Source organism: Spiroplasma endosymbiont of Aleiodes alternator (assembly GCF_964031135.1).
Lineage (GTDB): Bacteria > Bacillota_I > Bacilli_A > Mycoplasmatales > VBWQ01 > Spiroplasma_E.
In genome coordinates this window covers 115,343-230,685 of record NZ_OZ035008.1, presented here as the reverse complement: position 1 = coordinate 230,685, position 115,343 = coordinate 115,343, and the positions used below count along the sequence as shown (strand labels likewise).

The 115,343-nt window shown below is 24.6% G+C and carries 122 protein-coding genes, 9 tRNA genes, 3 rRNA genes and 7 pseudogenes (2 of these 141 running past the window's edge); 81 read left to right on the top strand and 60 right to left on the bottom strand.

The genetic code is table 4. From position 1 onward, the window contains the following. The 3 genes from ACQH20_RS01390 to rrf form a co-directional block, all read left to right on the top strand. Positions 1 to 412 (top strand): 16S ribosomal RNA (locus ACQH20_RS01390); it begins 1,112 nt to the left of the window's first position. Between the two features lie 192 nt (positions 413 to 604). Then, a 23S ribosomal RNA gene (locus ACQH20_RS01385) occupies positions 605 to 3,542 on the top strand. Between the two features lie 82 nt (positions 3,543 to 3,624). Continuing rightward, positions 3,625 to 3,731, top strand: a 5S ribosomal RNA gene (rrf, locus tag ACQH20_RS01380). Together the 16S, 23S and 5S rRNA genes form the textbook arrangement of a ribosomal RNA operon. Positions 3,732 to 3,866: 135 nt before the next feature. Here rrf and ACQH20_RS01375 read toward each other — a convergent pair. Further along, complete coding sequence (locus tag ACQH20_RS01375) at positions 3,867 to 3,995, bottom strand: hypothetical protein (protein WP_425377242.1); 129 nt, start codon at positions 3,993 to 3,995, stop codon at positions 3,867 to 3,869. Positions 3,996 to 4,001: 6 nt separating this feature from the next. Here ACQH20_RS01375 and ACQH20_RS01370 point away from each other — a divergent pair, with 6 nt between their 5' ends. From ACQH20_RS01370 to ACQH20_RS01360, 3 genes are all read left to right on the top strand, one after another. After that, positions 4,002 to 4,496: a hypothetical protein gene (locus tag ACQH20_RS01370; RefSeq protein WP_425376716.1), complete on the top strand. Its 495-nt coding sequence runs from the start codon at positions 4,002 to 4,004 to the stop codon at positions 4,494 to 4,496. A gap of 3 nt (positions 4,497 to 4,499) precedes the next feature. Next, positions 4,500 to 5,222, top strand: coding sequence for an IS3 family transposase (locus ACQH20_RS01365; protein WP_425377241.1), 723 nt, complete (start codon positions 4,500 to 4,502; stop codon positions 5,220 to 5,222). A gap of 680 nt (positions 5,223 to 5,902) precedes the next feature. Beyond that, a complete protein-coding gene (locus ACQH20_RS01360; protein ID WP_425377240.1) occupies positions 5,903 to 7,528 on the top strand; it encodes a hypothetical protein in 1,626 nt (541 codons plus the stop codon). Between the two features lie 227 nt (positions 7,529 to 7,755). Here ACQH20_RS01360 and ACQH20_RS01355 read toward each other — a convergent pair. Next, a pseudogene (locus ACQH20_RS01355) lies at positions 7,756 to 7,869 on the bottom strand (IS30 family transposase); the annotation flags it as partial. Positions 7,870 to 7,945: 76 nt separating this feature from the next. Here ACQH20_RS01355 and ACQH20_RS01350 point away from each other — a divergent pair. Beyond that, entirely contained in the window at positions 7,946 to 8,296 is a 351-nt protein-coding gene (locus tag ACQH20_RS01350) for a hypothetical protein (protein ID WP_425377239.1), read from the top strand. Next, positions 8,262 to 8,693: an IS3 family transposase gene (locus ACQH20_RS01345; RefSeq protein ID WP_425377238.1), complete on the top strand. Its 432-nt coding sequence runs from the start codon at positions 8,262 to 8,264 to the stop codon at positions 8,691 to 8,693. Before ACQH20_RS01350 ends, ACQH20_RS01345 begins: the two co-directional genes overlap by 35 nt. Here the strand turns inward: ACQH20_RS01345 and ACQH20_RS01340 are convergent. Beyond that, a complete protein-coding gene (locus tag ACQH20_RS01340) occupies positions 8,680 to 9,918 on the bottom strand; it encodes an IS256 family transposase (protein WP_425377556.1) in 1,239 nt (412 codons plus the stop codon). The genes ACQH20_RS01345 and ACQH20_RS01340 overlap by 14 nt on opposite strands. Positions 9,919 to 10,132: 214 nt before the next feature. Between ACQH20_RS01340 and ACQH20_RS01335 the strand changes: the two genes are divergently transcribed. Continuing rightward, entirely contained in the window at positions 10,133 to 10,549 is a 417-nt protein-coding gene (locus tag ACQH20_RS01335; protein ID WP_252319999.1) for an IS3 family transposase, read from the top strand. Here the strand turns inward: ACQH20_RS01335 and ACQH20_RS01330 are convergent. From ACQH20_RS01330 to ACQH20_RS01305, 6 genes are all read right to left on the bottom strand, one after another. Then, positions 10,539 to 10,703 (bottom strand): hypothetical protein, encoded by a 165-nt coding sequence (locus ACQH20_RS01330; protein WP_425377237.1) that lies wholly within the window; start codon positions 10,701 to 10,703, stop codon positions 10,539 to 10,541. The two genes, ACQH20_RS01335 and ACQH20_RS01330, sit on opposite strands and share 11 nt — an antisense overlap. Before the next feature lie 121 nt (positions 10,704 to 10,824). Next, the gene (locus ACQH20_RS01325; protein WP_255495911.1) at positions 10,825 to 10,953 is read right to left on the bottom strand and encodes a hypothetical protein; all 129 of its coding nucleotides are present in this window, start codon (positions 10,951 to 10,953) and stop codon (positions 10,825 to 10,827) included. A gap of 3 nt (positions 10,954 to 10,956) precedes the next feature. Beyond that, positions 10,957 to 11,139 (bottom strand): hypothetical protein, encoded by a 183-nt coding sequence (locus ACQH20_RS01320; protein ID WP_425377236.1) that lies wholly within the window; start codon positions 11,137 to 11,139, stop codon positions 10,957 to 10,959. Continuing rightward, positions 11,129 to 11,287 carry a hypothetical protein gene (locus ACQH20_RS01315; RefSeq protein WP_342260824.1) on the bottom strand — a complete coding sequence of 53 codons (159 nt, stop codon included), beginning with the start codon at positions 11,285 to 11,287 and terminating at the stop codon, positions 11,129 to 11,131. Before ACQH20_RS01315 ends, ACQH20_RS01320 begins: the two co-directional genes overlap by 11 nt. Positions 11,288 to 11,420: 133 nt before the next feature. Continuing rightward, the gene (locus ACQH20_RS01310; protein WP_425377235.1) at positions 11,421 to 11,909 is read right to left on the bottom strand and encodes a hypothetical protein; all 489 of its coding nucleotides are present in this window, start codon (positions 11,907 to 11,909) and stop codon (positions 11,421 to 11,423) included. A 751-nt stretch (positions 11,910 to 12,660) separates the two neighbouring features. Beyond that, positions 12,661 to 13,464: a hypothetical protein gene (locus ACQH20_RS01305; protein WP_425377234.1), complete on the bottom strand. Its 804-nt coding sequence runs from the start codon at positions 13,462 to 13,464 to the stop codon at positions 12,661 to 12,663. Positions 13,465 to 13,586: 122 nt separating this feature from the next. Here ACQH20_RS01305 and tsaB point away from each other — a divergent pair, with 122 nt between their 5' ends. The 5 genes from tsaB (at position 13,587) to ACQH20_RS01280 (ending at position 18,040) form a co-directional block, all read left to right on the top strand. After that, entirely contained in the window at positions 13,587 to 14,168 is a 582-nt protein-coding gene (tsaB, locus tag ACQH20_RS01300; protein ID WP_252320355.1) for a tRNA (adenosine(37)-N6)-threonylcarbamoyltransferase complex dimerization subunit type 1 TsaB, read from the top strand. Positions 14,169 to 14,218: 50 nt separating this feature from the next. Continuing rightward, positions 14,219 to 15,061, top strand: coding sequence for a MurR/RpiR family transcriptional regulator (locus ACQH20_RS01295; RefSeq protein ID WP_425377233.1), 843 nt, complete (start codon positions 14,219 to 14,221; stop codon positions 15,059 to 15,061). 148 nt (positions 15,062 to 15,209) lie between these two features. Continuing rightward, on the top strand, positions 15,210 to 16,223 hold the full coding sequence (locus tag ACQH20_RS01290; protein WP_425377232.1) for a fructose PTS transporter subunit IIB: 1,014 nt from the start codon (positions 15,210 to 15,212) through the stop codon (positions 16,221 to 16,223). A 200-nt stretch (positions 16,224 to 16,423) separates the two neighbouring features. Next, entirely contained in the window at positions 16,424 to 17,059 is a 636-nt protein-coding gene (locus ACQH20_RS01285) for a hypothetical protein (protein ID WP_425377231.1), read from the top strand. A 33-nt stretch (positions 17,060 to 17,092) separates the two neighbouring features. Continuing rightward, complete coding sequence (locus ACQH20_RS01280) at positions 17,093 to 18,040, top strand: type I phosphomannose isomerase catalytic subunit (protein WP_339049028.1); 948 nt, start codon at positions 17,093 to 17,095, stop codon at positions 18,038 to 18,040. A 64-nt stretch (positions 18,041 to 18,104) separates the two neighbouring features. Here ACQH20_RS01280 and ACQH20_RS01275 read toward each other — a convergent pair whose 3' ends face one another. The 7 genes from ACQH20_RS01275 to ACQH20_RS01245 all read right to left on the bottom strand — a co-directional run bounded on the left by ACQH20_RS01275 (position 18,105) and on the right by ACQH20_RS01245 (position 25,860). Next, entirely contained in the window at positions 18,105 to 19,313 is a 1,209-nt protein-coding gene (locus tag ACQH20_RS01275) for a trans-sulfuration enzyme family protein (RefSeq protein WP_425377230.1), read from the bottom strand. A 557-nt stretch (positions 19,314 to 19,870) separates the two neighbouring features. Beyond that, entirely contained in the window at positions 19,871 to 20,293 is a 423-nt protein-coding gene (locus ACQH20_RS01270; protein ID WP_425377555.1) for a transposase, read from the bottom strand. 431 nt (positions 20,294 to 20,724) lie between these two features. Further along, positions 20,725 to 21,348 (bottom strand): uridine kinase, encoded by a 624-nt coding sequence (gene udk / locus ACQH20_RS01265; protein WP_425377229.1) that lies wholly within the window; start codon positions 21,346 to 21,348, stop codon positions 20,725 to 20,727. 16 nt (positions 21,349 to 21,364) lie between these two features. Next, on the bottom strand, positions 21,365 to 21,790 hold the full coding sequence (ruvX, locus tag ACQH20_RS01260; RefSeq protein ID WP_174481257.1) for a Holliday junction resolvase RuvX: 426 nt from the start codon (positions 21,788 to 21,790) through the stop codon (positions 21,365 to 21,367). Positions 21,791 to 22,231: 441 nt separating this feature from the next. Next, on the bottom strand, positions 22,232 to 24,142 hold the full coding sequence (locus ACQH20_RS01255) for a hypothetical protein (protein ID WP_425377228.1): 1,911 nt from the start codon (positions 24,140 to 24,142) through the stop codon (positions 22,232 to 22,234). Between the two features lie 281 nt (positions 24,143 to 24,423). Continuing rightward, the gene (locus ACQH20_RS01250; RefSeq protein WP_425377227.1) at positions 24,424 to 25,368 is read right to left on the bottom strand and encodes an IS30 family transposase; all 945 of its coding nucleotides are present in this window, start codon (positions 25,366 to 25,368) and stop codon (positions 24,424 to 24,426) included. A gap of 87 nt (positions 25,369 to 25,455) precedes the next feature. Next, positions 25,456 to 25,860, bottom strand: a complete 405-nt coding sequence (locus tag ACQH20_RS01245) for a hypothetical protein (protein ID WP_425377226.1) — start codon at positions 25,858 to 25,860, stop codon at positions 25,456 to 25,458. 443 nt (positions 25,861 to 26,303) lie between these two features. On the opposite strand from ACQH20_RS01245, the gene ACQH20_RS01240 reads away from it, so the two are divergent. Further along, positions 26,304 to 26,543, top strand: a complete 240-nt coding sequence (locus ACQH20_RS01240) for a hypothetical protein (protein WP_425377225.1) — start codon at positions 26,304 to 26,306, stop codon at positions 26,541 to 26,543. Positions 26,544 to 26,546: 3 nt separating this feature from the next. Here ACQH20_RS01240 and ACQH20_RS01235 read toward each other — a convergent pair whose 3' ends face one another. After that, on the bottom strand, positions 26,547 to 26,819 hold the full coding sequence (locus ACQH20_RS01235; protein ID WP_252319335.1) for an IS3 family transposase: 273 nt from the start codon (positions 26,817 to 26,819) through the stop codon (positions 26,547 to 26,549). A 132-nt stretch (positions 26,820 to 26,951) separates the two neighbouring features. On the opposite strand from ACQH20_RS01235, the pseudogene ACQH20_RS01230 reads away from it, so the two are divergent. The 25 genes and pseudogenes from ACQH20_RS01230 to ACQH20_RS01110 all read left to right on the top strand — a co-directional run. Then, positions 26,952 to 28,056 (top strand): annotated as a pseudogene (locus ACQH20_RS01230) (IS256 family transposase); the annotation flags it as partial. A 122-nt stretch (positions 28,057 to 28,178) separates the two neighbouring features. Continuing rightward, positions 28,179 to 29,510 (top strand): cysteine--tRNA ligase, encoded by a 1,332-nt coding sequence (cysS, locus tag ACQH20_RS01225; RefSeq protein WP_425377224.1) that lies wholly within the window; start codon positions 28,179 to 28,181, stop codon positions 29,508 to 29,510. Positions 29,511 to 29,522: 12 nt separating this feature from the next. Beyond that, positions 29,523 to 30,263, top strand: coding sequence for a 23S rRNA (guanosine(2251)-2'-O)-methyltransferase RlmB (gene rlmB, locus ACQH20_RS01220; protein ID WP_425377223.1), 741 nt, complete (start codon positions 29,523 to 29,525; stop codon positions 30,261 to 30,263). A gap of 354 nt (positions 30,264 to 30,617) precedes the next feature. Further along, a complete protein-coding gene (locus tag ACQH20_RS01215) occupies positions 30,618 to 30,770 on the top strand; it encodes a hypothetical protein (RefSeq protein ID WP_174481447.1) in 153 nt (50 codons plus the stop codon). A gap of 213 nt (positions 30,771 to 30,983) precedes the next feature. After that, positions 30,984 to 31,166: a hypothetical protein gene (locus tag ACQH20_RS01210; protein ID WP_425377222.1), complete on the top strand. Its 183-nt coding sequence runs from the start codon at positions 30,984 to 30,986 to the stop codon at positions 31,164 to 31,166. A 231-nt stretch (positions 31,167 to 31,397) separates the two neighbouring features. Next, a pseudogene (locus tag ACQH20_RS01205) lies at positions 31,398 to 32,340 on the top strand (IS30 family transposase). Positions 32,341 to 32,429: 89 nt separating this feature from the next. Then, positions 32,430 to 34,175 carry a hypothetical protein gene (locus tag ACQH20_RS01200; RefSeq protein WP_425377221.1) on the top strand — a complete coding sequence of 582 codons (1,746 nt, stop codon included), beginning with the start codon at positions 32,430 to 32,432 and terminating at the stop codon, positions 34,173 to 34,175. Positions 34,176 to 34,197: 22 nt separating this feature from the next. Then, complete coding sequence (locus ACQH20_RS01195; RefSeq protein ID WP_425377220.1) at positions 34,198 to 34,770, top strand: AAA family ATPase; 573 nt, start codon at positions 34,198 to 34,200, stop codon at positions 34,768 to 34,770. An 85-nt stretch (positions 34,771 to 34,855) separates the two neighbouring features. Beyond that, positions 34,856 to 35,527, top strand: coding sequence for a hypothetical protein (locus tag ACQH20_RS01190; protein WP_425377554.1), 672 nt, complete (start codon positions 34,856 to 34,858; stop codon positions 35,525 to 35,527). 21 nt (positions 35,528 to 35,548) lie between these two features. Then, complete coding sequence (locus ACQH20_RS01185) at positions 35,549 to 36,874, top strand: hypothetical protein (protein WP_425377219.1); 1,326 nt, start codon at positions 35,549 to 35,551, stop codon at positions 36,872 to 36,874. Between the two features lie 72 nt (positions 36,875 to 36,946). Continuing rightward, a complete protein-coding gene (locus tag ACQH20_RS01180; RefSeq protein ID WP_425377218.1) occupies positions 36,947 to 38,044 on the top strand; it encodes a hypothetical protein in 1,098 nt (365 codons plus the stop codon). Between the two features lie 177 nt (positions 38,045 to 38,221). Then, positions 38,222 to 38,371, top strand: coding sequence for a 50S ribosomal protein L33 (rpmG, locus tag ACQH20_RS01175; protein WP_174481441.1), 150 nt, complete (start codon positions 38,222 to 38,224; stop codon positions 38,369 to 38,371). A gap of 11 nt (positions 38,372 to 38,382) precedes the next feature. Next, positions 38,383 to 38,814 (top strand): preprotein translocase subunit SecE, encoded by a 432-nt coding sequence (secE, locus tag ACQH20_RS01170; protein WP_425377217.1) that lies wholly within the window; start codon positions 38,383 to 38,385, stop codon positions 38,812 to 38,814. A gap of 19 nt (positions 38,815 to 38,833) precedes the next feature. Then, entirely contained in the window at positions 38,834 to 39,466 is a 633-nt protein-coding gene (nusG, locus tag ACQH20_RS01165) for a transcription termination/antitermination protein NusG (RefSeq protein WP_425377216.1), read from the top strand. Between the two features lie 179 nt (positions 39,467 to 39,645). Continuing rightward, a complete protein-coding gene (gene rplK, locus ACQH20_RS01160; protein ID WP_425377215.1) occupies positions 39,646 to 40,092 on the top strand; it encodes a 50S ribosomal protein L11 in 447 nt (148 codons plus the stop codon). Position 40,093: 1 nt separating this feature from the next. After that, positions 40,094 to 40,774: a 50S ribosomal protein L1 gene (gene rplA, locus ACQH20_RS01155; RefSeq protein ID WP_425377214.1), complete on the top strand. Its 681-nt coding sequence runs from the start codon at positions 40,094 to 40,096 to the stop codon at positions 40,772 to 40,774. Between the two features lie 178 nt (positions 40,775 to 40,952). Continuing rightward, on the top strand, positions 40,953 to 41,333 hold the full coding sequence (locus ACQH20_RS01150) for a hypothetical protein (RefSeq protein WP_425377213.1): 381 nt from the start codon (positions 40,953 to 40,955) through the stop codon (positions 41,331 to 41,333). Positions 41,334 to 41,352: 19 nt separating this feature from the next. Then, positions 41,353 to 41,718 carry a hypothetical protein gene (locus tag ACQH20_RS01145; RefSeq protein ID WP_425377212.1) on the top strand — a complete coding sequence of 122 codons (366 nt, stop codon included), beginning with the start codon at positions 41,353 to 41,355 and terminating at the stop codon, positions 41,716 to 41,718. A gap of 129 nt (positions 41,719 to 41,847) precedes the next feature. Then, a pseudogene (locus ACQH20_RS01140) lies at positions 41,848 to 42,657 on the top strand (IS30 family transposase); the annotation flags it as partial. Positions 42,658 to 42,737: 80 nt separating this feature from the next. After that, positions 42,738 to 42,863 (top strand): annotated as a pseudogene (locus ACQH20_RS01135) (IS30 family transposase); the annotation flags it as partial. A 12-nt stretch (positions 42,864 to 42,875) separates the two neighbouring features. Further along, positions 42,876 to 43,139 carry a transposase gene (locus ACQH20_RS01130; RefSeq protein ID WP_425377211.1) on the top strand — a complete coding sequence of 88 codons (264 nt, stop codon included), beginning with the start codon at positions 42,876 to 42,878 and terminating at the stop codon, positions 43,137 to 43,139. 196 nt (positions 43,140 to 43,335) lie between these two features. Further along, positions 43,336 to 43,752: a transposase gene (locus ACQH20_RS01125; protein ID WP_425377210.1), complete on the top strand. Its 417-nt coding sequence runs from the start codon at positions 43,336 to 43,338 to the stop codon at positions 43,750 to 43,752. Between the two features lie 23 nt (positions 43,753 to 43,775). After that, positions 43,776 to 44,024, top strand: a complete 249-nt coding sequence (locus tag ACQH20_RS01120; RefSeq protein ID WP_425377209.1) for a hypothetical protein — start codon at positions 43,776 to 43,778, stop codon at positions 44,022 to 44,024. Positions 44,025 to 44,036: 12 nt separating this feature from the next. Then, positions 44,037 to 44,255: a hypothetical protein gene (locus ACQH20_RS01115; RefSeq protein WP_425377208.1), complete on the top strand. Its 219-nt coding sequence runs from the start codon at positions 44,037 to 44,039 to the stop codon at positions 44,253 to 44,255. 461 nt (positions 44,256 to 44,716) lie between these two features. Continuing rightward, positions 44,717 to 46,336 (top strand): MATE family efflux transporter, encoded by a 1,620-nt coding sequence (locus tag ACQH20_RS01110; RefSeq protein ID WP_425377207.1) that lies wholly within the window; start codon positions 44,717 to 44,719, stop codon positions 46,334 to 46,336. Positions 46,337 to 46,484: 148 nt separating this feature from the next. Here ACQH20_RS01110 and ACQH20_RS01105 read toward each other — a convergent pair whose 3' ends face one another. Further along, complete coding sequence (locus tag ACQH20_RS01105; protein ID WP_425377206.1) at positions 46,485 to 46,766, bottom strand: HU family DNA-binding protein; 282 nt, start codon at positions 46,764 to 46,766, stop codon at positions 46,485 to 46,487. 254 nt (positions 46,767 to 47,020) lie between these two features. On the opposite strand from ACQH20_RS01105, the gene ACQH20_RS01100 reads away from it, so the two are divergent. The 7 genes from ACQH20_RS01100 (at position 47,021) to ACQH20_RS01070 (ending at position 54,052) form a co-directional block, all read left to right on the top strand. Further along, positions 47,021 to 47,392: a spiralin repeat-containing protein gene (locus tag ACQH20_RS01100; RefSeq protein WP_425377205.1), complete on the top strand. Its 372-nt coding sequence runs from the start codon at positions 47,021 to 47,023 to the stop codon at positions 47,390 to 47,392. Between the two features lie 94 nt (positions 47,393 to 47,486). Beyond that, entirely contained in the window at positions 47,487 to 48,665 is a 1,179-nt protein-coding gene (locus tag ACQH20_RS01095) for an IS3 family transposase (RefSeq protein WP_425376543.1), read from the top strand. 262 nt (positions 48,666 to 48,927) lie between these two features. Beyond that, positions 48,928 to 49,347: a 30S ribosomal protein S12 gene (gene rpsL, locus ACQH20_RS01090; protein WP_425377204.1), complete on the top strand. Its 420-nt coding sequence runs from the start codon at positions 48,928 to 48,930 to the stop codon at positions 49,345 to 49,347. Between the two features lie 14 nt (positions 49,348 to 49,361). Further along, a complete protein-coding gene (rpsG, locus tag ACQH20_RS01085) occupies positions 49,362 to 49,829 on the top strand; it encodes a 30S ribosomal protein S7 (RefSeq protein WP_342254102.1) in 468 nt (155 codons plus the stop codon). Positions 49,830 to 49,842: 13 nt separating this feature from the next. Further along, the gene (gene fusA, locus ACQH20_RS01080; RefSeq protein ID WP_425377203.1) at positions 49,843 to 51,948 is read left to right on the top strand and encodes an elongation factor G; all 2,106 of its coding nucleotides are present in this window, start codon (positions 49,843 to 49,845) and stop codon (positions 51,946 to 51,948) included. A 97-nt stretch (positions 51,949 to 52,045) separates the two neighbouring features. Then, positions 52,046 to 53,302 carry an elongation factor Tu gene (gene tuf / locus ACQH20_RS01075; RefSeq protein ID WP_425377202.1) on the top strand — a complete coding sequence of 419 codons (1,257 nt, stop codon included), beginning with the start codon at positions 52,046 to 52,048 and terminating at the stop codon, positions 53,300 to 53,302. Positions 53,303 to 53,404: 102 nt separating this feature from the next. Further along, positions 53,405 to 54,052 carry a nitroreductase family protein gene (locus tag ACQH20_RS01070; RefSeq protein ID WP_425377201.1) on the top strand — a complete coding sequence of 216 codons (648 nt, stop codon included), beginning with the start codon at positions 53,405 to 53,407 and terminating at the stop codon, positions 54,050 to 54,052. Positions 54,053 to 54,336: 284 nt separating this feature from the next. On the opposite strand, the gene ACQH20_RS01065 is transcribed toward ACQH20_RS01070, so the two are convergent. Then, positions 54,337 to 55,557 carry an IS3 family transposase gene (locus ACQH20_RS01065; protein WP_281748226.1) on the bottom strand — a complete coding sequence of 407 codons (1,221 nt, stop codon included), beginning with the start codon at positions 55,555 to 55,557 and terminating at the stop codon, positions 54,337 to 54,339. Between the two features lie 6 nt (positions 55,558 to 55,563). Between ACQH20_RS01065 and ACQH20_RS01060 the strand changes: the two genes are divergently transcribed. Next, positions 55,564 to 55,695 (top strand): hypothetical protein, encoded by a 132-nt coding sequence (locus ACQH20_RS01060; RefSeq protein ID WP_425377200.1) that lies wholly within the window; start codon positions 55,564 to 55,566, stop codon positions 55,693 to 55,695. A 343-nt stretch (positions 55,696 to 56,038) separates the two neighbouring features. Here the strand turns inward: ACQH20_RS01060 and ACQH20_RS01055 are convergent, their stop codons facing one another. From ACQH20_RS01055 to ACQH20_RS01020, 8 genes are all read right to left on the bottom strand, one after another. Further along, positions 56,039 to 56,584 carry a hypothetical protein gene (locus ACQH20_RS01055; RefSeq protein ID WP_425377199.1) on the bottom strand — a complete coding sequence of 182 codons (546 nt, stop codon included), beginning with the start codon at positions 56,582 to 56,584 and terminating at the stop codon, positions 56,039 to 56,041. A gap of 132 nt (positions 56,585 to 56,716) precedes the next feature. Continuing rightward, a complete protein-coding gene (locus tag ACQH20_RS01050; protein ID WP_425377198.1) occupies positions 56,717 to 57,841 on the bottom strand; it encodes a bifunctional folylpolyglutamate synthase/dihydrofolate synthase in 1,125 nt (374 codons plus the stop codon). Between the two features lie 19 nt (positions 57,842 to 57,860). Then, positions 57,861 to 58,808: a hypothetical protein gene (locus ACQH20_RS01045; protein ID WP_425377197.1), complete on the bottom strand. Its 948-nt coding sequence runs from the start codon at positions 58,806 to 58,808 to the stop codon at positions 57,861 to 57,863. Positions 58,809 to 58,918: 110 nt separating this feature from the next. Then, positions 58,919 to 59,590 (bottom strand): uracil-DNA glycosylase, encoded by a 672-nt coding sequence (locus tag ACQH20_RS01040; RefSeq protein ID WP_425377196.1) that lies wholly within the window; start codon positions 59,588 to 59,590, stop codon positions 58,919 to 58,921. Positions 59,591 to 59,602: 12 nt separating this feature from the next. After that, positions 59,603 to 60,076: a 23S rRNA (pseudouridine(1915)-N(3))-methyltransferase RlmH gene (locus ACQH20_RS01035; RefSeq protein WP_425377195.1), complete on the bottom strand. Its 474-nt coding sequence runs from the start codon at positions 60,074 to 60,076 to the stop codon at positions 59,603 to 59,605. After that, a complete protein-coding gene (locus ACQH20_RS01030) occupies positions 60,076 to 60,888 on the bottom strand; it encodes a hypothetical protein (RefSeq protein WP_425377194.1) in 813 nt (270 codons plus the stop codon). Before ACQH20_RS01030 ends, ACQH20_RS01035 begins: the two co-directional genes overlap by 1 nt. Positions 60,889 to 61,041: 153 nt before the next feature. After that, the gene (locus ACQH20_RS01025; RefSeq protein ID WP_425377193.1) at positions 61,042 to 61,986 is read right to left on the bottom strand and encodes an IS30 family transposase; all 945 of its coding nucleotides are present in this window, start codon (positions 61,984 to 61,986) and stop codon (positions 61,042 to 61,044) included. A 50-nt stretch (positions 61,987 to 62,036) separates the two neighbouring features. Continuing rightward, positions 62,037 to 62,231 (bottom strand): transposase, encoded by a 195-nt coding sequence (locus ACQH20_RS01020; protein WP_425377192.1) that lies wholly within the window; start codon positions 62,229 to 62,231, stop codon positions 62,037 to 62,039. 641 nt (positions 62,232 to 62,872) lie between these two features. Here ACQH20_RS01020 and ACQH20_RS01015 point away from each other — a divergent pair. From ACQH20_RS01015 to ACQH20_RS00995, 5 genes and pseudogenes are all read left to right on the top strand, one after another. Beyond that, positions 62,873 to 65,047 carry a vitamin B12-dependent ribonucleotide reductase gene (locus ACQH20_RS01015; RefSeq protein WP_425377191.1) on the top strand — a complete coding sequence of 725 codons (2,175 nt, stop codon included), beginning with the start codon at positions 62,873 to 62,875 and terminating at the stop codon, positions 65,045 to 65,047. A gap of 66 nt (positions 65,048 to 65,113) precedes the next feature. Further along, the gene (locus tag ACQH20_RS01010) at positions 65,114 to 66,292 is read left to right on the top strand and encodes an IS3 family transposase (protein ID WP_425377190.1); all 1,179 of its coding nucleotides are present in this window, start codon (positions 65,114 to 65,116) and stop codon (positions 66,290 to 66,292) included. Positions 66,293 to 66,465: 173 nt separating this feature from the next. After that, a complete protein-coding gene (locus ACQH20_RS01005; RefSeq protein ID WP_425377189.1) occupies positions 66,466 to 66,987 on the top strand; it encodes a ferritin-like domain-containing protein in 522 nt (173 codons plus the stop codon). Between the two features lie 140 nt (positions 66,988 to 67,127). Then, positions 67,128 to 68,006, top strand: a pseudogene (locus tag ACQH20_RS01000) (IS256 family transposase); the annotation flags it as partial. A gap of 76 nt (positions 68,007 to 68,082) precedes the next feature. Then, the gene (locus ACQH20_RS00995; protein ID WP_425377188.1) at positions 68,083 to 69,261 is read left to right on the top strand and encodes an IS3 family transposase; all 1,179 of its coding nucleotides are present in this window, start codon (positions 68,083 to 68,085) and stop codon (positions 69,259 to 69,261) included. A gap of 557 nt (positions 69,262 to 69,818) precedes the next feature. Here the strand turns inward: ACQH20_RS00995 and metG are convergent. The 5 genes from metG to ACQH20_RS00970 all read right to left on the bottom strand — a co-directional run bounded on the left by metG (position 69,819) and on the right by ACQH20_RS00970 (position 75,261). After that, positions 69,819 to 71,402 carry a methionine--tRNA ligase gene (metG, locus tag ACQH20_RS00990; protein WP_425377187.1) on the bottom strand — a complete coding sequence of 528 codons (1,584 nt, stop codon included), beginning with the start codon at positions 71,400 to 71,402 and terminating at the stop codon, positions 69,819 to 69,821. Between the two features lie 100 nt (positions 71,403 to 71,502). Further along, a complete protein-coding gene (locus ACQH20_RS00985) occupies positions 71,503 to 71,823 on the bottom strand; it encodes a hypothetical protein (RefSeq protein ID WP_425377186.1) in 321 nt (106 codons plus the stop codon). A gap of 38 nt (positions 71,824 to 71,861) precedes the next feature. Beyond that, the gene (locus ACQH20_RS00980; RefSeq protein WP_425377185.1) at positions 71,862 to 72,257 is read right to left on the bottom strand and encodes a hypothetical protein; all 396 of its coding nucleotides are present in this window, start codon (positions 72,255 to 72,257) and stop codon (positions 71,862 to 71,864) included. Between the two features lie 137 nt (positions 72,258 to 72,394). Next, on the bottom strand, positions 72,395 to 73,696 hold the full coding sequence (gene purB, locus ACQH20_RS00975) for an adenylosuccinate lyase (RefSeq protein WP_425377184.1): 1,302 nt from the start codon (positions 73,694 to 73,696) through the stop codon (positions 72,395 to 72,397). A 2-nt stretch (positions 73,697 to 73,698) separates the two neighbouring features. Beyond that, the gene (locus ACQH20_RS00970) at positions 73,699 to 75,261 is read right to left on the bottom strand and encodes an adenylosuccinate synthase (protein ID WP_425377183.1); all 1,563 of its coding nucleotides are present in this window, start codon (positions 75,259 to 75,261) and stop codon (positions 73,699 to 73,701) included. Positions 75,262 to 75,381: 120 nt separating this feature from the next. On the opposite strand from ACQH20_RS00970, the gene ACQH20_RS00965 reads away from it, so the two are divergent. Then, positions 75,382 to 75,639 carry a hypothetical protein gene (locus tag ACQH20_RS00965; RefSeq protein ID WP_252320612.1) on the top strand — a complete coding sequence of 86 codons (258 nt, stop codon included), beginning with the start codon at positions 75,382 to 75,384 and terminating at the stop codon, positions 75,637 to 75,639. Between the two features lie 19 nt (positions 75,640 to 75,658). On the opposite strand, the gene pth is transcribed toward ACQH20_RS00965, so the two are convergent. The 3 genes from pth to rsmA all read right to left on the bottom strand — a co-directional run bounded on the left by pth (position 75,659) and on the right by rsmA (position 78,347). Then, positions 75,659 to 76,222, bottom strand: coding sequence for an aminoacyl-tRNA hydrolase (gene pth, locus ACQH20_RS00960; RefSeq protein WP_425377182.1), 564 nt, complete (start codon positions 76,220 to 76,222; stop codon positions 75,659 to 75,661). Between the two features lie 5 nt (positions 76,223 to 76,227). Next, on the bottom strand, positions 76,228 to 77,238 hold the full coding sequence (locus ACQH20_RS00955; RefSeq protein ID WP_425377181.1) for a ribose-phosphate diphosphokinase: 1,011 nt from the start codon (positions 77,236 to 77,238) through the stop codon (positions 76,228 to 76,230). A 263-nt stretch (positions 77,239 to 77,501) separates the two neighbouring features. Beyond that, positions 77,502 to 78,347 (bottom strand): 16S rRNA (adenine(1518)-N(6)/adenine(1519)-N(6))-dimethyltransferase RsmA, encoded by an 846-nt coding sequence (rsmA, locus tag ACQH20_RS00950; RefSeq protein WP_425377180.1) that lies wholly within the window; start codon positions 78,345 to 78,347, stop codon positions 77,502 to 77,504. 178 nt (positions 78,348 to 78,525) lie between these two features. Here rsmA and ACQH20_RS00945 point away from each other — a divergent pair, with 178 nt between their 5' ends. The 5 genes from ACQH20_RS00945 (at position 78,526) to ACQH20_RS00925 (ending at position 82,565) form a co-directional block, all read left to right on the top strand. Continuing rightward, positions 78,526 to 79,665, top strand: coding sequence for a rod shape-determining protein (locus ACQH20_RS00945; RefSeq protein ID WP_338958423.1), 1,140 nt, complete (start codon positions 78,526 to 78,528; stop codon positions 79,663 to 79,665). A 29-nt stretch (positions 79,666 to 79,694) separates the two neighbouring features. Further along, complete coding sequence (locus tag ACQH20_RS00940; RefSeq protein WP_425377179.1) at positions 79,695 to 80,933, top strand: rod shape-determining protein; 1,239 nt, start codon at positions 79,695 to 79,697, stop codon at positions 80,931 to 80,933. A 254-nt stretch (positions 80,934 to 81,187) separates the two neighbouring features. Continuing rightward, positions 81,188 to 81,610, top strand: coding sequence for a helix-turn-helix domain-containing protein (locus ACQH20_RS00935; protein WP_425377178.1), 423 nt, complete (start codon positions 81,188 to 81,190; stop codon positions 81,608 to 81,610). A 134-nt stretch (positions 81,611 to 81,744) separates the two neighbouring features. Continuing rightward, complete coding sequence (locus ACQH20_RS00930) at positions 81,745 to 82,041, top strand: transposase family protein (protein ID WP_425377553.1); 297 nt, start codon at positions 81,745 to 81,747, stop codon at positions 82,039 to 82,041. Between the two features lie 341 nt (positions 82,042 to 82,382). Next, the gene (locus ACQH20_RS00925) at positions 82,383 to 82,565 is read left to right on the top strand and encodes a transposase (protein WP_425377177.1); all 183 of its coding nucleotides are present in this window, start codon (positions 82,383 to 82,385) and stop codon (positions 82,563 to 82,565) included. Between the two features lie 3 nt (positions 82,566 to 82,568). Here ACQH20_RS00925 and ACQH20_RS00920 read toward each other — a convergent pair whose 3' ends face one another. After that, positions 82,569 to 83,789, bottom strand: coding sequence for an IS3 family transposase (locus tag ACQH20_RS00920; protein WP_425377176.1), 1,221 nt, complete (start codon positions 83,787 to 83,789; stop codon positions 82,569 to 82,571). 180 nt (positions 83,790 to 83,969) lie between these two features. Here ACQH20_RS00920 and holA point away from each other — a divergent pair, with 180 nt between their 5' ends. Continuing rightward, complete coding sequence (holA, locus tag ACQH20_RS00915) at positions 83,970 to 84,881, top strand: DNA polymerase III subunit delta (RefSeq protein ID WP_425377175.1); 912 nt, start codon at positions 83,970 to 83,972, stop codon at positions 84,879 to 84,881. 43 nt (positions 84,882 to 84,924) lie between these two features. Next, complete coding sequence (locus tag ACQH20_RS00910) at positions 84,925 to 86,376, top strand: hypothetical protein (protein ID WP_425377174.1); 1,452 nt, start codon at positions 84,925 to 84,927, stop codon at positions 86,374 to 86,376. A 64-nt stretch (positions 86,377 to 86,440) separates the two neighbouring features. Here the strand turns inward: ACQH20_RS00910 and ACQH20_RS00905 are convergent, their stop codons facing one another. Further along, positions 86,441 to 86,629: a hypothetical protein gene (locus tag ACQH20_RS00905; protein ID WP_425377173.1), complete on the bottom strand. Its 189-nt coding sequence runs from the start codon at positions 86,627 to 86,629 to the stop codon at positions 86,441 to 86,443. 109 nt (positions 86,630 to 86,738) lie between these two features. On the opposite strand from ACQH20_RS00905, the gene ACQH20_RS00900 reads away from it, so the two are divergent. From ACQH20_RS00900 to ACQH20_RS00890, 3 genes are read left to right on the top strand one after another with little or no spacing between them, the layout of a single operon-like run. Next, positions 86,739 to 86,861 carry a hypothetical protein gene (locus ACQH20_RS00900; protein WP_425377172.1) on the top strand — a complete coding sequence of 41 codons (123 nt, stop codon included), beginning with the start codon at positions 86,739 to 86,741 and terminating at the stop codon, positions 86,859 to 86,861. Between the two features lie 23 nt (positions 86,862 to 86,884). Further along, entirely contained in the window at positions 86,885 to 87,007 is a 123-nt protein-coding gene (locus ACQH20_RS00895) for a hypothetical protein (protein ID WP_425376738.1), read from the top strand. Between the two features lie 2 nt (positions 87,008 to 87,009). Continuing rightward, the gene (locus ACQH20_RS00890; RefSeq protein WP_425377171.1) at positions 87,010 to 87,192 is read left to right on the top strand and encodes a hypothetical protein; all 183 of its coding nucleotides are present in this window, start codon (positions 87,010 to 87,012) and stop codon (positions 87,190 to 87,192) included. Between the two features lie 116 nt (positions 87,193 to 87,308). On the opposite strand, the gene ACQH20_RS00885 is transcribed toward ACQH20_RS00890, so the two are convergent. Next, on the bottom strand, positions 87,309 to 88,529 hold the full coding sequence (locus tag ACQH20_RS00885) for an IS3 family transposase (RefSeq protein ID WP_281748226.1): 1,221 nt from the start codon (positions 88,527 to 88,529) through the stop codon (positions 87,309 to 87,311). Between the two features lie 61 nt (positions 88,530 to 88,590). Then, a complete protein-coding gene (locus tag ACQH20_RS00880) occupies positions 88,591 to 89,715 on the bottom strand; it encodes an Mbov_0401 family ICE element transposase-like protein (RefSeq protein ID WP_425377170.1) in 1,125 nt (374 codons plus the stop codon). A 221-nt stretch (positions 89,716 to 89,936) separates the two neighbouring features. On the opposite strand from ACQH20_RS00880, the gene ACQH20_RS00875 reads away from it, so the two are divergent. The 4 genes from ACQH20_RS00875 (at position 89,937) to ACQH20_RS00860 (ending at position 92,016) form a co-directional block, all read left to right on the top strand. Then, complete coding sequence (locus ACQH20_RS00875) at positions 89,937 to 90,101, top strand: hypothetical protein (protein ID WP_425377169.1); 165 nt, start codon at positions 89,937 to 89,939, stop codon at positions 90,099 to 90,101. 142 nt (positions 90,102 to 90,243) lie between these two features. After that, the gene (locus ACQH20_RS00870) at positions 90,244 to 90,657 is read left to right on the top strand and encodes a terminase small subunit (protein ID WP_425377168.1); all 414 of its coding nucleotides are present in this window, start codon (positions 90,244 to 90,246) and stop codon (positions 90,655 to 90,657) included. A gap of 137 nt (positions 90,658 to 90,794) precedes the next feature. Next, entirely contained in the window at positions 90,795 to 91,841 is a 1,047-nt protein-coding gene (locus tag ACQH20_RS00865; RefSeq protein ID WP_425377167.1) for an IS3 family transposase, read from the top strand. Then, entirely contained in the window at positions 91,792 to 92,016 is a 225-nt protein-coding gene (locus tag ACQH20_RS00860) for an IS3 family transposase (RefSeq protein WP_425377166.1), read from the top strand. The genes ACQH20_RS00865 and ACQH20_RS00860 overlap by 50 nt, the downstream gene beginning before the upstream one ends. A 453-nt stretch (positions 92,017 to 92,469) precedes the next feature. Here the strand turns inward: ACQH20_RS00860 and ACQH20_RS00855 are convergent. The 10 genes from ACQH20_RS00855 to ACQH20_RS00810 all read right to left on the bottom strand — a co-directional run bounded on the left by ACQH20_RS00855 (position 92,470) and on the right by ACQH20_RS00810 (position 94,838). Further along, a tRNA-Asp gene (locus ACQH20_RS00855) sits at positions 92,470 to 92,545 on the bottom strand. A gap of 1 nt (position 92,546) precedes the next feature. Continuing rightward, positions 92,547 to 92,621: transfer RNA gene (locus tag ACQH20_RS00850), tRNA-Met, on the bottom strand. Between the two features lie 21 nt (positions 92,622 to 92,642). Continuing rightward, positions 92,643 to 92,732, bottom strand: a tRNA-Ser gene (locus ACQH20_RS00845). 13 nt (positions 92,733 to 92,745) lie between these two features. Then, positions 92,746 to 92,822, bottom strand: a tRNA-Ile gene (locus ACQH20_RS00840). A 7-nt stretch (positions 92,823 to 92,829) separates the two neighbouring features. Next, a tRNA-Met gene (locus ACQH20_RS00835) sits at positions 92,830 to 92,906 on the bottom strand. A gap of 32 nt (positions 92,907 to 92,938) precedes the next feature. Next, positions 92,939 to 93,014 (bottom strand) — tRNA-Ala (locus ACQH20_RS00830). A gap of 11 nt (positions 93,015 to 93,025) precedes the next feature. Further along, positions 93,026 to 93,102, bottom strand: a tRNA-Pro gene (locus ACQH20_RS00825). A 1-nt stretch (position 93,103) separates the two neighbouring features. Then, positions 93,104 to 93,180, bottom strand: a tRNA-Arg gene (locus ACQH20_RS00820). A gap of 107 nt (positions 93,181 to 93,287) precedes the next feature. Beyond that, a tRNA-Cys gene (locus ACQH20_RS00815) sits at positions 93,288 to 93,363 on the bottom strand. A 314-nt stretch (positions 93,364 to 93,677) separates the two neighbouring features. Continuing rightward, positions 93,678 to 94,838 carry an Mbov_0401 family ICE element transposase-like protein gene (locus ACQH20_RS00810; protein WP_425377165.1) on the bottom strand — a complete coding sequence of 387 codons (1,161 nt, stop codon included), beginning with the start codon at positions 94,836 to 94,838 and terminating at the stop codon, positions 93,678 to 93,680. Between the two features lie 73 nt (positions 94,839 to 94,911). On the opposite strand from ACQH20_RS00810, the gene ACQH20_RS00805 reads away from it, so the two are divergent. From ACQH20_RS00805 to ACQH20_RS00795, 3 genes are all read left to right on the top strand, one after another. Further along, the gene (locus ACQH20_RS00805; protein ID WP_425377164.1) at positions 94,912 to 96,618 is read left to right on the top strand and encodes a hypothetical protein; all 1,707 of its coding nucleotides are present in this window, start codon (positions 94,912 to 94,914) and stop codon (positions 96,616 to 96,618) included. 148 nt (positions 96,619 to 96,766) lie between these two features. After that, positions 96,767 to 97,102, top strand: a complete 336-nt coding sequence (locus tag ACQH20_RS00800; RefSeq protein ID WP_425377163.1) for a PABP-interacting PAM2 motif-containing protein — start codon at positions 96,767 to 96,769, stop codon at positions 97,100 to 97,102. Positions 97,103 to 97,354: 252 nt separating this feature from the next. Further along, positions 97,355 to 97,495, top strand: a complete 141-nt coding sequence (locus ACQH20_RS00795) for a hypothetical protein (protein WP_425377162.1) — start codon at positions 97,355 to 97,357, stop codon at positions 97,493 to 97,495. Here ACQH20_RS00795 and ACQH20_RS00790 read toward each other — a convergent pair. The 3 genes from ACQH20_RS00790 to ACQH20_RS00780 form a co-directional block, all read right to left on the bottom strand. Beyond that, positions 97,492 to 98,361, bottom strand: coding sequence for a hypothetical protein (locus ACQH20_RS00790; RefSeq protein WP_425377161.1), 870 nt, complete (start codon positions 98,359 to 98,361; stop codon positions 97,492 to 97,494). The two genes, ACQH20_RS00795 and ACQH20_RS00790, sit on opposite strands and share 4 nt — an antisense overlap. A 223-nt stretch (positions 98,362 to 98,584) precedes the next feature. Further along, positions 98,585 to 99,514: a hypothetical protein gene (locus tag ACQH20_RS00785; protein ID WP_425377160.1), complete on the bottom strand. Its 930-nt coding sequence runs from the start codon at positions 99,512 to 99,514 to the stop codon at positions 98,585 to 98,587. Next, positions 99,465 to 100,229, bottom strand: a complete 765-nt coding sequence (locus ACQH20_RS00780; protein WP_425377159.1) for a hypothetical protein — start codon at positions 100,227 to 100,229, stop codon at positions 99,465 to 99,467. Before ACQH20_RS00780 ends, ACQH20_RS00785 begins: the two co-directional genes overlap by 50 nt. Before the next feature lie 6 nt (positions 100,230 to 100,235). Between ACQH20_RS00780 and ACQH20_RS00775 the strand changes: the two genes are divergently transcribed. The 6 genes from ACQH20_RS00775 to ACQH20_RS00750 all read left to right on the top strand — a co-directional run bounded on the left by ACQH20_RS00775 (position 100,236) and on the right by ACQH20_RS00750 (position 107,038). Continuing rightward, a complete protein-coding gene (locus ACQH20_RS00775) occupies positions 100,236 to 101,456 on the top strand; it encodes an IS3 family transposase (RefSeq protein WP_281748226.1) in 1,221 nt (406 codons plus the stop codon). Between the two features lie 23 nt (positions 101,457 to 101,479). Further along, positions 101,480 to 102,205, top strand: coding sequence for a hypothetical protein (locus ACQH20_RS00770; RefSeq protein WP_425377158.1), 726 nt, complete (start codon positions 101,480 to 101,482; stop codon positions 102,203 to 102,205). 2 nt (positions 102,206 to 102,207) lie between these two features. Beyond that, a complete protein-coding gene (locus tag ACQH20_RS00765; protein WP_425377157.1) occupies positions 102,208 to 103,569 on the top strand; it encodes a hypothetical protein in 1,362 nt (453 codons plus the stop codon). Then, positions 103,499 to 103,999, top strand: a complete 501-nt coding sequence (locus ACQH20_RS00760) for a hypothetical protein (protein ID WP_425377156.1) — start codon at positions 103,499 to 103,501, stop codon at positions 103,997 to 103,999. The genes ACQH20_RS00765 and ACQH20_RS00760 overlap by 71 nt, the downstream gene beginning before the upstream one ends. A 193-nt stretch (positions 104,000 to 104,192) precedes the next feature. Further along, positions 104,193 to 106,328, top strand: coding sequence for a hypothetical protein (locus ACQH20_RS00755; RefSeq protein ID WP_425377155.1), 2,136 nt, complete (start codon positions 104,193 to 104,195; stop codon positions 106,326 to 106,328). A gap of 287 nt (positions 106,329 to 106,615) precedes the next feature. After that, a complete protein-coding gene (locus ACQH20_RS00750; RefSeq protein ID WP_425377154.1) occupies positions 106,616 to 107,038 on the top strand; it encodes a hypothetical protein in 423 nt (140 codons plus the stop codon). Between the two features lie 249 nt (positions 107,039 to 107,287). Here the strand turns inward: ACQH20_RS00750 and ACQH20_RS00745 are convergent, their stop codons facing one another. The 3 genes from ACQH20_RS00745 to ACQH20_RS00735 form a co-directional block, all read right to left on the bottom strand. After that, a complete protein-coding gene (locus ACQH20_RS00745) occupies positions 107,288 to 107,482 on the bottom strand; it encodes a hypothetical protein (RefSeq protein WP_425377153.1) in 195 nt (64 codons plus the stop codon). Then, the gene (locus ACQH20_RS00740) at positions 107,482 to 107,709 is read right to left on the bottom strand and encodes a hypothetical protein (protein WP_425377152.1); all 228 of its coding nucleotides are present in this window, start codon (positions 107,707 to 107,709) and stop codon (positions 107,482 to 107,484) included. The genes ACQH20_RS00745 and ACQH20_RS00740 overlap by 1 nt, the downstream gene beginning before the upstream one ends. A 123-nt stretch (positions 107,710 to 107,832) precedes the next feature. Next, a complete protein-coding gene (locus tag ACQH20_RS00735; RefSeq protein WP_425377151.1) occupies positions 107,833 to 108,081 on the bottom strand; it encodes a hypothetical protein in 249 nt (82 codons plus the stop codon). A 6-nt stretch (positions 108,082 to 108,087) separates the two neighbouring features. Here ACQH20_RS00735 and ACQH20_RS00730 point away from each other — a divergent pair, with 6 nt between their 5' ends. Then, positions 108,088 to 109,152 carry an IS3 family transposase gene (locus ACQH20_RS00730; RefSeq protein ID WP_425377150.1) on the top strand — a complete coding sequence of 355 codons (1,065 nt, stop codon included), beginning with the start codon at positions 108,088 to 108,090 and terminating at the stop codon, positions 109,150 to 109,152. Positions 109,153 to 109,158: 6 nt separating this feature from the next. Continuing rightward, positions 109,159 to 109,308 (top strand): IS3 family transposase, encoded by a 150-nt coding sequence (locus ACQH20_RS00725; protein ID WP_281749645.1) that lies wholly within the window; start codon positions 109,159 to 109,161, stop codon positions 109,306 to 109,308. On the opposite strand, the gene ACQH20_RS00720 is transcribed toward ACQH20_RS00725, so the two are convergent. The 4 genes from ACQH20_RS00720 to ACQH20_RS00705 all read right to left on the bottom strand — a co-directional run bounded on the left by ACQH20_RS00720 (position 109,298) and on the right by ACQH20_RS00705 (position 113,269). After that, a complete protein-coding gene (locus ACQH20_RS00720; protein WP_425377149.1) occupies positions 109,298 to 110,938 on the bottom strand; it encodes a hypothetical protein in 1,641 nt (546 codons plus the stop codon). The genes ACQH20_RS00725 and ACQH20_RS00720 overlap by 11 nt on opposite strands. 3 nt (positions 110,939 to 110,941) lie before the next feature. Continuing rightward, positions 110,942 to 111,889, bottom strand: coding sequence for a hypothetical protein (locus ACQH20_RS00715; RefSeq protein WP_425377148.1), 948 nt, complete (start codon positions 111,887 to 111,889; stop codon positions 110,942 to 110,944). A gap of 159 nt (positions 111,890 to 112,048) precedes the next feature. Continuing rightward, a complete protein-coding gene (locus tag ACQH20_RS00710) occupies positions 112,049 to 112,186 on the bottom strand; it encodes an IS3 family transposase (RefSeq protein WP_425377552.1) in 138 nt (45 codons plus the stop codon). 18 nt (positions 112,187 to 112,204) lie between these two features. Further along, positions 112,205 to 113,269 (bottom strand): IS3 family transposase, encoded by a 1,065-nt coding sequence (locus tag ACQH20_RS00705; RefSeq protein WP_425377147.1) that lies wholly within the window; start codon positions 113,267 to 113,269, stop codon positions 112,205 to 112,207. Positions 113,270 to 113,628: 359 nt separating this feature from the next. Here ACQH20_RS00705 and ACQH20_RS00700 point away from each other — a divergent pair, with 359 nt between their 5' ends. After that, complete coding sequence (locus ACQH20_RS00700; protein WP_425377146.1) at positions 113,629 to 113,994, top strand: hypothetical protein; 366 nt, start codon at positions 113,629 to 113,631, stop codon at positions 113,992 to 113,994. Positions 113,995 to 114,147: 153 nt separating this feature from the next. On the opposite strand, the pseudogene ACQH20_RS00695 reads toward ACQH20_RS00700, so the two are convergent. Beyond that, a pseudogene (locus ACQH20_RS00695) lies at positions 114,148 to 115,092 on the bottom strand (IS30 family transposase). Between the two features lie 160 nt (positions 115,093 to 115,252). Between ACQH20_RS00695 and ACQH20_RS00690 the strand changes: the two are divergent. Continuing rightward, a protein-coding gene (locus ACQH20_RS00690) for an energy-coupling factor transporter ATPase (RefSeq protein ID WP_425377145.1) crosses the window boundary here: on the top strand, positions 115,253 to 115,343 show its start. It continues 752 nt past the right edge of the window; only the first 91 of its 843 coding nucleotides appear in the window; its start codon is at positions 115,253 to 115,255; its stop codon lies beyond the right edge, outside the window.

Genomic DNA, 115,343 nt, shown 5'->3' with positions numbered 1-115,343 from the left:
GCATTAAGTTTGGGGACTCTAAGGAGACTGCTAGTGTAAGCTAGAGGAAGGTGGGGACGACGTCAAATCATCATGCCCCTTATGACCTGGGCTACACACGTGCTACAATGGCTGATACAAAGAGTCGCTAAACCGCGAGGTCAAGCAAATCTCAAAAAGTCAGTCTCAGTCCGGATTGAAGTCTGCAACTCGACTTCATGAAGTCGGAATCGCTAGTAATCGCGAATCAGCAATGTCGCGGTGAATACGTTCTCGGGTCTTGTACACACCGCCCGTCAAACCACGAGAGTTGGCAATGCCAGAATTCGGTGTCCTAACCGTAAGGAGGGAGCTGCCAAAGGCAGGGTTGATGATTGGGGTTAAGTCGTAACAAGGTATCCCTACCGGAAGGTGGGGATGGATCACCTCCTTTCTATGGAGTTTAGTTTCTAATAAGAAACCAAGACAACAAGAAAAAATAGATGAATGATTTATTGGATTACTTCTTTTGTTCTGTTTAGTTTTCAGGGATTGTTTTCTCTGAGCAATTGTTCTTTAAAAACTGGATAATAGACATCTTTTAAAAAAAATAAGATAATTTTTATCTTGCAATAGGATATTCTAAAAATAAATTATTAAGAGCGTATGGTGGATGCCTTGGAATTGGAAGACGATGAAGGACGCGATTACCTGCGATAAGCTTCGGGGAGCTGGAAATAAGCTTTGATCCGGAGATGTCCGAATGGGGAAACCCACTATCTTTAATCAGATAGTACTGTACAATGAATTCATAGTTGTGCAGAGTGATACCTAGAGAATTGAAACATCTTAGTACCTAGAGGAAAAGAAAGCGAATGCGATTCCCTTAGTAGCGGCGAGCGAAAAGGGAGCAGCCTAAACCAGTCGTCAGACTGAGGTTATAGGACTGTCTATTAGGTTCGACCTATGAAGAGTTACAAAATTTATATATAGCAGAAGTTGTTGGGAAGCAACGCCATAGATGGTGAAAGCCCAGTATGCGAAATGTATAAATCTCTTGACAGTATCCTGAGTACGGCGAGGCACGTGGAACCTTGTCGGAATTTACGCAGACCACTGCGTAAGGCTAAATACTAACCAATTACCGATAGTGAACCAGTACCGTGAGGGAAAGGTGAAAAGTACCCCGAGAGGGGAGTGAAATAGTTTCTGAAACCATATGCTTACAACAAGTCGGAGCCCGTTAATGGGTGACGGCGTGCCTTTTGTAGAATGAGCCGGCGAGTTACGATTACATGCAAGGCTAAGTTGAAAAGACGGAGCCGAAGTGAAAGCGAGCCTGAATAGGGCGTTTAGTATGTGGTCGTAGACCCGAAACCAGGTGATCTAGCCATGAGCAGGTTGAAGTTAATGTAACAGTTAATGGAGGACCGAACCAACGTTCGTTGAAAAGACCGTGGATGACTTGTGGCTAGCGGTGAAATTCCAATCGAACCTGGAGATAGCTGGTTCTCCCCGATATAGTTTTAGGACTAGCGTCAGAATTAGTGCAATGGAGGTAAAGCTCTGAATGTATGATGGCCCCACCTCGGGGTACTGAATGCAATTAAACTGCGAATGCCATTGTTACATATCTGGCAGTCAGTCTATGGGTGATAAGGTCCATGGACGTGAGGGAAACAGCCCAGATCATCAGCTAAGGTCCCCAAATCAATGCTAAGTGGAAAACGATGTGGAATTGTTCAGACAGCTAGGAGGTTGGCTTAGAAGCAGCCATCCTTTAAAGAGTGCGTAACAGCTCACTAGTCGAATGATTCTGCGCGGAAAATGTACCGGGGCTAAGCATTGTACCGAAGCTATGGGTCTATATATATGTTTACATATATTGTGGGCGGTAGGGGAGCGTTCTAATCTGCGACGAAGTTAGACCGGAAGGACTAGTGGAGCGTTTAGAAGTGAGAATGCCGGCGTGAGTAACGATTGAAAGTGAAAATCCTTCATGCCGATTGACCAAGGTTTCCTGGGCTAGGTTCGTCCACCCAGGGTTAGTCAGGACCTAAGGCGAGGCCGAAAGGCGTAGTCGATGGATAACAGGTTGATATTCCTGTACCACCATGGTGACTGATGAAATGACGGAGAAGGCTAAAATGTCCCAGTGATTGGTAGTGCTGGGCTAAGTACAAAGAGGGTTGTGTAGGCAAATCCGCACAGCGTTAACCTTGAAGTACGATGGGGAGTGAACAGTTAGCTTAGTAACGAAGAATTTGATGCCATACTTCCAAGAAAAGTTTCTAAAGACATCACCATGGTGCCTGTACCGAGAACGGACACACGTGGTCAAGGAGAATATCCTAAGGCAAGCGAGATAACTATAGCTAAGGAACTCTGCAAAATAACCCCGTAAGTTAGCGAGAAGGGGAGCTCATAGCAATATGAGTCGCAGTGAAGAGGTCCGGGCGACTGTTTAGCAAAAACACAGCTCTCTGCTAAGTCGTAAGACGATGTATAGGGGGTGACGCCTGCCCAGTGCTGGAAGGTTAAAGAAATTTGTTAGCGTAAGCGAAGCTTTGAACTGAAGCCCCAGTGAACGGCGGCCGTAACTATAACGGTCCTAAGGTAGCGAAATTCCTTGTCAGGTAAGTTCTGACCCGCACGAAAGGCGTAACGATCCGGACGCTGTCTCGGCTATAGACTCGGTGAAATCTTAGTACCTGTGAAGATGCAGGTTACCCGCGATTAGACGGAAAGACCCCGTGGAGCTTTACTACAACTTGATATTGAATTTTGGTGTAGTTTGTACAGCATAGGTGGGAGACGTTGATATGCAGACGCTAGTAGGCATTGAGTCACTATTGGGATACCACCCTTGCTATATTGAAATTCTAACTTGAGACCATAATCTGGTCTAAGGACAGTGTCTGGTGGGTAGTTTGACTGGGGCGGTCGCCTCCTAAAAAGTAACGGAGGCGCCCAAAGGTACCCTCAATATGAATAGAAATCATATGTAGAGCGCAAAGGTAAAAGGGTGCTTGACTGCGAGACATACAAGTCGAGCAGGAACGAAAGTTGGGCTTAGTGATCCGGCGGTGCTGTGTGGAAAGGCCGTCGCTCAACGGATAAAAGTTACCCCGGGGATAACAGGCTAATCTCTCCCAATAGTTCATATAGACGGGGAGGTTTGGCACCTCGATGTCGGCTCATCGCATCCTGGAGGTGTAGTCGCTTCCAAGGGTTGGGCTGTTCGCCCATTAAAGCGGTACGCGAGCTGGGTTCAGAACGTCGTGAGACAGTTTGGTCCCTATCTGTCGTGGGCGCAAGAAATTTGAGGAAACCTGTTCCTAGTACGAGAGGACCGGAATGGACCTACCTCTGGTGCACCAGTTGTCACGCCAGTGGCACAGCTGGGTAGCTATGTAGGGCATGAATAAGCGCTGAAAGCATCTAAGCGCGAAGTCAGTTCCAAGATGAGATTTCTCATTCGAAAGAAGTAAGATCCCTTGAATACTACAAGGTTGATAGGTCAGGTGTGTAAGCATAGTGATATGTTGAGCTTACTGATACTAATAGATCGAGGATTTATTGAAGAATATATTCTCTATTGCAAATCAAAAGTAATCAAATTTAAAGATGTCTGTTTCTAGTTTTTAGGGAGCAATTGCTAAACTATTTGGTGTCCATAGCGGAGTGGTCACACCTGTTCCCATCTCGAACACAGCAGTTAAGCACTCCAGCGGCGAAAATACCAGCAATGGGAAAATAGCACGATGCCAAATTTTTTTTATTGTGTTAATATTTAATTTAAAATTTAAATTTTTTTTATGTTAAGATTGATAATATTAAAATGTAAAAAAGATTTTAAGAAAAAAGGAGAAAAAATAGATAAGGTTGAAAAGAAATTAGATAAAAAATTATACATTGGAGCTAAAATTGGATTCATAACAAATATTATAAGTATTATTTGAAGTGTGAACATCTAGAATAAAGTAGACACAGAATTGTAACCTTTGTGTTAAAAATACTTTAAGGAAGGCGTTCATTTTTTTATGGCTAAATGACTATCAAAAGAAGAAAAGTTAAAAATAATAAAAAAAAGCAAAATTAAAACAATTGATAAAACCGCATTAGAGTATGGTATTGGTCGATCATCAATAAAAGAATGAATTAAAGCATATAAATTATTAGGTGAAAAAGGTTTAGAATATGGCAATGGAATTCGTGCTAAAAAAACCAAAAGAACAGGTCGACCCAAATCTTTAAATTTTAATGAAATGACAAAACAAGAATTAATTGAATATATTGAGGCAATGAACGATATAAAAAAGTATTTAGAAAAATCGACAAAAAAGAAGAAATATTTTGTGATTTTCTCATTGAAGAAAAAATATCAGATTAGTTATTTATGTTGATTATTAAATGTTTCAAAATCAGGATATTATAAGTGAATTAAGAATGGAATGAATGAATTTAATAAATGAGATACATTTTTAGCTAATATAATTAAAAATATTTTTTATGAATTTCAAGAAATTTATGGTTAAAAAATGATAACTTTATGAATTAACAAAATTTATAATTTAAAATTAAAATTTCATATTGTATATAGATATATGAAAAATATGAGTTTAAAAGCTAAGGTTCGCATAAAAAAATTTGATTATAGAATTAAATCAGGAAGTTTAAGATATGATAATTTATTAAAACGTGATTTTTCAACTACTAATTTAAATGAAAAATTTGGTACTGATATAACTTATTTATTAACTAATGGTAAAACATATTATTTATCAATTATTAAAGATTTTCATAATAATGAAATATTAGATTATAAAATAAGTGCAAGTTTAGACATGACATTTGTTGTCCAAAACATTATCCAAGCTTGAGTTAATGCTCAAAAACCTACTTCATGAATTTTACAATCAGATCAAGGATTTCACTATACAAATCCTTCTTATAAAATTTTATGTGATGAATTAAAAATAAAAATTTCAATGTCTAGAAGAGGTAATTCCTGTGATAATGGTGCTACTGAAACTTGATTTGGAACAATGAAAACAGAATTTCTATATCAAATTCCAAGAAAAAATAGAACTATTGAATGAATACAAGACAACTTACCTAAATATATTTACTTTTATAATAATTATCGACCTCAAATAAAATTAAAAGGAATGAGTCCAATCGAATATCGATTAGCTCATTCCAAACCAACAAATAATTACTTCATACCTATAAATTTAACACTTACAAACGCTATTTTATAAAATTTAATAAAAGGTTACTTTTATTGTCCACTTTTCTTGACAAGTTCAATAAATTAGTTTGAGTTGTAAAATAAAAATAATAAATTGCTAATCTTTCAGTTGGTTTATCAACATTAGGAACAATGAAAGCATTGGGATAATTAATAGTAATTATTAAATCAAAAATTAAAAATAAAGAAATAATAAGTAGGCCAAATAAACGTCAAATAAATTTAATAAGATTTCTTTTTTTAATCGGTATTCACTACTATTTTTTCAATTCATATTTTTTCTCCTATTTATATTAGAATTAAATTTAATTTTTTATTATGATTGAATATGCTACTTATTTAGTATATCAAGTTTTTCCTTATCACTATTAATATTTACTAACTGATTATTTAAAACACTTAATAAGTTAAAAAAAATTAACTTATTAATTATTTAATCTTGATTTTTTGATAATAAAGTTTATTATTAATGTTAAGGATATAATTTTTATCCTTATAATTTTAATGAATATATAAGTAATTATATAAGTATTAAAATTATATATGTTGATTTAACAAAAAGTTTAATAATTGATTATATATCCTTAGTTTTATTTTATTAAAACTAAGATTTTAAGTATTTAATTAAATATGCTTAATTTAATATTATAATTATAAACACAAATAATAGGTAAAAAAGGAGTAATCATAATGACAAATTTCTTATCTTTTAGTTTTTTTAAAACTAAAAGTTTTAAAACAATAAGTTTGGCTTTGGCATTATCTCTTACTAGTAGTTTAATGATAGTTACTAATCATCAATCTAATATTAGTACTGTTAATGAGAGTAACAAACTTTCTGGGTTTCATATTACTGTTAAGGAAAATAATAAAAATTTAATTAGTGAAGCTAATACTTGAAATTCAATTAATAATAATTATGAAGATTTTATTAGATTGCATAAAGAAGTAATAACAGAACAATTTAATGATTGATCAGACCTTATTAATAAGGTTAATAATAATCCAAATGATAATCTTAGTAAAGATGTTAATGAGAAATTTAAGAAACAAATTAAAAACAAAGCTAATAATATCTTGCCAGATAATGGTATTAAATATTTTACTGATAAAGTTATTGGTCGTAGTGTTGCTAAACAAAGTTTTAATGATATTGCTAGTTTTGGCTATGTTTATGTTGGTTACCATGATAATAGTTTACCAGCGCAGATTAACAATGGTATTTTTGCAACGGTAAATCCTAGGGCAGATTTTAATAATTATTTTAGTATTCCTTATATGATTAAACCAAGCGATGATTTTTTAAATAGTCATAAAAGTGTTCAAGATCGGTTAGCAATTTTACCACTTAATAATGGTAATCCCAATGATACTAATCAACCAATGTTAGCTATTTTAGCAAAAAATAAAAATGATAAGAATGAACAATTATTAATAAATGATAAAAATGATGAAGTTTTTGATAATGGTTCAAATAGTTATGCAATATTAAATCATAAACCAGATGATCATTTAAAATCAACTATTTTTAATGTTAGTGTTAAAGATAGTGGTTATAGTAAAACTATTAAGTTAACAAATAATAGTTCAAATATTCAATTTAGTACTATTAGTGATGAAAAAGTTAAAGAAAATCCTGTAATTGTACCTCAATATTTAGTTCAAAATAATTCACAAGATAATAAAAATACATTAATAGTTATGAATAAAGCTATTGAGAAGGCTAAAGTAAATATTAGTGATTCACAACAACATTGACTAAAATGAAAAGTTGATTCACAAACTTTACAAAAAGGAAAAAATGATTTGGGAACACCTATTAAAGATGGTGATAATTTAACTCTTAATCAAGGAAGTAATTTTCAAGTTTATTGTATAGGTTTAGATACATCTGACTTACAACGTCAAGCTGCTTCTGAACAATATATTACTGTTTATAGAAGCAATACAAAAATACCTAATTTTCCAAATTGTACTGATTTTTTTGAAAAAACTAATAATTTATTAGCGGGTTTTCAACAATATTTAACTAGTGCTACTAACAATAGTATTAAAATTGAAGATTTAAAAAATAATGCTGCTGGTGAGTTTTTATCATGATTTATTCAATATCAAGGTGATATTACTAAACAAAATTATGTTAATTATTTACAAAGTAATAATTCAGATCGTCCCTGAGATGTTAATATATCATTAACAACTAAAATGTTAGTTAATAATTGAAATATTATTATCATTTGTGGATTCATTTTTAGTTTTTTAACTATAATTCCAATAGTTGTTGTTATTATTCGTAAAAAGAAATATTTAAAATAAAGTTTGTTATTTTTAAGTAGTACTTGTTAAAAAACAATATTTTATATAAAAATATAGGGCGTATTTCAAGTCTAGTTATAATTTAATTTTCTTTAAATAAAAGACAAAATAAATTATTAATTGTTGGTATTATTATACCATAGTATTTATAAAAAATAAAGTATTTTAGTTTTTTATTTTTATTAAAACTTGAATTGTAAATATAAATGGGACAAATGGGACAGTTTTTAAAATAATTGTATTAAGTCTATTGGGCTTTTATAAGATAGTGATTTTCTGGGTGTAGAATTAATTTGAAATGCTATAGCATTTAAGTCTTTTTGTTTATATAAAGATAGATTGAACATCTAGAATAAAGTAGACACAGAATTGTAACCTTTGTGTTAAAAATCCTTTAAGGAAGGTGTTCATTTTTTTATGGCTAAATGACTATCAAAAGAAGAAAAGTTAAAAATAATAAAAATAAGTAAAATTAAAACAATTGATAAAACCGCATTAGAGTATGGTATTGGTCGATCATCAATAAAAGAATGAATTAAAGCATATAAATTATTAGGTGAAAAAGGTTTAGAATATGGCAATGGAATTCGTGCTAAAAAAACCAAAAGAACAGGTCGACCCAAATCTTTAAATTTTAATGAAATGACAAAACAAGAATTAATTGAATATATTGAGGCAATGAACGATATAAAAAAGTATTTAGAAAAATCGACAAAAAAAGAAGAAATATTTTGTGATTTTCTCATTGAAGAAAAAATATCAGATTAGTTATTTATGTTGATTATTAAATGTTTCAAAATCAGGATATTATAAGTGAATTAAGAATGGAATGAATGAATTTAATAAATGAGATACATTTTTAGCTAATATAATTAAAAATATTTTTTATGAATTTCAAGAAATTTATGGTTATAAAATGATAACTTTATGAATTAACAAAATTTATAATTTAAAATTAAAATTTCATATTGTATATAGATATATGAAAAATATGAGTTTAAAAGCTAAGGTTCGCATAAAAAAATTTGATTATAGAACTAAATCAGGAAGTTTAAGATATGATAATTTATTAAAACGTGATTTTTCAACTACTAATTTAAATGAAAAATTGAGGCTTTTATGTAATCTGTGTATCTTTGTTTTACAAAGTACTAGTTTAGATTAATTCTATCTTCAAATTTTATCATAAAATGAGCAATTGCTGTATTTCAATTTTGAATGGGCATTGTTCATTTTTTTGTTATATTTTCAATTGCTAAATAAAATATTTTAAAAACTGCCATATCATTAGGAAAAACTTTTTTATTTCTGATAACTTTTCGTAATTGACTATTTACAGATTCAATAGCATTTGTTGTATAAATCACTCTTTTAATTTCTGCAGGATAACTAATAAAAACAATTAAATTATCTCAATTTTTATATCAAGATTTAGCAATTTGAGGATATTGTTTATTTCACTTATTTTCAAAGGATTCTAAAGCCTGCATTGCTTGTTCTTCACTACATGCAGTATAAATTGGTTTTAAATCTGCAACCAGAGATTTTCTATGCTTATATGAGACATATTTCAAACTATTTCTAATTTGATGAACTATGCATAATTGATGTTCTGTTTTAAGATAAACTGATTGTATTGCTTCTGACATGCCTGTTAAATTATCACTGCAGGCAATAAGAATATCATTTAAGCCACGATTTTTCATTTCTGTTAAATTTGCTAATCAAAATTTAGCACCTTCATTTTCACTAATTCATAAACCTAAAACATCTTTTTTACCTTCTAAATCAACTCCTAAAGCTATATAAACTGATTTATTAATAATCATTTTATCTTGTCGTACTTTCACTATTATGCAATCAAAATAAACAATCGGATAGACACTTTCTAATGGTCGATTTTGCCATGCTTTTACATCATCAATAACATCATCAGTAATTTGACTAATAACACTTTCACTAATATCAGCACCATGATATAACTCTTGTAATTGCATTCTAATATCTGAAAATGTCATACCTTTTGCATATAAAGAAAGAACTTGTTGATCAAAACCTTCAAATCTTCTTTGTCTTTTTGCAACTATTACAGGATTAAAATTACTATTGCGATCTCGTGGTACATCAATCTCAATTTTACCTTGTTGAGTTATTAATTTTTTTGAACTTATACCATTACGAGCATTGTCACTATTACTATGTTGATTCTTATCATATCCTAAATAATTTTGCATCTCAGAATTCAACATTTTTTCTACTAATCTTTTTGTTAATTCTTTATACAATCCTCCCTCTTTAAAAACTGTTGTTAAATCTTCAGTATTTTCTAATAATAAATCTACTGCTTTTGATATTGGATCATTATTATTAATATTTTGCTTTTTAGCCATCTGTAACTCACTCTTTCTAGTCATTTAATTATATTTACTAGAATTAATTAAACATAGTTATTTTTGTAAGTTACACAGATTACTAAACATTACCGAAAAATTAGGTACTGATATAACTTATTTATTAACTAATGGTAAAACATATTATTTATCAATTGTTAAAGATTTTCATAATAATGAAATATTAGATTATAAAATAAGTGCAAGTTTAGACATGACATTTGTTGTCCAAAACATTATCCAAGCTTGAGTTAATGCTCAAAAACCTACTTCATGAATTTTACAATCAGATCAAGGATTTCACTATACAAATCCTTCTTATAAAATTTTATGTGATGAATTAAAAATAAAAATTTCAATGTCTAGAAGAGGTAATTCCTGTGATAATGGTGCTACTGAAACTTGATTTGGAACAATGAAAACAGAATTTCTATATCAAATTCCAAGAAAAAATAGAACTATTGAATGAATACAAGACAACTTACCTAAATATATTTACTTTTATAATAATTATCGACCTCAAATAAAATTAAAAGGAATGAGTCCAATCGAATATCGATTAGCTCATTCCAAACCAACAAATAATTACTTCATACCTATAAATTTAACACTTACAAACGCTATTTTATAAAATTTAATAAAAGGTTACTTTTATTGTCCACTTTTCTTGACAAGTTCACTTCTAAACACATCTTTTTTAATTCATAATAATCATTTTTATTTAATCTAATATGAATTTGTTTAATAATTAAATCTTCTGGTTTCTTTTTAGGTGCTGCTACCATTTTTATTCACTACTTTCTTTTTTAAAAGCATTTTTAATACTTTCACCATACATACCATTTTCTAAATCATTAAAAAATGTTTGTAAATCATTTGCTCATTGAGGCATATTAGTATTTTTCATTATTCTATAAACTCTCCATCTTCTATTTCTTTTTTTAATCATTTAATATTAATTGCTTCATAATTTTTTTCACTTTCTTCTAAAAATTTAATTAATTTTTCTCTAGAAATATAATTATAATCATCCATGATTTACACTCCTTTAAAATTTTCTAATTGTAATTCATTAATATAATGGTTATATAATCTATCATAGTTATCACTTGTTAAATACATATCTTCTTCAATCATGTCATCAATACATTTATTACAATAATATGTATTATCTATTTCACTAAATCAAATATATTTTTCATTATGAATATTACATTTCATTATTTTCACCTATTAATTTATAAAAACATTTATTACAAGTTCTATTTGCAAATGATGAATTTTTATTACATATATCACATGAACCAAATATTTTTTCAATTTCTTCATATTTTAAATATATTCTTTTATCTTCTTTTAAATTCAACATAATTATTAATCCCTTTCTATAATTTTTAATATTTCTTGTATTTCAATATACTTTTTATTTTTAATTAATTTTTCATTACATAAATTTTTAATTAATTCTATTTTTTCAATATTTAATAACATATTAATTTCCTTTAATACTTTAAATAAAATATTTTTTCATTATGAGTATTTATATCTTTCATTGGCATAACAATATAATTAATTGGCTTATCATTTTCTTTATAAGGATTATTTATTTTAAAACTTTTCATATCTTGTTCTCATGTAATGTTATATTTAAAACATTCTTGATTTTTATCATTTGTAAAAATATAATAACCATTATATTGTTCATAAAATTCACAAGATATTAATTCATTTTCAGTAGTAGTAATATCTGAAATATTTTTAATATATTTTAAAATTTCACTACCTTTAATACTTTCAATATCTTTTGTAATTGATTTTTTACCTAATTTATAATTAAAATCTTCAATTATTTTTAATGTTATTTTTTTATTATTTTGATTAATAGTAGTATCTTTAATTGGAAATCATGTTTCATATTCACCAATTTCTAATAACATACCTTTAGTTGTTTCTCTAACTTTATTTTTAATATCTAAATTAACATTAATCATTACGAATCCTTTCTACGTATAAGCCTTATCACCTACAGTGATAAAAGGCTTATATACTACTAACTAAATACTTCTACTACTATACGTATAGGCTTTTGCTACCTATAGTAGCAATAAGCCTTGGGGGTAGGAGGCCTGGAAGGAGGGGGAGAAAAAAATCTTAAATTTTTAAAGACCAGCAGAAAAATTACTATTTGCAAATTCCTATACAATAGCTTTTATAATTTTTATTAAATTTGGAATAATTAATTACTTTAATAAAGTATAGGTTTAATAAAATAATTAATTATAATTGTTCAACAATTAAAAATGAGAGTTTTATCTCTCATTTAATTTCTTATTAAATCTAACTAAGGCTGCAATACGTCCAAAAATATAAAATGATAAGTGTAAAAAATATTATTACTTGTTTTTTCTTTTTAGTGAGTTACAATAAAAATGGCAGTTATAAATGTTTAGAAAATATTTAGGTAATGCCGGTTTTAATTTTATATTTGACTTTAAGTCCTTGTATACTATATATGCTATACAAGGAGTTTTTATATAATTTTAAAATAAAATATATTAAGAAAAAGGAGGCAAAAAATAACAAAATAATATTTAAAAAAAATAATACAATTTCAATTTTTTACTTTTCACAAATATATATTCCTCCCTACAATTATTTTTCAATATTTTTTAAATAATAAATAATAGTAATAAAGTGTACTAGTTTATAAACTAGTACACTTTATTTATAAATTATTTTACATTAAAAATTTGTATCTCTTAAAGCCGCTATTGGTTTATTATTTTTTTTATAAAGGATATTATTATAAAGAGTAAAAAGTAACATCAAAATTATGTATAAGATTAAAATTGCAAAGATATAAATAAATAAAGTAGTTAAACTTTTATGAAAATCTAAAAATGGATATGGAAATGAATAATCAATTTCCGTTGTTCCTTTTCTTAAAAAACCAACAAAATTTCCTTTAGCAAGTGCATAACCTAAATATACAAACATGTAAATAGAAATAATTGGTATTCAAAGATATGTTTGTTTTCCAAGTTTTCAGTAGTATTTACCAGCAGAAAACATAAAATATAAAATCACTATCACTGGTACTATTAAATGTAATAAAAATGTATTTATAAAATTTAATATGCTAATACTATTACTACTATCTAAATTATTTATCATTGGTTTAAATAATACAGCAAAAAATACGATAAGAGTTACGGTAATATAAACAGTAATTGCTAATGAAAAGCGCCCAAAAACAAATTGTGCGTGATTGTCATGAAAACGATTTGTTAATACAAAACAAAAGAAGAGAAAAACTAAAAAATTTGACTGAATAGTAAAGCTAGAAATCATTGTTCAAATACCAACTCATGGGCCATCTGGAGTTCATAAATTATGAGGATTAGGTGTTCCAACTGTTATTGGTTTATACTCAATTAAAACTATTGCAAATTGCATTATTAGACCTATAACAGCAATAATTAGTCCAGATCAAAGTAAAAAATCAGAAAATTTACTTTTAAATCCTATATTTTTTCCTATTCCCATATCGATTAACTCACAATTCTATATTTTTTCTATTTTAATTACATTATACATGATATTATAATAAGTATGTAAGATATTAGAAAATTATTAATAGCAACTAAATGAAATAATAAGGTGATGTTATGTATCAATTATATTTAGATACAACAAATAACAAATTAACAGTGGTGATTTTGCAAGCTAATAAAATTTTAGCAAGTTCATCATTTATTGCTTGACAAAAACAAACAGAATTGGCAATTCCAACTATTACTAATTTACTTGTAAAATGTAAAATAAAATTAAAAGATATTTCAAAAGTAGTTATTGCAAATGGTCCTGGCAGTTATACTGGAATTAGAGTAGCAATTACTTTTGTCAAAACACTTAAAGTTTTGAATAGTTTTTTAACGGTTTTTACTATTAATAGTTTATTATTACAGGCAGGATTAATAAAATCAATAAGTGTTTTGTCAGCATACAATAATAAAAGTTATTTGGCAGTATGTGATAATGGAAAAATAATTATTCAGCCGCAATTAGTAGATGAAAATGCTAAAATTGGTATTATTAGTGATTTACTAGATTATAAAATAATTGAAAATTTAGAAAAATGTAATATTGTGGAAAATTTTCAAAAGTTGTCACCATATTTTATCGAAGTAAAAAACATGGAAGATTTGCAACCATATTATATTAATGATCCATTTTCATCACATAATTAAAAAATAATAATATTTAAATATTTTACATTAGTTTAAAAAGGAGTTTTTACATGCTTATCAATGATAATTTTTGATCTAGAGTATCAAAGGAAGAAAATAATTTCACAAAAAAAGAAAAAGTTCTTATTAACTATATTAATAAGAATAGTCAAAAAATGGATCAAGTTACTATTAGTTCTTTGGCTAAAGAAAATACTGTTGGTTATAGTGTTGTTTATAATTTAATTAAGAAATTGGGATTTAAAGGTTATCGTGAATTTATCATTAGTTTAGCTGCGCAAGAAACTACTTTCAAAGCTTTAAATCGTGAGTTTTTTGGTGATCGTAGTGTTTTAAAAGAACATTATAAAAAACTAATGGATTTAAATGATTCAACGATTAATTATGAGGAATTACAAAGATTTATTAATTGAATAGATGATAATCGTAAAGCTTGTATTTATTTAGCAGGTATTGGTCATTCTGGTTTAGCTGCGGAGGATTTATCAAATAAATTATATCGGTTTGGTTTACGATCAATCTGTTTAAATAAAGATGATGATAGTATTTTAATGCATGCTTCTTTAATTATTCCAGAAGATGTAATAATTCTTTTTTCATTATCAGGTAAAACCGCTACTATTGTTGAAGCAGCTAAACTTGCTAAAAAGAATAATGCTAAAATTGCAGTTGTTACATCACAAGATAAAACTGAATTAGTGACTTATGCTGATTGAACATTTAATATTGTTTCTTCAGGACTTTATGAAGCACAAGAAATATTTATTTTTCCATTATTTGCTATTACTTATTTTAATGATTTAGTAACAACATATTTATTAAAATCAAAGCATAAAGATTGATATTTAGAAAATAGAATTAAAACTAATAAAGTAATTAAAAAATTTAATTAATTTTTTAAATAAAAAAACTGTTTTTTTTAAAAATAATAATTTAATATTATGTCATGAAATATTGGGACTTTCGAGCAATCTGTGTAACTTAGTGATTTTATAACTAAAATTTATTTAAAAAACACAGTTTTTAGGAAAGTCCCTTTTATTGCGTTTTAAACAGCCAATTCCTTGGAAAGCACTAGATGAACAACCCGTTAAAGCAATTATTGCTTTAATTGTGCCACTAAAAAGTGCTGGTAAAGAACACTTGGAAATTTTATCAAAAGTGGCACAAAGATTAACAAAACCGGAATTTCAATCAATATTATTTAATTCAAAAGATAAAAAAGTAATTATTCAATCACTAAATATTAATAATAAATCTAATGTTGAAACTAGTAGTAAAACTATTAGTGAAGATATGAAAGTTTCTTCAAAAAAAACTAAAAATATTATAGCAATTACTGCTTGTCCAGTTGGGGTAGCACATACTTATATTGCACAAGATAAATTAGAAATTGCTGCAAAAAATTTAGGTTATAATATTAAAGTTGAAACTCATGGTAGTATTGGTATTAAAGGTGCTTTTACAGCAACTGATATTGCCAACGCTGATTTAGTTATTATTGCAGTATCGGGCGGTGTTGCAGATTTAAAATTAGAACGTTTTAATAATAAACCATTATATAAAGTAGAAATTAGCAAAGTTATTAAAAATCCTGAAAGTATTGTTAATGATGCTTTTGCTAACGCAAAACCTTATGAAATAAACAAGTCAGAATCGGGACAAAAAGCGGAAAAAGAAAATAAATCAAATGATTTATTTACTACTGATAAACAGGGAATTATGAAACATATTATGGCTGGTGTTGGCTATATGGTTCCATTTGTTGTTTTTGGTGGAATTATGTTAGCATTATCAATTGGTATTGCTAAAGCAGTTTATGGTGCTGACTTTGATATTTCCAAGTTACCACATAATCATTTTCTTTATTTTATGAATCAAGCTGGAAGTATTGCTTTTACATTAATGATTCCAATTTTAGCTGGTTTTATCGCTAATTCAATTGCAGGACGTGCTGCCTTGGTTCCGGCAATGGTAAGTGGATATGTTGCTAATACAGCAGGATTAGTTTATCCAATTGCTGGTTTAGAGCCAAAGGTTTCTGCTGGATTTTAGGAGCATTATTAATTGGTCCAAGTGTTGGATATTTAGTAAGATGAATTATTACTTGAAAAGTACCAAAAACTATTGCTCCAATTATGCCAATTTTCTTTATTCCTATTGTAGTAACATTTTTAATTAGTTTCACTTTTATTTATGCAATTGGAGCTCCAATTGGTTGAATAATGGAACAATTTCAAAATGGGTTAACCCACATGCCACGTGAAGCAATGGCAGCAATTGGAATGTTGCTAGGAGCCATGATTGGATTTGATATGGGTGGTCCAATTAACAAAGTTGCTTTTTTAGCAGCTTCAACAACGATAACTGCTGATCCTAGCTCACAATTATTTATGGGAGCAGTAGCTGCAGCTATTCCTGTTGCACCACTTGGAATGGGTTTAACAACTTTGATTTTTCGTAAATTCTTTAATGAAGGTGAACGTACATTAGGTTTAACAGCAATGTTAATGGGGTGTATTGGTATTTCTGAAGGTGCGATTCCTTTTGCAGTAAGAGATCCAAAACGTGCTATTATTAGTAATATTATTGGTAGTGCTGTTGCTGGTAGTATTGCTGGTGCTTTCTTATTAACTGATGCTGCTGGTCATGGTGGTCCTATTGTTGCTATCTTAGGTGCAGTTAGTTCAGTTAATTATGTGCTTTGGGTAAGTATTCTTTTATTCTTTTTAGCCATTATTGTTGGAAGTATTGTTACTTGTTTAGTATATGGTGGATTATTAATTATTCAATCACGTAATATTAAGGTTTTTAAATTAATGAATGAAAGAATCATGAAAATATTTAATAGTAAAAAAACTAAATCTAAAAATAGTAAAAATAAAGTTTAATTGAACAAATAATCAAAGTTTAGGAGAGTGAATATGAATAATAGCACATCACAAATAATTTTTTTAAAACCTGCTTTTATTCGCAAATTATGAGGTAGTCAAAAATTAGCACACAAATTTAATTTTGATTTACCTAAAAATACACCAATTGGTGAAGCATGATTAGTTAGTGCTCATCCCAATGGAATGAGTTATGTTTTAAATGGCGAGTATAAAGGATTAAGTTTAGCAGAATTGTTTAAACAGCAACCTAGTTTATTTGCTAATCTTGATAGTTCAGGTAGTGTGATTAATAAAGAATATCCATTGTTAACAAAAATTTTAGACGCAAATGATAGTTTAAGCGTTCAAATTCACCCCGATGATAAATTCGCAGAAAAAAATCATCAATGTTTAGGAAAAACTGAATGTTGGTATATATTAGAATGTTTACCCAAAGGTAGAGTTATTTTGGGTCATAATGCTAAAACCAAAGATCAGTTTAATCAATGATTGGCAAAAGAACAATGACATAAACTATTAAAATATATACCAATTAAAAAAGATCAATTTATTTATGTTCCTTCTCTAAAAATTCATGGTTTATTGGCACATACTATGGTTTTTGAATTACAACAATCATCAGATATTACATATCGTTTATATGATTATGATCGTAAAGATGAACTTGGTAATTTACGAAATTTGCATTTGAAAGAAGCATCAACTATTGTTTTAGCTCCTGATTTAAATAGTAGTGAAGCTAATGGCCATGATAATTATTTAGTTGATAACAAGTTTTTTAAGTTAATTAAATTAATTAATGAGGGAATTAAGCATTATAGTTATCCTAATACTAGATGATTGCAAATCTCAGTATTGGATGGTAATGGTATAATTGATGATACTAGTATTAAAAAAGGTGACTCATTTATTTTACCAAATGGTTATACTGATTTTTGTTTAAGTGGTAATATGTTGTTGATGGTTGCATATTGCTAATAAATTGTTTTATTTATAAATGAAAAATAGACTCATGAGTCTATTTTTTATATATAAATAATTATTATAGTTTTTTTAATGCTTGTTCCAAATCATTTCACAAATCTTCAACATATTCAATACCAATTGAAAGACGAACAAGACCTTCTGAAATATTTGCATCTGCTAATTCTTGTGCATTATAAGTAGAATGTGTCATTGAAGCAGGATGTTCAATCAATGACTCAACTCCACCTAAAGAAACTGCCAAAATTATTAATTTTAAATTATTTAATAGTTTGATTCCTCCATCATATCCACATTTTAATTCGAAACTAATCATTGCTCCTGGTAATTTCATTTGTTGTTCATAAAGTACTTGTTCTGTTGCTGAATTAGTTAGTCCAGGATAAAATACTTTTTTAATCTTAGGATGTTCTTTTAATCTTGCTGCAATTATTCTTGCATTTTTGCAAGCTCTTCATAATCGTAATTCTAAAGTTGATAGTCCTCTTAAAACAAGAAAGGCATCATGAGCTGATAATACAGCTCCTGTTAAATCTTTTAATCCTTCAAAACGAATTTTATTTATTAAAGTACTTTTACCACAAACAATTCCGGCCATAACATCAGAATGACCGTTAATATATTTTGTTGCTGAATGGATATCAATATCAGCACCAAAAATTAATGGTTTAGTAATGATTGGTGTAGAAAAAGTATTATCAACAATTACTTGAATTTGCGGATTATATTGATGGAGAATATCACTAATTGCTTTAATATCTAAAATTTCTAAAGTAGGATTAGCTGGTGTTTCGAAAAAAACAACTTTAGTATTTGGTTTTAAATTTTTTTTAATTTCATCAAGTTTAGTAAAATCAGTAAAATCAACTTCAATTTGAAAGCGTGATATTCCTTTTTCAATAAGTGAATGAGTACCACCATAAATTGTTTTTGATGATAATAAATGGTCAGTAGCATTCAATAATGTTCAAAAAGTAGATGCAATGGCCCCCATACCCGATGAGAAAGCAATTGCTTTTTCTGATCCTTCTAAATGTGCCATTCGTTTTTCTAAAACAGTTGTTGTTGGATTACCAATTCTTGTATAAACATATCCTTCTTCTTGTAAATTAAATATCCTACCACCTTGTTCGGCACTATCAAAAGCAAAACTTGTTGATAGATAAATAGGAGGTAAAGCGACTCCAAATTTATCATTATAATTACCACAATGAACTAATTTAGTTGCAATGTGGTAATTATTTTTATTTTTTTTAATTTTTGTCATAATTATCTCCTTATAGATATAAATTTATTTTATTTTTATGTTATTTCCATTTATTTTGTATTTTAAAACTACCTTTTATATAAATAAAGGTAGCAAGTTTATATTAAAGTATATAAATATCTTAGATTAATGTTAACAATCCTGTTTTAAAAAAGTAGTTATAATCTAATATTCAATTTTTATATGAAATACGGGACTTTCCTAAAAACTGTGTTTTTTAAATAAATTTTAGTTGTAAAATCAGTAAGTTACACAGATTGCTGGAAAGTCCCGAAAATTTGTTATTTTATAGTAAATTTTTTTTAATAAAAAAGGTTACCTTTTTACTAGTAATCTTTAAATTCATATTTTAAATTCAATACTTATTATAGTTTTTATTAATTAACATAATTTTAGTTTATTATTGATATTTTATATAGATTAAGATTTATTTAGAATGTATTTTATTATTGTTTTAAGTATAAAATATTTAGAATTTTGAGAAAAGTGTGAAATTGTAGTAAGAATATTAAATTGGAAAGTGTAGTAATGTATTGGAATAGCAACCCTTTTTAGGACTATTTTTTGGTAGACATTTGTTCTTCATACTTAACTGGAGTTAAGTACTTTAGAGTGCTGTGAATTCTTATGTTGTTGTATCAGTTGATATAATCAAATAATTCTAATTTTAATTGGATTAATGATATAAAATTTTTTTCATTAATAAATTCTGTCTTAAAAGTTTTAAAAGTCGCTTCAGCAACAGCATTGTCATAAGGACAACCTTTTTTGCTTAAAGAACGGGTAATGTTGAATGCTAATAAAAGTTTATCGATAGTTTTGTTATTAAATTCGTTACCGCGATCAGTATGAAATATTTGCATATTTTTTAAACAGCGATTTGATTGCATAAATGCTTGGTATACCAATGATGCATCTTTTTTAGTACCTACACTATGTCCAATAATTTCGCGGTTAAATAGGTCAATTAATAAGCAAATATAGTTTCATTTGCCATTAACTTTAACATAAGTTAAATCACTAACAATAACTTCATTTTTAAGCCTATTATTAAAGTTTCTATTAACAAGATTGGTAATTTGATTATCATTAACTTTATTATGATTATTTTTGATAATTGGGACTTTCCAGCAATCTGTGTAACTTACTGATTTTACAACTAAAATTTATTTAAAAAACACAGTTTTTAGGAAAGTCCCCTAATTATAGTTGTTTTTGTAAGTTACACAGATTACTAAACATTACCAATGCAAATACAGAAATTTAATATTTTATCTCTTTTAAATGAAAATAAAATTGATTATTTAAGTTGATAATCTTCTTGTTAACTTAAAAAATAATAAAAAACAATTTAAAAATGCATCTTAAAGATGCATTTTATTGTTATTTTAAAAATTAAAACTTAAAGCAATTATTTAATAATTGCTTTAAGTTTAGTAGCAATAATATCAATAGCTACAGTATTATGAAAATCAAAAGGAATAATAATGTCAGCATAACGTTTAGTTGGTTCAACAAAAGCATCATGCATAGGTTTAACAGTTAATGCATATTGTTGTAAAACACTGTCAAGAGTACGATTTCTAAAACTAACATCTCGTTTAATTCTTCTTAGTAGTCTAGTATCACTATCAGTATCAACAAAAATTTTGATAGTAGATAATTCACGAATAATAGGATTTTCTAAAGCAAAAATACCATCCAGAATGATAACATCACCCGGACCAATAATCTCAGTGTTTTTACTGCGACTATTGATTTTAAAATCATAAATAGGCTCTTCAATAGCATTGCCAAGTAATAATTTTTCTAAATCATGAATTAATAATTTCATATCAATAGCATTAGGATGATCAAAATTAGTTTTTTTTCTTTCTTCAACTTTTAAGTTACTAAGGTCATGATAATAATTATCCATTTGTACAAAAATGACATTTTTTTTATTACAAGCTTCAGCAATTTTTTCTGCTACTGTTGTTTTTCCTGAAGCACTGCCGCCAGCGATAGCGATTAAATTAATTTTTTTATATTTCACATTTATCTCCTAAAATTTAAGATTGAGTTATTTTATCAAAGTATGATTGTAAAATAATAGCAGCAGCCAATTGATCTTTAACTTGTTTTCTTTTATTTGAAGAAACATTAGATTTAATTAATATTTGCTGCGAAGAATAGGTAGTTCTTCTTTCATCTTGTAAAACAATATTTAGTTTATCATTATTTTGTGTTAATTTAAATTTATCAATAAAATTTAAAACAATTTTTGCGCTGGGGCCGACTGTGCTATCCATGTTTAAAGGGTAACCAAAAACAAGAATATCAGCATCATATTCTTTAATAGCATTTTGGAGTTGGATAATAGCATTATTAAAATCATGCTCTGGGAAACGAATAGTTTTTCAAGAAAAAGCAATTTTTCCTTCACCACGAGCAAGCCCTAATGTTTTACTACCTAAATCAATGCCTAAATATTTCATAAATTTATTATACTTAATATTTTTTTTAATTTTAATAATATATTAATTTTATAAAAAAATATTTTTTATATTGTAACTATAATAAAAATGTATTATGTCTATAAATTTTTATCTTTTTTATATTGTTTTTTTCTTCTGCAATTCTTTTTCTTTCTTTTTCAGCTTCTTAAATTCTTTTTTTTAATCTTTCTTCTTCAAATTGTTTTTTATTTTCTGCATCTTGTTTTCTTAACTTTTCAATTTCCTTATCTTTATCCATAATAAAAAGTTCCTCTTTTCTAATGTTAAACTTTGGATTATTTTTTTCTTTTTTTTAAAAATATCCATAAATTAGTATAAATATTTTTTAAAAAAAATATATTTTTAAGTTATATTATGAATTAAGCAAATAAAATCATTTTTTTGTTTAATAATGGAAATTGATCTGAATCATAATCAGTGCTATTTATTAACTTTGGATCATTTTTTTGTATTTGAATATATTACTTTATAAGTCTTATTTACTTCATTTATGCTGTCTTGTATTTTTATTACTTCTGATTTATTAAAAATTGGAATATTACTATTGTTTTCTAGTTCTATTAATTTTTCTTCTAGTAAACTTATGTTTGGTTTATGAAAATATCTAATTTTTTTTATTAAAGTTTCAAAATTAAAAATTTTATAAAAATTTGAAATAGAAAGAGAAATCATTTGAGAGCCTGTTGCTAAGAAAAAAAATAATCATGTTTCTCATTTTTTTAATTTTAATTCAAGTAGGTCATGAGATTTTGTAACTTCATATTTAGTAAGTAGTGTTGTTGTTTTAGTAATATTACTAAAAACAGCATTGAAAAAAAATAAAAAAATTGCCATTGAAAATTTTCCATAATTTGATTGTTTTGTAATTCAGTTTGAAATTATTTGAGGACAAATATTAGTTTTAATTTTTAATGTTTCTAATCCTCATTTAAATATGGAATTAACTGGTCGTATAGAAAAATAAGTGATTGTATTTGCTAATATAATATTTGGTTTAGTAAAATATTTAATTCAATCACTTATTTTAAAGTTTTCTTGTATAGCATTTGCTATTGCACCTGTCATTATAGAATGTGCCATTAGTCATGTTACTGATTCTAAAAATAAATCAAATAATGAATAATTTATTCTTTCTTTTCATTCTAAAGTATCTAAATTTGATTTTTTTAATTTATTTAAATTATCAATCACTTTGTTTGCCGAAGATGTTAGTTCTTTTATTATAGTATTATCAATAGGCTTCTTTAAACAATTAAAGTCACTAATTTTTTCAACTTCTTTTTTAAAATTTGGATGATATTCAAAATCTGTAGGTTTTGGAAGATTATTAAGTTTTTTTATTAAATTATTAATATGTTTTATTCGTGTCATATTATTTTTTAATTTTACTTCATTTTCTTCATATAAAAGGGTTAAAAATTCATGCTTATATTTTTTAAATGGTTCAATAGGAATTTTTTTAATTTTAAAATCATTTATTGGATTACTTTTTTGACTTTGGATTATATTTAAAATTGTATTTCTTGATCAATCAGCAATTGCTGAGGTAAAAAATGTCGTTAAAATAGTATCAATGAATGTTGTGAAATAGTTTTGTTTATTTTGAAATATTCCATAAAGATAATCTTCTGATGTATATTCTTGCTCATCAAAAATATATGTAGAAATTATTCTTTGTGCATTTTTTCCAGTAAATGCAATATAAACTAGTAGTAATCCTAACAATAAATTAGGTAATGTTTTTTTAATTTTGGCACTTTTTGAAATATTGCTAGATGAAGTAGGATTATCAATAAGTTTTTGCATATATGTTAAATACTGATATAACTTTAATAAATTATCATAATTAATATTAATACTTAATTCTTGATTAAATGAGGTAATATTTTTTATAAACATATCTATATTATTAATAGAATTTATAGTAGCGTTTTCTAAATAATAATAATATTTTAGATTTGATTTTTCGCCTCCTTTAACTTTGATAGGAGAGGAATCTAAAAGTTTATTATTCTTTAGGTCATCTGATAATTTGTCAATGTTTTCATATTTTTTAACGTGTTTATATAATTTATTATTTTTAATTAAAAATATTTCAAAAATAATTTGACTATTTGGAAAGGCAGTTCTTTTAGTTCAATATTTAAAATCATTTTTGTTTTTGTCATAAATTGTCATATAGGATTCATAAATAAGTGAATCAAGTTCATTAGATTTATTTCTAATTTCAGTTTTATATTCTCATTCTCCTTTATTATTTTTTCATTTCTTTGTTTTTCCACCAAAGCGATTGTTATTTTTTGTTAATTTTATTTTTTTTAAATTTCTCATTTTTACTCCTTTTTAATTATAAAAGTTTTATTTAATATATATTAATTTGTTATTAATAACAGTAGTTATATATTATAAAAAGGATCATATTACAAGATCCTCAAAAGCAGTAGTATTAATTTTTTTGAATTAGTTTTACTATAACAATTTATAAGTATTTTAAAATCATATCCAAAAAATTACTGTTTATAAGTAAAGTTTTTAGTTGTGTTATTAATTTTTTCCCAATACCTTCTTAGATACCTGAATTGTAAATATAAATGCGACAAATGGGACAGTTTTTAAAATAATTGTATTAAGTCTATTGGGCTTTTATAAGATAGTGATTTTCTGGGTGTAGAATTAATTTGAAATGCTATAGCATTTAAGTCTTTTTGTTTATATAAAGATAGATCTGTAGATTTTGGTAAATATCTTCTTAAAATACCATTATTATTTTCATTTAAACCTCTTTGACAAGGTTTGCCAGGATCTGCAAAATAAATCTTAACATTGCAAATTTTTTCGATTAATTTTCATTTACTAAATTCTTTACCACGATCAAAAGTAATAGTTTTAACTGTTCCTTTTTGTAACTTTGAAATAAATTTTATTATACTTTTTGTAATATTTTCTGCTTTATGATTTTTAGAAACTAAAGGAATTGTGGTTTTTGATCATATATCAGCTAAAGTAATAATAGAACTTTTATGATCTTTACCAATGATAGTATCACCCTCTAAATGACCAAATTCTTGTATATTTTTAATATTAGGAATGATTAAATTTCTTTCATGAATAGATTTACAATTATTAATTCGTCCTCTAGTTTCTTTTCGTTTATGAGGTTTATTTTTTCCTTTTCTCAATAAGTTATTTTCATCAAAACCAATTCGATTTGTTTTAAACATGTTATATAAAGTTTTTGTTGAAATACTTTTTATTTTATTTTCCTTTAAAAAATTAGCAATTATATCAAGCGCATAATTTTTATTAATTAACAAATAATTAATAGTATTAATTTCTGTTAAAGTTAAAATTATTAATTTTCTACCTGCATTTTGCTTCTTTTTTTGAATTTGATTCAATATTTCTAATGGTAATAAGTTTTGATTTAATAATCTGCAAACTCTATGTACAGTTGATTTACTATAATCAACAGCTTTTGCTATTTTACGAATTGAAAATTCATAACTTTTATATTCTTTTATTGCTATTATTGATTCAATAGTCAGATACTTATACATTGTGCTAATTCCTTTCTTTTCTTAATTATAGAATTAACACAATTTAATTTTTATATAAATGTCCTTTTTAATTTTACAATTCAGGTTTTATAAAATTGTACGATTATTTGAATAATAATGAGTTTGTTCATTATTTGGCGTTTTATTTATATGATTTACTAGGTTTTGAATATTAGGATTTTTTTGTCTTTTTTTGATAATTAAATTTCATATGTTAATTTCTTTATTTAGTCTTTTTATTTTTTCACTAATTTCTAAAATTTTCTTTTTATTTTCTTTGTTTTTGTTAATAATTCCAAAACTAAAAAGTGTAATAAAAAAATTTTTAACTTTTGGTTGTTTTTTAATTTTTGTTATTTCATTATTCATATCATTAATTGTAGTTTTTGCTAGTTCAACTTTATTTTTAATTACTTCTTCATTACCATTATTAATTTGTGCAGATTTTAAAAAATTAAAAACTCAATTATATTCCAATTCTAATGTTTTCATTTTTTTCTCCTTTTTTCCTTGATTTTACTTATAAATTGTACTATTTTTGATTATTTTTACAAGTATGCTTTTAAATGCAAAATAACGCCTAAATTAAAGTCGTTTATTTTGTGAGACCATAATCTATTAATGATATTGTACTTGTTTACTATATGGCAAATGTGAACATGCTTTTTTTCACACTAGCATTATTTTTACCCCTAATTACATTTTTATATGGATATAGTGCATAAAATAATGCATCATATGGGTCTTGATACATATTTTTGTCAGGAATGTTAGTTTTTATTTCATCATAACGTAATTCTTCTAAACATTGAGTAGTCTTTGGTAAATCATCTTTATTCGCATATTTGGGACTTTCCTAAAAACTGTGTTTTTTAAATAAATTTTAGTTATAAAATCACTAAGTTACACAGATTGCTCGAAAGTCCCGAATTCAAATGACAAAACAAGAATTAATTGAATATATTGAGGCAATGAACGATATAAAAAAGTATTTAGAAAAATCGACAAAAAAGAAGAAATATTTTGTGATTTTCTCATTGAAGAAAAAATATCAGATTAGTTATTTATGTTGATTATTAAATGTTTCAAAATCAGGATATTATAAGTGAATTAAGAATGGAATGAATGAATGAACTTTTCAAGAAAAGTGGACAATAAAAGTAACCTTTTATTAAATTTTATAAAATAGCGTTTGTAAGTGTTAAATTTATAGGTATGAAGTAATTATTTGTTGGTTTGGAATGAGCTAATCGATATTCGATTGGACTCATTCCTTTTAATTTTATTTGAGGTCGATAATTATTATAAAAGTAAATATATTTAGGTAAGTTGTCTTGTATTCATTCAATAGTTCTATTTTTTCTTGGAATTTGATATAGAAATTCTGTTTTCATTGTTCCAAATCAAGTTTCAGTAGCACCATTATCACAGGAATTACCTCTTCTAGACATTGAAATTTTTATTTTTAATTCATCACATAAAATTTTATAAGAAGGATTTGTAGGGACTTTCCAGCAATCTGTGTAACTTAGTGATTTTACAACTAAAATTTATTTAAAAAACACAGTTTTTAGGAAAGTCCCGAAAAAATGTTGAATTCTGAGATGCAAAATTATTTAGGATATGATAAGAATCAACATAGTAATAGTGACAATGCTCGTAATGGTATAAGTTCAAAAAAATTAATAACTCAACAAGGTAAAATTGAGATTGATGTACCACGAGATCGCAATAGTAATTTTAATCCTGTAATAGTTGCAAAAAGACAAAGAAGATTTGATGGTTTTGATCAACAAGTTCTTTCTTTATATGCAAAAGGTATGACATTATCAGATATTAGAATGCAATTACAAGAGTTATATCATGGTGCTGATATTAGTGAAAGTGTTATTAGTCAAATTACTGATGATGTTATTGATGATGTAAAAGCATGGCAAAATCGACCATTAGAAAGTGTCTATCCGATTGTTTATTTTGATTGCATAATAGTGAAAGTACGACAAGATAAAAGGATTATTAATAAATCAGTTTATATAGCTTTAGGAGTTGATTTAGAAGGTAAAAAAGATGTTTTAGGTTTATGAATTAGTGAAAATGAAGGTGCTAAATTTTGATTAGCAAATTTAACAGAAATGAAAAATCGTGGCTTAAATGATATTCTTATTGCCTGCAGTGATAATTTAACAGGCATGTCAGAAGCAATACAATCAGTTTATCTTAAAACAGAACATCAATTATGCATAGTTCATCAAATTAGAAATAGTTTGAAATATGTCTCATATAAGCATAGAAAATCTCTAGTTGCAGATTTAAAACCAATTTATACTGCATGTAGTGAAGAACAAGCAATGCAGGCTTTAGAATCCTTTGAAAATAAGTGAAATAAACAATATCCTCAAATTGCTAAATCTTGATATAAAAATTGAGATAATTTAATTGTTTTTATTAGTTATCCTGCAAAAATTAAAAGAGTGATTTATACAACAAATGCTATTGAATCTGTAAATAGTCAATTACGAAAAGTTATCAGAAATAAAAAAGTTTTTCCTAATGATATGGCAGTTTTTAAAATATTTTATTTAGCAATTGAAAATATAACAAAAAAAATGAACAATGCCCATTCAAAATTGAAATACAGCAATTGCTCATTTTATGATAAAATTTGAAGATAGAATTAATCTAAACTAGTACTTTGTAAAACAAAGATACACAGATTACATAAAAGCCTCAATTATTTTGTTACAGATTGATATTCTTTACAGTATAATAGAGTATATGAAAACTAAACTTTATTAAGAAGGGTTAATTAAATGATTAAAATTTATGATAGTTTTTCACAAAGATTGCAGCTGCTTGCCCCTAATAAAAAGCAAGTTAATATGTATTTATGTGGTCCTACTGTTTATAACTATATTCATGTTGGCAATATTCGTGGTGTGCTTGTTTTTGATGTTTTACATCGTTTGTTAATTCATCAAAATTATAAAATAAATTATGTTCATAATATTACTGATATTGATGATAAAATTATTAAGAAAGCTGCGGATTTAAAAATAACAGAACAACAAGTTACTAAAAAATATACGTTAGCATATTATGAAGACTTAGAAAAATTAAATATTATTTTTCCTACAAAATTACCAAAAGTAACTGAATATATTTCAAAGATTATTGAATTTATTAATAAATTAATTATTAAAGATTATGCATATGTTACGGCTGGTGATGTTTATTTTAAAGTTAATAAGTTAAAAGATTATGGAAGTTTGGCACATAAAAATATTGAAGATTTAATTCCAAATTTTAGAATTAAAAATTTAGTTACTAAAGAAAATAATCTAGATTTTGCTTTGTGAAAATCAACAACAATAGGTATTAGTTGAAATAGTCCGTGAGGAAAAGGAAGACCTGGTTGACATACTGAGTGTGCTTGTTTTGTTGAGGATTTATTTAATGGTCAAACTATTGATTTACATGGTGGTGGTGTTGATTTAAAATTTCCTCATCATGAAAATGAACGAGCTCAATTTGTTGCAGCTAATAATAAAAAAATGTCAAATATTTGATGACATAATGGTCATGTTAATATTGCTAATGAAAAAATGTCAAAATCTTTAAATAATTTTATTTTGGTTAAAGAATTTTGTCAGCAACATCATCCGAATGTATTGCGATATTTAATATTAAATCGTGATCATCAACAACCAATTGATTTCAATAAGGAAACAATTGAAAATGGATTAGTGTCAACAAAAAAATATGAAAATGTTTTAAAACAATGAACATATCAAATATTTATTAACAATATAATATGTAATAATAATCATTATTCAATTTATTATCATCAAATTATTAAAAATTTATCAAATAATATTGATACAACTAATACTATTACTTTAATTGAAAATATGATTAAAAAATTAAATGAAGCACTTATTAAAAAAAAATTTAATGAAGAATTTCAAGAAATTTTTTATACTTTTACCTTTGCTTTAAAAATATTAGGATTTGATTTTAAAGTTGGTAATTATTCTGAAAAGATTAAAAATAAAATTAAAATATGAGAACAACTAAAAAAGGAAAAACAATACCAAGAAGCTGATAAAATTCGTCAAGAATTAAAAGATTTGAATATTATTTAAAGGAGCAAAATTATGGCATTACAATATATTTATGGTTATCACCCTATTATTGCTGCATTTTCAACATCATCATTAATAAAAATTAAAAAAGTTTTTTTAGTTCAAGATAAGTACCGAGAATTAAAAAAAAATTTAAAAAGTGTAAATATTCCTTATGAAATTATTAGTTTACAAGCAATGAATAATTTATTAGGTACTACTAAACATCAAAATATTGCTGCTAATGTTAAAGACTATCAATATTTTTCTTTTGATGAATTAATTAATATTGGTTCAACATCTAAATTTTTAAGAATTTTAATTTTAGATCGTATTTCTGATCCACATAATTTTGGTTCAATGTTAAGAATTGCAGCGGGTAATGACTTTGATGGTGTAATTATTTTAAATCGTAATCAATCTGAAATAAATGGTGCAGTTGCAAAGGCTGCAGCCGGTGCTCTAAGTATTATTCCAATTTGTCAAGTTAATAATTTAACTTCCGCAATTAATAATTTACAAGAAAAATATAAATTTTGAATTTTGGCTGCTGCTAAAACAGCAAAAGCAATTGATTATTTTACTATTGATTGTAGTAGCAACTTAGCATTAATTATTGGTAATGAAGGTGAAGGGATAAGTCCAAAGTTATTAAAACATACAGATTATATTGTTCAAATACCAATAAGTCCAAAAATAGAATCATTTAATGCTAGCGTTGCTTGTGGTATTATTGCAAACTATATTTACGTTGAAACGTTAAAATTATCGTAAATTTTAAGAACCTATATTTTTGGATAATATTTAAATTTATGAAAAAATAAAATATTTTTTTAAAAAGATACTTTTATATTTTAGGTGTAAATTTTTTGGGACTTTCCAGCAATCTGTGTAACTTAGTGATTTTACAACTAAAATTTATTTAAAAAACACAGTTTTTAGGAAAGTCCCGATAAAGTTAGATTCATCATCAATAGTGACTAAAACAACTATTAAACGTGATTATGGATTAAATATGTAATATTAAGAATTTCAAAATTAAATACTAATACATCATAACTTTAAATAATTAGTTGATTAGTAATTCATAATTAGTTTGTTATTTGAAATATTTAGGAGGACTTAATTATGAATGATAATGAATTGATTTATTTGTATTGTATTGAAAACAATGAATTTGCTTTTAATTTTTTATATAAAAAATATGAATTGAAAAATGATTTTTTTTACGAAATATTATTAAAAAGTTTTTTGCTATTCCTTTGGAAACAAATGATTTAAAATCAACTTTTTATTTTATTTTATTTAAAGGCAATTTTTAAATTTCAAGAAAGAAAAAACAAGTCATTTCAATTTTTTTTATATTATGAAGTAAAATGAGGAGTATTTACTTATGTTAAAAGTTTTTTAAATAATAATCATAAAATTATTAATTGTGCCTTAAAATATAATGATTATTTATATCAAAAAAATGATTGTGAATATACTTCATTTTTGGAAGAAGTTATTAGTATTACAAATTTTACTACTAATGAAAATGAAGTTTTAAGATTAAAGCGAAGAGAATATAATGTTCATCAAATTATGAAAAAATTAAATTTAAGCTATAAGCAAGTTGATAATGTTTGAACACGAGTAAAGTTAAAATTAAAAAATAGTTACAAAAAATATATTTAATAAAAAATTACTATGATAGAATTAAGACAACAATAAAATTTATTTTTTAATTTTATTTTTTAATTTTAAAAATTAATTTATAGGTTTTATTGTTATATTATTATTTATATAATTTAGCTGTTGCTTTGTAGTGATTTTTTAATCATCCTGAATTGTAAAATTAAAAAGGACATTTATATAAAAATTAAATTGTGTTAATTCTATAATTAAGAAAAGAAAGGAATTAACACAATGTATAAGTATCTGACTATTGAATCAATAATAGCAATAAAAGAATATAAAAGTTATGAATTTTCAATTCGTAAAATAGCAAAGCTGTTGATTATAGTAAATCAACTGTACATAGAGTTTGCAGATTATTAAATCAAAACTTATTACCATTAGAAATATTGAATCAAATTCAAAAAAGAAGCAAAATGCAGGTAGAAAATTAATAATTTTAACTTTAACAGAAATTAATACTATTAATTATTTGTTAATTACTAAAAATTATGCGCTTGATATAATTGCTAATTTTTTAAAGGAAAATAAAATAAAAAGTATTTCAACAAAAACTTTATATAACATGTTTAAAACAAATCGAATGGCTTTTGATGAAAATAACTTATTGAGAAAAGGAAAAAATAAACCTCATAAACGAAAAGAAACTAGAGGACGAATTAATAATTGTAAATCTATTCATGAAAGAAATTTAATCATTCCTAATATTAAAAATATACAAGAATTTGGTCATTTAGAGGGTGATACTATCATTGGTAAAGATCATAAAAGTTCTATTATTACTTTAGCTGATATATGATCAAAAACCACAATTCCTTTAGTTTCTAAAAATCATAAAGCAGAAAATATTACAAAAAGTATAATAAAATTTATTTCAAAGTTACAAAAAGGAACAGTTAAAACTATTACTTTTGATCGTGGTAAAGAATTTAGTAAATGAAAATTAATCCAAAAAATTTGCAATGTTAAGATTTATTTTGCAGATCCTGGCAAACCTTGTCAAAGAGGTTTAAATGAAAATAATAATGGTATTTTAAGAAGATATTTACCAAAATCTACAGATCTATCTTTATATAAACAAAAAGACTTAAATGCTATAGCATTTCAAATTAATTCTACACCCAGAAAATCACTATCTTATAAAAGCCCAATAGACTTAATACAATTATTTTAAAAACTGTCCCATTTGTCCCATTTATATTTACAATTCAGGCATTATAAAGTTTTTTTATGTTTTATTATCGATTTTTGGTGGAGGAAATAATGTATAAAATTGGTATTAATCAAAATGAAAAATCAAATTATAAGCAAAAACCTAATGTTAAGCAAGAAAAAAAACATTGGTTTAAAATTTTTTCTTTGTTATTTGTTGTTGTTGTTTTAATTATTACTACTATGATTTTAATAATTGCAAATAATCAATGAAATAGTGCCATAAATAGTAATAATTCCAACAACTGAAATCCTAATCAAGATAAAAATTGAGAAGATTATTATAAGAATAATTGTCCAAAAAATAAAAAATATAATTTGATAGATTACAAGGATAAATTAAATAATATTAGTTTAATATCTACTAATAAAAAACTAAAAATTTTTTATCTTAGTGATTTATTAAAAAAGATTGATAATGTGTTACAAACAAATAAAATAGATATTCCTAATATTTTTTTTGTACATTTACCAGTAAATCCAGCTATTAATATTAAAATTAATGATGAAAATGCACTTAAAAATAATTTTTCAATAAAAATACCATCTTATAAAGAAAAAATAAAACAGTTTAAAATTGAAATGAGTGTTAATCAATTTGGTAGTAATTATGGTTTGCTTCCTTGTGACTTAAATTTCAATTTTAGTGTTGAAAATGATGTTATTTCAGAAAAATTTAATATTTTTGATTTAGACAATAAAATTACAATTCCATCACAAACAATAGTAATGTCAGATGCTACAAAAGCAACTAAAAATGAAATAGAATCTCAAGTCAATAAAATTATTGAAGAGAAATTTTTAGAAGAAATTAATAAAGAAAAATCATTATCAGATAAAGTAACAAAAAGTGATTTTGTTATTAATTATGATTCAATAAAAAATTTTGATAATTATATGATAAAAAAGAAAATAACAGTTGTTATTTGTGCTAAAAATAGTAGTGAAATTATTAAAGGTCAATTAAATATTAATTTTAATGTTCAAGGTAGTTGAACAAAAAAATCATTATACGTTATTAAAACAGTATTGGAAAATAATGAAAGCATAAATACTGAACAAATAGATGTTATTGATGATACTAATGTTAGCAAAGTGAATATTGATAATCATATTGCTTTCCTTGTTAGTAAAAAAATAAATGAGTTTGGTAAGCAAAAATGACATCAAGATTTTAATGATCAAGATTATATTATTACTAGTAATGCGATTACTGGAAATTATCAAAAACCAAAATCTATAATAGTAACAATTGTTGGTAAAAATCAATTGCAAGATACTATCGAGTTTTCAATAAATATTCAATGTCAAAATAAAGAACCAAATGAAAAAACCTTTAAAAATAAAAATTTTAATGTTAAAGATTTAAATTCTATTGATTTATATCCAAATGTTCTTCCTAGTGGTGTAATATATCAAATTACTTTTAAAGATAATTCTATTTCACTTATTTCACTATTATTTCAAGAAGCTATTAATGATATGAATAATTTTTCTCCTACTAATGACATTAATTTAGAAATGAATATAGGAATTAATATTGATGGTGATAACTATCAAATTCATTTTCAAGAGACAATTAATTTTGATATCATAAAAAAGATAAATAATATTGAACTTGTTAGTGTTTCTAAACAAAATGATAAATATCAGAACTTAAAAAACATTGGTATCATTATTAAATATGATGATGATAAAGAATATAAAATGCTTCAATCCTTGGATGTTAATATTAAAAATAATAATTTAACCTTTATTAATTTTAGTTCTATTGTTAAAATAACTTCACGACGTTAAATTAAAAACAAAGGTGATGAGTATGGATAAGCCACTAGCAACAATATTAAGACCAACTACTGTTAATGATATAATTGGTCAAAGTCATTTGATAAATGATAAAAATGGAATTATTAATCGAATATTAAATCAGAAGTTTTTAACATCATTAATATTTTATGGTAATCCAGGAACAGGCAAAACCACTATTGCTCAAGCACTAGCTAATGATTTAAAATGTGAATTTGGAGTATTTAATGCTGCCATTGATAAAAAAGAAAATTTAGAAAAATTAATTAAAATAGCACAAAACACTAAACCTTATATAATTATAATTGAAGAAATACAACGCATGAATCGTGATCGTCAAGATTTATTATTACAATATTTAGAACATGGCAATTTTATTTTAATGGCTTGTACTACTGAAAATCCTTATTTTGTAATTAATCCAGCTTTACGAAGTAGATGTCTATTATTAGAATTAAAGCCAATTAGTAATGAAGAAATGTTATTAGGCTTAAAAAAAATAATTACTAATAATTCATTTTTTAATTTTAATATTAGTGATGAAATTTTGGAAAATTGGGACTTTCCTAAAAACTGTGTTTTTTAAATAAATTTTAGTTGTAAAATCACTAAGTTACACAGATTGCTGGAAAGTCCCAAAAAACTGTAATTTAGCAACCGGTGATTTACGAATAGCAATTAATATTTTAGAAATATTAATAAAATTATATCCTAATGAAATCATAACTATTGATATTATTAATGCTATTATGCCTAAAGCAAGTAATTGAAATGCTAAAGAGGGAAATGAACATCATGATTTAAAGTCAGCATTACAAAAATCAATTAGAGGCAGTGATGTTAATGCTGCTTTGCATTATTTAGCAAGATTATTAGCAACTGGTGATTATGAAGCTTTATTAAGAAGAATGTTGATTATTGTTTACGAAGATATTGGACTTGCTAATCCTGCTTTAGCAATTAGGGTAAAAACTTCTATTGATACTTTTCGTCAAATTGGTATACCCGAAGGTATAATTTCACTTGGTTTAGCAGTTATTGAAATGGCACTTAGTGAGAAATCAAATAGTGCTAATTTGGCAGTACAAAAAGCATATAGTGATGTTTTACAAGGAAAAATATATCCAATTCCTGATTATTTGAAGCATAATTGATCTAAAAAATTAAAAAAATCAGTAGGTAAAGGTAAATTATATAAATTTCCACATGATTATGCTAATGATTATGTACAACAACAGTTTTTACCAACAAAGTTAAAAAATACGAAATATTATCAACCAAAACTCCATAACATTTATGAAAAAAAAATAAATGAAATTTATAATAGATTTACTAAAAAATAAAATTCTGAGGTGCAAAATAGAATGTTAAAAAATAAACATTTATGGTTGGGACTTAGTTTAACATTAGCAACAATTAATATTGTTGCTAACAGTAGTATTACTAATAATTTAACAAATATTAATAAATTAAAACAAGAAAATAAAACTGAAATTACTGAAGTGGTTACTAATACTACGTATGGTAATTTAAGTAATAGTACTATTTTAAATAGTCAAGATAAAGATGGAATATATCATCTTTTTGATATTAAAAGTATTATTGATAATCCAAATTTAGAACCTTATGTAAAAGAAATTTATATTGATAATTTTAAATTAACTTATAACCCTGAAAAGATAAATAAAGATGTTATTAATGAGTTTGATAAAGAAATTGCTGCTATTAATTATAAAGAAGAACAATTAACAAGTACTAATGATTTGCAAATTTTTCAAAAACAAAACTTGAGCAAAATATCAACAACAGCTTATATTTCAAATAAAAAGTCTAAAAGTAATTTTACTTTTATTCAATTTGGTGGTGCTAATACTCATATATCATTAACCGGAACAAAAGGTATTGTTGATGTAATTAAGAACTATGATAATTTAAGTGAAACATTGGGATTATATTATATTGCTCAGTCTCATTCAAAAAATAGTAGGGGAATTTGTCTTGACTTTGTTAAACAATTTATTACTAAAAGTAGTTTAAAAAATAATGAAAGCATTGCAGAAAAAATTTCTGAAAATATTTTCAATAATATAATTGATAGTCCAAATTTAGAATCTGTTATTAATATTTTTTCAATTGAAAATAATAGTAAAAAAATAAGTATTAGATATTTAGTTGACAGTACTGGTAACATTATTAGCGTTGGATATTTACAATATGATAGCAAAAATTTGGATACTAATAATAATTTAACATTAAGTCATAGTTTTTCAAAAGATGGAGGAAAACTAATAGATTATAATTCAGAAATAACTACGCTTTTAAAATGAAATGATTATGCTGATTCATGAAATAATTTTATATTTTTATATCCAACAATTTTTGCTAATTCGACAGACAGCATAACTTATAGTGTTATGAATAATATAACAACAATTAAAAGTAATGAACTAAACTTTAATACCAAAAAAATTCAAGACAAAGATAATCAATTACCAGTTTGACGAGTAGTAAATCAGCCACCTGCAGGTCAAAAATCACAAGGATTAGTTATTTATATATTTATGTGACATGATGAAAACACTATATATCAACAACTTAGAAGTAGTTCTATATCTCGTGCTTTTGATATTGGGCCATCTTTCTCAATAAATATTAGTAGATGAACAATTAGTAACATTATTAATGAATAATTATGTATCATTTTATCAATAAAATTAAAAATTTAATTTAAAACTACTTTAACTATGAAAGGAATAAATAAAATGAAAATAAATAAAGAAGAAACATGAACAGAAGTACAATGAGCGTTGAATAATCTTCATGGTCCAATTAGAGCAGGAGCATTAAGTGCACAAAATTGAAGTAATACGACAACAGGAGTTCTACTAACAATAGTAGGACTTAAGTCTGTTACTAGGGATAGTAATATTGAAAAACGTTACCAATTAATTAAAAGTGGAGTAGCTGATATGTTATATGCTGCATTTGGTGGTTGAGTTATTTGACAAGCATATAATTTAAATGAAACTGGTGGTAGTACAACTACCGAACCAAATTTACCTACTTTTCCTACTTTACCACCAAATGATGAAAGACTTTATTCTGAAATTGCTGAACAATTAACAGAAGATGCTGTAAGTAATGAATTAACTCCAGAAATGATTTCTATTGCATTAAATAAATTATTTACTGGTACAAATGGATTAGTTAAAGTGCTTAGTGGAATATCAGGTTTTGATTTATATAAAATTCAAAAAGTAACAAAAACTATTGAATACTTAAAATCACTTACTACTTTTGCAACTGCAGGCATTAACTTTACAAATGGTAATATTGTGGGAGGAAATTTAATGTCAATTTCAGCAATGATGGATGTTAGTCACACATATTTTTCTACAATGAGTAAATCTAATACTTCAAATAGTAAAGAGGAAATTATTATTAAAATTATTAATGAAAGAAAAGAACACATTACGAAAAGTTTTTCTTTATATAAAGGTATTTTAAGTAATAAAGATTTAAAGGAAATATATGAGTATTTAGAAAAAAATAATTGAGATAAGTTTGAAATGAGACATTCAGATAAAACAATTCCTAGTTTTGTTAAACCCGGAAAAATAAAAGATTGAAGACCAACATTGACAAAGTTTAAAGAATGAATAGATAATTATACTCCCAAAAATAAAAAGGTGGAATTAGTAACGGAGATTGAAGATAGTAGTCAACAAGAAAGAATAAAGTTAAAAATTCCTGATTATGAGTTTGAACCGGAATTTGTTACAAATGCAAATAATGATATGCCAGAAGTTATCATAGAACCCAATGAAAGACAACCACTTTTAAGAAGTATTAATGGTTAATTAAAATTATTTTTTATTTATTATTTTATTTTTTCTTGTACAATTATTTTAGAAATGATGAATTTTAAAGAAAGATTAAAAATTTAACTTTGTTTTTAAAATAAAAATATTTTAAAATTGACACTTATTTTAAATAATAATATAATTAAAAATGGTTAAATTTTCTAGGTGAATTTAATGAACGAAAAAATAATTTTAATTTGTACTGTATGTTTAAATCGTAATTATCATACATACAAAAATAAGATTAAATATAAAGAGCGTATGGAACTAAAAAAATATTGTGAACATTGTCAAAAACATACTTTACATAAGGAATCACGTTAGGAGAAATTTTCATGAGTGCAGAAGACAAATCAAAAGAAAAACCAAAAATTAATCCTGAAAAATTGGTTCTTTTAAAAAGTAAATTTAATATTTTACGTAAAATTAAACCTTTAAGAACAAAAAGAACTTCTGAAGGAAAACCAAGTTTTGATCCACGAACAGCCGATAAAAATAAAAAGGTTAATATTAGCGAAATTTGAGAAAAAGAACGTAAAAATCGTACGCCTGAAGAACGTTTTTATTATAAAAAAGAAGCGAGAACTTATCATAAATATTTTTTCTTATACTTATCAAGAGAAATTAGAAGAACTCGTTGAACACCAAGAAAACAATTAAATAATAAATTTATTACAACAGTATTATTTATTGCTGTCTTAGCACTATTCTTTTATGGAATTGAGCAATTATTACTATTTGTATTACCTTTATTAAAAATAATGTAAAAAATGGAGATGCCAAAAAATGAGCGAAAGAATAAAAAAAGAAACCTCTTTAGTGAAAACTACATCATTAGAAGAAACACATAAACATCGAATTGAGCAAGCACAATGATATATTGTTAATTGTAACAAAGGTCATGAAGATAAAGTTGCTGCTGATTTGAAAAATAAAATTGAAAAAAAATTAAATTTAAAAGATAATATTTTTCAAGTTAGAGTTGTTAAAGAAGCAATACCAGATAAAGATAAAAAAATAACTGAAAAAAATATTTTTCCGGGTTATATTTTTGTTCATATGATTTTAACCGAAGATACTTGATATGATATTCGTAATACAACAGGTATTAATGGATTTATTGGTTCTAGTGGTAAGGGTGTACCACCAACTCCACTTTCTACTAAAGAAGTTAATGAAATGTTATATCGTAATTCTAAAAATTCATCACAACCTAAAGTTAAAGAGATAAAAAAAATTATTCGTGATTTTGAGTTGAATGATTTTGTTCATATTACTTCTGGTGCTTTACAAGGTCGAGAAGGACAAGTTATTAAATTAGATGAAGATAAGGGTGTTGCAACAGTTTCTGTTGATATGTTTGGTCGTCAAACTGAAATTAAAGTAGAATATGATAGTTGTAAAAAAATTAAAGTTTAGTTTAAACTATTTAATTTTTATGTAAAATAAAATTAAAATATATTTGACTACTAATTATAATGATGTTATTATTTGTAAAGTACTATTTATATATATAAATAGTACTTTAATTATGTTTAAACTTGTGGAAGATTTATTCGTTTGGACCACAGTGAGAATCCATTTAGGAGGAGTTGCTCATGGCAAATAAAAAAAATATTAATCGTGAAGGTATTATTCAATTACCAGCTGGTAGTGCCAAACCAGGTGCTAGTTTAGCATCATTCGGTATTGATATGCCACGTTTTTGTAGAGAATTTAACGATAAAACCAAAGATCAAAAAGATGATGTTAATCCGGTTCCAATTCCAGTTTTTATTACAGCATATAAAGATAAAACTTTCGACTTTAAAATAAAAACTGCACCAACAACATTTCTTTTAAAAAGAGCATTGAAACTTGCAAAAGGTTCATCAAATGCTAAATTAACAAAAGTAGGAACACTTACTATTGCTCAAATTACAGAAATTGCTCAAATTAAATTACCTGATTTAAATGCTTATTCTTTAGAAGATGCAATTAAAATTGTTGCAGGAACAGCCAAGAATATGGGCATTACTGTTGAAGATGGAAAGCAAGGTGTTTAATATGAATAGAAGTAAAAGATATCTTGCAGTTGCAAAATTAGTTGATAACACTAAAGTTTATCCAATTGATCGTGCTTTAGAATTAGCTAAACAAACTTCATCATTAAAATTTGATGCAACAGTTGAAGCAGCATTTCGTTTAAATGTTGATCCAAGACATGCTGATCAAATGTTACGTGGTTCTATTGTTTTACCAGCAGGAACTGGAAAAATACAACGTGTTTTAGTGATAACTACTACTAAACAAAAAGAGGCAATGGAAAGTCAAGCTGATTTTGTTGGTGGTAAGGAAATGATTGAAAAAATTCAAAAAGGTTGATTTGATTTTGATGTTATTATTGCAACACCCGAAATGATGGGTGAATTAGGAAAAATTGGTAGAGTATTAGGACCAAAAGGATTAATGCCTACAGCAAAACTAGGAACAGTAACAATGGATGTTCAAAAAGCAATAGTTGATATTCGTAAAGGTAAAGTTGAATATCGTGTTGATAAACAAGGTAATATTCATGTTATTCTTGGTAAAGTATCATTTGCACAAGAAGGGTTAAAAGATAATTATTTAGCAATTCTTAACACTTTAAGAAAAGTTAAGCCTGCAGCAGTTAAGGGCGCTTATATTAAAAATATAAGTATTACTACGGCAATGGGGCCTGGTATTAAAGTATTAATTGAAGAATAATATAATAATATAGAAAAAATCATTAGTAAAAGTACTAATGATTTTTTTATGTTTTTATTCATAATTTTTTTATTATTTAAAAAAATTTTACGCTATAATTTATTTATTGTGATAATACCAATTAATACATTATTTTGGTAAAACAATAAAATAATTAGATAGTAAAGGAGAAACCTTAATGAAAAATCTTATAAATCTTTTTAAGAAACAAAATTGAGGAATAAAAATTGGCTTTGCCTCACTGGTAATTAGTTGGTTTTGTTTAGCATTAGGACTAATTTTAATTGCAACAGCCAATTTTAAAACCCCAAGTGGAGGAAGTTCACAATATGCTGGAAATGGCTTTCATGCTATTTCTATATGAGGACTTGATAGTTTTTTAAGCAAAGCTGGCTATGATCAAATGTGAACAGATGCTACTAGTGATAAGCTTTTAACTTATCCTCTTGCGCAAGTAGTTGTCGGAATTGTATTTACAGTAATTTTAACTGCTATCTTTCTTGGTGTTAGTGTTTTATCTTTAATATTTGGTTATTTTAAACGTTGATTATATTCTTAGTGTTTAGTAAGTGTTAAATATGGATAAAAATGTAGAATATAAAAAAGTTACATCTTGGGATTGAAAGCAAAAACTAGGATTATTCTTATGCATTTTAACTTTGTTTTTTCTAATAATTAGTTTAATATTATTTGGAACAGCTATTTTTAATGATCATTATAATAATTTTTTTGGTAACGGTTTTTGAAGTTTAAAACACTATGGTATTATTAATTTGTTTTATAATTGAGATCAACTAGATATAGAAGCGGCTAAAAATACTTATGTTTCTCATCCTTTTGAACAAGTTTATTTTGCAATTATTTTTTTAATTATTATTGTACCAATATGTTTTGTTCTTGGAGTTAGTTTATTAGTTAGAGGATGATGAAAGTCAAGAATTTAATATATAGTTACTTCATAAATTTATTTATAGTAAAATTTAATAATCCTGAATTGTAAAATTAAAAAGGACATTTATATAAAAATTAAATTGTGTTAATTCTATAATTAAGAAAAGAAAGGAATTAGCACGATGTATAAGTATCTGACTATTGAATCAATAATAGCAATAAAAGAATATAAAAGTTATGAATTTTCAATTCGTAAAATAGCAAAAGCTGTTGATTATAGTAAATCAACTGTACATAGAGTTTGCAGATTATTAAATCAAAACTTATTACCATTAGAAATATTGAATCAAATTCAAAAAAAGAAGCAAAATGCAGGTAAAAAATTAATAATTTTAACTTTAACAGAAATTAATACTATTAATTATTTGTTAATTACTAAAAATTATGTGCTTGATATAATTGCTATTTTTTTAAAGGAAAATAAAATAAAAAGTATTTTAACAAAAACTTTATATAACATGTTTAAAACAAATCGAATGGGTTTTGATGAAAATAACTTATTGAGAAAAGGAAAAAATAAACCTCATAAACGAAAAGAAACTAGAGGACGAATTAATAATTGTAAATCTATTCATGAAAGAAATTTAATCATTCCTAATATTAAAAATATACAAGAATTTGGTCATTTAGAGGGTGATACTATCATTGGTAAAGATCATAAAAGTTCTATTATTACTTTAGCTGATATATGATCAAAAACCACAATTCCTTTAGTTTCTAAAAATCATAAAGCAGAAAATATTACAAAAAGTATAATAAAATTTATTTCAAAGTTACAAAAAGGAACAGTTAAAACTATTACTTTTGATCGTGGTAAAGAATTTAGTAAATGAAAATTAATCGAAAAAATTTGCAATGTTAAGATTTATTTTGCAGATCCTGGCAAACCTTGTCAAAGAGGTTTAAATGAAAATAATAATGTATTTAGGGACTTTCCTAAAAACTGTGTTTTTTAAATAAATTTTAGTTGTAAAATCACTAAGTTACACAGATTGCTGGAAAGTCCCGATATTCAAAATCTACAGATCTATCTTTATATAAACAAAAAGACTTAAATGCTATAGCATTTCAAATTAATTCTACACCCAAAAAATCACTATCTTATAAAAGCCCAATAGACTTAATACAATTATTTTAAAAACTGTCCCATTTGTCCCATTTATATTTACAATTCAGGATTAAAAATATTTTTTATGAATTTCAAGAAATTTATGGTTATAAAATGATAACTTTATGAATTAACAAAATTTATAATTTAAAATTAAAATTTCATATTGTATATAGATATATGAAAAATATGAGTTTAAAAGCTAAGGTTCGCATAAAAAAATTTGATTATAGAACTAAATCAGGAAGTTTAAGATATGATAATTTATTAAAACGTTTTTTTGGGACTTTCCAGCAATCTGTGTAACTTAGTGATTTTACAACTAAAATTTATTTAAAAAACACAGTTTTTAGGAAAGTCCCGATTTTCTACTAATTTAAATGAAAAATTAGGTACTGATATAACTTATTTATTAACTAATGGTAAAACATATTATTTATCAATTGTTAAAGATTTTCATAATAATGAAATATTAGATTATAAAATAAGTGCAAGTTTAGACATGACATTTGTTGTCCAAAACATTATCCAAGCTTGAGTTAATGCTCAAAAACCTACTTCATGAATTTTACAATCAGATCAAGGATTTCTCTATACAAATCCTTCTTATAAAATTTTATGTGATGAATTAAAAATAAAAATTTCAATGTCTAGAAGAGGTAATTCCTGTGATAATGGTGCTACTGAAACTTGATTTGGAACAATGAAAACAGAATTTCTATATCAAATTCCAAGAAAAAATAGAACTATTGAATGAATACAAGACAATTTACCTAAATATATTTACTTTTATAATAATTATCGACCTCAAATAAAATTAAAAGGAATGAGTCCAATCGAATATCGATTAGCTCATTCCAAACCAACAAATAATTACTTCATACCTATAAATTTAACACTTACAAACGCTATTTTATAAAATTTAATAAAAGGTTACTTTTATTGTCCGCTTTTCTTGACAAGTTCATAACTGTTATTACAAGAATTATCACAACAACTAATTTATCAATTACTAGTGAATTAGATAATAATATTAATTATCATCATAAAAATTTACAAATAATATCAAAATCATTATTCAGAACAACTAAAGAAAACAATATCAAACTTACACTTACACTAGGAGCAACTTATGGTGAAATTAATAAAGATTTTATAATACAGCAGATGTATTTAAAGAACATCAACTAGCTGCTGGTTTTATTGTTAATTATTTTTAGTGATGAAGAAGGAAAAGTGGCAGCAGATGATGAAGAACAGGTTGCTGGTGATATTTGAGTTAAAATTACAGCAGATGTTAATGATCATTATTGAACAGGAACAACACCCATTTTGAAAGCAACTTTAACAGATAAGCGTTCTGATTTAAATACAATTAAGGATTTATCAGGAATGGATCCAATATTATTAATCCTAATTTAACATATCAACAAATTAATAAGAACGGTATTAATACTTCTAATCAATTAAAGAGTGATCCTTTAACTGGTAATTTCACAATTCAATATTTTAGTGATAAATTTGCTAAATATGTAATTAATAACTATTATCAACAAGTTGATATGGTTTATGTTATTATTACTCCTGATTTTCATACAGGAACTAAGTGAAAAACTAATAAAATACCAATTGTTTTTTCAATTGGAAGTAATGATAGTTTTTAAATAAAAATAAATTAAAGAGATTATTTTTAAATATTTATTTATTATTAGGTTATAATGTAATTATATTTTTTATAAAAATTTATATTTTAATTTTTTTCTTCTAACATTTTTTAAAATACTAAACATGTTTTTTATTTTTGACAGCAATAGATATTTTGGTTATGAGCTTTTATAAAATATAATATTAATTAGATTAATTTTGTTAGAAAGGATAATATTATGGAAAAAGAAAATCTTGCTAAAGTTACTTTCAATAAAAGAACAGAAAGAAATTCAATAAACAAGTTGAAAAGACAAGCTATTTTTAGCACGGCAAATCCATGAAAAGCAATCTTTATTATGGTCACACCACCTTTAATTGCTGTAATTATTTTTTCTACTTATCAAATTTTTGATAAATGAATTGCTACACAATGAGGTGGACAAAGTATTATTGATCGTTATAATAATTATCAAAATTTAGGAATAATGATAACTGCTGAACAAGCATTAAAAATTATTAATATTGCTACTACTTATGCTGCTGTTCCTTCTTCAATGATGGTTTCCTTTGCTTTAATGGTTGCAACTGGAACAGGTATTAAGTTTTCAATTGCATATGGTCAAAATAAACGAGAACAAATGTCAGAATATTTAGGAAATGGATTTTTATTATCTTTTTTAGTTTCTATTGTTCTTATGATCATTATGTATTTTAGTTGTCAGAGTATTATTGAATTTCAAGCTGGAAGTGATGCTGGAAGTAATCCAGTAATTAGGAAAATAATAATTAAAGAAGCAGTTAGATTTTCACAAATTTTAATTCTTGCTACACCATTACTTTTTTTTGCTTATTTTTTAGTTTCATTGTTACGTAGTGAAGGAATGATGTTATGAACAATTTTAATTAATGTTGCAGCTTGTTTAGTAAATATATCTTTAGATTTTATTTTTGTTATTCCTGGTAAATTAGGAATGGAAGGCACTGCATATGCAACTATTATTGCTTGAGCAAGCATTAATTTATTTTCAATAGGTATTATTTGATATAGTGCCGATAATTTAAGATTTAAAGTAGCACACTTAAAACTTAAATGAGTAATAGTAACGGGCATTTTATTAATTGGTGCAACTTCTTTACTACAAAATATTGCCCAAAGTATTTTGGCAATGGTTACTACTAAAATTTTAAATACATTGCCACCTCCAGACTATCATGGTGGAGGAAGTACTGGTATTCCGGTTTTTGTTCAATTATATGGTGGTATTATGCCTTGGTTAATTTTAATTAATGCACCTATTATTGGAATTACGCAGGGAGCAAGAGCATTAATTGGCTATGTTTATGGTTCAAAGGACTTTAGTCGTGTTTGACAATTGATGTGACGTTTAACTTTATTACTTTTATTGTTGCTAATTGGTTCAGTATTATTAGTAGTAATAGCAGGGCAATATATGATGAATTTCTTTGGCGTAGATTTAGAAATGGCAAGATTCTTTAAAGTTTATATTATTATGCAGTTTGCTTTTTATCCATTAGCTACACTACATTATGTTGCTGTTATTTTCTATCAATCAATTAATCGTGGTAAATTGTCATTATTTGCTAGTTTACAACGAACAATTATAATGCCAATTATTTGTTTAGGTTTAGGATATTATGTTGCACATGTTTCTCATAATGGTTTTTATTTTTATTTATTTCTTGGCTTTATTGATTTATTTGCTGCTTTTATATTATTACCATTATTAATTTATACATTTTGAAAATCTAAACCATTTATTCATACAACTAAAGATAAAAAAACTCAAATATCTAATTTATCAGAAAAAAAAGTAGTTAATAAAAATATATCTTAATATTAATATATGAAGAAAATAAAAAATACTCATTTAAAACAGAGTATTTTTTAATTATTTAAGATTAAAAAAGGTTGTTAATTTTATAAATTAAAAGGAATGAATATACAATCTATATTTGATTGAAGTCATTCCTAAAATAAAATATTTATTTACCTTCATTAACTCTTTTTTTTAATGCTTTACAAGAATTAAATTTAACTACTCGCTTTCTAGGAATAGTCATCGGTTCTGAATTTTGTGGATTTACTCCCGGTCGAGCTTTGCGGTATTTAATAGTAAAAGTTCCAAAGTTACGTAGTGTTACTTTTTCTCCTTTAATTAAAGCAGTAGCAATTTTATCTAAGATAAATTCTAACACTTCTTTGTATTCTTTTTCTGATAATTCTAATTTTTTTTGTACAGCTCGTGCTATCTGACTTTTTTGCATAAAATTTTCAACCCTTTCTTCACCAATTACCATAAGTATGCTATAAAAACATGCCTTAAATGATACTTATTATTATATAACATTTTTTAAAAAAACCTTATTTAATGAAAATCAAAGACTAGTAAAAAAATAAGATTTGAACATATAAATTTATATGTTAATTAACAACTGCAAAGCAAAAAATCTTTACATTCATTTTCTTGTATGTTAAAATTCAAAAAATAAGTAAATAACTATTTCGGAGGTACTAAGATATGCAAATGAAAAATTTATTAAGACTTATGGGTGCATTAACCCTAACAATAGTAGCTACTACTTCAGTTGTAGCTTGTGGTGATCAAACTGCTAAGCAAGATATTAAAGATGTTAAAGTTGATGATCTTAAAACAGCAGTAGATAGTGAAAAAACTTTTGGTGATTTAAATACTAATAAAGAAATTACTGATGCAGTTGCAGCAGCGATTAAAAAAACAACTAAATTAGATGTTAGTGTAGGTACTGATTTTACTTTAACTAATGATAAGAAAAAAGAAGATAAACAAGTTGCTGGTGAAGTTAAATTTACAGTTACAGAACAAGGTGATAAAATTTCAGGAACATTTACACTTACAGATACTATTGCATAAATAATTAATATATATTATGAACATCTAGAATAAAGTAGACACAGAATTGTAACCTTTGTGTTAAAAATACTTTAAGGAAGGTGTTCATTTTTTTATGGCTAAATGACTATCAAAAGAAGAAAAGTTAAAAATAATAAAAATAAGTAAAATTAAAACAATTGATAAAACCGCATTAGAGTATGGTATTGGTCGATCATCAATAAAAGAATGAATTAAAGCATATAAATTATTAGGTGAAAAAGGTTTAGAATATGGCAATGGAATTCGTGCTAAAAAAACCAAAAGAACAGGTCGACCCAAATCTTTAAATTTTAATGAAATGACAAAACAAGAATTAATTGAATATATTGAGGCAATGAACGATATAAAAAAGTATTTAGAAAAATCGACAAAAAAGAAGAAATATTTTGTGATTTTCTCATTGAAGAAAAAATATCAGATTAGTTATTTATGTTGATTATTAAATGTTTCAAAATCAGGATATTATAAGTGAATTAAGAATGGAATGAATGAATTTAATAAATGAGATACATTTTTAGCTAATATAATTAAAAATATTTTTTATGAATTTCAAGAAATTTATGGTTATAAAATGATAACTTTATGAATTAACAAAATTTATAATTTAAAATTAAAATTTCATATTGTATATAGATATATGAAAAATATGAGTTTAAAAGCTAAGGTTCGCATAAAAAAATTTGATTATAGAACTAAATCAGGAAGTTTAAGATATGATAATTTATTAAAACGTGATTTTTCAACTACTAATTTAAATGAAAAATTAGGTACTGATATAACTTATTTATTAACTAATGGTAAAACATATTATTTATCAATTGTTAAAGATTTTCATAATAATGAAATATTAGATTATAAAATAAGTGCAAGTTTAGACATGACATTTGTTGTCCAAAACATTATCCAAGCTTGAGTTAATGCTCAAAAACCTACTTCATGAATTTTACAATCAGATCAAGGATTTCACTATACAAATCCTTCTTATAAAATTTTATGTGATGAATTAAAAATAAAAATTTCAATGTCTAGAAGAGGTAATTCCTGTGATAATGGTGCTACTGAAACTTGATTTGGAACAATGAAAACAGAATTTCTATATCAAATTCCAAGAAAAAATAGAACTATTGAATGAATACAAGACAACTTACCTAAATATATTTACTTTTATAATAATTATCGACCTCAAATAAAATTAAAAGGAATGAGTCCAATCGAATATCGATTAGCTCATTCCAAACCAACAAATAATTAGTTCATACCTATAAATTTAACACTTACAAACGCTATTTTATAAAATTTAATAAAAGGTTACTTTTATTGTCCACTTTTCTTGACAAGTTCATTATTTTAAAATGACACAATTTAAATTGTGTCATTTTTTTCTAATTATTTTTCAAAATTTATTTGACTATTACTATTAAAAAATGGTATTATACTTATTGGACTAAATTTTGATACACTAGGAATTGTGTATATAATTAATTTTTTAAAATCATAAAGGAGGCTAACAATTAATGCCAACAATGAACCAACTATTACGTAAAGGACGTACAAATAAAAAATACAAATCTAAATCACCAGCGTTAAATGTTTCATATAATTCATTAACAAAAACAACTTCTTCAATTAGCAGTCCGCAAAAAAAAGGTGTAGCGCTTGTAGTTACTACAAGAACACCAAAAAAACCTAACTCAGCTTTAAGAAAAATTGTTCGTGCTCGTTTAACTAACGGTATGGAAGTTACTGCTTATATTTCTGGAGAAGGTCATAATTTGCAAGAACATGCTATTGTTGGAATCCGTGGTGGGAGAGTTAAAGACTTACCTGGAGTTAGATACCATGTTATTCGTGGGTATTCTGATACTGCCGGAGTAGTAAATCGTAATCAAGGTCGTTCTAAATACGGAACTAAAAAACCAAAAGATAAGAAATAAGGAGGTAAAACTAAATGCGTAAAAATCAAGCTATTAAAAGAGAATTAGTTGCTGATCCAATTTATGATTCAAAAATTGTTACTCAATTAATTAACGCCATTATGATTGATGGTAAAAAAAGTGTAGCTCAAAAAATTGTTTATAATTCTTTTAAAATTGTTGGAGAAAAAACCAAACAAGTACCATTAGAAGTATTTGAAAAGGCAATTGCTAATATTACACCACAATTAGAAATTAAAACTCGAAGAATTGGTGGTGCAAACTATCAAGTTCCTATTGAAGTTAGTGCTACTCGTAAGATAACTTTAGCAATTCGTTGATTAGTTTCTTATTCACAAGCAAGATATGGTAATAGTATGCAAGATAAACTTGCAGCTGAGATTATGGATGCTGCTACTGGTAATGGTTCATCAATTAAAAAACGTGATGAAATTCATCGTATGGCTGAAGCTAATAAAGCCTTTGCTCACTATAAATGATAATAAAGGAGAGAAAATGACAGAAAAATCAGGTCGAGAATATTCACTAGCAAATACTAGAAATATTGGAATTATGGCTCATATTGATGCTGGTAAAACTACAACAACAGAAAGAGTTTTATACCATACTGGTAAAATTCATAAAATTGGTGAGGTACATGAAGGTGCTGCAACTATGGACTGAATGGAACAAGAACAAGAACGTGGTATTACTATTACTTCAGCCGCAACAACTGCTGTTTGAAGAAATAATCGAATAAATATTATTGATACTCCGGGTCACGTTGATTTTACTGTTGAAGTTGAACGCTCATTAAGAGTTTTAGACGGAGCAGTTACTGTATTAGACGCGCAAACTGGAGTTGAACCACAAACTGAAACTGTTTGAAATCAAGCAACTAGGTATAATGTACCAAGAATTGTTTTTGCAAATAAAATGGATAAAATTGGGGCTGACTTTGCTCATTCAATTCAAACATTAAAAGATCGTCTTGGTGCTAATGCTCATGCAATTCAATGACCAATTGGTGCAGAAGATGCTTTTGATGGAATTATTGATATAATTGAGATGAAAACATACCATTTTGATGGTAAACCAAATGAGGATTATAAAGAAATTGCAATTCCTGAAGAACTTAAAGATGTTATTGCAAGTAGACGTGAGGAATTATTAGAAGCACTTTCTCACTTTGATGATGATTTCTTTATGAAATATGCTGAAGGAGAAGTAACGGTTGCTGAAATTAAGACAGTAATTCGTAAAGCAACAATTGCTGCTGAGTTTTTCCCAGTATTATGTGGTAGTGCTTTTAAAAATAAAGGTGTTAAATTAATGTTAGATGCAGTTATTGATTACTTGCCTTCACCATTAGATGTACCTGCAATTAAAGGAATATTACCTGTTTCATCAAAAGAAGTAGAACGTCATTCTAATGATGAAGAACCTTTCTCAGCGTTGGCATTTAAGATCATGACTGACCCTTTTGTTGGAAGATTAACTTTTTTTAGAGTATATTCGGGAACATTAGAATCTGGTAGTTATGTATTAAACTCAACTAAAGAAAAAAAAGAGCGTGTTGGTCGAATTTTACAAATGCATGCCAATAGTCGTGCCGAAATTAAAAAGGTTTATGCTGGTGACATTGCTGCTATTGTTGGCTTAAAAGATACAACTACTGGTGATACATTATGTGATGAAAAACATGAAGTTATTTTAGAAAAAATGGTATTTCCAGAACCAGTTATTTCATTAGCGCTTGAACCTAAAACAAAAGCTGATCAAGAAAAAATGAGTTTAGGTTTACAAAAACTTGCAGAAGAAGATCCAACATTCCGTGTTTCATCAGACAAAGAAACAGGACAGACAATTATTTCAGGAATGGGAGAACTGCATTTAGACATCTTAACTGATCGTTTAAAACGTGAATTTAAAGTAGCAACTAACATTGGAAATCCACAAGTTGCTTATCGTGAAACAATTAAAGCAGTTTGTGAGTGCGCTGAGGGTAAATATATTCATCAATCAGGTGGTCGCGGCCAATATGGACATGTTATTATTAAATTTGAACCAAATCCAGATAAAGGATTTGAGTTTGTTGATAAAATTGTTGGTGGTAAAGTGCCACGTGAATACATTAAACCAGTACAAGAAGGATTAATTGAATCATTAGCTAATGGTTTAATTGCTGGATATCCAGTTATTGACGTTAAAGCAACATTATATGATGGTTCATTTCACCCTGTTGACTCTTCAGAACGTGCCTTTAATATTGCAGCTTCTAAATCTTTACAAGATAATAAAGATTTATTAAAACCAGTATTATTAGAACCAATTATGAATGTTGAAGTTATTATCCCAGATGAATATTATGGTTCTATTGTTGGTAAAATTTCTGGTAAAAGAGGTACTATTGAAGCAGATGAAATGCGTGGTAATAGTAAAGTTGTTAAAGCTAAAGTTCCTTTATCTGAAATGTTTGGTTATGCTACTGAATTACGTTCAATGACCCAAGGACGTGGAACATATACAATGTCTTTTTCACACTATGAAGAAGCACCAAAATCAGTTGCTGAAGCAGTTGCTGGTAAATATCAAAAAGGAAGAATTACTAAAAAAAAATAATTTAATTGAAAGTATAATAACTTTACTTTAAAATTATCTTAGTGTTTAATTTAATTAAATAAAAATAAGTATTAATTATTTTCAGGAGGAAACAAAAATGGCAGAAAAAGAAGTAAAAAAATCAAAGCCTGTATCAACAGGCCCAAAACAAAAATTTGAACGTACAAAACCGCACGTTAATGTTGGAACAATTGGTCACGTTGACCACGGAAAAACAACATTAACTGCTGCAATTACTAGTTATTGTTCAAAACATGAAGCAGATGGATATAAAGGTATGTTTAAGGACTATGCTTCTATCGATGCTGCTCCAGAAGAAAAAGCACGTGGTATTACTATTAATACAGCTCACGTTGAATATGAAACACCAACTCGTCACTATGCACACGTTGACTGTCCAGGTCACGCTGACTACATTAAAAATATGATTACAGGTGCAGCTCAAATGGATGGTTCAGTGTTAGTTGTTTCTGCAACTGATGGTCCAATGCCACAAACACGTGAACACATTCTATTGGCGCGTCAAGTTGGAGTTAAAAAAATTGTTGTATTCTTAAATAAGTGTGATATGGAAAGTGTAGATGATGACGTATTAGAACTTGTTGAAATGGAAATTCGTGAATTACTAACTAAGTATGAATTTGAAGGTGATGATACACCAATTATTCGTGGTTCTGCAAGAGGAGCATTAGATGGTAAAAAAGAATGAGAAGAAAAAATTAAAGAATTATTAACAGCAATGGATGAATGAATCCCAACACCAAAAAGAGAAGTTGATAAACCAGTATTATTAGCTGTTGAAGATGTTTTCACTATTACTGGACGTGGAACAGTAGCTACTGGAAGAATTGAACGTGGAACTTTAAAAGTTAATGATGAAATTGATATTATTGGTATTAACAAAGGTCTTAAAAAAGTTGTTGTTATTGGTATTGAAATGTTCAGAAAATTATTAGATGAAGCACAAGCTGGTGATAACGTTGGAGTATTATTACGTGGAGTTAAACGTGAAGATATTCAACGTGGACAAGTTATTGCTAAACCAGGATCAGTTACTCCACATACTAAATTTAAAGGTGAAGTTTATATTCTAACTAAAGAAGAAGGTGGACGTCATACTTCATTTAATCCAGGATATCGACCACAATTTTATTTCCGTACAACTGATGTTACAGGAAGTATGGGAGACTTTATTAATAAAGGTGAAAAATCAGAATTAATTATGCCAGGTGATAACGTTACTATTACTGTTGAATTAATTCACCCAGTTGCCCTTGAGAAAGGTACTCAATTCTCAATCCGTGAAGGTGGAAGAACTGTTGGTGCCGGTCAAGTTACTGAAGTTATTAAATAATCACATTAAATTAAAAATCTTTATTCTCAAAAGAGAATAAAGATTTTTAATTAAAAATATTTTAGTAGTAAAATTAATTTATAGAAAAGAGATGACAAATCAATGCCTTATGTTAAAGAGCTGGAAAGTCTAATTTTAAATCGTAAATCAATTCGTAATTATGATCCTAGTAAAATTATTAGTGATAGTAAAATTAACGATATTCTTAACTATGTGCGTCATACCGCATCTTCATATGGTTTAGAACCATGAAAAATTTTAGTTATTAGTAATTCTAAAATTAAAACACAATTGCAACCAATAATAAATAATCAACAACAAGTTAGTACTTGTTCACATTTATTTATTTTATTAAGTTATAGTGCTGAAAATTTCAATACTAGTAATCAATGATTTGTTGATACTGTTATGAAAAGACGTAATTTAACAAAACCACAATACGAAATTTATAAATCAACATTTAATAATTTCTTTGATCATGACAAAAAAACACAAATAAATCATTGGGCACAATGTCAAACTTTTATTTTATTACAAAATCTTTTATTATTATTAACTGCTCATGAAATTGATAATGTTGTATTAGGTGGTTTTAATGAACAACAATTATTAACTTACTTAGAATCAAATAAGATTATTGAACCTAATAAGTATCATGTTACAATTTTAGTGTCTGCTGGTTATGGTTATCCATCAAAAACTAAAATTATTAAAAATGAAGTTAGTGAAATCAGTACGCTTATCAAATAAATGTATTAGAAAAGGTATTCAATAGAAAAATTAAAAATAAATAACTTAGATATTGAATTAAATATTAATGTTATTGGTAAATTTTTAGATAAGATTGAATATCCAATTCTTATTTTTGATTTTGAGACTTTTCGTAATTTATTACATAAAAAAAAGAACAATTCGTATGTTCATGATTTTGAAAAAATTTTTTCAATTGCATTATTAATTATTAATAAAAAAGAAGATTTAAGCGTTGAACTTGTCAAGAAAAGTGGACAATAAAAGTAACCTTTTATTAAATTTTATAAAATAGCGTTTGTAAGTGTTAAATTTATAGGTATGAAGTAATTATTTGTTGGTTTGGAATGAGCTAATCGATATTCGATTGGACTCATTCCTTTTAATTTTATTTGAGGTCGATAATTATTATAAAAGTAAATATATTTAGGTAAGTTGTCTTGTATTCATTCAATAGTTCTATTTTTTCTTGGAATTTGATATAGAAATTCTGTTTTCATTGTTCCAAATCAAGTTTCAGTAGCACCATTATCACAGGAATTACCTCTTCTAGACATTGAAATTTTTATTTTTAATTCATCACATAAAATTTTATAAGAAGGATTTGTATAATGAAATCCTTGATCTGATTGTAAAATTCATGAAGTAGGTTTTTGAGCATTAACTCAAGCTTGGATAATGTTTTGGACAACAAATGTCATGTCTAAACTTGCACTTATTTTATAATCTAATATTTCATTATTATGAAAATCTTTAACAATTGATAAATAATATGTTTTACCATTAGTTAATAAATAAGTTATATCAGTACCTAATTTTTCATTTAAATTAGTAGTTGAAAAATCACGTTTTAATAAATTATCATATCTTAAACTTCCTGATTTAGTTCTATAATCAAATTTTTTTATGCGAACCTTAGCTTTTAAACTCATATTTTTCATATATCTATATACAATATGAAATTTTAATTTTAAATTATAAATTTTGTTAATTCATAAAGTTATCATTTTATAACCATAAATTTCTTGAAATTCATAAAAAATATTTTTAATTATATTAGCTAAAAATGTATCTCATTTATTAAATTCATTCATTCCATTCTTAATTCACTTATAATATCCTGATTTTGAAACATTTAATAATCAACATAAATAACTAATCTGATATTTTTTCTTCAATGAGAAAATCACAAAATATTTCTTCTTTTTTGTCGATTTTTCTAAATACTTTTTTATATCGTTCATTGCCTCAATATATTCAATTAATTCTTGTTTTGTCATTTCATTAAAATTTAAAGATTTGGGTCGACCTGTTCTTTTGGTTTTTTTAGCACGAATTCCATTGCCATATTCTAAACCTTTTTCACCTAATAATTTATATGCTTTAATTCATTCTTTTATTGATGATCGACCAATACCATACTCTAATGCGGTTTTATCAATTGTTTTAATTTTACTTATTTTTATTATTTTTAACTTTTCTTCTTTTGATAGTCATTTAGCCATAAAAAAATGAACACCTTCCTTAAAGTATTTTTAACACAAAGGTTACAATTCTGTGTCTACTTTATTCTAGATGTTCAGTCTTTGGGACTTTCCAGCAATCTGTGTAACTTACTGATTTTACAACTAAAATTTATTTAAAAAACACAGTTTTTAGGAAAGTCCCCAGTCTCTCCACCACAAGTGACGACACTTATACTTGTTACTCCAATTAAAGTTACTACTGCTAGACTACTTAGTAATTTCTTCATATATGTTTACCACCTAATCTTTAATATTTTAATACAATCATTTTACATGATTTCTATATCAATAAAAATAAACATGCTATTAAAATTAAAATAGTAATATTAAAAAATTACTATTAATTTAATATATTCTCAATAAAGAGATAAATTTAAAAATGTTACAAAAAATATCAGAAATTTTAATTAAATAATTATTTTTTGGTTTATTCTTCAGATACTCTATTATATTGTAAAGATTACGGATCTGTAGCAAAATAATATTTTTTAAATTGATTTTCTAAATTTAAAGTTTTCTTTAATGCAGAATAACAAGTAATAATTAAAAAAACATTAACCGTTAAATCAATAGGATATTTTATAACTCTTAATGGAAAATACATTAATCATAAAGATGATAATCTAGGAAATAATATTTTTAATGCAATAGGATTAGTACCAGTAATAATTAATGAAGTAATAGCATAAGCAATTGGCAAATATCAATAAAATGTCTTTTTACTATAATAAATTTTACTAAAATTTAATACTAAATAGTAAGGTAATATACATCATAAAATACTAGTAAAAGTAAAAAATAAACATGGTGATGCACCACTAGTACTAAATAATAAACCTAAAAAATCGCTGGCAATACCACTAAGAAACCCTAATATTCCAGCACAAAAGAAACCAATTAAAACTAATATAAAATTACCCAATTTAATTTCAAAATATTTAGAAAATGGTAAACTTTTTAACATTAAAGCACCTGTTGTATTTAAAGAAACAGCTAATGCTAACATTATTCCACTTAAGCAAATAAATTTTATTTGCTTTATCTTTTTTTTATTATCTTTATAATCAAAAACTGTGATCAATAAAAAAGTAATTAAAATTAACACTCCACTAATTATATTCAATAACAACACATTCATTTAATTACCACCCTTTTTTATCATAATTATTTTCTTTGTTCTTAAAAAATTATAAACATCTGCCAAAAAATAAGAAGAACCCGTAATTAAAATTATTTTATGAGGGCTACATTCAATCATTTTTTGATAATCAAAAAATTCACCAGTAATACTATTTAAATTACTATTACTACAAATAATAATATTATCTGAGACTTTTTTTAAACAACTAATTAATTTTTGTGGATATTTATTTTTTAAACAAGAAAATATAATTTGTTGAGGAATAATTTTATTAATTTTTAGCGTTTTAATTAATGCTTTAATACCATCAATATTATGAGCAGCATCAAAATAAATAGTTTTATAATTAATTTGATATTTCTCAAATCGTAATCTAATATTAGTATCATTAATGATTTTTAAAGCTTGTTTAATATTAATTTCTAAAAATGTTTTTGAAATTACTGTTAAAACTAATTTTTTATTTTCTTGATAGTATGGTTGGTTGATTAATCTTGGAGAATATATAGGTTTATAACCTTCCATATCAATTTGCTTTTTTAATTTATTATTTAAATTACCTGAAATAAAAATATTTTTTGTCATTGGTTTTACTATTCCTAATTTTTGATGTAATATTTCAGATATAGTTTTACCAAGTCTATCTTGATGATCTTTACCAATTGAAGTGATAATAGCATATGTTGCATCAATGATATTTGTAGGATCAATTTTTCCACCAATCCCAACTTCAATTATTGCTCATTGCACATTTTGTTCTTGAAAATAAATTAATGCAATTAAAGTTAAAATACCAAAAAAACCTAATTGATAATATTCAATATCATCAAAAATCAAGTCTCTAATACGAACTAAATCTTGATTACTAATCATTCTATCATTAACAATAATTCGTTCATTAACAAACTCAATATGGGGAGAAGTAAATAAACCAATTTTTTGTTTTAAGGTTTGTGATAATATAGCAAAAATTAAACGTGATACTGAACCTTTACCATTTGTTCCAGTTACATGAATATACTTAATATTATTGTTTAAATATTTTGGACTAATAATTTTTAATTTTTTTAAACAATCTTTATTTGAATATTTAGATATTTTTTTAAAAAATTCTTCATTCATATTTTTAAAATCCTTTTATTTAATAATTATTATTATCAATATTAATTAAAGGATTAACGGTTCTTCAAGTCACATAAATTATAATTGAATTAATTATAATTTTAAGAGGTGCTTGCACAATTCTCATAATTGCTGTTACTCCATAATCCTTGGCATTAGGATCAAATAAAGTCATATCAGCATAGGAGGCTATAAGCACTGTTGTTACATACTCAGCTACTACCGCTAATAAAATAATTGGTAAAATTTCTTTAATTCTATAAATTTCTTTTTTCAATAAATAATAAAATAAAAAACTATAAATACTTAATAGGCCAATAATGCCACCACCACCCATAATACTAGCCAGAACATATTTATTAACAATAATTCCTGACATAGAATATGATGATTGCTTACTTGAAATAACAATATACATGCCGCCACCAGCAAAGAAAATAATAAAAAAATTAATTAAAGCAAAAATAACTCATGGATAATCTTTTAGTTTTACTTTAAATATTCCAGCAATTCCTGCCAAAAAACCAGTAAAAATAATACAAAACATATAATAAACGCTAATATATGAAGGAACAAATAACATTACTAAAATATCTGTTACTGCAGCACAAATAATACCTATAATTGGACCAAACATATAACCGGTTATTTTAATCATTAAACCCTCAAAAGCAATTCTAATTGGTGGTAATACTGTAATGGGTATCGTAATAGAAACAATAATAGTTGCCACAACTGATACTGAAGATAACATTGTTATATAAGCAATATTTTTAGTAGTAAAACGAACACCTTTATATTTATCTTTACGAAATCATTTTCAAAAACTATTCATTAAAATATATGCTAACATTATGCTACTTAAAGTAATAATTAAATAAATAGCTGTAGATCTACTAAATAAATTTAAGGTATTTAAATCATATCGTTGAGAAAATATGTGATTAAATATTAAATTATTGGGCATTTAAATAACCACCATTCCCGAAATATTCTTTAAAACTATATTAATTTTAACAAATATATCATAACATTGTTTGCTTAAATACATATAATAAAATTAGTATTTTTTTATTTTTATCACTTAATGGGAGTTTTATTTTTTGAAATCAATCAATTATTAGTTTTGCTAAATGGTCTTGAATTAAAAAAACCATTATAAGCACTTAAAGGTGAAGGATGTGCACTCTCAATAATAAAATGTTTTTCTGTATCAATTAGCATTTTTTTATTTCTTGCATTTTTACCTCATAAAATAAAAACAAGATTAGTACAGTTTAAATTTAAAAATGATAAAACATGATCAGTAAAAGTTACTCATTGATATTGTAAATGACTATTAGGTTGACTTTGTCTGACAGTTAAAGTTGTATTTAAAAGCAAAACTCCCTGTTTAGCTCAAGTTGTTAAATTACCATCATTATCTTTTTCAATATTTAAATCATTTTTTAGTTCTTGAAAAATGTTTTTTAAACTTGATGGTAATGGAGTATTTGTTTGAACACTAAATGCTAAGCCATGAGCTTGATTTGGCTGATGATAAGGATCTTGACCTAATATTATTACTTTAACCTTTGATAAAGGAGTTATTTTAAAAGCTTGAAATATTTCTTCTCATTGAGGATAACAAAGATAAGTTTGATATTCCTTTTTAATATCTTCTAATAATTTAGTAAAATATGCTTCTTTATATTCTTGTTGAAAAAATTCTAATCATGAGGAATCAACAAATAAAGTTTTATTATACATTTTTTTCACCTACTACTTATGATAACTTTGATTATTAAGTATTTGTAATGAACGATATATTTGTTCTAATAAAACAACATAACATAATTGATGAGGTAATGTTATTTTACCAAAGGAAATTTTAATTAAATTAATATTGTCTTTTAATATTTGTGCTACATCATTACTACCGCCAATAATAAAACCAATTTTACCTTGTTGATAAATTTGATTTTTATTAATCATCTGTGATAATTGTTCACTACTTATTAATTGTCCTGATAAATCTAATAAAAATCACTGATAATCATTATTCTTTGATATGTATTCGGTGATTTTATTGGTTTCAATTTTAATATTATTAGGAATTGAATTTAATTTAGATTCTATAATATTTTTTGTTTCAATATTAGTTCGCTTTTTAATTCGTTTTAAATAATCTTTGGCGGCTGATTTTCAATATGTCTGTGACAACTGGCCAATACAAACAATTTTAATATTTATCATTATAATTCTGAAAAAGCCATGTTATTTATTCTTTCATGAACCACTTTATCTGGGTTACGAAAATCAACATCACCCAAAGCTTTATCAATAGTATTTGGATTAATAACAACTATTTCTTTTTTATTTTTATCAACTCATAAACTAAAAATTACATCAATTTGAATATTAAAATCAATTTTAAAAGTCTTATTCATTTTTGAATCTTTCATTATAAAGAATAAGTGAATTCAACCTTTTTTAATAATAGTTTTATTTTTATCATCTTTAAAGTCAGTAATTTTTGGTGAAACAATACTAGTTTTAGCAACTTTTGAAGGGTTTTCTGCTTCTGTTGCTGTTTCATATGTAACATATCAATAACCATAATATTGCTGTTTAGATATATCATTATCAGTTAAATCAAAAACTAAAAGACTTCCATTTGCATCTTTACAACTAAATGGTTCATTCATTACTTTTTCTGGATCATTATTAACATTATAATTAATACTCTCATAATTACCTGATTTATATTGGTCACTATTGTAAAAATCCCTAGCGGCATCTGTAACTTCTAATGCATTACGATCAATTCTAATTTTGTCTGCTGCTAGTTGCATAAATGCAGCGAGTGGTTTGTATAAAAGTTTAGTATCATATTGATAGTATTTATTATAAACATAATCAACTAATGGGTCACCTTCTTTGTTTGATGGCTCGTTTTCAAAATTTGCTTGAATTTTTAAACCATCTCCAGTACCACAAGCCACAATAGTACTCACAGAAGAAGAAAGTAAACTAAGTGTTGAAAATAAAGTGATTAATTTACGCATTTGATTGTTATTCTCCTTAATCTAAATAATAATTAAATATTCACTAAGAATTGTAACTTATTTTTTTATAAAAAACAAAAGGAAATTCATATAGGTAAAAATACATTTTTTAAACCTGAATTGTAAATATAAATGGGACAAATGGGACAGTTTTTAAAATAATTGTATTAAGTCTATTGGGCTTTTATAAGATAGTGATTTTCTGGGTGTAGAATTAATTTGAAATGCTATAGAATTTAAGTCTTTTTGTTTATATAAAGATAGATCTGTAGATTTTGGTAAATATCTTCTTAAAATACCATTATTATTTTCATTTAAACCTCTTTGACAAGGTTTGCCAGGATCTGCAAAATAAATCTTAACATTGCAAATTTTTTCGATTAATTTTCATTTACTAAATTCTTTACCACGATCAAAAGTAATAGTTTTAACTGTTCCTTTTTGTAACTTTGAAATAAATTTTATTATACTTTTTGTAATATTTTCTGCTTTATGATTTTTAGAAACTAAAGGAATTGTGGTTTTTGATCATATATCAGCTAAAGTAATAATAGAACTTTTATGATCTTTACCAATGATAGTGTCACCCTCTAAATGACCAAATTCTTGTATATTTTTAATATTAGGAATGATTAAATTTCTTTCATGAATAGATTTACAATTATTAATTCGTCCTCTAGTTTCTTTTCGTTTATGAGGTTTATTTTTTCCTTTTCTCAATAAGTTATTTTCATCAAAACCCATTCGATTTGTTTTAAACATGTTATATAAAGTTTTTGTTGAAATACTTTTTATTTTATTTTCCTTTAAAAAATTAGCAATTATATCAAGCGCATAATTTTTAGTAATTAACAAATAATTAATAGTATTAATTTCTGTTAAAGTTAAAATTATTAATTTTCTACCTGCATTTTGCTTCTTTTTTTGAATTTGATTCAATATTTCTAATGGTAATAAGTTTTGATTTAATAATCTGCAAACTCTATGTACAGTTGATTTACTATAATCAACAGCTTTTGCTATTTTACGAATTGAAAATTCATAACTTTTATATTCTTTTATTGCTATTATTGATTCAATAGTCAGATACTTATACATTGTGCTAATTCCTTTCTTTTCTTAATTATAGAATTAACACAATTTAATTTTTATATAAATGTCCTTTTTAATTTTACAATTCAGGTTTTAAAACTACCTGAATTAGTAAATTGCTTAATTCAATTATAAGTAGCTGCTCTTGTAACATTGTACTCTTTAGCAAGACAAGACACTGACTTACCACTTTGATATAAAGCTACTATTTGTTTTTTAAATTCATCTGAATATGAGTTAATATTGGCCATAATTATAGTTCCTTTCTTTTAACTAATTTGTTCACTTGTCTACGTAATTAGTGTCCAATAAAGTGGAACCCATCCAGATTTTATTAATGAATAAAAAAATAATATATTAACTATAACCATAAATATCAAAAATTATTTAAACTTTTAATTGAGTTTAATTCTACAAAAAAGTTTAAATTTGTCGATATTTACTAGTTTTTTTCAAAACTTAAAGAATGATTAAAACAAAAAAAATATTAATTTAAATATATTTGATAATTCAATATTTTATTATTTTTTATTTGTATTTGAAATAAAAAGATTTTTTTTAATGATAAAAAAATATAAATTTTTAAATCTAAAAATATTTCTTATATAGTAGGCAATAATAACCTAGAACCACAAACAATAAAATGCATTATTAAAAATAAATTTATAACTAAGAAAAATTAATTTGTAAGATTATTAGCATTGACTATATAATATTAAATTTGAATTTATTTATTTCAAAAAATAAATTTTTAATAAAATAAATTATGATATTATTTTAAAGCGTATTATTTTCTGAAATAAATAATAAGTTACTAACAATGTAAATTTAGATTTTAAATTTATCAATTGTTATAATAAGAATAAATTTGTAAAGGGTCAGGTGAATTTTTATGTACAGTGAAAGTTTAAAAAATAATTTAAATGAAGATATTAGTAAGCATTTTACACATTTAAAAACAATAGAAAAAGATTATAAAATTACTCATGAAGGTGTATCAAGAATGGTAATGCTTGATCGTTATGCACAAAAAGATAAAAATTTAATTTCTTTAAAACCAGGTGATTTGGTAATTAGTATTATCCGTGAAGATGCTATTTTTCCAACTAGAGGAATTGGTTATGTTGTTGAAGAATTAGAAAATCAAGTTTATGCTATCAAAATTGAAGATGAATACCTCGGCTCAATTGATCCTGAACTAATAAAAATTTCTGGTAAAGCTGGCATTATCCACAAACAAAAATATGAACTTGAAAAACCACTAGAGTTATTTTATGAACAAATTGCTTATCGTGTTAGTAAATCATTAACTACAAAAGAATCACCAAAATTAAGATCTATTTATTTATCCCAATTTTATGAACAATTAAAATCGCTAAATATAGTACCTGCTGGAAGAGTTTTATATGGGGCTGGTAGTGATTCTGATGTTACTTTTTTTAACTGTTTCGTAATGCCTTTTATTCATGATTCACGAAGTGGAATTGCTGCCCATCGTCAAGAAGTTATGGAAATTATGTCACATGGTGTTGTTGTTGGTTCTAATGGTTCAACACTAAGACCAAAAGGTACTGTTGCTAAAACAGTTGGTGGTAAATTTTCAGGAGCTGTTTCTTGATTAAACGATTTATCTACATTAACTCATTTAGTAGAAAAAGGTGGATCACGACGTGGCGCACAAATGATTATGCTAGCTGATTGACATCCAGATATTATTGAATTTATTATTTCAAAAATGCAAAATGCAAAAATTTTATTATGGTTAAAAGAAAATTCAAAATCAAGTTTAATTCGTGATGAAGCAAGTAAAAAATTAAAATTTGAAGTACTTAGTGACCAAGATCGTAATATTTTTGAATCATTCTTAAATAATGAACAACTTTTTAATGAAGAAATAATAGAAAATGCTAAAAATAAACTAGCACTTGGTGGATCTTGAGAAGTAATTAAAAGTGATTTTTTAACCGGAACTAATATTTCAGTAACAATTAGTGATGAATTTATGAATGCCGTTGCAACAAATGGTAAATGAAATTTACGTTTCCCTGACTTAGATAATTATACTGTAAGTCAAAAACAAGCTTATGACGAACATTGAAATAAAATTGGTGATGTTCATGATTGAGAAAAAATGGGTTACCCAATTAAAACTTATTATACAATTAATGCATCTGACTTATGAGATTTAATTAATTTCTTTGCTACATATTCAGCAGAACCTGGTATTTTTTTCATTGATAGAGCTAATGAAATGACTAATGCTCAAGCATATGGTATGCGTGTTGTTGCTACTAATCCTTGTGGTGAACAACCATTAGCATCCTATTCAGTGTGTAATTTATCAGCAATTAATTTAGCTAATTTTGTTAATAAAAAAACAAGTGAAATTCTTTACGATGAACTAAGTAAATCTGTAACAACTTGTGTTCGTATGCAAGATAATGTTATTGACAGCACTCCATACTTTTTAGAAGCAAATAAAAAACAAGCACTTGGTGAACGAAGAATTGGTCTAGGAGTAATGGGTTTACATGATTTACTAATTTGAAGTAATCTAAAATACGGCTCAAAAGAAGCTAATGAAGTAGTTGATAAAATTTTTGAAACTATTACTACTAGTGCTTATCGTGCATCAATTAATATTGCTAAAGAAAAAGGAAGTTTTCCATTTTTAAAATCACGCGAAGCATTTATTAATAGTGGATTCATGAAAACAATGCCTGAAGACATCAGAAATGATATTCTTAAATATGGTATCCGTAACTCACATTTATTAACTGTTGCTCCAACAGGTTCAACTGGAACTATGGTTGGTGTATCAACAGGACTTGAACCATACTTTGCCTTTTCATATTTCCGTTCAGGAAGACTTGGCAAATTTATGGAAGTAAAAGCAAAAATTGTAAATGACTGATTACAGTATCATCCAGAATTTAAAGAAAAACCATTGCCAGATATTTTTGTTTCAGCAATGCAATTAACACCTGAAGATCATGCTAATGTACAATGTATTATTCAACGTTGAGTTGATTCTTCAATTTCAAAAACTGTTAATGTGAACATCTAGAATAAAGTAGACACAGAATTGTAACCTTTGTGTTAAAAATACTTTAAGGAAGGTGTTCATTTTTTTATGGCTAAATGACTATCAAAAGAAGAAAAGTTAAAAATAATAAAAATAAGTAAAATTAAAACAATTGATAAAACCGCATTAGAGTATGGTATTGGTCGATCATCAATAAAAGAATGAATTAAAGCATATAAATTATTAGGTGAAAAAGGTTTAGAATATGGCAATGGAATTCGTGCTAAAAAAACCAAAAGAACAGGTCGACCCAAATCTTTAAATTTTAATGAAATGACAAAACAAGAATTAATTGAATATATTGAGGCAATGAACGATATAAAAAAGTATTTAGAAAAATCGACAAAAAAGAAGAAATATTTTGTGATTTTCTCATTGAAGAAAAAATATCAGATTAGTTATTTATGTTGATTATTAAATGTTTCAAAATCAGGATATTATAAGTGAATTAAGAATGGAATGAATGAATTTAATAAATGAGATACATTTTTAGCTAATATAATTAAAAATATTTTTTATGAATTTCAAGAAATTTATGGTTATAAAATGATAACTTTATGAATTAACAAAATTTATAATTTAAAATTAAAATTTCATATTGTATATAGATATATGAAAAATATGAGTTTAAAAGCTAAGGTTCGCATAAAAAAATTTGATTATAGAACTAAATCAGGAAGTTTAAGATATGATAATTTATTAAAACGTGATTTTTCAACTACTAATTTAAATGAAAAATTAGGTACTGATATAACTTATTTATTAACTAATGGTAAAACATATTATTTATCAATTGTTAAAGATTTTCATAATAATGAAATATTAGATTATAAAATAAGTGCAAGTTTAGACATGACATTTGTTGTCCAAAACATTATCCAAGCTTGAGTTAATGCTCAAAAACCTACTTCATGAATTTTACAATCAGATCAAGGATTTCACTATACAAATCCTTCTTATAAAATTTTATGTGATGAATTAAAAATAAAAATTTCAATGTCTAGAAGAGGTAATTCCTGTGATAATGGTGCTACTGAAACTTGATTTGGAACAATGAAAACAGAATTTCTATATCAAATTCCAAGAAAAAATAGAACTATTGAATGAATACAAGACAACTTACCTAAATATATTTACTTTTATAATAATTATCGACCTCAAATAAAATTAAAAGGAATGAGTCCAATCAAATATCGATTAGCTCATTCCAAACCAACAAATAATTAGTTCATACCTATAAATTTAACACTTACAAACGCTATTTTATAAAATTTAATAAAAGGTTACTTTTATTGTCCACTTTTCTTGACAAGTTCAATTTTTATTCTTAATTTATTTTAATATATATATAGTATTAAAGTAGTATAATACATATAAAGCCAAGAAAGAAGGTGTATTTAATGATTAAAAAGATTAACGATGATCTAAATGATTATATTAGTGAACATCTAAAATATCAAATGCTTAGTTTTAAATTAAGTAATGATGCAAATCAAAATGGATATCCTGGGTTTGCACGCTTCTTCCAAGTAGAAGCTGCTGATGCTGTTGTTCATATTCGTAAAATTTGTAATTATTTAATGGATCAAGATGCTCAAGTTGAAATTAAAGACATTAAAGTTCCAACTTTTACTACAAAAAACATTGAAGAAGCATTAAAAAAATTAAAATCTACTAAAGAAGAATTACTTGATTTTACTAATAAACTTGTTAAAAGTGCTCGTGAAAATAATGATAATTTAACTGCGAAATTTTATGACTGATTCTTAATTGATTTCTATGAAGAAATTGCTTATGAAAAAGACTTATTGGATTGAATTGCAATGTCTAATAGTAACCTTTATAAAATTGACAAACGTTTACTAAAAACTGAAGAGCCAGATACTTTAAAAGTTATTGTTCCATTTTATGAACCCGAATAAATTTCATATTTAACTCTTAATTTTTACCAAAAATGTATAAAAAAATGGTAATGTTTAGTAATCTGTGTAACTTACAAAAATAACTATGTTTAATTAATTCTAGTAAATATAATTAAATGACTAGAAAGAGTGAGTTACAGATGGCTAAAAAGCAAAATATTAATAATAATGATCCAATATCAAAAGCAGTAGATTTATTATTAGAAAATACTGAAGATTTAACAACAGTTTTTAAAGAGGGAGGATTGTATAAAGAATTAACAAAAAGATTAGTAGAAAAAATGTTGAATTCTGAGATGCAAAATTATTTAGGATATGATAAGAATCAACATAGTAATAGTGACAATGCTCGTAATGGTATAAGTTCAAAAAAATTAATAACTCAACAAGGTAAAATTGAGATTGATGTACCACGAGATCGCAATAGTAATTTTAATCCTGTAATAGTTGCAAAAAGACAAAGAAGATTTGAAGGTTTTGATCAACAAGTTCTTTCTTTATATGCAAAAGGTATGACATTATCAGATATTAGAATGCAATTACAAGAGTTATATCATGGTGCTGATATTAGTGAAAGTGTTATTAGTAAAATTACTGATGATGTTATTGATGATGTAAAAGCATGGCAAAATCGACCATTAGAAAGTGTCTATCCGATTGTTTATTTTGATTGCATAATAGTGAAAGTACGACAAGATAAAAGGATTATTAATAAATCAGTTTATATAGCTTTAGGAGTTGATTTAGAAGGTAAAAAAGATGTTTTAGGTTTATGAATTAGTGAAAATGAAGGTGCTAAATTTTGATTAGCAAATTTAACAGAAATGAAAAATCGTGGCTTAAATGATATTCTTATTGCCTGCAGTGATAATTTAACAGGCATGTCAGAAGCAATACAATCAGTTTATCTTAAAACAGAACATCAATTATGCATAGTTCATCAAATTAGAAATAGTTTGAAATATGTCTCATATAAGCATAGAAAATCTCTAGTTGCAGATTTAAAACCAATTTATACTGAACATCTAGAATAAAGTAGACACAGAATTGTAACCTTTGTGTTAAAAATACTTTAAGGAAGGTGTTCATTTTTTTATGGCTAAATGACTATCAAAAGAAGAAAAGTTAAAAATAATAAAAATAAGTAAAATTAAAACAATTGATAAAACCGCATTAGAGTATGGTATTGGTCGATCATCAATAAAAGAATGAATTAAAGCATATAAATTATTAGGTGAAAAAGGTTTAAAATATGGCAATGGAATTCGTGCTAAAAAAACCAAAAGAACAGGTCAACCCAAATCTTTAAATTTTAATGAAATGACAAAACAAGAATTAATTGAATATATTGAGGCAATGAACGATATAAAAAAGTATTTAGAAAAATCGACAAAAAAGAAGAAATATTTTGTGATTTTCTCATTGAAGAAAAAATATCAGATTAGTTATTTATGTTGATTATTAAATGTTTCAAAATCAGGATATTATAAGTGAATTAAGAATGGAATGAATGAATTTAATAAATGAGATACATTTTTAGCTAATATAATTAAAAATATTTTTTATGAATTTCAAGAAATTTATGGTTATAAAATGATAACTTTATGAATTAACAAAATTTATAATTTAAAATTAAAATTTCATATTGTATATAGATATATGAAAAATATGAGTTTAAAAGCTAAGGTTCGCATAAAAAAATTTGATTATAGAACTAAATCAGGAAGTTTAAGATATGATAATTTATTAAAACGTGATTTTTCAACTACTAATTTAAATGAAAAATTAGGTACTGATATAACTTATTTATTAACTAATGGTAAAACATATTATTTATCAATTGTTAAAGATTTTCATAATAATGAAATATTAGATTATAAAATAAGTGCAAGTTTAGACATGACATTTGTTGTCCAAAACATTATCCAAGCTTGAGTTAATGCTCAAAAACCTACTTCATGAATTTTACAATCAGATCAAGGATTTCACTATACAAATCCTTCTTATAAAATTTTATGTGATGAATTAAAAATAAAAATTTCAATGTCTAGAAGAGGTAATTCCTGTGATAATGGTGCTACTGAAACTTGATTTGGAACAATGAAAACAGAATTTCTATATCAAATTCCAAGAAAAAATAGAACTATTGAATGAATACAAGACAACTTACCTAAATATATTTACTTTTATAATAATTATCGACCTCAAATAAAATTAAAAGGAATGAGTCCAATCGAATATCGATTAGCTCATTCCAAACCAACAAATAATTAGTTCATACCTATAAATTTAACACTTACAAACGCTATTTTATAAAATTTAATAAAAGGTTACTTTTATTGTCCACTTTTCTTGACAAGTTCATTCTTCTACTTGATAGTTTAAACTGTATTTAATATTTCTGCTTTTATTTCCAAAGGTAATTGATATTCTATTAAGCCCCTATTCTCTCATTTTTGTTTGCTTGCATTTTTTGATTCTTCTGATAAAGATTGCTGTAAATCTGGAATTTCAGTACTTATTAATTTTCATACTTCATTTAAAGATGTTAATTTTATTTCTTCTTCATTTAATTTATTTTTAATTTTTTGTTCTTCTTTTTTTTGATCTTGTCAACTAGGTTTCTCATTTTCTTCATTTATTTCGGTTTGGATTTCAATACTTACTAATTTTGATTGATTAATTGTTCTTAAAGACTCCTGATTTTTTTCCTTTTTCCTCTAATTGCATTTTCTATTATTTCTTACAGTAATTGGTATTTCTCCAATTCATACAAAATGAATTGGATATTTATTATCTATAACTGGCATTTTTTTAATAACTCTTATATTTTATTTAAATGCATTGTTTAAAAATGATAATTCATCTTCAATATTTAATCTTGGAAATAATAATTCTTTTTTATTAACAGATTTATTAAAAACTTCATTCAAGTTAATATTGACTATTGGTTTAGTAATTTTTAAGACACCCAATTGTTCATGAATTTTTAATGAACTATTAACCAAAATTGGACTTAATAAAGCACTACTAATAATTAAAATATTTGCTAATAAATTTAAAATATTATGTAATTCAATAGTTTTATTATTTTTATGTAAATCTCATGGTTTTGTTAAATCAATTAATTTATTACCACTAGTTATTAATTTAAAAACGACATTAATTGCTTCATGAATTTGATACTCATCCATTTCAATATTAAAATCATTAATAGTACTTTTAATAATTTTAATTATTTCTATTGCTTCTGGTTGTAACTTATTTAAATTAACTTTGGGAATTTTACCATCACAATATTTAATGATCATTGTAACTGTTCGCGAAAGCAAATTACCTAAATCATTAACAAGATAAGAGTTATAACAATTTAAAAATAATTCATGACTATATTTTGCATCATGACCAATAATAATTTCTTTCATTAAAAAAAACCGTAATCCATCTGCACCATAACGATTTACTAATACTAAAGGATCAATAACATTACCTTTTGATTTTGACATTTTTCCTTCTTCATTAGTAATTCAACCGTGGGCCAAAATTCGATTTGGTTGTCTCAAGTTTAATGCCATTAATAAAATTGGCCAATAAATCATATGAAAACGACTAATTTCTTTACCAACTAAATTCACAATTTCACAATTTGAATCTAGTCAAAATTTTTTAAAATTAATGTCATCATCTTGTAAATAACCTAATCCTGTTAAATAATTACTTAATGCATCAATTCAAACATAAATAACATGTTTTGGATCTTCTAATACTGGTACCCCTCAAGTAAAACTCGTTCTAGTAACACTTAAATTTTCTAAACCTGGCGTAATAAAATTATTAATCATTTCCGTTTTACGATTAAGTGGTCATAAAAATAATGGATGTTCATCATAATATTTTAATAATTGTTTAGTATATTTTTCCAATTTTAAAAAATATGATGGTTCTGATAAAGTAGTAATATTACCTTGACATATTTTACATGTATTATTAATTTTATTAATTTGACTATCTGTCAAAAATTCTTCACAAGAAATACAATATGATCCTTCATATTTTCCCAAATAAATATCATTTTGTTTTAATAATTTGCTAAATATTTTCTGAACACTTAAAATATGATTTTTATTAGTTGTTCTAATAAATTTATCATAATCAATATTTAAGTTTTTTCATAAATTCTTAAACCCAACAACAATATCATCAACAAATTTTTGTGGAGTTTGTTTATTTTCATCCGCCTTTTTAGCAATTTTTTGACCATGTTCATCACTTCCAGTTAAAAAGAATACTTCATAACCTTGCATTTTCTTATAGCAAGCTAAAACATCAGCAATAATTGTTGTATAAGCATGTCCCAAGTGTAATTTAGCACTAGGATAATAAATAGGGGTAGTAATATAAAATTTTTTTGTCATTATTTGCTCCTAAATTTAATAATTATAATTTTACATTAAAATAGTATTATTTATTGTAATACTTATTTAAATTAATAATATTTTATTAATTTTTATTTTTTTATAAAATGGAACATTTTTGTTGATATTGATTTTCATTAAAACCATTATCAGAGTTAACAGCATCTATATCAACGTTTAAGTAAAACTTATAATAACTATTTACGTGTGAAATAACACTACTTTTTTCATTATCATAATTATTTACTGGTAAATACTTATTACCGTTACTCATTAATGGTTGATTTTGTAATTTTCTTGAACTTGCAAAATCATATCAATGTCTCAAAAGATCATTTTTTTCTCATTGTCTTCTTTTTTCTTTTTCTATTTTTTCTAAAATATTATTAAGTTTTAAAATTTTTAATCCAACCTTTTTCAATTCTTCTTTTTGATTACTTATATTAACTTTTTCACATACTATTTTGTTAATTCGTTTTTTTCAAAATTATAATAACCAAAAGTTAAAAACTTAACTAATTTATTCTTAAATTTAAAAATTTTACTTGTTTTTTGTTTTTCGAAAATTTCTAACTTTTTAATACTATTTATATTATAAGAAAGAAATATAGATTGTTTTTTAATATTTGACTGCAATGTTTTTTCACATTTATATTTCTTATTATTAATATAATATAATATTATTTTTATTTTATTAATTTTCTTTTTTAATAAATTAATATCTATTTCTCCATTATCTTTTAAGTATCGATCATCTAAAACATCATAAAAGTGTTCTTCACTATCGTAGCTTGTAATAAAATTAAAATCTTGATCTATAAAAGGAAAACTATTATCTATTTTGTATTTCTTCATAATTTTCACTCCTTAAACTTATATAATCTAGTGACTAATTACAATATTTTCTTAATCTTTTATATTTATTGATTATTAGATAAAATAAAAAAACAAAAAATAATAAATTAAATGCTAATTAAATTTAATATTAAACATTATTTATCTTTAAAAACTTTTTTAAAAATATAATCAACATTTATTAAAAAAATATTATTATTACAACATTCATTTAACTGTTCACTAGTTAAATATTGATTAATATTATTCTTTATTAATACATCTTTAAAATTAATCATTTTATTTTGTGCTTCTAAAGTGCATTTTTGAATAAAATCATAAGCAATTTCACGTGTTATTTTTGGATTATTTTTAATAATAGCCAATAAAACTACTTGTGAAAAATAAAGTTCATTAGCTTTAGCAATATTATTTGCCATGGCACTAGTATTAATTACTAAATTATCTAAAATATTTGTCATTCTATTAATAATAAAATCTAATATATGATAAATATCAGGTAACATAATGCGTTCATTAGAACTATGAGAGATATCACGTTCATACCATAATAAATTATTCTCATATACTATACTATTATAACTTCGAACTAATCTTGCTAAACCACAAATATTTTCAGAACCAATTGGATTTTTTTTATGTGGCATTGAACTTGAACCTTTTTGCGAAATAGAAAATCCCTCTAAAAGTTCATTAACTTCGCTACGTTGACTCAAACGAATTTCTAAAGCTATTTTTTCAATTGTTGTAGCAATTGAACTTAATTGTGTAATTAAAAAAATCAAACGATCACGTTGTACTACCTGCGTAGCAGAACTGTCAACTTCCATTTTTCATTTTTTGGCAATAAATTCACTAACTTTTGGCGAAATATGAACAAAATTACCCATAGCACCCGTAATCTTAATAACTTCAACTTGTTTTCTTGCTAATTCCAACCTTACTAACTGTCTATTTATTTCATCGTATCATAAAGCAAATTTTAATCCTAATGAAGTTGGTTCACCAAAAATACCATGACTGCGACCAATTACTAATTGATTTTTATATTTAAATGCTAACTCTTTTAATTTCAATTGTAAAGTAATTAAAGCTTTTTCAATAATTTCATTTGAAAATTTTATTTGTAGATTTTGGACACTATCAACCATATCAGTTGAAGTTAAACCATAATGAATTCAACGACTTTCAGTTTTTAAGTTAGCACTTAACATTCTAGTAAAGGCAACTACATCATGTTTAGTTTCTAATTCTAATTTATTCATTAATTCAATATCTAACTTAGCATTTTTTTTAATTAATTGAAAATCTTTAAAAGGAATTATATTTAAATGTTGTAATGATTCACAAACATCAATTTGAAAATTCATTCATAAGTTTAAACGATTTTTCATATTTCAAATATTATTCATTGCTTTTGTTTCGTAACGTTCAATCATTTTTATTCCTTAATAAATATAGTTTGTTTACGATCTGGACCAACAGAAAATATTCTAATTGGAACACCCACCAACTCACTAATTTTTTTTAAATAATTTTTAGCATTTTCTGGTAATTCATCATAACTAGTAATATTAGTAATATCTTCATTTCAGCCAGGCATAGTAATAAAATGTGGTTGACATTTATTAAAGTTATTAATTTGAGAAGGTATGTATCTAATTATTTCGCCATTTAAAGTATAATGCGTACAAATGCTTAATGTTTCAATACCAGTAAGCACGTCTAACAACATAATAGCTAAACTAGTAAATCCATTAATTTGTGCACTATACTTAGCAATAACTGCATCAAATCATCCAATTCTTCTTGGTCTTTTTGAAACTGTGCCATATTCATTACCAGTCATACGAATATAATCTGCTAATTTACCAAAAACTTCACTAGGAAACGCACCAGCACCAACTCTTGTACTGTATGCTTTAGTTACACCAATAATTTCATTAATTGCTTTTAAAGAAATACCTGAACCAATAGCAATTGAACTAGCACTTGGATTAGAAGATGTTACAAAAGGATATGTACCATGATCTAAATCTAATAAAGTACCTTGTGCTCCTTCAAATAATATCTTTTTATTTCTAACTAATTGTTCATTTAAAAATTCACCAGTATCAATAATTAAATCTTTAAAGTATGGTAATAATTCTAATAAACTATTATATATTGTTTGCGCATTAAATTCTTTTTCATATTCATAAACATTTTTTAATATTTTATTTTTAATTAACAAATTATCAGTAATCAATTCTAATAGTCGTTCCTTATCTAATAAATCGCCCATTCGAATTCCAATCCTATTAACTTTATCAGCATAACAAGGTCCAATTCCTTTTTTAGTAGTGCCAATAGCTTTATCACCCTTAATTTTTTCTTCATATTCATCAAATGCTAAATGATAAGGTAAAATAATATGAGCACGATCAGAAATTCGTAAATTTTGACAACTAAAACCAGCAGCTTTTAAATATTCAATTTCAGAAACTAATTTTTCTGGATTAACAACACAACCATTAGCAATAACACAATATGAATCTTTATTAAAGATACCAGAAGGAATAATACTTAATTTATATTTTTGATGATCAAAAACAATTGTATGTCCGGCATTATCACCACCACTTCAACGAACAATAACATCAGAATTTTGACTATAATAGTCAGTTATTTTGCCTTTTCCTTCATCACCTCATTGACAACCAATAATAGCAGTAGTTTTAAATGGTTTTGGTTGATCAATTTTTGATATTAAAATATTTTTAGTATTGACAATTTTATTAGTAATTTTTTGATTTTCTTCTTTTATTATATGTTTTGACTTTTCAAAATCTACTTTCATCTTATTAATGATTGGCTTAAGAGTGTCAGTTTTTATTGATTGCGTTTTTACTTTAGTTGCTTTTTTTACATCTTTAACTTTTGGTTTAATAGTTTTATTAAGTTGTTCAACTTTAGTTTTTGCCTTTTCTATTGTTGGTTTGATTATATTTTTTTTTGCTTTCATTTTGTCTCCTTTATACTCAAAAAAAAGTATTTATAAATTTATAAATTAATTATATAATTATTTAATAATGATTATCAAAATATTGTTATTAAAAATAAACTAGTAAAGGAAACTTAAAAAATGAAATGAAATTTTGATAATGACAGTTTTCAAAATGATAATAATGATGATTTTGACAAACTTTGTCCTATTTGTAAGCAGAAATTACTAGAAGCAAAACTTGAAAAAATAAATGAAATAAATCAATATCAGCAAACACAAAATGATATTTTATTAATTGAAGAAATAAAAAAAGAATTAGAAAAAATTAAAAAAGAAAAAGAAACACAACTTTATGTTTACTTATGTAGAAAACATAAAAATGAAAATATTCTTTAATATTTTTATAATATATTAATTATTTTTTATTATATTTATTCATAATATTTTCAAATTTACTATCAGTAATTCAACTACTAATGCTTTCTACAAAAAATTGTTTATGATCGTTTATATTCTTTAACTCATCATTACTAAACTTACTCAAAACTCAATCAGCCGTGTTAAAATTAGGATTTTTACCAAGACCAATTCTTAATCTTTGAAAATCTTTACTACCAATTTGATTAAAAATACTTTTAATTCCATTATGACCAGCAGCACTAAATTTTTGTTTGTATTGAAATTGACCAAAATTTAAATCAACTTCATCGTGAATAATTAACACATTTTCAATTTTAATTTTAAAATAATTCATAAAATTTGAAACACAAAAACCTGATAAGTTCATAAAAGTTAATGGTTTTAAAAAAATAACATCAGTGCCATTAACAACAGTTTTAACATATTGACCATTAAATTTAGTTTGATTAATTTTTAATTGTAATGTTTCACAAATCATATCAATAATAATAAAACCAATATTATGACGTGTTAATTCATACTCTTTACCTGGGTTTCCTAATCCAATAACTAATTTCATCTACTTTAAATTTCCTCTTTATTATTTTTTACTATTTTTTTTATTAATTCATTTGTTTTATCATCATAAACTTTTGTTAATGATTTATTATTAATTGAAGCATCAATCATTTTTGCAATAAAATCAGCAATTGAAATAATTTTTAAGCCATTAAATTTTTTTTCTTCAGAAATTTCAATAGTATTAGTAATAACAACTTCCTTAATAATTCCATCAATAACAGCTTGTTTCAAATTTTTTGAAGCTTGCCCACTAAAAATACCATGAGTAGCTAAAATATAAACTGATTTTGCACCATGTTCTTTAATAGCTTTTGCTGCATTAATAATAGTACCACCTGTATCAATCATATCATCAATAATAATAGCATTCTTTTCTTTAACATCTCCTAATACAAACTTAACTTGACTTTGATTAGGAGTTGTTCTTCTTTTATCAATAATTGCCAAAGGTACACTTAAATAATTACCTAATCTTCGAGCACGAGTAACACCACCATGATCTGGAGATACAACAACTAAATTAGTTAAATTTTCTTCAATTAAATAAGATGCTAAATCTTGAGTTGCTCGTAAATCATCAACAGGAACATCAAAAAATCCTTGTTCTTGTGGTGAATGTAAATCAACAGTAATAACACGATCAACACCCGCAACAGTTAATAAATTTGCAACAAGTTTACAAGTAATAGGTTGTCTACCACCTTGTTTTCGATCTTGACGAGCATAACCAAAATAAGGAATTACTACATGAATTTTAGCAGCAGATGCACGAACTAAAGCATCAACAAAAATTAATAATTCCATTAAATTATCATTAGTTGGCGGCGAAGTTGATTGGATAATATATACCACTTTCCCTCGTACTGATGTTATAGATTGAATGTTAAATTCACCATCAGCAAAACGACTAATTTCTGCTTTTCCAGGTTCAATATTAAGTTTTTTACAAACTTCTTGTGTAAATTTTTGACTAGCACTTAAACCAAAAACTACAATGTTTTCTACATTATTCATTAAATCCTCCTTTACATGTTTCTAAAAAATTATAATTATAATTTCATTATACAATGTTTATTACAATTTAAGTATATTAAATTTAAAGACTATTAATTAAAAATAATTAATAAAAAGTTATATCTTTTGCAAGAAAAAATAAAATCATTATAATAGTTAACGAATAATAAATATTTAAAAATATGTTTATTAATAAACAAGGATTATTGCTGAGGTGTTTTATATACTTATTATCCACATTCTAATATCATTAATTTTAATAATTATTCTGAAAGGTATTTATTATTAATAATAGTAAATAACTGATAAAACATTGAAAATGTTAATTCTTCAGATCTTATTGTTAATGATCAAGATAAGTCGTTAATTAAATTAACGGCTTTTTCTTTGCTATTTAAATAAATACCCAAATTGTTAACTAATGTTTTTCTCTTATTAACAAAGCAACTTCTTACAAATTTTCAAAATAATTGTGGTTCATCAAGTTGAAATTTAGGATTTACTTTAAAATAAACAACACTACTTGTGACATTAGGTATCGGAGTAAAATTATTAGGACTAACATCAAAAATAATTTTAACATCACAATAAAACTGACACATAACAGAAAGATTATTATATACTTTAGTTTTAGGTTTAGCACAAAATCTTTGTGCAACTTCTTTTTGCATCATTAATGTAAATGAATCAAATAATTCAATATTTTCTAATAATTTTAAAACAATTTGTGAAGTAATATAATAAGGCAAATTTGCAATTACATGAATTTTTTGATTTATTGCAAATTCTTCATTAATGATTTTTTTTAAATCTAAATTTAAAAAATCATCATTTATAATTTTTAAATTTTTGTATTCATTTAACTCTTTTTCTAAAACAGGAATTAATTTTTTGTCAATTTCAATTGTCACAACTTTTTGCGCAGTGCTGAGTAATTTATTGGTTAAATGACCAATGCCCGCTCCAATTTCAACAATGCCATCTTCATCTTTAAAATTACTAGTTTTAACAATTTTATCAATTATATTATTATTAATTAAAAAGTTTTGTCCAAACTTTTTAATTGCATGTAAGTCGTATTTTTTCAATATTTTTTTTGGATTTTCCATTATTATTCTCCAATTCACATTTTTAGTTAATTATATACTAGTAATAATTAAACAAATAGTTAGCCAACTAATCATATATGCTAAATTTACTACTAGCAAATCTACATGTGGTAATATTAACATATATCAACTTAATAAATAAATATTAATTTGAGTGGGAAAAGGAGATGATTTTTATATGGCAACAAAAATAGAGGTTGCTAATGACGGACACAATAACCAAGACGTTAATATTGTTTCTCTAGATTTAGGAACAAGAAATTTAATTGTCAGAGTTAATGGAAGGGTTGTTTATAGTCAACCATCAGCAATTGTATTTGATACAGAAAACGGAGAAGTATTCATTGGTGAAGCCGCTTTATTAATGAAAGAAAAAACTCCAGCAAATAAAATTTTCAGAGAACCAATGGCTAATGGTGTTATTAGTGACAATAATGCTTTGATTGCTTTATTAACTGAAATTTTTACACAAATTATTGATGTGAAAGCTGAAAAAATTTGAGAAAATTCAGTAGCGCTTGTAGCTATTCCATCTAAGGTTTATAAATTAGATAGAACTGTTTTACGTGAAATTCTACAAGGAAAAAAAGTAGCTAAAATTCCAATTTATAGCGATAAATTTCCCAAGAGATATAATGAAAGTAATGAAAGCGTAATGAAAGCTGAAAAAGTTGTTATTGTTCCTGAAGTAAAATTGGCAGCTATTGGTGCTGGGGAAGCACTTTGAGATGCTTCAGGAGTATTTATTCTTGATATTGGTGGTGGAACTTCTGACTGTGCCATTTTATCAAGTGGAGAAGTTATTGTTCAAGATTCAATTCCAATTGCTGGAAATGCTATTGAACGTAATATTAAAGAACATTTTGAAAAAATGCACTATATATCTCTTAGCTCAATGGAGGCTGAAAAAACAAAAATTAGTGCTGGTATTTGAATAGATGGTGAAAAAGATAGTGAAAATAAAATTACTATCCATGGAAAAAGTACTAAAACTAAAAAACCTGAACAAATTACAGTTCCTAAACAAGAAGTAGCTAGAGTAGTTACCGAAGCCTTTGAACCAATTGTTGCACTATGTAGTGACATTATCGATAAAGCTGGACCTGCCTTTTCAGAAATGATTATGAAAGACGGTTTAACTATCACTGGTGGGGGTGCTTTGCTTGAAAATATTACAACTTATCTAAAAAAACGACTAAATTTAGAACATGTGGTATCTGCTAATAATCCAAGAGAGTGTGTAATTAGAGGAACTCAAGCCTATGAAACTCATAAACAAGATGTATATGAAAAAGGATTCATTAGACCAAGTAATTAAAATTCCAGGTGTGTAGAAGGAGGAAAAAAATGGGATTATTTGATAAAAAACCCAAAGAAAACTTAAATAAAAAAAGTAATATTAAGTCTATTAATGACTACCAATGATTAGCTTTAGATATCGGAACAGAAAACTTTAAAGCAAGGTATGTTAACATTGGACTTACATATGATGCTCCAACTTATCTTGCTGAAGACTATGAAAAAAATGTTATTCTTTATGGTGAAGAAGCTAAAGCTTTAATTGATAAAACAAATGAAAATGTTGTTATTAAGCGTCCAGTTCGTGATGGTAATATTGCTGATCCAGATGCTTTACAACGTATCCTTGCTAAAATTTTTCAAGATTTTAGACTTGAAATTCAAGATTCAAAACAAGCTGATAAAAACCGTAATTTAATTGTTTTAATGGCAACACCAAGTGAAATTAATTCAGTACAAAGAGAAGCACTAGAAAATATAGTTCATCGTTTAGGAGCACTTCGTGGATTTGTTCAAGAAGAAGTTAAAATGGCAGCATTAGGTTCAGGCCAAGATATTTTTGGAACTGCAATTATGTGTGTTGATATTGGTGGAGGAAGTACTGATATTGCCGTACTTAGCAACGATTCAATCCTATATTCATATACAACACATTGTGCTGGAGACTATTTAACACAAAAAATTCAAGAATACATAGCTAAAAAGCATGCTTTAAAAATTGGTACTAAAGAAGCAGAAGATGTTAAAAAGAACATCGGTTCACTTCTTAAATATCAAGATGAAAAACCATACACTATTTCAGGTGTTTCATTACCTAGATTAGACTCTCAACCAGGAGAAACAATGTCAATTTCTAAAACTATTGAAATTACACCAGAAGAAATTCGTGAAAATGTAATGCAAGTTCAATTTAGAGAACATGTTATTCCATCAATTCGTAGAGTACTAAGAACTTCTGGGGAAAAAGCTGCTGGTAGTGTTAGTGACTTAAAGAAAAAAGGTAAGGGAATCACAATTTGTGGTGGTGGAGCTTACATTAAAAAAATTGATGAATTTATTAAAGAAGAATTGGCTAAGGAATATTTCATCGAAGTTAAAGCTGAAAAAGGTACAAAACCAATTCGTCAAAAATATGAGGGAGATATCTTTGAAGTACGTGTTGCTCAAAATCCTTTAGATAATGTTATTGATGGTTGTGTAAAATATCGTGATACAATTTACAAACAATTAATAGTTGAACAAAATCCTAACCGCGAAATTCTAAGAAAAGACGAAGATTTAGGATAAAAAATAAGTTTAAATAAAATGCACTTTTAAAATTTATAGAAGTGCATTTTTTACCTATATAAATAATAAATTACTATATAAAATAAAAAATTAATAATCACGCTTAAAATACATCATTAACTATTTCAAAAAAATATCATAAAAATCATATAAAATTATTACGACTTATTCCATAATTAAAAATTTTAATTGTCAACTATATTTTTAAATTAAAATTAAAATGATATTATTAATTAAAAAAGGTAGTAGTGAATATGACTTTTGAAAATATAAAAAAATTAAAAAATAATGAATTTTATAGATATTTTGGTGTAAAACGTTTTCATTTTAATCAAATGTTAGAAATATTGTTAAAAATTGAAAATCACAAAAAAATTCGTGGTAGAAAAAATAAACTTTCAGTAGCAGAAGGATTAATGATGACGCTCGAATATTGAAAAGAATATCCTACCTTTTTTCAAATGAGCATTAAATATCAAATAAGTCCATCAAGTTGTTTTCGTAACATTAATTGAATAGAAGATACACTTAGTCAACATGTAGATTATCAATCTTTAAAAGATAAATATAAGCCAAAAATAGAGAAAAATAAAGAAAAGTTAAATCAATGAAAATTTTACTTGATTGATGCAACAGAAATAGAAATTGAAAGACCAACTAAAAAAAACTACAATTAGAATATTTTTCTGGTAAAAGTTGAATGTATTCTATTAAATTTCAACTTATATATGATGTTTTTAATAAAACTATTGTTGATGTTTTTTGTGATAAAGGCAAAGTTCATGACTTTCAAATATTAAAAAATTAAAAATTAAAATTTGAAGATAAAACAATGATTTTTGTTGATTCAGGTTATCAAGGATTACAAAAAATTAACAAAAACACTTGATTACCAATTAAAAAAACTAAAAATAAGAAATTAAAAAAACAAGAAAAACAATTTAATAAATCTATTCATAAAATAAGAATTAAAATTGAACATGTTTTTGCTTGATTAAAAAGATTCAAAATTTTAGTAAATAAATGCAGAAAAAGTATACTTAGACTTATGTACTTAAGATTTAATTTACTTTGTGAAATTTTTAATAAAATAAAGCCTTTAAAATAAAAAAAAATAAGTAAAAACTTATTTTTAGAATTTAAATTATTATTAAATTAATAGTAAAATACTATTAATAATTTTTGTATTTTAAATATAAATTTATATTTAAAATATTTTTTCAAAAAAATATTAATTTTTATAATTAATAACACTAAATAATTTAAAAAATTTTATTGACAATCGATTAATTTTAATTAGGGAATAAGTCTTTTGTTTTTTTAAAAAAAAGCTTTTGATTTATTAAAAATGAATTAATTAAACTTTTAATTTGTGGATGGGTTTCACTTTATTGGACACTAATTACGTAGACAAGTGAACAAATTAGTTAAAAGAAAGGAACTATAATTATGGCCAATATTAACTCATATTCAGATGAATTTAAAAAACAAATAGTAGCTTTATATCAAAGTGGTAAGTCAGTGTCTTGTCTTGCTAAAGAGTACAATGTTACAAGAGCAGCTACTTATAATTGAATTAAGCAATTTTGAACTTGTCAAGAAAAGTGGACAATAAAAGTAACCTTTTATTAAATTTTATAAAATAGCGTTTGTAAGTGTTAAATTTATAGGTATGAAGTAATTATTTGTTGGTTTGGAATGAGCTAATCGATATTCGATTGGACTAATTCCTTTTAATTTTATTTGAGGTCGATAATTATTATAAAAGTAAATATATTTAGGTAAGTTGTCTTGTATTCATTCAATAGTTCTATTTTTTCTTGGAATTTGATATAGAAATTCTGTTTTCATTGTTCCAAATCAAGTTTCAGTAGCACCATTATCACAGGAATTACCTCTTCTAGACATTGAAATTTTTATTTTTAATTCATCACATAAAATTTTATAAGAAGGATTTGTATAGTGAAATCCTTGATCTGATTGTAAAATTCATGAAGTAGGTTTTTGAGCATTAACTCAAGCTTGGATAATGTTTTGGACAACAAATGTCATGTCTAAACTTGCACTTATTTTATAATCTAATATTTCATTATTATGAAAATCTTTAACAATTGATAAATAATATGTTTTACCATTAGTTAATAAATAAGTTATATCAGTACCTAATTTTTCATTTAAATTAGTAGTTGAAAAATCACGTTTTAATAAATTATCATATCTTAAACTTCCTGATTTAGTTCTATAATCAAATTTTTTTATGCGAACCTTAGCTTTTAAACTCATATTTTTCATATATCTATATACAATATGAAATTTTAATTTTAAATTATAAATTTTGTTAATTCATAAAGTTATCATTTTATAACCATAAATTTCTTGAAATTCATAAAAAATATTTTTAATTATATTAGCTAAAAATGTATCTCATTTATTAAATTCATTCATTCCATTCTTAATTCACTTATAATATACTGATTTTGAAACATTTAATAATCAACATAAATAACTAATCTGATATTTTTTCTTCAATGAGAAAATCACAAAATATTTCTTCTTTTTTGTCGATTTTTCTAAATACTTTTTTATATCGTTCATTGCCTCAATATATTCAATTAATTCTTGTTTTGTCATTTCATTAAAATTTAAAGATTTGGGTCGACCTGTTCTTTTGGTTTTTTTAGCACGAATTCCATTGCCATATTCTAAACCTTTTTCACCTAATAATTTATATGCTTTAATTCATTCTTTTATTGATGATCGACCAATACCATACTCTAATGCGGTTTTATCAATTGTTTTAATTTTACTTATTTTTATTATTTTTAACTTTTCTTCTTTTGATAGTCATTTAGCCATAAAAAAATGAACACCTTCCTTAAAGTATTTTTAACACAAAGGTTACAATTCTGTGTCTACTTTATTCTAGATGTTCAAAGTTTATTATTGAGGAAAAAATAAAAGTGTGATTATATATGAAACATTATGATATTATAACATTAACGTAAAATATATTAATAATTTTGTGAGGTTGGAAACATGGTTTATATTGTTCATGGTCAAGATGAGTATTTAGTAAGAAAAAATATTGAACAATTAATTAAAAAAAATCATAAAAAAGAAAATTATGATTATAATCTATATGAATTACAAGAGGATACAATTGTTAATATTATTAATGAAATTCAAATTATGAGTATATTTGAAGAAAATAAAGTAATCGTAATTAATGATAGCAGTAATTTATGACAAAAATATATTAAAGAAAAAAAATTTGTTAATGCTTTGCTTAATCATAATAAAAAAACAATGATAATTATTAAAAGTTTAAATGTTGATTTTAAAATTAGTAGAGAATTTCAACAATTTAATATTATCAAAATTAAAAATTATACAAAATCACAATTATTATTATTAATTAATAAAGTTTGCAATAGTTTTAAAATTAACATTACTCAAGAAGCAACTAATTTTCTTTTAGAATACTTACCAAATGATGTCAGTATTATTTTAAATGAGTTATCAAAATTAAGATTAATTGGAAAAAAAATAACTTCAGATATTATTATTGAGGTGGTTCCTAAATATTTTGAAACAAATATTTTTAAAACTGTTGAATATATATTAAAAAAAGATTATAACAATTTTTGAACACAATATAACTATTATAATGTTATTAATTATGATAAAATTAAATTGATTAATATTCTTGTATATCAATTAGAATTAATTAGAGATATCAAAATTTTAGTTAAACAAAAAAAAAGTAATGAAGATATTTCCAATATATTAAATATTTCTAAGTTTCAAGTAAAAATATTAAAACAATATTTAAATATTAATTTAAATATTAATAATATTTTGTTAAAATTATATGAATTAGATTACAATATCAAAAAAGGAAAGTTTAATAAAAATATTGCAATTGATTTATTTTTTTTGAATATTTAGTATATAATTATAGATGTTTTAAACTCAAGAGGTGATACATATAATGAAAAGTAATAAAAATACTGATGTTACAGAAAAAAAGTTAGTAGAAGAAAATAGTGACATTACATTGGTTAAACCAAAAGTAAAAAGAGTTACAAAGAAAAAAACCGAAAAAGTGTACTCAGAAGAAGATTTAAATGTTGCATTATACTATGAAATATCAAGTACTATATATAACAGTTTAAATAATTTAATTGTTAGAAAATCTATTTTTGCTAATGAAGAACTTTTAAAAATTTTAGAATTACAAATTTCTAATTTATTTTTTCTTGAAAAAGAACTAAAAGAATTAAAAGATAAAAAGTATGCAATAGAATTTTTGCAGTTAATTTCTAATTTGGTAAATCGTAGTTTGAGTATTACTAAAAGTTCTCCTAAAAATCGTATTGAAATTCTTGAAGAGCGTAACTTATTAATAGTCACAATTACTAATATTTGTAAGACTGTGGAAAAAGAAAGTCTTGAACGAATAAGACAGTTTGATAATAATACTTTTAATGAATTAAATGATCAAATTACTGCATTAAATAATTTTAGTGATGATGCTACTGAGGTTAAGCCAAGTGTTACTCCAAATAATCAGAATGTTGATAATAATGTTGATACAAATCCTAATATTGGTGGCATTGGAAATCTAGGTAATAATTTAAATATTAATAATCTTGATAATAATAGTTTAGCAAATTTAGCGAAGTTAGGTGTATTACCGCAACATCCCGCCACAAATCCTAAATTTTACCCGTATATGAATAAACCAAAATATATTCCACTTTTAAAGAAAATATTATCAGCTTTTTTCTTATTAACAACAGTGCTAGCAATAGCTACTTATATACTAACTTATTTTATAGCAGGTACTTTTCAAATTAAAAATAATAGTACATTACCTGTTTATTATAATTTTGCACAACAATCAAAAACTATAGTTTTCACTATTGTCACAACAATAGTTTTAAATGGAGGCTTTTTATATTCAATTTTAAAACCACCAAAATTAGGTCGTGATTTATATCGAACATCATATTTTTTAATAGTTATTTTAATTTTTTGAATAATTTATACAATTTCAAATTTAATTTATATGACAACAAATGATTCATTATTAATAACATTTACTTCTTTTTTAGATAAAGGTGATGAAATTAATCCTAATGCTTTACCTTTATTAAAAGGATTAGCAACTTTTAAAGCTTTTCAAATATTAACATATATTACAGCAGCATCAGCAATTTTACCAATTGCTATTATACTAGTTATTGCTATTCTTAATCCAAAAATTGATCGTAATAAAATTATGAGAGCCAATTCGGAATATCAAAATGCTATTAATAATGCTTTAAGTGGTAAACCCTATGAAATCGATCCATCACTTTTTGATGATAGTTTAGATAATGATAATAAAAAAGATACAAAAGATCATAAATTTTGACGTAATAGTGATTTATTTAAATAATAAAATTAAAAAGGACTTTTAGTCCTTTTTAATTTTATTATTTTTAATTATTAGATTTAATATCTTATGCTTGTCAACGTAATTTTGAACTTGCAACTATTGTGTAAATACCAATCAATCCAAGGGCAACTCCTAGATATATTCCATAAGTTGTTGTAAAAGTAAAACTTGTTTCACTTCAAGCTTGAATAAATGGATCCATAGCGTATTTAAATGGATTAAAGTAAGTTGCGTATTTTAAAACTGTGAACATTCAACATCTAGAATAAAGTAGACATTGTAGGGACTTTCCAGCAATCTGTGTAACTTAGTGATTTTACAACTAAAATTTATTTAAAAAACACAGTTTTTAGGAAAGTCCCGTGAATGAAAATACATATTATTGTAATAAATGTATTAATGAAATGATTGAAGAAGATATGTTTTTAACATCAAATAATTGAGATTACTTATATGAATATTATATTAATGAATTACAATTATAAAATTTTAAAGGAGTGTAAAAATAATGAAAAATAAAAGTTTTCAAGAAATAAAAAATGATTTTCAAAGATTTTTTCAAGATATTGAAAATGGTAAATATGGTGAAAGAATTAAAGAATTATTTATGAATGAAGAAAGTAGTGAATAAATATGGTAGCAGCTCCAAAAAAGAAACCAGAAGATTTAATAACTAAACAAATTATTATTAGACTTACTAAAAGTGACCATTATGAATTAAAAAAACTTTGTGTAAAAAAAGAAATTACTATTAATAATTTTGTAAGAAATTTAATTAAAAATGCAATAAATAGAAAGAGTGATAAAAATGAATAATTTATATAAAAAAATACTTAAATTACAATTAGAAATTGGTAGTACACCTAAAAATGGTTTTAATACTCTGAACTTGTCAAGAAAAGTGGACAATAAAAGTAACCTTTTATTAAATTTTATAAAATAGCGTTTGTAAGTGTTAAATTTATAGGTATGAAGTAATTATTTGTTGGTTTGGAATGAGCTAATCGATATTCGATTGGACTCATTCCTTTTAATTTTATTTGAGGTCGATAATTATTATAAAAGTAAATATATTTAGGTAAGTTGTCTTGTATTCATTCAATAGTTCTATTTTTTCTTGGAATTTGATATAGAAATTCTGTTTTCATTGTTCCAAATCAAGTTTCAGTAGCACCATTATCACAGGAATTACCTCTTCTAGACATTGAAATTTTTATTTTTAATTCATCACATAAAATTTTATAAGAAGGATTTGTATAGTGAAATCCTTGATCTGATTGTAAAATTCATGAAGTAGGTTTTTGAGCATTAACTCAAGCTTGGATAATGTTTTGGACAACAAATGTCATGTCTAAACTTGCACTTATTTTATAATCTAATATTTCATTATTATGAAAATCTTTAACAATTGATAAATAATATGTTTTACCATTAGTTAATAAATAAGTTATATCAGTACCTAATTTTTCATTTAAATTAGTAGTTGAAAAATCACGTTTTAATAAATTATCATATCTTAAACTTCCTGATTTAGTTCTATAATCAAATTTTTTTATGCGAACCTTAGCTTTTAAACTCATATTTTTCATATATCTATATACAATATGAAATTTTAATTTTAAATTATAAATTTTGTTAATTCATAAAGTTATCATTTTATAACCATAAATTTCTTGAAATTCATAAAAAATATTTTTAATTATATTAGCTAAAAATGTATCTCATTTATTAAATTCATTCATTCCATTCTTAATTCACTTATAATATCCTGATTTTGAAACATTTAATAATCAACATAAATAACTAATCTGATATTTTTTCTTCAATGAGAAAATCACAAAATATTTCTTCTTTTTTGTCGATTTTTCTAAATACTTTTTTATATCGTTCATTGCCTCAATATATTCAATTAATTCTTGTTTTGTCATTTCATTAAAATTTAAAGATTTGGGTCGACCTGTTCTTTTGGTTTTTTTAGCACGAATTCCATTGCCATATTCTAAACCTTTTTCACCTAATAATTTATATGCTTTAATTCATTCTTTTATTGATGATCGACCAATACCATACTCTAATGCGGTTTTATCAATTGTTTTAATTTTACTTATTTTTATTATTTTTAACTTTTCTTCTTTTGATAGTCATTTAGCCATAAAAAAATGAACACCTTCCTTAAAGTATTTTTAACACAAAGGTTACAATTCTGTGTCTACTTTATTCTAGATGTTCAGTTTGATGATGATATATTTTTGTTCCATTAGTTAAAGATTTTAAAAAATGATATACATCACTTTCAGCAGAACAACCAATATTTCAACTAGCATTTTGATTTACAATACCATGAGCATTATTTTTAAAATAATTATAAGTTTTTTCATTAACATTAGGTTTTAAAAAACTAAGTAATTGATTACAATCACCACTTGCAAAAGTAGTAGCACCATCAATATTTTTTGTTCAATCATGAGATTCTTTTTTCTTACCACGAACTCCAACAAAAGATTTTCATAAATAATTTAAAGCATGAAACTTATCTAAAATATAATAACATCCTAATCAACTTGCCATTGCTTTCATTCATAATGCACCATCACCAGCAACAACTAAATTATAATTATGATAATCTCACTGAACACCTAATATATTTAAATTAATATCATAATGATTAAGAATATTTTGAGTTGTAAATTGATATAATTCATGTTGATTTAAACCATTACCAGTTTTAAATAATAAAAATGAAGTTATTTTCTTGTCTAATTTATTTCTATAGGAATAAATTTCTTTTCTTCCTAAATTATAAGTTAAAAGTCTACAACAATATTGTTGATTTAAACCATTTTCATCTCAACAAGTAACAAAAGCATCATCTGCACATATATTTAATTTTTCATTATCTAATACTTTAAATTTTTGTTCTGGTATTCATTTTTCAATTTTTGCATTTTTAAAAATTCTTGAAATAAGATTTTTAGAAAAAGAAGTATATTTAAATTCTGATTGAATATTAAAATAACCTTTTTTACTTATTAAATTTTCAATTAAATTATCTAATATATCAAAATATAAATCATTAGTAATTCTTGCTCTTTTTTTAATACCAAATTCTTCATAAATTGGATAATAAGTTTTTTTATTAATTTTATCTCAATAAACTCTTTGTCTAAAAGTATCCATTCCAATTGGAGTATTTACTGTTCTATTACATGTTCAAACAACTTTATATTGATTTTTATCTCTATTTAGAAAAAAATATTCATCAAAATGATGGATTTTTTGAAAATATTTTGCTAATATTTTAGTGATTTCTAATTTTAGAAATTCTTTAAAACTAAACATTTTTTAACACCTTTCTAGTTATATATTTCACGCTCAATTTTAGCAAATTTATTAAAATATTGTTGAAAAATGTTTGGTTTTAGAGTATAATATTAAAGAACGATAAAATAAAATGCAAATTCTATTTACGTTTAAAAGATAACTTTTATTAGTTATCTTTTCTTTTTTAATAAAATAATGTACAATAAAAGAAAATATAAATAGAAAAGGAAAATAAAAAAATGATAGGACAGTACTTAACAAATATTGAACATCATGGCCAAGACCCTAAATGATTATTGATAGGTGTAGGTGTAATAGGACTAGGTATTATGTGATGTTTAATAGATTATTTAATAAAAAAAAATAAAAATAAAAGAAGAAAAAATAAAAAAATAGCAGTATAATGCTATTTTTTGTTATAATTATATTATAAAAATTAAATAAAAAAATATATGAAGTAATTAATAAAGTTAATAAGTTATTATAAGACAGTTCTAACTTAAAGATTATATTAATTATATCATAATTTTTCGTTTTTTAAAGAATATGAAAAGAGATTTTTATGTGCAAGAAGAAAAAATAAAAATAAGAACAATTTTTAATGATGCTACAAAATTAAAAGAATCATTAGAAAATTATTTTATTCATTGTAAAGAGTTTGATGAAATACCTACTAAATTAGGAATGTTAATTTATTTAGATATAACTGAAAATACTTTAAAAAAATGAAAAGAAAAAAAGAGAAATACTTTTTTACAACAAATTAATTGAGCGCATTCTCAAATTGAACACTTAAATTTACAAAGATATTTAAAGTCACATGCTGGTAATTCTTCATGATATTTAGAAAGAGCATATGTTAATAAATATCATTTATCAACAAAAATTGATATAAAAAACAGTGATAATACCACCCCTATAGCAATTAGTTTAGAAAATAAAGGTAAGAATAAATGTTAAGTAATTTTGGTTATTTATTAGATATTGCTAAAAGAATGTATTTAAAACAACCTTTAAATATGAACATCTAGAATAAAGTAGACACAGAATTGTAACCTTTGTGTTAAAAATACTTTAAGGAAGGTGTTCATTTTTTTATGGCTAAATGACTATCAAAAGAAGAAAAGTTAAAAATAATAAAAATAAGTAAAATTAAAACAATTGATAAAACCGCATTAGAGTATGGTATTGGTCGATCATCAATAAAAGAATGAATTAAAGCATATAAATTATTAGGTGAAAAAGGTTTAGAATATGGCAATGGAATTCGTGCTAAAAAAACCAAAAGAACAGGTCGACCCAAATCTTTAAATTTTAATGAAATGACAAAACAAGAATTAATTGAATATATTGAGGCAATGAACGATATAAAAAAGTATTTAGAAAAATCGACAAAAAAGAAGAAATATTTTGTGATTTTCTCATTGAAGAAAAAATATCAGATTAGTTATTTATGTTGATTATTAAATGTTTCAAAATCAGGATATTATAAGTGAATTAAGAATGGAATGAATGAATTTAATAAATGAGATACATTTTTAGCTAATATAATTAAAAATATTTTTTATGAATTTCAAGAAATTTATGGTTATAAAATGATAACTTTATGAATTAACAAAATTTATAATTTAAAATTAAAATTTCATATTGTATATAGATATATGAAAAATATGAGTTTAAAAGCTAAGTTTCGCATAAAAAAATTTGATTATAGAACTAAATCAGGAAGTTTAAGATATGATAATTTATTAAAACGTGATTTTTCAACTACTAATTTAAATGAAAAATTAGGTACTGATATAACTTATTTATTAACTAATGGTAAAACATATTATTTATCAATTGTTAAAGATTTTCATAATAATGAAATATTAGATTATAAAATAAGTGCAAGTTTAGACATGACATTTGTTGTCCAAAACATTATCCAAGCTTGAGTTAATGCTCAAAAACCTACTTCATGAATTTTACAATCAGATCAAGGATTTCACTATACAAATCCTTCTTATAAAATTTTATGTGATGAATTAAAAATAAAAATTTCAATGTCTAGAAGAGGTAATTCCTGTGATAATGGTGCTACTGAAACTTGATTTGGAACAATGAAAACAGAATTTCTATATCAAAATTCCAAGAAAAAATAGAACTATTGAATGAATACAAGACAACTTACCTAAATATATTTACTTTTATAATAATTATCGACCTCAAATAAAATTAAAAGGAATGAGTCCAATCGAATATCGATTAGCTCATTCCAAACCAACAAATAATTACTTCATACCTATAAATTTAACACTTACAAACGCTATTTTATAAAATTTAATAAAAGGTTACTTTTATTGTCCACTTTTCTTGACAAGTTCAGAACTCATTTCAATATTATATAAAAAATTTAATGATAATATATTTTTTAAAATTGGTTCATTAATACCATTTTCTAATGTTAATGCATTATTCGCTGGTATCAATGTCTCAACATTATTGCTACTTACGATACTTGAAGATGAGTTATTAAAGATTAATAAATTATTTAGCATATTTTTGCTCCTTTTTAAAAATTAAAAACTATTATTTAATAATAGTTAAATTTAAATAAAATTATATTTATTATTTAAACTATACGTGTATTTTAATATTCTTAATTTACTTAATCAATCAAAAACTTTCTTCCATAATGAGTAAAATAATTATTCATTATACCAATAAAAAAAAGAGTAAGACCTTTTATTTACTCTCTAAATTAATACTGCTTATGTTTTATTTTCTAAATGGCGGTCTTGACGGGGATCGAACCCGCGATCTCCTCCGTGACAGGGAGGCGTATTAACCACTTTACCACAAGACCGTGGTTGCGGAGACTGGATTTGAACCAATGATCTTCGGATTATGAGCCCGACGGGATACCACTTCCCCACTCCGCGATGTATAAAATTTAATAATAATGGAGGAGGCTGAGGGATTCGAACCCTCGAGCACTTGCGCACTGACAGTTTTCAAGACTGTTCCCTTCAACCGGACTTGGGTAAGCCTCCGAGTATTTAAGTATGGTGGACCCTATCGGATTCGAACCAATGCTCGCCCGGTTATGAGCCGGGAGCTTTAACCAACTAAGCTAAGGGTCCTAGACTATGGTAGCGGGGATGGGACTCAAACCCATGGCCTCTCGGGTATGAACCGAACGCTCTAATCAACTGAGCTACCTCGCCAGTTTTAGTTTAAATGTTTAACCGATATATAATGGTGGACCCTATCGGGATCGAACCGACCACCTCCTGCGTGCAAGGCAGGCGCTCTACCAAATGAGCTAAGGGCCCTTATTTAATAATGGTCGGGAAGACAGGATTTGAACCTGCGACCTCTCGGTCCCAAACCGAGCGCTCTACCAAGCTGAGCCACATCCCGATGGTGCGCCTGGCAGGACTTGAACCCACAACCTTTTGATCCGTAGTCAAACGATCTATCCAATTGATCTACAGGCGCATTTAATTACTAAAATTTATAGTAACTCATTAAATCATTAAACCTAATCAATTATAACTTATTAAAAGTAATATTTACAAGTATATTTGCAAATATTATTAATATTTTGGAGGAGCCGATCGGATTCGAACCGACGATCAAAGTTTTGCAGACTTATGCCTTAAACCACTTGGCCACGGCTCCAAATATAATTAAAAAAATTTAAAGACTTTTCAATATTACCAAGACTAGTTACTATTTGCAACTTGTTTTACAATATTATTCATAAAATATTTAGGGAGCGTACCGATGTTGTCAATAATATTCAAATTTGTCTTAAAATTATAAAGTTAGACGAGAATAATTTTGACTTCAATATGCAATTGTAAGCTAATCTTAACACTTGAAAAATATTAGTCAACAATAATACTTACTTTTATAACTCAAAAATTCTTATTAAAGTTTACTTTAATAAGTTTTATTTTATTTTTAGTTATTTTTTAAATTTAAGTTTTAATTTATAATAACTGGATGGCTGTATTTATTTGATAACATTTAAAATTAACCATTTTTGTATACATATCAATGTTATAAGTTCTATCACCAATCATATGCTTTAAAATTTGTTTAATATTAGTTTCAGTAAAGCAACCAATATTTTCAACTAATGCTTGGTTTAATACACCATCTTTTGCATTAATAAAATAACCAACTTTTAATTTTTTATATTGTAAAGTCAATGATTGTAAAAAATCAATTAATTCATAATATTGACCTTTTTCAAATAAAGTTATTGCATTTTGATAGTGTAATTTAGCAATTTGATTTTTTCTTCTTCCAGCCATTATACCAAGAAATAAAACATGAAAAGCATGGAATTTATCTAAAATAAATTTGGCATTTAAAATGATAGCAGTTTTTCTAATTCATTTTGCACTGTCTCCACAAACTATTAAATTTGCTTGGTCAAAGTTTTCAAAAAATAAATTACCATATTTTTCTATTAATTTTGCGGTTTTTTCAGCACCAATTTCTGTCTTGGAAACTCTTATTTTACATACAGCTCTTTTATTAATTAATTTTCCATTTTTCTTTTTACCAGTACACATTACTATTAATCTCATCGAACATTTTTTACAATTTTTAGTATTGTGTTTTTCATTAAACTTAAATTTTCGATGACCATCATCAATATTTACATATAAATTTTGATTTGGTTGTAATGGTATTTTGGGAATATTTGCTTTTGGTAATTCAAATTTTTGATATGTTCTACAAACTGTACTATTACTTATTAAATCTTCAATAAAAGTATCACAAACATCACGATACTTTTTACCATCAGCAAAATATTTTAAAATTTGTTTAATAACGTTAGGTGCAAGTTTACTATATTTTTTAACACCAAGATAGTTATCTAATAATGATACGTACTCCATTTTTTGTGTTTTTGTGTTATAATGTGTACAAATACGTCGTTTATAAGTTAATAAACCTTTTTTTGTTTTTAATTTTCGTTGTCTAAATCTATATGATTTATATTCAGATTTATTACATATACTTCATAAATAATCATCTATTTTTGAAAATAGTTCTTCTGTTTGTTTTAAACTTAATTCATCTTGATTAAAATCATGTTTGTCTCAATCAAAATGATTAGGGAATGGTAATTTTAACATTTTTAATGTTCCTTTCTAAATTTTTGTTTGTTAATAATTTAAGTTTAATTTTTTTAAAAAATAAGGAGTAAATATGGCTTTTATTAGTAGTTATCCACAATTAAATAAAAAATATGACCTTAATTTTAGTGATAATAATTATGGTTTTAGTTGAGATATTTTTAAACAATTTGTTGGTGATGAATGAGCAGAATTTTTCACTACCAATTGTTTTTATCGTTTTGTACCAACTGCACGTGGCACAAGAAAAACTTGAAATTGTTTAGCATTTGATTTATTTATATGTTGTAATTTTAGTGATAGTAGTGTTCAAGAAGTAAGGCGCTATGAAAATACTCATAGTGAAACGACAATTGGTGCTTTAATGAATGTTTGTCAAGTTTTATTAGATACATATAATATTAATTTATTACCTAATAATCCACACGGTATTAAATGAAAAATAACTAAGGATGGTGGTTGTATTATTTTTCCTAATAATCAACAAATTGACTTTATTGGTTATGCTAATGGTAATAAGATTTTTGGAAAAGAAGCAGGTGGTTCAAGTTTTTTAGTTTCAAGAACAGATGAAATTATTATGGCAGAAGAAAAAGAAACTTTAACAGAAAAGCAATTAACATATCGATATGAAAGATTACAAAACTCTATGTTTAGAAGTAATCGTATTAAAGTATCAAATGAACCTATTAAAGAGTGAAGTTGAACATTTATTGATAAAAATATGTATAGTAGTAAATTTGGGAAAAAGATTACTCGCTATTTTTATAAAAGTTTCTTTATTACTTTTACATGTAATCCTTATGATAAATATCATCCATTTTACTTAAAATACTGTACGCCATTTTTACCATTAAATGATAAAGTGATGAAAAATCTTAAAAAAGTTGGCAAAATTTATTATGAAAATAAAGACATGTTTAGTGGTTTAGGATTATTTGTTTTAAGATTCACTATTCAACCATTTTGAGATAAATTACCAGGAATTCAACAAAAAACTTTATTAGAAATGGAAAAAAGTAATCCTGATGAATATAATACTGTTTATTATGGTTTTGAATTTTTAGATAGTGATGCAACAATTTTCCCATTTCAAAAAACAGTAAAATATTGACAATCATATGATTTAAAACAATTTTATAATCAAGAAAAAGAAATGTATAAATTTGATTTTTATAGTGTTGGTATTGATTGAGCTACGGGACCAAAAGACCATACTGTATTTATGGTAGTTGGTTTTAAAGAATATAATAATACTGGTTATTATGATTCTTATATTATTTGTGAATTAGTAGTTACACCAAATGACTTTATAAATGAAAATGAAAAAATTAATGCTTACGTTAATGAAATTTTAGGATTAATAGATAATTTTGAGAATTTTGAACAAGCAATTTATTTTTATGATGATAAAGCAAGAACTGCTATTGATTGATTAAATCAAAAATTAATAGATGAACATAATATTATTTTAATAACACAAACTGCTATTAAACATGCTTCAAATTTAAATCAAGAAGCAGGATTAACTAACAGAGTGGTTTGAATGAGAAATATTATGAGTTATGGAAACTTTTATGCTAATAAAGATGATTTACCAAAAACTACTCAATGTTTAGAAGAATTACGTTATGATGAAACAAAAACTAATATTCCTGACAAAAATATGTATCAAGACCCTTATGATGCTTTGTTTTATGCACTATATCCATATAAAAATGTAATTAGGGGTAAAAATAATGCTACTGTGAAAAAAAGTATCTTCACATTTGCTATATAATAAACAATTTAAATATGATTAATAGTATAGGTATCACAAAATAAATGCCTTTAATTTAGACGTTTATTTTGCATTTAAACCATACTTGTAAAAAAAATCAAAAATAGTACAATTTAGTTGTTAAAGTTTAAAAAAGGAGTAATTAACTATGAAAAAAACTAAGAACTATACAAATTTACAACTACTAAATGAAATTATTGATAATAAAAATAATATTTTTGAAATACATGAATTCGGACATGAAAAAGTTATAGAATGAATAAATAAACATCAAGATGAATTTCGAAAAACAATAGAAAAAAGTAAAAAAGTAAGTTTATTATCTAATAATATTCCATTATCAAATTTAAATCCCAATGCCAAAGCTTTTTATCCAAGGAGTTTTAATATTCATTTAGAAAATTTAAAATTATTAGCAGATGTTGCTGAAAAACAAAATTATTTACGACAAGCAACCATTGAAAATGGTAGTTTAATAATATAAAAATAGGAGAATTTCAAATGAAAACATGAATAAAAACAAATTTAAATAAAATAACATTGGCATTAGCAAATTGGGGGACTTTCCAGCAATCTGTGTAACTTAGTGATTTTACAACTAAAATTTATTTAAAAAACACAGTTTTTAGGAAAGTCCCCTAACTTGGTGCTATAACTGGAACTGTTGGTTTAATAGTGGGTTCAATAGCACATAATAAAACTAATGATTTAACTTATTTTTTAGACCATGATTATAATGCTCACTGGGGGGGCTTCTATTTGAGAAAGTCAAAGAAGCGACCATTATAAAATAGATTTATATTTTGCAATTAAACCAGCTAATAATAATGATAAAAAATGAGATGGTAATTATCCTAATGGATATTTTGATAATTAAATTTCTAAATTAATGTATGAAATATTTTCGTTATATTTATCAAATAAATTAATACTATTTAAATTTATTTCTTGTTTATCAGTTATTAAAACTAAATCATAATTTCCAGCACCAAATATACCACTAATTTCAATTCGATTTAAGTTATTAATCGGATTTTCTATTTGTAAATCAAATTCACTAATATTATCAATTTGTGAAATTTCTTTATAAAATTGTAATTTAGAAAATAATTGTGATTTATTTGAACCATATAAATTTAAAGCATTTTCAATTTTATTACTATTAATAATTATTTTTGTAAAGTATTTGCCATATTCACCATTACCTAATGTTCAGTCAGCAGGAATTAATGAGGGTATATTATTACTTTCTAATTCATTTGTAATAGATAATCAGTTAAATTGATTATCATCAAGTTTAAATAATTCATTTTGACTAATGTCATTATTTTTTAGTTTAATGTTATTCATATCTGTAAAATCAAAATATGCTGATTTTAAAATTACTTTTGCATCCTTAAACTCTCAAACTTCATCAGAATTTCTATGAATTGGATTAGATTTTAATTCAAAATAATATGGTAATAAAATTTTATCATCATCATTTAAACCTTTGTTGATTGACATATTAGAATAAATATTGTTCGATAACATAATAATTATTTTTTTAAGTATTTGTACTTGTGGTAAATTTACATAATTTGGATAATCTAATTTTCATTGTTTAAACAAATTGCTAATTACTTCTTCAGGTTTTTGACCTTCAAATTTTGCTCTCAATTTATCTAATTCATTTGGTTTTTTTGTTGGGTCTAAACTTGCACCGTCAAAATTCCTATTATAACTATATGTATAAGTTAGCATATCTAATAATACTTTTTGTAAACTATCAATTGGTGGTTTATCATTTACTTCAATTTTAACATCATGAAATTTATTAGTTGTAGAAATAAATAAATTATAGTTACCTATTAAAAATCATGACTCTAATTTTTTATCTTTTAATTCTAATTCATCAGATAATGGTCATACTTTTAAATTTTTAGAAACATCATAACCTAATTTAGCATTAGTAACTCGAGCATTATTAAAAATTTCTTTTCTTGTTTCACTTCCACCACCAATAGCAATTAAGTCTAAAACTGATTTTTTCTTGTCCTATAAATTGTTTTGCTAATTTTCAAGGTAATATTTGTTCACTAAATCATTGTTGTAATATTCTAACTTTTGGTTGAGTTTCAATAGGCATTGATAACAGCGGAAATGCTATCTTATCTTTAACAAATAACTTTGGGTATACTTCCATATTGTCAACTTCACCAAGTAACTTTATATTGCCAAAAATCATACTTCTAGGGGATTTAATTTTTAAACCAATTACTTTGGTATCTTTATCTAATGGTTTTTGTAATTTAATAATAATTGGATAACCATCTCTTGTTTTAAAATCTTTAATTTTAATAATAGTAATACTTTTAGTACTTCTAGTTTTTGGATTTTGATAAGGTTGAGAATAGTTATTAATGATATATAAATTATCAATATTATTTTCAGTTAATGGTTCATTAATAGATACTGCATATAATTTAAATTGATTTAATAAATTTATTTCTTGAAATATTAAATTTTTAATATCAGTCATACTATATTCAATAGTATTATCATTAATATTAGTACTTGCTCTTTGATTTAATTGCATAGTAAAGTCTGATGTTTCAACAGCAGTAGTTTTTAATACTTTATCAATATCAATAAAACCTATTTTAATAGTATTTGCTGAAAATCTTAAACTATTATTTTCATTATTTTTAAATAAACGTTCAATTTCATAAATATATAATGTTCTTTGTTTAAATTCATCATACGCTCTTTCAAGTTCAGCGTCACCTTTGCTACTCATAAGACTTGTAAAATCATACGGAATATTATCAATTAAATAATCATTTTCTACTTCTGCTTGATTAAGTTTAGTTTGTTTCTGTGGAAACTTCGTTTGTGGTTTGTTGTTGTTTTCCATTGTTTTCTCCTATTAATTGGTTATTTTCGGGATTAAATAATTTTAATTTAACTGTTAAGTTATTAATTTCTTGTTCATCATTAATATTAAATGTTTTACTATTTAATAAATCTTTATCTAAACGTACTAATATTTGAATAAATTTAAGAATATCAAAATTAAATTGTCATAATTTTTGTTCAATATAATTAATAGTTGAAATATTTACTGCTGTACTTTCAGGTACTGATTGTTGTGCAGATTTTTTTTGACTTGGTATATGAATACCACAACGTTTAAATATTTCATTAACATTTCAATCGTATATATCAGTTAAATTTTTACCTTTAAAATTACTACTTGTCATATTAATATTTTCACTTTTTTCATTATTATCACCAGTAGTTTTTCAAATATAATTGTTAGTAACTAATGTTCTTACGGCTTCATCCATTGTAGATTTAGCATTGCCGTAAGTTTGGTCAAAAATAAATTTTGGTGAGTTTAAAATAGTATCTAAAACAATTTGTTCATAAATAACATCTAATGCTTTAATTTTATCCATTACTTTATTACAATCTGCTAACTCATTTGCTTTATTTCGCATAATTGCTATTGGTATATAGTTAATATTTAGTGTTTGTTCTTGTGCTAAATTAGGGTTATGAACATCTAGAATAAAGTAGACACAGAATTGTAACCTTTGTGTTAAAAATACTTTAAGGAAGGTGTTCATTTTTTTATGGCTAAATGACTATCAAAAGAAGAAAAGTTAAAAATAATAAAAATAAGTAAAATTAAAACAATTGATAAAACCGCATTAGAGTATGGTATTGGTCGATCATCAATAAAAGAATGAATTAAAGCATATAAATTATTAGGTGAAAAAGGTTTAGAATATGGCAATGGAATTCGTGCTAAAAAAACCAAAAGAACAGGTCGACCCAAATCTTTAAATTTTAATGAAATGACAAAACAAGAATTAATTGAATATATTGAGGCAATGAACGATATAAAAAAGTATTTAGAAAAATCGACAAAAAAGAAGAAATATTTTGTGATTTTCTCATTGAAGAAAAAATATCAGATTAGTTATTTATGTTGATTATTAAATGTTTCAAAATCAGGATATTATAAGTGAATTAAGAATGGAATGAATGAATTTAATAAATGAGATACATTTTTAGCTAATATAATTAAAAATATTTTTTATGAATTTCAAGAAATTTATGGTTATAAAATGATAACTTTATGAATTAACAAAATTTATAATTTAAAATTAAAATTTCATATTGTATATAGATATATGAAAAATATGAGTTTAAAAGCTAAGGTTCGCATAAAAAAATTTGATTATAGAACTAAATCAGGAAGTTTAAGATATGATAATTTATTAAAACGTGATTTTTCAACTACTAATTTAAATGAAAAATTAGGTACTGATATAACTTATTTATTAACTAATGGTAAAACATATTATTTATCAATTGTTAAAGATTTTCATAATAATGAAATATTAGATTATAAAATAAGTGCAAGTTTAGACATGACATTTGTTGTCCAAAACATTATCCAAGCTTGAGTTAATGCTCAAAAACCTACTTCATGAATTTTACAATCAGATCAAGGATTTCACTATACAAATCCTTCTTATAAAATTTTATGTGATGAATTAAAAATAAAAATTTCAATGTCTAGAAGAGGTAATTCCTGTGATAATGGTGCTACTGAAACTTGATTTGGAACAATGAAAACAGAATTTCTATATCAAATTCCAAGAAAAAATAGAACTATTGAATGAATACAAGACAACTTACCTAAATATATTTACTTTTATAATAATTATCGACCTCAAATAAAATTAAAAGGAATGAGTCCAATCGAATATCGATTAGCTCATTCCAAACCAACAAATAATTACTTCATACCTATAAATTTAACACTTACAAACGCTATTTTATAAAATTTAATAAAAGGTTACTTTTATTGTCCACTTTTCTTGACAAGTTCAGTTTTTTAACTGGTTCTATATTTTCAAGATATCTTGATAAACTTAAAACAAAATTAGATTTTAATGTTAATGAAATAGTTGGTGGTTTAGATTTAGGTTTTGCTACAAGTTCACAAGCTCATCCTACTGTTGCTGTTTTATGTTTTATTGGTGAAAATGAAAAAACTAGAAGAATACATCAAGAAAGTGAATTTTATCATAGTAATGCTATTATGAAATTTAAAGATACTTATGAATTAGCTAATAATATTATTGATTATTATTTAGATGAAAGTATTAAATTTCAAGCAATGAAATTTGGATTTACTTGTTATGTTGATTATGGTAGTGGTGGATTAGCAGTTATTGATATTTTAAAAAAAGAAGTAGAAAAAAGAAGAATTAATTGATTACATTTTACTCCAGTAGATAAAACTACAATGTATTTAAGAGATAGAATTGATTGAGATACTATTTGTATGATTAAAGGTATATTAAGTATTAATTGAAAAAGATGTCCTAATACACATGAAGAATTATCAAAAATGCAATGATTAGCAAAATCTAAATTAGAAAATTCAAATAATGAACCACAAATGCTTGATTTATATGATAATTGTTGAGACGCAAGAATGTATGCTTCAATGCATAAAATGAAATGATTAATTAATAATATTAATAATGAATTATTAATTAATAAAAATAAATTTGGAGAGTGATAAAAATGAATAATCCATTAGAATATCTTTCTTGTAATAGAAGAGAATGATATAGTGATATTCCTATGAGAATTACTCAAAAATCAACTAAATTATGATTAGGTAAAGGTTTATTATTTGATAGTGAAAAAGATGATATTTTAAAATATTTTACTAATAAAATTATTAGTGATAAATGATTTGAAAAATTATATAAATTTGGAATACAAGAAAGTTTACTTGGAAAAGTATATATAATGCCTATTATTTATAAAGATAATAGTACGAGTTTAAAAGTATTACCTAATTCATTTGCTGGTAGAGTTGCTAAATATAATGAAGAAGAACAATGTGCAGAATTCTTTTTTATAAATGAACAAGCAGATAGTGCAACATTAACTTGAGTAATTGCTGAAAATGGAAAAATAAGATTTGAAACTTATAAAAATGATAATAAAAATGAAAAAGAAATTATTTTAGGAACAGCACATATAAAATTAAAACCAAATTTAACTCCAAAATATAGTTATGAAATTAAAAATCCTTGAAATTATTTACCAATATTAGAAATAACAAATTTACCAATGGTTAATTTTTATGGTAATTCAACAACTTTAAATGCATATCCAGATACTTATCCATTTTGAAATTTAATTGAATATTATCATAAATCTTATACTCAAAGAAATGTTGATAGAGAATTAAATGTTACTACTTTATTTGGTGCATTTGATAATGAAACTGTTAAAAATATGATTGAACATGGAAAAATTATTGATAATCCTAAAAAAAATATTGTAGTTAATGTTGGTACTGCTGGCTATAATAAATCTGGTGCTGGTGGTATGGAAGTTATACAAGGTGATTTTAAAGCAAGTAATTATATTTTAGATAAAGATGATTTAGCAAAAGATATATGAAATGGTGCTGGATATGATTATAGTGAATTTAGTGGTGTAAATTATGAAAATAAAACTAAATCATTATTTAATAATAAAAATGATATGGAAACAACAGAAACTAAAATAAGTCATTATTCATATTATTTTTATAGATTTTTTGATATGTTATTAATTCATGAAAAATTATGAGATGGTATTGGTGATAGACCTTATTCATTTAAATTTTTACCTATTGCTATGACTGACCAATTATTAAAACAAGAAATGATTAGTCAAAGATTAGCTGATAAAACAATTTCATATAAAAATGCAATTAGTGAATTAGATGAAGTAACAAAACAACAAGCTAAAAAACATTATAAAGAAATAATTGATGAAGATAAACAAACAATAAAATTATTAGGAGAAAAAGAAAATGATACATCAACAAATTCAATTAATGAAACATCTACATCTTCAATTAAAAAGACAACAATTGCTAATTAAAAGATGTAGTTATTGAAAAATATTTCCATTTATTATAAATAATGGTGCTATACCTTTAACTGAAACTGGTTATAAGCCAATTAATAGTAAAATAAGTGATTTTGGTCAATATGAATTAATATTAACTGGTACTACTCCAGTTGTATGTATTTGAAAAAATAGTACAAAAATATATCAAAAAAATAAAGGTAAAATTGACCCAGAAACTCATAAATATAGTGGTCAAGATGAATTTTATACAAAACAATATAAAATTGGTGATTATTGAAATGCTTATTTAATTGATGATACAAGTGGTGTTGATTTTAGTAATTTACCAAATAATCAAATATTTAAAACAGTACAAACTAAAAGACAATATACTTTAGTAATGTTTGAAGAACATATTACAATTGATGGGACTTTCCTAAAAACTGTGTTTTTTAAATAAATTTTAGTTGTAAAATCACTAAGTTACACAGATTGCTGGAAAGTCCCCAATTGATGATTATTTACAATTTTTTGTTGTATTTAATGATGAAAATGAAAATATTGGTGGTAATAGTGGTAAAAATCAAGATAGACAATTATTATATATTTCAAATGTAACAAATTATTATAGTCCTTATAATGGTGCATTTAGTATGCAAGTATTAACTTTTAGTAGTTTAAATGATAGAGTAGTTTCTAGTGGTCAAAATACACTTGATTTTGTACAGTATGCAAGCCCGGGTAGTGGTTATGCTTTCCCTACTATTCAAAAAGGAAAAGTAACATTAAATCGTACTTTAATGAAAGATATAGGAGTAAGATATAGTCATAGACAAAGTTATGGATTAGAATTATTAACAAGTTGTTATTATTATGGAAGACCTATTATTCAAGGTCAAGAACCTATTCAACAAGGTAATGAAGAAATATTTGAAAGTAAAGTATTTGCTTCAAGAAGATTATTTATTGCTGGTAATAATGAAAAATCTACAACTAATATTAAAAATAATGGTGGTTTACTTGCTGGTATAAATGATAAAATAACAACAAGTAGTCATCCAGAAACTACATTTTATAATATTATGGACGCAAAACCAACTGGATTTACACATTATGATACATGACAAAAATTTTTAGAAGCAAGAAGATTTGATATGTTAGCACAAAAAGATTTTCAAGGTATATTAACATGTAATAAACAATTAGCAATAAATAGTAATGGTGATGCTATTGGTAAGGCAAAATTCTTTTGAGATAGTGAATGAAATGTAAATAATTTACAAGGTGAATATAATGTTGATATGTCAAGTAATTTTAAATTTAAAGATGCAGATACTGGATTGGTTATTGGTTCACCAATTGTTGATTATAAAAAAATATCACAAAAATATATGTCAGCAATATTAAATTTTAATAGTGTAGTATTTAGTTCATTAATTCAAATGCCTTATGATAGTGTACAATGATTACCATTTGCTTTAAGTTCAATACCATTAGTAGGTAAATTATTAAATGCTTTAACATTAGGTATACCAGTAGGTTTTATTATTACTCAAAATTCTCAACAATATAAAAATATGCCATTTTTTAATGGTTTTATGAGTGCATTTTTTGCTTCAAATTTATCAAGTATTATTGGTAATAATGATACAAATTGATTTATACCATTAAATGTATTTAGTAATTCAAGTGAATTTGCATTAGGTAAAATGTTAGGTTCACATGTTAGTACAACTGCTATGACAATGAAATTAAGTGATAGAATAAGTGTTTATCCATGAGATGCTACTACTGGTAAAAAATTAACTACAAAAGAACAAATAAGTACAGTTGATTTATCACAAAAGAAAAATAATAAAGTTTATATATTAGCAGAAGATACTGAGTTTTTAGATATAGCTTCACCATTTACAAATGAAGATACTGAATGTCAATGAAATCCAACAAGTAATGGAGTTATTGATGGTTCAAATTATGCTTATATTATTGATACAATTGTTACACAAAGTTTACATCAAGGAGAAGAAAGACATACATTTTATAGTGATAATCCTTTTACTTATCAAGGTGATTATAATGAAATATCAGTTGCTCAATTTCGTTATAATAATATGGGTTATTTAACTGGTAATGCTTTTAATTGAACAACTTTATATAAATTAAATCATGATGAATATTCTGAAAGTGAAGAAACAACATTTTCATATCCTGCAAAAATATTACCACCAAGTCCACAAAATATAGCAAAAACATTATTATTTATTCCGAATAATCCTACATATAGTGCTGATTTACCAATAAAAAATTTATTTGTTGTAAATGAAAATAATCAATTAATTTATAATGAAGACGAATGAATTAATAATGTTGGTTTAAAAATTAAACCATTAGAAATTAATTTAGATATAAAATCTAAGTTAGACCCTACATTATTAATTAATAGCTTTGAAGATTTACAAAGATATTATAAATCAATAGATTTATATATTTCATGAGATTATAAAACTAACGAATATAAAGGTGGAAAAGCAAATTTTTTAAATACAAAAGAAGATTTTATTTTAAAAAATCATACACAAATGTATCCTTTTAATTTAAAAGATTTAAGATATTATAAAGATAATAAATATTTAGAAATTAAAAGTAATAATGTAATACACCCATATCAAGCCGGTAATTATATGGAGTATTATGCATTGGCTACAATTAATAAAAAAGTTAATAATATTAATCAATTATATAATTTATTTGATAATACCGCTATTACATCTGTAACAGCAAGCAATTAACCAAATCCAACTATTCATAAATATAGTATTAGTGATATTACTACAACATATTTAGGGTTTCAAAATTTAGATAATAGTAGATTAAATTTTAAAATACAAATATTTCCAATTTATTTATATGCTACTTTTCATGAATATTTTAATGAACAATTATCACCAGAATACAAAGAACAATGAATAATAAGACAAGTAGAAAATTATACATTAACAATTTCAAAAATTGTATTAAATTCAAGATAAAAATATATTATTTTATGATATAATCGACTGATAAGGAGTTGTTAACTATGAAAAATATTTTTTGTTATCTTAAAAGAAAAAAAAACAATATAATTTATTATGAAATTGATAATCATAGTAAGATTAAATTTAATAAAAAAAATAAAAAATGAATAACAATTATTTGAAAAAATGGACTAATACATAAAAAATGTAATATTCTCTTAAAAGAGATAGATTTTAATTTAATAAATAAACCAGATGAAAAATTAGGTTATTTTTTTCTTAAAAGTAAAAAAATTAAACAACATTGAACAAGAATAAAATTACAAAATGATAATTTATTATTTGAAGTAGACCCTAAATTTGATATAACTCCTTTATTTCCATGATTAACTAAAAAATTTACTTTAAACTATAATAATTTTTTTAGTGCAATAAATAAAATAAAAGAAATAACTAAACAAAATAACATTACCCCACAATCTTAAATATTAATGTATAATGAAAATACTTACATAAGTGTAAGTTATAGATATCAATTTATTTCATTTTCATTTTATATTTTCATTTAAAATTAGGTTGGCACCTAATTAAAAAGTTACCATTTAGGTAACTTTTTTTATATAAAAAAATATTAGTAAGGCAACACTAATGTACTTAGTTCATTATTATTTCAAATGAATACCATACTAATATAATAGAATTATATCATATTTTCTATATTAAATATAGATAATTTAGTTATTAAGTGCTTTTAATTTAAGTAATTCTAATTGTAAATCTGTATTTTCTTTTTCTTGCATAACACCATAATGATATTTTTTATCAATTATTTCTTTTAGTATTTTTATTGAACTATTATCTTTTAAATTATTATCTAAAATATTAATTAAATCTTCTATAGTAATAGCAATTAGTATTTTATTTTCCATTATTTATGTTCTTCTTTATTATGATTTATAGAAATATTACAAATTAAATCTTCTTGTATTTTAAACATTCTTAAAATAGTATTTATAATTTCATAATCAATTTTATTTATATAATTATTATTTTTTAAATTATTTATAATTTTAATTCCATCATTATATAAATTTTCAATATCATTTTTATATTTTGTAATATTATTAATATTTATAATTTTTTCTTTAATTTTCATTATTTACTCCTTATTTTTTCTTTTTTTATATCATTTGTCTAAAATATTTACTAAAATTTCTCCAATAATAGTACCAATACTAATAGTTAATATAAATAAAATTCATTCTCATCAAACCATTATTTACTCCTTATTTGTTATTTCTTTTACTTTATTTTTAAATTGTTTTTTATGAAAATAACACATATTAAAAAATTGAACAGCACTATCTTCAATATTTCCAATTTTTAAAGTAACTAATACTTTACTATTACAATCTTTAACAATACATTTAAGTAATACTTTTTCTTGTTTTTGTTTTTGAACATCTAGAATAAAGTAGACACAGAATTGTAACCTTTGTGTTAAAAATACTTTAAGGAAGGTGTTCATTTTTTTATGGCTAAATGACTATCAAAAGAAGAAAAGTTAAAAATAATAAAAATAAGTAAAATTAAAACAATTGATAAAACCGCATTAGAGTATGGTATTGGTCGATCATCAATAAAAGAATGAATTAAAGCATATAAATTATTAGGTGAAAAAGGTTTAGAATATGGCAATGGAATTCGTGCTAAAAAAACCAAAAGAACAGGTCGACCCAAATCTTTAAATTTTAATGAAATGACAAAACAAGAATTAATTGAATATATTGAGGCAATGAACGATATAAAAAAGTATTTAGAAAAATCGACAAAAAAGAAGAAATATTTTGTGATTTTCTCATTGAAGAAAAAATATCAGATTAGTTATTTATGTTGATTATTAAATGTTTCAAAATCAGGATATTATAAGTGAATTAAGAATGGAATGAATGAATTTAATAAATGAGATACATTTTTAGCTAATATAATTAAAAATATTTTTTATGAATTTCAAGAAATTTATGGTTATAAAATGATAACTTTATGAATTAACAAAATTTATAATTTAAAATTAAAATTTCATATTGTATATAGATATATGAAAAATATGAGTTTAAAAGCTAAGGTTCGCATAAAAAAATTTGATTATAGAACTAAATCAGGAAGTTTAAGATATGATAATTTATTAAAACGTGATTTTTCAACTACTAATTTAAATGAAAAATTAGGTACTGATATAACTTATTTATTAACTAATGGTAAAACATATTATTTATCAATTGTTAAAGATTTTCATAATAATGAAATATTAGATTATAAAATAAGTGCAAGTTTAGACATGACATTTGTTGTCCAAAACATTATCCAAGCTTGAGTTAATGCTCAAAAACCTACTTCATGAATTTTACAATCAGATCAAGGATTTCACTATACAAATCCTTCTTATAAAATTTTATGTGATGAATTAAAAATAAAAATTTCAATGTCTAGAAGAGGTAATTCCTGTGATAATGGTGCTACTGAAACTTGATTTGGAACAATGAAAACAGAATTTCTATATCAAATTCCAAGAAAAAATAGAACTATTGAATGAATATAAGACAACTTACCTAAATATATTTACTTTTATAATAATTATCGACCTCAAATAAAATTAAAAGGAATGAGTCCAATCGAATATCGATTAGCTCATTCCAAACCAACAAATAATTACTTCATACCTATAAATTTAACACTTACAAACGCTATTTTATAAAATTTAATAAAAGGTTACTTTTATTGTCCACTTTTCTTGACAAGTTCATTTCTTGACTTACAGCATTTAATGCAAAAGCAATAGGAAATTTTGATTCTGTTTCTTTTAATTTTTCATCAACATATTTCTTATTTGGAATATCTAAATCATCAGTTACAACTGGATTATTTCTATAAATTAAAGTTTTTCCTCCAACATTAGTTTTAATAACTTCATTAACTAATCTTGTAGTACTATCTTTATCATCTTTATTATTAAATATTCTATTTTCATCAACTGAACTTCCACCAGTAGCACTAATTTTATTATTTTCATCAATAGTTATATTAGTACCAGCAATTAATTTATTTTGTTTTTTATCTAATAAATTATTAGTTTCTAGTTTTGTATAATAATCACGTTCAGTACCTTCTTCCGATATAAATTCAGTTGGTGTTCCGGTACCTATATATTGATATATATTATGAATTATTGGTGTATACTTTTTTGTGCTATTAGTAGCAATAAACTTTATTAAATCAACATCATATAATAATGTTACTTTATCAATATTAACATCAATATTTTCAATTATTATTTGTTTTTGTTCTATTTGACCATTAGTAATTCTTATATTAGATTTAGTTAATTTATTATTGCTTATAATAAGTTGGTTACTATCGATAAAATAATATGTTCAATCAATAATATATCATGTATCTGTTTTAATATTTTCATTTTTAATTTTTTTTCATAAGGGACTAGTTTCAATATTAAATCAATTATTTTTAACATCATTAATATTTTGGTTTGTTTTAATTAATTCACTATTTAATTTGGTAATTTCATTTTCATTTGTAGTAATTCGTTTTTGTTGTTTAGCAGAAAAATCACAAGTTGGTGCATGGGTAAAATCACCAATTTGTGGATTATTTTGTAATGCTTCGGGTGGTAATGTTCCAATTTCATCTGGTCAATCTAAAATCATTGTTTCAGTTTCTTTATCATAATCTGTTGCAACATAACCTTTATTAACAAATTTACTAACAGGACCTCTATATATTTCATTTTTATTATCATCAACTAAATCATCATATAATTTAATTTGTTTTGAAAATGTAAATTCTTTTTGTTGTTCAATTAATTCATCAACTTGATTTCTAGTATAAAATGCTTTTAAGTCAATTTTTTCAATATCTATTTCATCATCATTATAACTTGAAAATATTTGTTTTAATTCTGTTAATCTTGCTCATATTTTCATTCTACTAGGTGCTAAATCTCAAACATTAATCGTAGGAGTACTACTTGCACTAAATTGACTACCATTATTAAATTGAATAGTAGCATCAACATTAAATTCAATTGGTGTACGATTAAATACTCAATGTTCAACCATTACATAAACCATATCTCTTAATGTTTCTTTAATTAATTCATCTTTAAAACTATCAAAAGGAAATTTAGATAAAATAAAATCAAGATAAGCATTAATATCATTTTGAGCACGAATAGCAAAAGTTTTAAATCAATCATTAACATTAGGTCATGTCTGTATATATTGCTGTGGGGTTTCTGTAATTTTTCCAGTTAATGGATATCAGTTATTATAATTTTCAAGACTGACATCAGTTCAAAGTTTATTAATCATAATTTATCATTCCTTAAAAAATGCTTTTTTATAATGCTTAGTTTTTGTTTTAGTTTTTCTATGTGATATATGGATAATTTCTTTTTGTAACTTTTTCTTACCTTTTTTTACAACTTGACTATATGCAAATTTTTCTAAATGATGTAATAGTCCAGTGCCAAATAAAGTATTAACTGAAAATTTTAAACCAACACTTTTAAATGATTTATTAATATTTTCAATAGGATTATTAATAACATTTACTACTTTATGATAAGTTCTTATTATTCTAAATATTTCTCTATATACTTTAAAACTATCTCTAATTACTTGTTGTACCACTGGTGGAGCAAATGCTATTGCTTTTAATCATTTATTACGATTAATACCATAACCAATGTATCAACCACTATATCAACGATATCAATGAAATGGATGTATTTGAGTAACAAAAGTTTCTGCTTTAAGAATACTATCAACAACTGTAATTGGTTTATATTTAGGATTGCGATGATAAATAGTAATTGCACATTTATCTAATGACAAAGGTTGAATTTTACAACCCATAAATACTGGTGAATTTAATGGAATTAATTGTGCATGTTTAATTGCTCTTTTTTCTACACTAGTAAATAAATCTGTTACTTTTTCTTTTAATTTATTAATTTTTTCAAATACTTGTTTTTCTAACTTTTCAAATTTTTCTTGTAATTTATATATATTTTCTCGTAATTTTTCAAAATATGGAGTATCTTTTCAAAATTTATTTAAACCTTTTTTTAAATAAAATCTAATATCAAAATATTTAAAATTTTGATTTGCTTTTAAAACAAGTTGATGAATAACATTATTTTTAAAATTAAATTTAATAGAATTAGCACGAATTTTTTGTAAATCCAAAATTAAAGTTTTTCCATATCTATTTTCTGTGTGTATTGTATGAACTAAATTTAATCAATCATGTTGGTTCATAGATAATACTTTTTTAAATCAGTATTATATTTTTTTAAAAAATTATTTGCTTTTTCAATATCTTTGATTTTAAATTTAGGAGTTAATTGTGGACTTAATTTTATTAATGTATGAACTTGTCAAGAAAAGTGGACAATAAAAGTAACCTTTTATTAAATTTTATAAAATAGCGTTTGTAAGTGTTAAATTTATAGGTATGAAGTAATTATTTGTTGGTTTGGAATGAGCTAATCGATATTCGATTGGACTCATTCCTTTTAATTTTATTTGAGGTCGATAATTATTACAAAAGTAAATATATTTAGGTAAGTTGTCTTATATTCATTCAATAGTTCTATTTTTTCTTGGAATTTGATATAGAAATTCTGTTTTCATTGTTCCAAATCAAGTTTCAGTAGCACCATTATCACAGGAATTACCTCTTCTAGACATTGAAATTTTTATTTTTAATTCATCACATAAAATTTTATAAGAAGGATTTGTATAGTGAAATCCTTGATCTGATTGTAAAATTCATGAAGTAGGTTTTTGAGCATTAACTCAAGCTTGGATAATGTTTTGGACAACAAATGTCATGTCTAAACTTGCACTTATTTTATAATCTAATATTTCATTATTATGAAAATCTTTAACAATTGATAAATAATATGTTTTACCATTAGTTAATAAATAAGTTATATCAGTACCTAATTTTTCATTTAAATTAGTAGTTGAAAAATCACGTTTTAATAAATTATCATATCTTAAACTTCCTGATTTAGTTCTATAATCAAATTTTTTTATGCGAACCTTAGCTTTTAAACTCATATTTTTCATATATCTATATACAATATGAAATTTTAATTTTAAATTATAAATTTTGTTAATTCATAAAGTTATCATTTTATAACCATAAATTTCTTGAAATTCATAAAAAATATTTTTAATTATATTAGCTAAAAATGTATCTCATTTATTAAATTCATTCATTCCATTCTTAATTCACTTATAATATCCTGATTTTGAAACATTTAATAATCAACATAAATAACTAATCTGATATTTTTTCTTCAATGAGAAAATCACAAAATATTTCTTCTTTTTTGTCGATTTTTCTAAATACTTTTTTATATCGTTCATTGCCTCAATATATTCAATTAATTCTTGTTTTGTCATTTCATTAAAATTTAAAGATTTGGGTCGACCTGTTCTTTTGGTTTTTTTAGCACGAATTCCATTGCCATATTCTAAACCTTTTTCACCTAATAATTTATATGCTTTAATTCATTCTTTTATTGATGATCGATCAATACCATACTCTAATGCGGTTTTATCAATTGTTTTAATTTTACTTATTTTTATTATTTTTAACTTTTCTTCTTTTGATAGTCATTTAGCCATAAAAAAATGAACACCTTCCTTAAAGTATTTTTAACACAAAGGTTACAATTCTGTGTCTACTTTATTCTAGATGTTCAGACTTATATTTTCAAGTAGTAGATATTCAACAAAGAGTTTATGATATTACTGGTAAATTAATTCAATGTACTATTTTTTATGATAACTATGAACAAAATGCACAAACAGTAAGACTATTTGAAGTTTATACATTAAACAATGAAGAAGTAACAATTAATCGTGCAATTTATAGTATTAGTGATAATAAAAAACAATTTCCATTAGATTTTAAATCATTTATTAATAATCCTAATCTATTACAAGAACAAACACTAGATATTAATTATATACCACTAGCAATTATGCGAAATAAAGCAAATGAATTAGCAGATTGTAATAAAGTAATGGATAAAATTAAAGCATTAGATGTTATTTATGAACAAATTGTTTTAGATACCATTTTAAATTCACCTAAGTTTATATTTAGTCAAACTTATGGTAATGTTCAATCAGCATTAGAAGAAGCAGTAAGAACATTAGTTACTAAAAACTACATATTTAAAAGTGGTGGAGATAATAATGAACAAAACGAAAATATCAATATGACAAATAGTAATTTTAAAGGTAAAAATTTAACTGATATATATGATTGAAATGTTAATGAAATATTTAAACGTTGTGGTATTCATATTCCAAGTCAAAAGAAATCACAATCGGGACTTTCCTAAAAACTGTGTTTTTTAAATAAATTTTAGTTGTAAAATCACTAAGTTACACAGATTGCTGGAAAGTCCCGAATTTATGAACAAATTATTTTAGAAAATAAAGAACAATTAATAAAACTTGAATTGTAAATATAAATGGGACAAATGGGACAGTTTTTAAAATAATTGTATTAAGTCTATTGGGCTTTTATAAGATAGTGATTTTCTGGGTCTAGAATTAATTTGAAATGCTATAGCATTTAAGTCTTTTTGTTTATATAAAGATAGATCTGTAGATTTTGGTAAATATCTTCTTAAAATACCATTATTATTTTCATTTAAACCTCTTTGACAAGGTTTGCCAGGATCTGCAAAATAAATCTTAACATTGCAAATTTTTTCGATTAATTTTCATTTACTAAATTCTTTACCACGATCAAAAGTAATAGTTTTAACTGTTCCTTTTTGTAACTTTGAAATAAATTTTATTATACTTTTTGTAATATTTTCTGCTTTATGATTTTTAGAAACTAAAGGAATTGTGGTTTTTGATCATATATCAGCTAAAGTAATAATAGAACTTTTATGATCTTTACCAATGATAGTATCACCCTCTAAATGACCAAATTCTTTTATATTTTTAATATTAGGAATGATTAAATTTCTTTCATGAATAGATTTACAATTATTAATTCGTCCTCTAGTTTCTTTTCGTTTATGAGGTTTATTTTTTCCTTTTCTCAATAAGTTATTTTCATCAAAACCCATTCGATTTGTTTTAAACATGTTATATAAAGTTTTTGTTGAAATACTTTTTATTTTATTTTCCTTTAAAAAATTAGCAATTATATCAAGCGCATAATTTTTAGTAATTAACAAATAATTAATAGTATTAATTTCTGTTAAAGTTAAAATTATTAATTTTCTACCTGCATTTTGCTTCTTTTTTTGAATTTGATTCAATATTTATAATGGTAATAAGTTTTGATTTAATAATCTGCAAACTCTATGTACAGTTGATTTACTATAATCAACAGCTTTTGCTATTTTACGAATTGAAAATTCATAACTTTTATATTCTTTTATTGCTATTATTGATTCAATAGTCAGATACTTATACATTGTGCTAATTCCTTTCTTTTCTTAATTATAGAATTAACACAATTTAATTTTTATATAAATGTCCTTTTTAATTTTACAATTCAGGAATTATAAATTGATATATATAAAATTACTGTTATAATTTTACTAGCATAATATTTAAAATGGAGTTAGAAGTAATATGAGTAAATCTAAAATTTCATTAAGTTTAAAAAATGTTGAATTTCGTTATAAACCAGAATACAATAACGCTGTTGATAATGTTAGTTTTG